Genomic DNA, 111,921 nt, shown 5'->3' on the forward strand with positions numbered 1-111,921 from the left:
GTCGAGGGTAAGGGAGAAATGCTAATTAGTGGGAGTTCAAGATGTCTCAATCTGTTCTTGTTTTGGGAGCGTCCGGTCGTTTCGGGCAACATACGGCAGCGGCCTTTTCTGCCGCAGGTTGGCAGGTGACACCGTTTGATCGGAAAACTGATAATCTGATGGATGCGGCCCAAGGCAAAGATGTCATCGTCTCGGCATGGAACCCGCAATATCAGGACTGGGCGAGTTTGGTTCCTGATTTGCATGCATCTGTGATTGCCGCAGCACGCGCCGCAGATGCGACTGTCATCCTCCCCGGAAATGTCTATGTGTTTGGCGCAGGGCATCCGGGTGTCTGGAGCGAGACCACCCCTCATCTCGCGACCAACCCTCTTGGGCAAATTCGCATAGAGATGGAGCAAGCCTATCGCGACAGTGGGGTCCGCACCATTGTTCTGCGGGCTGGAGACTATCTCGACAACACTGCGTCTGGAAACTGGTTCGACAGAATTATGGCGTCAAATGTTGCAAAAGGAAAATTCACCTATCCTGGCGAAGCGAACATTGCCCATGCCTGGGCCTATCTTCCAGACATTGCAAAAGCCGCAGTTCTTCTGGCGGAGAAACGGTTAGATCTTGCCGTCTATGAAGACGTGCATTTTCCGGGCTTCACGCTTAGCGGGCAAGAAGTCGCGGATATGATCTCGGCCTCGATGGGGCAAGCGATTCACCTGAAGCGGATGAGTTGGTTGCCGCTACAGCTTCTGGCGTGGGCCTGGCCTATGGCGCGCTGTTTGTGTGAAATGCGCTATCTGTGGAACACGCCGCATTCCCTAAGCCATGAACGCTTTGAGCAACTCCTTCCCGAGTTTGTTCATACACCGGCCGAGCAGGCCATCGCGCGTTCCGTGAATGCGGTTTTGCCCACATCGGATCACATCGCCAAATCAACCCAGATCAAGGCGTGACGGCTGGTTTCCTCGCCTTCGGGCCATGCGACCCCTTTGTCCAGCACGGTTAATGCGGATGAGGGCAAGATGTAATCCACACGCATGTCTCCGGGCGTCGGATCCGGCCAGTCGGCCGTTATGTCCCCGCGAAGACGTGAAACGGGATGTGGATCTTGAAGGCGGGGGTGATTTAGAAGGGCGCGAAGTGCGCCTTTCTGGCCCTCTCCCTTTTGGATATCCTGATTGGCATTGCCCAACAGGATAAACTGCTCGTTTGTTATCCCGCCAAATCCGCCGTTCAAGACATGTTGCCAAAGCCGCAGCTCATCAGCATTGCGCAGGCCATTGCGGTCTTCCTCTCCGTCGAAAACCGGCGGCGTTGCATCTAGTGTGAGCATCTGCAGGTCTCCTGCGGGGGTCTCTATGTGCACAATCCAATGCCCCCCGGACGACAAGCGTTGAACACTTTGGGCTGCCTCTGACGGAAACGGGCGACCATCCACAAAAGGCAATCGTGCACCGGGCAGATCTTTCCACAACAGATGAGAGAAGTCTTTGACCCCGTCCTGAGATACTGGCCATCGAGAGAGAATGGCCATGCTGCCCTGACCAAAGAAATGTCCGAACCCAAAGGCATCTTCTGCTCCGGTCGACCAGCCATCCCCGTTGAGGTCCATGCCACTTTGGTCTCCACGATTTGTAGGAAGGGCGAACCGGACCGGCAGGGTATGGCCGTGCTCAGCAATCGCTTGTTGCAAGGCAGCAAGCCCTTGAAGATCATGGTCGTAGTCAACGCCTAAGACCAGAATGATGTCGGGCTTGATCTTGGCAATCAGGGCTGCGGCGGATCGGGATTTCGGGCTGCCCCTGCGGATGTCGCGCAGCATTAATCCCGGTCCGCGTGCTGCGAGTTCGGTGTCGAACACCGCAACGCGCAACTTGTCAGCCGCAGCGCCCAAAGGGGCACAAACCAACAGGAAAAGGATGAGGATCAGGCGGCTTGGATCGCTTGTGCAGCGGCGTAGGCGCGACGGCGGTTTTCGTCGATCATTTCGGCGACGCGGGTCATTGCCATGCCACGCATAATCAGGCTTGCCGGAATAAAGGCCCATGCACTTATGGTCCAGATCAAGGTCATCGAGTCGTCCAGATAAATCGGATCAACAAGGTCAGACATCATTTGCACAATTGCTGGGATCAAAAATGGCATCAAAAACCCTAACGCAATGTTAAGGCGCCCGTCGCGACGCAGACGTGACAAGACATCGCCGCCAGCGGTCGGATCAAACAACGGCAGGTTCACCCAGACGTTAAAGGCACCATTGCGGGCCGGCCACCCCATGATCCGCACACAGAAATAGAAGATCGCGAGCGTCATGAGGGACACGAGGTATGAAAGACCGGCTGCTGTCCGCACGGAATCTGTCAGTGCGACGGTCGCATTCTCTGGCAACATGATGACCATCAGGCGCACGGGAGAATAGGGAAAGTCGAGCCAGTTGCTAACTACATTCCCGAGAGCGGACAGAAAGCTTGTAAAGGCATTGGGCTCGTATTGTCCGCGCGCGATGGTCGACAGGGTGAAGACCGTAAGGAAAATGGCAGCAAAGCGCAGGCGATTGAATGGCGGCGCATACCGGAATTCAATAATGCTGGGATAGGTTGAAAAGTATTCGATGAACACCAGAAGGCCAGCAAAAAGCGAGAACAGTACGACGATATGAATCGCGTCCGTCCCAACATCAGGCAAAGCCAGTGCGGGTGTCGCGATCAACAAAGCCACCAATAGAGCGCGCGTAATAGCGCCAAGAAGTTTCTCGAACACTGCCTTTTCCCTTCAAACTGGACGGTCACGATTCGTTGCCGCGATCTTGTTCCAACTTGATCCCGCTCATTGGCGGGGCTTGCCTCAATCTTGCCTCAATTCTGCCTAGTTTAAGGCGTCGGCTCAAGGCTTTGTTTCAAATGAAGGGGATTTTTGGATTTTGACACAGTGGACTGATGCTGTATTGCATCAATCCACATGCGGAAAAGTGCTTTTTATACAATTGGATACAATATGTAGTGGTGCAAACAAGGCGCCGAACCTGTTTGGAAGGTCTGCATTTCTTTTCACCTTTCGGCAAAAAAGAAGGGCCGTTCAAAAGAACGGCCCGCCTCAATTTCGTCACATTTGCGCTTACATCCAGGGATGTTCTGCAGCAATGCGCGCTTCGAATGCGTCGATCGAGCTGGCTTTTTCCATCGTCAGGCCGATGTCGTCCAACCCGTTCAGCAGACAGTGCTTTTTGAACTCATCCACTTCAAAGGCAATGGTTGTGCCTTCGGATGTGGTGATTTCCTGCGCTTCCAGATCAACGGTCATACGGGCGTTTTCACCGCGTTCCGCGTCTTCCATAAGAATGTCGACCTGCTCTTGCGGCAGGACGATCGGCAGGATGCCGTTCTTGAAGCAGTTGTTAAAGAAGATGTCCGCGAAAGACGTCGAGACCACACATTTGATGCCAAAGTCCGCAATGGCCCAAGGCGCGTGCTCGCGCGACGAGCCACAACCAAAGTTGTCACCCGCCACAAGAATTTCGGCGTTGCGGTACTGTGGTTTGTTCAGAACGAAGTCGGGAATCTCTTCCCCGTCACGTGTGTAGCGCATTTCGTCAAACAGGTTCACGCCGAACCCGGTGCGTTGGATCGACTTCAGGAACACCTTGGGAATGATCATGTCAGTGTCGATATTCACCAGCGGCATAGGGGCCGCGACGCCATGCAGTTTTTGAAACTTTTCCATTTTATTCTCCAGCCCCTAGATTACATCAAGTCGCGAATGTCGGTCAGCTTGCCCGTCAAAGCAGCTGCAGCGGCCATCGCGGGGGAGACAAGGTGCGTACGCCCTTTATATCCCTGACGGCCTTCGAAGTTCCGGTTCGAGGTTGCGGCGCAACGCTCGCCTTCGGACAGCTGATCGGGGTTCATCGCGAGACACATCGAACACCCTGCAAGGCGCCATTCAAATCCGGCTTCTCTAAAGATATCGGCCAGACCTTCCTCTTCGGCTTGAGCGCGCACGAGACCGGAACCGGGCACGATCATCGCACGCATGCCGTCTTTGATTTTCTTGCCTTTGACCACTTCGGCCACGGCGCGGAAATCTTCGATACGACCGTTTGTGCACGATCCGATAAACACGGTGTCGATTTCGATATCGGTCAGTTTCTGACCCGGTGTCAGACCCATGTATTCGATTGAGCGACGAGCAGCTTCAACTTTGCCGCCTTCGAAATCCTCAGGGTTTGGAACAACGCCAGTGATCGGCAGAACGTCTTCGGGCGATGTGCCCCAAGTGACAACGGGCTGAATATCTTCACCTTTGAGGGTCACAACCTTGTCGAAATGCGCGCCTTCGTCAGTGAAGAGCGTTTTCCAATAGGCCAGAGCCTGTTCCCATGCGCCACCTTTGGGGGCATGCGCGCGGCCCTTGCAATATTCATAGGTGGTTTCGTCAGGGGCGATCAAACCGGCGCGCGCGCCACCTTCGATGGCCATGTTGCAGACCGTCATACGACCTTCCATCGACAAATCGCGGATTGCTTCACCACAATATTCGATCACATAGCCGGTGCCACCAGCTGTGCCGGTCTCACCAATCACGGCCAGCGTGATGTCCTTGGCTGTCACACCGGGGTTCAGCTTGCCGGTGATTTCGACCTTCATGTTTTTGGACTTTTTCTGGATCAGCGTTTGCGTCGCCAGAACGTGTTCCACTTCCGAAGTCCCGATGCCATGCGCCAGCGCGCCAAAAGCACCGTGGGTTGCGGTGTGGCTGTCGCCACAAACAACGGTCATGCCGGGCAGGGTCCAGCCTTGCTCGGGGCCAACAATGTGCACGATGCCCTGACGGACGTCGGACACTGGATAATAGTGCACGCCGAATTCTTTGGCGTTGGTATCCAGCGCCTGAACCTGAATGCGGCTCTCTTCGGTCATTTGTGCAGGATCTTCACGGCCGGCAGTGGTTGGCACGTTGTGATCTGGCACAGCGATGGTTTTTTCTGGTGCACGCACTGTGCGACCGGTCATGCGCAGGCCTTCAAATGCCTGTGGCGATGTCACTTCGTGGACGAGGTGACGGTCGATGTACAACAGGCATGTGCCGTCTTCGGCTTCGTGGGCGACGTGGGCATCCCAGATTTTGTCATAAAGCGTTTTGGGGGACATGGGTCCTCTCCGATCTGTTTTGATTGGCTGTGTGGCTGCAAATCGGGCACGCCAAAAGGCGCGCCGCCGCGCTCATAGGGCGGCGTTGACAGATTTCGACTGACCAAAGAAGCGCCAAGGCAAAAAGGCGCGGTCGTCTATGTCAAAGATGCGTTTCATGCGCTTGCCATACACCTCGAATCGATTTCCATCAAGTCAGGAAGGGACATGGCCGGATTGTGTCGCAACAAAACTAGGGTGAATTTGTCAGGGGCGGGCCGTGTTTTCCGTCAATACGCAGTTGTCCTTTCTGTTTGAATGAAAAGTGCGTGGTAGCTGTTTGCCCCCTGTTTTGATCGCAAATCATTGAATGGAAAGACAAAAGCATTTGCCGTCCTACGGTCGGGGGTGCATGATGGAGACAATGGCAGATTTGGAAGAGATGACCACCGACGCTCAGACCGGAGCAGAACAGCAAACGACGCTGGATCAGACGGCGACGCCACTTGAAGGCGTCACCAGTCAGGATGCACAGGAAATCGCACTGGGGGTCTGGGGGCAGGTGTTGTCATTTGCCGAAGGATTGGTGCGCACGTGGAACGCGTATCAGGTTGCCATTGCTCTTGCGCTTTTGGCGATCTCTGTCTTGCTGGCGCAGTTTTTGCGACCACGTCTTTATGAATGGATGAAAGAACGCGAAGGCTGGCCCAAGTGGCGCTATCGCTATTTGGTGACGTTACACAGACGCCTGCCTTTGGTGATCTTTGTTATCCTGATCTGGCTTACCGTTTGGTTCATGCGGGGCATGACGTGGCCCAGCAGGTCGTATTTGCTGGCTATTCTCGCAAACCTGTCCACCGCGTGGCTTGTCGTGGTGGTGGTGGTCCGCCTTGTGAACAATGCGTTTTTGCGTGGCGTCCTGCGCTATGGCGCCTGGATTTGGGTGACCCTTTCGATTTTGGGGCTGTCTGAAGAGGCGATGAAGCTGATGGACAGCGCGGCAATCGATCTGGGCGATGCGCGCCTTTCCTTGTGGCAGGTGGCACAGGGCGTTTTGATGTTGGGCTTTACGATTGCCATCGTCCGGTTCCTGTCCCGCCAGTCATCCGCCACAATCCAGAGCAACGACTCGATCTCGCCAACGATGCAGGTCCTGATCGTCAAAGTCATGCAGGTCATTCTGTACGGGTTGGCCTTTATCATTGGTCTTCGCACGCTTGGATTTGACTTGCGCGGGTTGGCCGTTCTGTCCGGCTTTATCGGTGTTGGTCTGGGGTTTGGACTGCAAAAGGTCGTGTCGAACCTTGTCTCGGGCATCATCATCCTTTTGGACAAATCCATCAAACCGGGGGATGTGATCAGCCTTGGAGAGACCTTTGGGTGGATCAACGCCCTCGGGGCGCGGTACGTCAGCGTGGTCACCCGAGATGGGCGCGAGTACCTGATCCCGAACGAAGACCTGATCACGGGGCAGGTTGTGAACTGGTCGCATACCAATTCATATGTGCGCCTCGATATCTTCTTTGGCACGGCCTATGCCGATGATCCCCATAAGGTGCGCGAGATTGCGGTGGACGCAGCTAAAAGCGTCGGGCGCGTTTTGACCTATCCAAACGCACCTGTCTGTCACATCGTGGGATTCGGAGACTCCTCGGTTGATTACATTCTGCGGTTCTGGATCGAGGACCCGACCAAGGGTCTCACCAACATTCGTGGCAACGTGTACCTTGCGCTTTGGGATGCTTTCCATGCGGCGGGTATCAGTATTCCCTTCCCGCAACGCGAGGTGCGTTTATTGGAGGATGAGGGCGAAGGCCCCGAGAAGGCTTAATTCTTTCACACTCCCCGGTCTGTGCTTTGACTTCTATTTGGTGAGGCCGCCGGCGCATCAGGAATGCTGTGGTGCAGCAAAACCTCAAAAAAGGGTCTTTGGAAAGTGTCTGTCGCAGGTGCCATTGAGAAAGGCCGTGTGCGATGCTATCTTATCAGGATACCCGGCGTCGGGGTCTTGCGGCGCGTTGAAAGGAGGGCAGATCTCTGTCTCTGAATACTGACGTGGCACAAAATGCTGCAGCGGGCCCTGAAGGCAACGGGGCCAAGACCGGCGCAACCAGCGAAGAACTGTTGGCGCGTATCATTTCCTCGCTAGAAGATGACAAAGCCGAAGAGGTCGTCCAAATCGACCTGCGCGGCAAGTCGGCTATTGGTGATTACATGGTGATTTGTTCGGGTCGTTCGACCCGTCAGGTGGCCGCGATCTCTGAAAAGCTGGTGGATTGTCTGAAACAGGAATTCGGTCGGCTGTCAAAAGTCGAAGGCAAGGATGCCGGCGATTGGGTGCTGATTGATACGGGTGACGTGATTGTCCACGTGTTCCGCCCTGAAGTGAGAGAGTTCTACCAGCTCGAGAAGATGTGGTTGCCAGGCGGAAACGCCTAACCCATCCAAGAGCCGTGGGCGACGGGTGAAAAATGCCTTTGCGTGTGCACATTTGCGCCGTTGGTCGGCTTCGGTCCGGCGCCGAGCGTGATTTACTGGATGACTATCTGACGCGTTTTGACCGCACCGGGCGGGCCCTTGGCCTTGGCCCGGTTGCTGTGCATGAAGTCGAGGACAAAAAAGGCGGCGGCATGTCCGCCGAGGCCGGATTGTTGTCAGGCGTCATCCCCAAAGGGGCGGTGATTTGTGCGCTTGATGAACGTGGCAAGCTGATGTCGTCACCCGATTTCGCAAATATGCTGGGTGGATGGCGCGACGAGGGGCGTGGCGATCTGGCCTTTGTTATCGGTGGGGCGGACGGGATTGATCCGTCTCTTCGTGCACAGGCAGACGCCAAGCTGAGTTTCGGAAAGATGGTCTGGCCGCACATGTTGGCGCGGGTGATGTTAAGCGAACAGCTGTATCGGGCGGCGTCTATTCTGTCTGGCGCGCCGTATCATCGGGTATAACCCGCTGTCGGCTCATCCGCCGAAACCGTCGGTGGGTTCCAGAAGGGCCGCGCGTGAATGCGAATTGAATTCCCGCCGCCACAACACAAACACCGTTAGCAGGGTTGCCAAAATCAGTGCCAGCGCACCGAACAACCAGGCCGTTGCCGCCAATCCGAAATAAACCGACCGCATCCCCCTGTTAAAGCTGCGCGAAGCGGTGATGTTGATTTCCGACGCTTTTTTGGCGCGCGGCAGGGCCGTTGGATCATTCGGGTCATTCGGCACGGCGGACATGACAACCGAGCAGTAGCCAAACAATCTGTGAGCCCAGACGAATTTCAGAAACGCGTTGGCGATGAACAGCAACATCACCACAAGTTTCACCTCGAGGACAAAGGCCGGTGCGCTGACCATGGTCAGGTCGTTTGCCACACCGGCAAGCCGCTCTGTGTTGCCGATCAAGGCCAGCCCCCCCCCGATCGCGATCATAGTGGCAGAGGCGAAAAAGGCCGTGCCCTGACGAAGGATCGACAGCATTTGCGCATCAAACATACGCGGTGTGCGGCTCACGAATTGCACGAGCCACTCTTGCCGATAACGGGTCATCAACTTGGACAGCGAGGGGTTGTCGGCTGGCGAGTTTTCAATGCGCAGGCTTATTCCAACCCAGCACAGGCTAAGCAGGCCAACAGCCAAAAAATCCAATGGCGAGAAAAGCGAAAGGCGGTCAATCCAGATCATACCCACACCTTAGCCTGTGCGGATCAGGCTGCCAAACCGATAGATTGGCGCGAGGCTTGCACCTTGCTGCCCAAGTTTCGCCTTTTGACGTTGATATCGAAGGGGCAACCAAAGTCGGGAATGCCCATGATGCGTATCGTTTTCAGTCTTCTTTTTGGCCTGCTTTTCGCGGGGGCTGCAATTGCGCAGACAACGAACTTGCAACGGCTTGATACTGCCGAAGACAGCCGCGGCTGGGAAGGCGTAGGGCGGTTGGAAATTGGCACGGATGGTTTTTGCACCGGAGCCTTGATCGCTGCCGATCTTGTTCTGACGGCTGCGCATTGTGTCTTTGATAAAACGAACGGTGCCCGGATCCTGGCTGAAGACATCGAATTTCGCGCAGGTTGGCGCAATGGCCGCGCTGCGGCCTATCGGAATGTGCGCCAGATTGTTGTGCATCCGGACTATCGGTACCGTAGCAAAGGTGGTGCCGAGCGTGTTGTGAATGACCTCGCGCTGTTGAAGCTGCACCACCCAATCCGCAACACCACGGTCAAACCTTATCAAATGGTTGAACATCTTGGACGGGGATCACGGGTCGGGGTGGTGTCTTATGCGCTCGAGCGTTCTGAGGCGCCATCATTGCAGGAAATGTGCGAAGTCAAAGGACAGCAAAGCGGTGTATACGTGACCTCTTGTGATGTGGGATTTGGCAGCAGCGGCGCCCCGATCTTTGTCTTTGATGGCGGCACACCACGTATTGCATCGGTGGTCTCTGCAAAGGGGCACATGAACGCTGAACCCGTTGCCTTGGGCATGTCTCTGGAAGGGGCGATCCAGCTTTTGCGCGCTGAGGTTCGAACCGACACCTCGGCACGCCGCAACAGCACTGGTGCAAAGTTTATCAAGCCATGATCATCCGCCTTTGTCTTGTTTTTGTATTATCCATCCTCACCGCCGCGCCTGTCGCCAGCGGAGAAACCTTCAAAGCCTTGCGCAGCCGTGGCGAGCTTCTGGGATGGGAGGCCATCGGACGGGTTGATCTGGTTGGAAAAGGGTTTTGCACGGGCGCCTTGATCGCGCAGGATCTGGTGTTGACGGCAGCACATTGCGTGTTTGATGACACCGGCCGCATGATTGCCCCAGAACGCGTCATTTTTCGATCTGGATATGTGAATGGAGAGTCCCTGTCCGTGCGCAAGATCAACCGGATTATTGCAGACGCGGGCTATGTCCCAAGTCAGGATGGCATGATCCAAAGCGCCATGATGCGCCATGATCTTGCGCTTTTGAGGTTGGCCTCTCCGATCTATTCGAGCGAAGCCGATCCATTTGCGATCCATACCACCCCTGAAAAGGGCGAAGTTGTTTCCGTACTAAGCTATGGACGTGGTCGCAGCGAGCATTTGTCATGGCAAAAGGACTGTCGCGTTCTTGATCGGTATTCCGGCTTGATGAGTTTCGACTGTAACGTGACATTCGGGTCATCTGGTGCGCCGGTGTTTGTGCGATATGGCACCCGGATGCGGATTTTGTCTGTGGTCTCTGCGATGGGCAAAGATCGTGACGGCGACAAGGTGTCTTTGGGGATGGAATTGCCCGAAGCTGTTGCACGGCTCAAACAACGTATGCGTTATGGCGAGCCGAACACTCTGAGCACGGGAGCAGGTGCAAAGCGCATCACCGTCGGCAGCGGGACGCGTGCCGGTGGCGCCAAGTTCGTGAAGGTGAACTGAACTATCCGCCCGAGGGTCTTGAAACCAGTAAAAGAGCTACCCACCTCTAACGCATCGGGACGCCAATGATTGGGTTCCGACACATCTCGCCTGTCCCAAACGGGAAGGCACAACATAATGGTTTCGCTCATCAAGGAGGATGACCCATGCGTAGTTTTGATCTCGCACCCCTTTACCGGTCTTCGGTCGGATTTGACCAATTGGCCAGCCTGATGGACCGTGTTCTGTCCAATGAAGCAGGACAGCCCAGCTATCCCCCCTACAATATCGAAAAAACCGCAGAAGATGCCTATCGCATCTCGATCGCCGTTGCCGGCTTTGGTGCCGAAGAACTGGCCATTGAGGTCAAGCAGAACGCATTGGTTGTAACTGCGCGCAAAGCGGAAGAGCCTGAAGAGCGGGCGTATCTGCACCGTGGTATTGCGACCCGTGCTTTTGAGCGTCGCTTCCATCTTGCGGATCACGTGCGTGTCACCGGAGCAAGCCACCTAGACGGCATGCTGCACATTGACCTCGAGCGTGAAATTCCGGAAGCGCTCAAGCCGCGCCGGATTGAAATCGCTTCGGCCACTCCGAAAAGCGTTGAGCAAGACGTGATGGATGCAAAAGCCGTAAACTAACGCGGCGCCCATCGCTTTCACAGATCCCCCTGACAAGAGATTGTTGGGGGGATTTCTTTTTGGCGGCGGGTTTCGCACCGGACGTTGCTTGGAAAGAACGCGCCCCGTTACTCTTGGCTTTGCAGAGTTTTGGCTAGGCGCATCAACTGGATCGCTTCGGCGCGATATCCAAACGGGTCTGCGCCTTTGGCCTCGTTTGCCAAGGCAATGGCATTTGTCCAACCCCATTCGCCGAGAAAACGGTCGTCTTTCAGAAGCTGCCCAAACCCTGCAATTGCGGTTGCAAATCGGGCCTCGTCATCCGCGGTGGCGACATCTGGAAGACGCGTTTCAATCAACTGGCTTTCGTCTGTTCCATGGGATTTATAACGCAGCTTCAAATATCCCATTTCCCCCTGTGCAAGACCGGAAGGGGCCTCGCCATATCGCAACGGGTCGGTAAGGCGTGCTTTGGACCCGACCGGAGTTACTTCGTATAAGGCGGTGACCGAATGTCCGGCGCCAATGTCACCTGCATCAACCTTGTCATTGTTAAAATCTTCACGGTTTAACAAACGTGTTTCATATCCAATAAGCCTGTATTCGGCGATTTTCGAAGGATTGAATTCGACCTGTATTTTGACGTCGTTGGCAATCGGAAACAGTGCGCCGGACAACTGGTCAACCAACACTTTCTGGGCTTCGTTCAACGTGTCGATATAGGCTGCTTGCCCATTCCCGTTCTGGGCCAAAGCCTGCATCGTCGCATCGTCAAGATTGCCACGACCAAAGCCCAGAACCGAAAGGTACGTTCCACTGTCGCGCTTGGTTAAAATGAACTCTTCAAGAGCTTTCGGGCTGGAAATGCCGACGTTAAAGTCACCGTCCGTTGCAAGTATCACGCGGCTGATCTCGCCTTTGGCGCGCATCCCGTCGGCCACGGAATAGGCTTGCTGCAATCCGGCCTGACCAGCGGTTGCACCGCCCGCATCAAGAGCATCCAGAGCGGCAAATATGGTGGCTTTGTCTGTTGCTTTGGTCGGTTCGAGAACCTGACCGGAAGACCCCGCATAGGTGACTATCGCGACGCTGTCGTCGGGACGCAACTGTGTCAGCATAAGCGCGAAGCTTTGCTTTAGTAGCGGAAGCTTTTTGGCATCTTTCATCGATCCGGACGTGTCTATCAGAAACACAAGGTTCAGTGGGGGGCGCTCGGCCATATCAGGCATTTGTCCTTGCAGCCCGATCCGCACGATTTGGGTGTCGGAGTTCCATGGCGTCTGGAATGTTGAGACATGCGTGGCAAAGGGTGTGTCATCAGTGGCGGGGGCCGCATAGCTGTAAGGAAAGTAATTGACCATTTCCTCAATCCGCACGGCGTCTGTGGGTGGCAATTGACCGTTCAGGATCGCATTGCGCACAAAGCTGTAGGATGCGGTATCAACATCGATGGAAAACGTCGAAACCGGTGCTTCTGATGTGACCCTAATGGGGTTGGTCTCGGCATCGGGAAAGGTTTCTGTGTTTTCCACAATGAATTGCTGAAAACCGGGTGCATCTTGTGGTGTGGGATATTTGACGCTCCTCTTCGAGCGCTGCATCTGAGGGCGGGCAAGAGATGCGGTATCAGCCATCATGCCGGCCTGCGCGTCGTCTTTGAAACCTGCGATCGCTTGCGGAGCCTCTGCAGCTTGGGGTGCAGGTCTGGGTTCTGATTGCTCAAGCGCCAACACAGGCGCATCGATCCCTGAAGCGGCGTCTTCGGCGAAGGGTGTCTCAAATTGAGGGCCCATCGGGAAAACGGGAAGGTAAATCACCAGACCGACCGCAAACAGCGCTGTTGTCGCAGTGAGCGCGGTCTTTGTTGAGATGGATTGAAACATTGCAGTGACTCCTCTGAACCAGCCTGTATTGCGGGCATCAGAGGTAAGACGTGCCGCGGTGTCGGTTTCTTGGAGTCGCGCAAAGTTTTTTTGCGCCAATGCAAGGTTGGCACGTTTGCGTGCGTCATCAGGCTTGGGAGTCATGGCCTGCATCGCTGCTTTCAGATCATCGAGGTCATCAGTCATGTGTGATCCTCCTGCGCTTTCATGTCTTTGAGTCGTTTCTTTGCTTCGGACATCCGCCAACTCACGGTGCCTTCCGAAACGCCGAGTATCTCGGCCGCTTGGGCATGGGTTCTGTCATCAAGGATAAGCGCCAACGTGTCGCGAAGGTCATCAGAGAGCGCGCGCATGGCTTGGGTCAGCCAGTCAATCCGTTCGGCATCTTCTGCGATGGCAGCTGTTCGCGATTTTTCCCAGTCCCCCCATTGGTTGGATGCCTGTTGTTGGGTTGTCTGCTTGCGACGCCTGTCATGAGACGCATTGAGAACAACGCGATATAGCCATGTGGAGAAGCGGGCGCGACCTTGGAAATGGCGCAGTTTATTTGGCAAGGCAGCGCAGATGTCTTGTGTCAAATCCTCGGCTTCGGAGTGAGAGCCGGTCAGTCGAAAAGCAAACCCGAAGATGCGGTCATAATGGCGTGCAAGCAGGGCGGCAAAGGCATCGCCGTCGCCTGCATTGGCCCTGTTGACCAGATCTGTGTCAGATGTTTCCATAAGCATTGTATTCCGTTAGACGCGCACCGCTGAGCGATCCTTGGAATTTTTTTATTTTTTCTGAACGTCGATCCCAATTTGAAAGACGGCATCTCCTCGCTTCACCTGCGCCATGGGGCGTTTGGCCATCACGATGCCTGCGTAAGGAGATTTTACCGCAACCGATCCGCGCAAAGGGGTGGAGGGATCGTGGATGTGCCCCACCGTTTCGTCCTGCTCTACGGGGGCTGAAATGTCTTTCAGGGGTTCAAACAGCCCGCTGTCATAGGCAAATACCGAACCGGCGGCATAAAGCTCGCGCGTGCCTCGCTCAGCGTCGGGGACATAGTCAGGCAGCATGCCAAGGCTGTGCAGGCTGCGCTGCAGGCCGCGTTCTGTCATGGCAAGAATGCTTGGCGTCACCGATCCGGCGCCGCCAAGTTCGGCCATGATGGGCACAACCCGTTTCCTGTTTGCGGCCCCCATCGCAGTTCTGGCAGTAGAGTTTGGGCCGCCGCCACCCTGAAAAACCCACGCATGTGGGAAATCAAATGCATCCTGCAAACCGCGCAGGGTTTGCCCCTCTTGATCGGTCCAACCCTGTCCACGCAAAAGCGTGGCCGGATAAAACAGGGAACCGCCGCCCGAATGCAGGTCAATTAAATAGTCACATCGCGGCAACAAGACATCTTCGATGTAATGCGCGATCATCTGGGTCGGCGTGCCAGCAGGATCACCGGGGAACGAGCGGTTGAGATTTCCGTCGTCAATCGGGGAACACCGAAGCCCGGCTTCCGCTGCGGGTTGGTTCGCCATCGTCAAAAAGATCACCTGCCCGCGCAAGTCTTCCGGGAGGAAATCCCGGGCCAGTCGTGACAGGGCGATCTGCCCTTCGTATTCATCCCCGTGGTTTCCGGACATCATCAAAACAACTGGTCCGTCCCCATTGCGGATCGAAACGATAGGAACCGGAATCCAGCCATAGGCGCTGCGATGCACGGAATGCGGGACACGAAGAAAGCCTGCCTGCTTGCCGTCAGTCTCGAAATCAACTTCGCAAGAAATCAAAGAATTGGCCATGTGCGCTCCTGATCGGTCACGGATTTGCAAAGCTTTCTCTATCACTTGGACAAGTGCAAGGGGCGTGTGTCTTTGGAACCTGTTCCGTCTTAAGGAATGATTCAAAGGATCGTGCGACTTTGGGTTCATGGAAACAGGTCGGGGCCTACAGGCATATGGAAGACGCACAGGCAAAGTTGGTCGAGCAAAGCTATGTTTGTGTTTTTGCGCGCAAAGCGGAACTGGCCACAAAGTTTTATGACCACCTTTTTCAACAGAACCCTGACCTGCGTGCCCTGTTTCAGGAAGACATGTATGTGCAGCGGGAAATGTTTGTGTCGATCTTGGCGATGATCCTGAAGTTCGCCTCTCGTCCGCAGACCTTTCATGAACTCGCATCTCGATTGGCGCGGCAACATGAAAACCTTGGTGTTTCGCACGCACAATATGCAATGGCGGTGGATGCGTTGATGGCCGCGCTGCAGGATGTTTTGCAGAATGAAATGGCACCGGAAACCGCGCAGGCATGGAAAAAGGCCATACAGGAATTGGTATCCCACATGGCTCCTCAGAATGCCTAGACCGACATGCAGATATATTTCATTTCAAGGTAGTCTTCGATGCCGTGGTGGCTGCCTTCGCGCCCCAGGCCCGATTGTTTCACGCCCCCAAACGGCGCGACCTCTGTCGAAATGATGCCCGTGTTGACGCCAACGATCCCGTATTCCAGAGCTTCGGCCACTTTGTAGACCCGGCTCAGGTCCTTGGCATAGAAATAGGAGGCCAATCCAAAAATCGTGTCATTGGCCATTGCGATCACTTCATCCTCGTCTTCGAATTTGAACAAAGGGGCGAGGGGCCCAAAGGTTTCATCTGTTGAAAAAGCCATATCGCGCGTGGCGCCCGTCACGATTGTAGGCTCAAAGAACGTGCCGCCCAAGCTGGAGGGGTTGCCGCCCAGAATGACATTTGCGCCTTTGGCTGTCGCGTCGGCAATGTGTTCCTGCACTTTGACAACGGCGTCGGCGTTGATCAGCGGACCAAAGATTGTCCCGTCTTCAAGACCGTCACCGACCTTCATATCGGCCACGCGCGCCCGCAGCTTTTCTGCAAAGGCGTCATAGACGCCGGCTTGGACATAAATCCGGTTGGCGCAGACGCAGGTTTGACCGTTGTTTCTGAATTTGCACAGGATCGCGCCCTCAACGGCTGCGTCCAGATCGGCATCATCAAACACGATGAAAGGGGCATTCCCGCCCAGTTCCATCGAGCACTTCATGACGCTGTCCGCCGCCTGTCGCAGAAGGATGCGGCCAACCTCAGTGGATCCAGTGAAGGTCAATTTGCGAACGGCATCGTTTTCACAGAATTCCTTGCCGATTTCGCTTGAGCGTGAAGAGGGCACGACATTGAAAACGCCAGCTGGGATACCCGCCCGTTCGGCTAGCACGCCCAAGACAATGGCAGACAATGGTGTTTCCGCGGCGGGGCGCGCGACAAACGCACATCCGGCGGCCAAGGCAGGGCCAGCCTTGCGCGTGATCATCGCATTCGGAAAGTTCCAGGGGGTGATCGAGGCCGCGACACCGATGGGTTGTTTGATAACAGTGATGCGTTTGTCGCGTTGATGCCCAGGAATGGTCTCACCGTAGATTCGCTTGGCTTCTTCGGCAAAAAACTCGATGAACGAGGCGCCATAGGCAATCTCGCCCACGCTTTCCGCCAAGGGTTTTCCCATTTCGGCGGTCAGGATGATCCCGAGGTCCGATTGGTTTTCGATCATCAGGTCGAACCATTTGCGCAAGACCGCGGCGCGTTCTTTGCCGGTCCACTTTGCCCAGTCTTTTTGGGCTGTGTTCGCTTGTGTAATTGCGCCTGCAACCTGAACCCGGCTGACGTCGGACACTTGTGCAATGACGTCTCCTCGGGCGGGGTTCGTGACATCAAAGGTGCCATGGTCACCTTCCACCCAATTACCGCCAATATAGGCGCGTGTTTCTAATAGGCTTGGATCTTTGAGCAGGGACTTTAGGTCGGTCATTGTGTCGAGCATGGTCGTCTCTCCGGTTTTCGATGGCACAGGCAGCGTAATTCCGGCTAGGGTCCGAGAGCAACCGGTTCCTTCAATTAATTAACATGATAATAAAATGAGTCAAAACACCCTCGATGATGCCTATGCTAATGGCGCCTATATCCCGAATGCTGCCGAATATCCGCGGCGTTGGCTTCAAGCCGCAGATGATTTTCGTACCTCATTGCGGGCAGAGGGCAGGATTTCAGAAGACGTTCCCTATGGCGAAGGGGCGCGCGAGGTGTTCGATTTGATGCGGCCGGAGGGGCGGCCCAAAGGGCTTTGTGTTTTCGTGCATGGCGGGTACTGGCTGAAATTCGACAAATCGTATTGGTCCCATCTGGCAGAGGGTCCCTTGGCCGCGGGATGGGCTGTGGCCATGCCATCGTACGATCTTTGCCCCGATGTCCGTATCAAGGAAATCACAAGACAAATAACGCTCGCGGTTACCGAAGCCGCCGCACAGATCGAAGGTCCAATATTGCTGGCAGGCCATTCGGCAGGTGGGCATCTTGTGGCGCGAATGGTCTGTGAAAATGTGCTTCCCACAAATGTTGCCAGTCGTCTCAAACATGTTGTCCCGATTTCACCGTTAAGCGACCTGAGACCTTTGTTGCAAACATCGATGAATGAGGACTTTGGCTTGACCCTTGAGGACGCAGAGCAGGAAAGCCCCCGGTTGAAAACCTGTCTCAAGGTGCCGGTGACCGTATGGGTCGGAGAAGAAGAACGCCCCGCCTTTCTGGATCAGGCTCAATGGCTTGCCGAGGCATGGGAATGCGGGCACGTTGTTGAACAGGGCAAACACCACTTTGATGTGATCGATGGATTGGCCAGCGCGAACAGTCTTCTTACACAAATGCTGATCGGCGGAGATATCGCATGACTTGGGACTATATCGTGGTGGGCGCTGGCAGCGCAGGCTGTGTCGTGGCGAGCCGTCTGAGCGCGGCTGGGCATAAAGTTCTGCTGCTCGAAGCGGGTGGAAAAGACAACTATCACTGGATCCATATTCCGATGGGGTACTTGTATTGCATCGGTAATCCCCGAACTGATTGGCTGTATAAAACGGCGGCAGATCCGGGCTTGAACGGACGGTCGCTGATTTACCCGCGTGGCAAGGTTCTTGGCGGATGTTCGTCGATCAATGGCATGTTGTATCTGCGAGGGCAGGCCGCCGACTATGACGGTTGGCGCCAGATGGGCAATGCCGGCTGGGGGTGGGATGATGTCCTGCCGTTGTTCAAACGAGCCGAAGATTATGTTGACGGGCCTTCAGAGATGCACGGCGTCGGAGGCGAATGGCATGTTGATAACCAGCGTCTGCACTGGGATGTGCTTGATGACTGGATGGCGGCTGCGCAGGCGGCCGGAATCAAGCGCACGACCGATTTCAACACGGGCGATAACGAAGGTGTTGGTTACTTCAAAGTGAACCAGAACAAGGGCTGGAGGTTGAACACGGCCAAGGCCTTCTTGCGGCCGATGAAAGACACCAAGCTTAAAATCGAAGTGCACGCACATACAAACCGGCTTCTGGTCGAGAACGGGCGTGTGGTTGGCGTCGAATACACCCAGCATGGTCAGGTTAAACAGGCCCGCGCCGCAGCAGAGGTGGTGCTTTCCGCAGGTGCCGTGAACTCTCCTAAAATACTGCAACTCTCGGGCATCGGTCCCGGTGCCGTCTTGCAGAAATATGGCATCGAAACACTGCACGAGGCCCATGGTGTCGGTAGCAACTTGCAGGATCACCTACAGCTGCGCTGTGCGTGGAAGTTGGATGGCGCAAAGACCCTGAATACGATGGCTAATTCGCTCGTGGGGAATGCACGGATCGGGCTTGAGTATCTCTGGTCCCGGTCGGGCCCCATGTCGATGGCCCCGTCCCAACTTGGTGCATTTACCAAGTCGCGCCCCGATCTGGACACGCCTGATCTCGAATACCATGTCCAACCTCTGACGCTCGAAGCTTTTGGGCAGCCATTGCACGACTTTCCGGCGATGACGGCAAGCGTTTGCAACTTGCGTCCCGAAAGCCGGGGGCATGTCCGCATTGCATCGCCTGATCCGGACGTGATGCCCGAGATTGCGCCAAATTACCTTTCGACCGAAGGCGACCGTGCCGTTGCTATTGCGGCCATTCGGCAAGCACGCAACATCATTGGGCAGGCGCCGATGGCAAAATACCGACCAGAGGAAATGAAGCCGGGACTTGCCGCCCAAGACGATGCGGACCTTGCCCAGGCGGCAGGTGACATCGGGACGACAATTTTCCATCCGGTGGGCACAGTGCGCATGGGTACGGACGCAGACGCGCCGCTTGATCCTCAGCTACGGATGCGGGGGCTGGCGGGGCTTCGGGTCGTGGATGCGTCGGTGATGCCGACGATCACAAGCGGGAATACAAACTCGCCGACCATTATGATCGGCGAGAAAGCAAGTCAGATGATATTGGAGGGTGCTTAGGCGGCATCGCCTTCGGCGGGTTCCAGTTTGTCTTGTGTGCCGGTGTCGAAATCTTCGGCGGCATGGCGGTTGCGCAATTGTTTGTCGAGGTCACCCCACGCGCGGTTCACCATCACGCCACGTTTCACAGCGGGGCGGTCGTTGATCTCTTTGGCCCAGCGTTGAACGTGTTCATAGCTTTCAACGTCAAGGAATTCCGCCGCCTCGTAAAGACGCCCCAATGCCAGTGCGCCATACCATGACCAGATTGCAATATCGGCGATCGTGTATTCATCGCCGGTGAAAAAACGGTTCTCGGCAAGGTGCCTGTTCATCACGTCAAGCTGGCGCTTGGTTTCCATGGCAAACCGGTTGATCGGGTATTCCCACTTTTCCGGCGCATAGGCATAGAAGTGTCCGAAGCCGCCACCCAAATAGGGTGCGCTGCCCATTTGCCAGAACAACCAGCTGAGCATCTCGGGGCGTTTTGCGGGATCAGTTGGCAGGAAGGCACCGAAGGTTTCGGCCAAATGCAAAAGGATCGCACCCGATTCAAATACGCGGGTCGGTGTTGCACCGCTGCGGTCCATTAGTGCCGGAATTTTCGAGTTCGGGTTCACATCCACAAAGCCGGACCCGAACTGATCCCCTTCGCTGATGTTTATCAACCACGCATCATATTCCGCGCCGCTGTGACCTGCTGCCAACAGCTCTTCCAGCATGACCGTCACTTTGACACCGTTGGGTGTAGCCAATGAGTACAGCTGATAGGGCTGCTCTCCGACGGGGAGATCTTTGTCATGGGTCGGTCCGGCAATCGGCCGGTTGATGCTGGCGAACTTGCCGCCGCTTTCGGAATCCCATGTCCAGACTTTCGGGGGGGTATAGGTTTCGTTCATGTGTTCTCGCGCCCTGTTTCGATGAATTTAGATGAATGTAAGCGTTCTTTCGCAAATGTGGAGGGGGGACGCTGCGCCGTCTTTTGATTTCGGATCAAACTCCGTTCACATCTTCAGTGGATGGAACAAAGAAAAAGGTTTCGGGGGGCTTCCCCGAAACCTGTTCTCTGATCGTCGTATTTTTGGAACCGCTTATGCGTCGTCAGGGGAGGGCAGGGGGCGCTCTGCTCCGAGTTCTTTGTCCAGTTCCAGCAGGAACCAGCGATTGCCATCTGCAGCGCGTGCTTTGTCCAGAACGGTTGCAAAGACGTCTTCTTCTTCGATTTGCTCGTCAAGGAACCAGTTCAGCATGTGCTGGGCGGAATAGTCATCATGCTCTTTTGCCAAGGCAAACAGCGCGTTGATCTGAGCGGTCACACCCTGTTCCATCTCGAGCGCTGCGGCGATCGCGGTTTCTGGCGTGTTGTAAGATCCTTTGGGTTTGGAATTACCTTCCAGAACAACACGGCCTTCGCGTTTAACGACGAAATCGTAAATTCGCATCGCATGCTCGTTCTCTTCCAGAGACTGGCTGCGGAACCAGGCGGCAAATCCGGGCAGGGCGACCGAGTCAAAATAGGCGGCCATAGACAGATATGTGTAAGAAGCCTGCAGCTCGGCATTGATCTGAGCGTTTAGAGCTTCGGCAACTTCAGGGTTCATCTTCATAGTACGTCCTCTCCGTGTCTCGACATAGGGCTGGCGGGCGTCGTGTGGCGCTGGCTGCTACTAGCTTAGTCCCAAGTGATATAGGTGCGCAAATGGCTTTGGGAAGAGGAAGTCTTTAAAATATCAATGGGTTAATGCGAGTGACTTGCAGGTGCAGTCTGTGTTGTCGTCAGATCTAAACGAGAGAGTTTTCTGCCCCCAAAAAACGACAAACCCCCGGGCACATGCCACGGGGGTCGTCTAACTTTGGCGTCCAAAGCTACGGTGAAGGGCTTAGAGCAGTCCTTCGCGCTGAGCTTTCTTGCGTGCCAGTTTCCGGGCACGGCGAATCGCTTCAGCTTTTTCGCGCGCTTTTTTCTCGGACGGTTTCTCGAAATGTTGCTTGAGCTTCATTTCGCGGAAAACGCCTTCGCGCTGCAGCTTCTTCTTCAAGGCACGAAGTGCCTGATCGACATTGTTGTCACGAACGCTAACCTGCATGTGGTTGTCACCACCTCTCTAAGTTTGTGTTGCAAGGATTTGCAGGAAGCCGCCCTATAGCAAAGCAGATTTGGTTTGTCTAGTATGTGCCCGAGACAGGAGTACCGAAATGAGTCAGATTGATGCCAAAGATGCCTTGCTGGATGCTGCTTTGATGCATGTGGCCTTTGATGGCTGGACAGAGGTCACATTCGAGGCCGCCATCGTGGATGCAGAGGTCAATGCTGTTGTGGCCAGAGCACTGTGCCCGCGCGGAGCTGTCGATCTGGCGGTTGCGTATCACAAACGCGGTGACCAGCAGATGTTGGAACGGTTTGCTTCCGAGGATCTCTCGGCGCTGAGGTATAGCGAAAAGGTTGCCGCTTTGGTGCGCTTTCGATTGCAGGCCTGTGACGACAAAGAAGCGGTGCGGCGCGGGTCGACCCTGTTTGCCTTGCCACAGTATGCCGGCACCGGCGCCGAGTTGATCTGGGGCACATGTGACGCGATCTGGAACGCTCTTGGCGATTCCTCTGATGATGTTAACTGGTACACAAAGCGGATGACGCTTTCGGCGGTCTATGGATCAACGGTTCTGTATTGGCTGGGGGATGAAAGCGAGGCGCAATCTGCCACATGGGAGTTTCTGGACCGTCGGATCGATAACGTCATGCAGTTTGAGAAAGCCAAAGCCCAGTTTCGGGCAAGCCCGTTTGGCAAGCTGATGTCCGGGCCTCTCGAGGTTCTGGGACGGGTGCGTGCGCCGCAATCGCGCGATGACCTGCCAGGTCAGACCCACCAATAAAGAAGCCTCCCGCCGCTTTGTAATCGCATCATAGATGCGGTTCAAAGCGTTGGGCGTGGCCTCGCGTTGCTCGGGGGCCACGTTACGACACGTATTGTCAGAGAATTTATGGTGTCATGCGACGCCTTCGGATTGCTCAGGGTGTCTGGGCTGATAAGGTTCGCCCACAAACGCTTTGCCCTAGGAGACCCCCATGACACAGACCATGCGCGCCATTGAGATCACTCAGCCCGGAGGGCCGGATGTCTTGCAAGTGACCGAGCGGCCTGTGCCGATGCCCGGGGCGGGCGAAGTGGTTATCCGGATTGCCTATGCAGGCGTGAACCGTCCGGACGCGCTACAGCGCGCCGGGGCCTATGCTCCGCCGCCAACAGCTAGTGATCTGCCCGGTCTTGAAGCGTCGGGGACAATTGTCGCTGTTGGCCCTGGTGTGGACGAGTGGGCGGAAGGTGACGACGTCTGTGCCCTTTTGCCGGGTGGAGGGTATGCGGAATATGTGCTGACACCCGCCGCCCATTGTCTGCCTGTGCCCAAAGGCATGGATTTGAAGCGTGCGGCCTGTTTGCCCGAAACGTTCTTTACGGTCTGGTCCAATGTGTTTCAGCGCGGCGGCTTGCAAGCGGGTGAACGTTTCCTCGTGCATGGTGGGTCGAGCGGCATTGGAACGACAGCTATCCAACTGGCCAATGTTTTTGGCGCGCGTGTGTTCACAACCGCCGGTTCAGAAGAAAAATGTGCGGCCTGCCTTGATCTTGGTGCAGAGCGTGCGATCAATTATCGCGAAGAAGACTTTGTTGATGTCTTGCGCGCAGAAGGTGGCGCGAACCTGATCCTCGACATGGTGGGCGGTCCGTATATCCCGCGCAATATCAAGACATTGTCGGATGACGGCAGGCTGGTTCAAATCGCGTTTTTGTCTGGTCCCAAGGTTGAGCTGAATTTTGCCCAAATCATGACGCGGCGCCTGACGGTCACCGGCAGCACGCTTCGCCCGCAAAGTGATCTTGCAAAGGCGCGTATTGCGGCGGATCTGCGCGAGAAAGTCTGGCCATTGTTGGATGCGAGGCGCGTGGCTCCGGTTATGGATAGCGAATTTGCGCTGGAAGAGGCCGCGGCAGCCCATACCCGTATGGAAAGTAGCGGCCATATCGGCAAGATCGTTCTTAAAGTAAGCTGAAACAAAGCGAGGGGCACTGCCCCTCTCTTTATGTATCCTTTCGAGATCGCCTGCTAGCGCCTTTGTTCATGTTCAAAACGCTGGCGGGCAACGGCCTCGTTCCGTTCGGCCTTGATGTGGTCCGACAATGACTGTTCCACATATTCCAGATGATCGATCACGGCTTTGCGTGCCGCTTCGGGATCGCGGTCTTGGAGGGCGGCATTGATCGCACGGTGTTGTTCCAGAAGATCGCCGCGGGATGTGCGCTGTTTGAACATGATGCCACGGTTGTAAAAAACGCCTTCGCGCAGCAGTTGGTACATCGACCGCATCATATGCAGCATGATCACGTTGTGGCTGGCCTCGATAATCGCCAGATGGAAATCCGCATCGAGGCGGGATTCATCTGCCGGATTGCGCTTGGCGTGGGCCGTTTCCATCTTGTCAAACACTGTTTGTATTACTTTGAGATCCGTATCCGATGCAAAGCGAGCGGCACGCTCGGCCGCCAGTCCTTCCATGTCACGGCGAAACGAGATGTAATCGAACACCGCTTCTTCATGGGAGGAAAAGAGTTTTACCAGGCTTTCGGAAAAAGCACTGCCCAGCACATCTGCAACAAAAATACCTGCACCTGCCTTGGATGTTAGAAGGCCGCGTTCCTGTAGTTCGCCAATCGCTTCACGCAGCGAAGGGCGGGACACACCCAATTGTTCAGACAGCTCTCTTTCCGAGGGCAGCCGTTCTCCGGGGCGCAAAATCCCGCGCAAAATCAAAAGCTCAATTTGGCGAATGACAGAAGTGGACAGTTTTTCGGTTTGGACTTTTTGGAAGGGCATTGTGGACCTGTGCGCAAGTGGTCACCTGAGTTGACCACATTGGGCGATTGGGAGCAAGGGGAGGGTGGCTGTTCACGAAAATTGTTACAATTGGTCAGCAATATTGACTTATATTTTGTTCTGGCTAGGTTGCTCGAAATATTATGTCTCGAGGAGGGCTCGCTATGGATCTCACAGAAATGTTTGCGGAACGAACTGCGCGTATGAAGGCGTCTGAAATTCGCGAGTTGCTCAAACTTCTGGATCAGCCCGGAATCATCTCGTTTGCAGGGGGGATTCCCGACCCGGCGCTGTTCCCGTCTGATGCGTTTGCCAAAGCTTTCGCGCAGACGATGGAAGGGGATCAGGCCGGTTCGGCTTTGCAATACTCCGTCAGCGAAGGATACCTACCGCTGCGCGAATGGCTGGTTGGGGAAATGGCCAAGGTCGGTGTGCCTTGCAGTGTCGACAACATCCTGATCACAAGCGGATCCCAACAAGCGCTGGACTATCTTGGGAAGCTGTTTCTGTCGCCCGGTGATACCGCGTTGGTGAATTGGCCGACGTATATGGGGGCTTTGGGGGCATTTAACCCTTACGAGCCGCGCTATGACCAATTGAGCATCAATGGGAACAGATCAGCCGAGGATTTCAAAGACAGCGCCAAAGCCGAGACCGGCGGGCGCGTAAAGTTTGCGTACTTGTCGTCCGACTTTTCAAATCCTACAGGCGAGACGGTCGACCGGCGCGGGCGTGAAAGCCTTCTTGATCTGGTAGATGATCTTGATTGTGCTGTGATCGAAGATGCGGCCTATCAGGCATTGCGATATGACGGTGCGGACATCCCGCCAATCCTTGCGTTCGAAATTGCCCGCAAGGGGGATATCGAGGCATGCCGCACGATTTACTGCGGTAGCTTTTCCAAAACTCTGTCACCGGGGTTGAGAGTGGGTTGGATTGTTGCGGCGAAACCCGTTATCTCGCAGTTGGTACTCATGAAGCAGGCCTCTGATCTTCACTCTCCGACCCTCAACCAGATTGCGATCAATGCTGTTGCCCGCGCCTGTTTCGAGGATCACGTCTCTGATGTGCGGAAGGCCTATCGTGGTCGACGGGATGCCATGCTCGCGGCACTCGAGCGGTATATGCCTAAAGGGGTTGAATGGACCAGGCCGGAGGGCGGAATGTTTGTCTGGCTCACCTTGCCGGTTGGAGTGGATGGCGCGGACCTCTTGGCCCTTGCGCTGGAAACGCAGAAAGTTGCTTTTGTGCCCGGACACGCCTTTTTTGCAGATGGGTCGGGACGCAATACAATCCGGCTCAGCTTTTCTTGTGCGGATGAGGCAACGATTGAGGAAGGTATGCGGCGGCTGGGACTGGCGCTTCAGGCGGCTATTGGCTGATCCTAGAATGCCCAGTTGTCGTGCAGGTCCAAAAGACAAGAGGGGCGCCAAATGCGCCCCTCTTTTGCTTTTATGAGTGGTGGTTTAATTTATTCTGCGGGCACTGCTGTGCCTTGCGCCTGTTTGCCAAAATGCTGACGGTTGAGGCGCATGACCAAAGCGATCATTGCGAACTGAAAGGCTAGAGCGATGGCGGTGATCAGCCAGAATGAGGGGGAAAATTTCTCGATCAGGCCCGCGCCGACGAGGCCTTTGTTGGTGAAAAAGTGAATCATCACGGCCAGAGCAACTCCAGGACACACCAGAGCATAGGAACCCGGAGAAGTTTTCGAGCCGAGCACGAAGTCAGTAAAATAACCCTGACGACGCAGTACCAGCATGCCCAGCAATGCGAACAGGATCTGAACCGTCAAAAGGCGGGCCAACATCATCATGGTGTCCACTTTTGCCGTATGCGCGCCGAATGTTTCGTGCAAACCGTGATCCTGACGCAGGAACATGATCCCCAGAATGGTCATAATTGGCACAACAACCATAAGAGTTGGCCCTGCTTCTTTCGCTGTTCCGTGATGCAGCATGGAATTGAAGGCCGTAAAAATGGCCACAAGTGCATAGACGATCGCAGCGGTGCCCATGAACGTGGACAAGATCAAGGACAGTCCTGCGGTCAGCGTGCTGTGGCTCATTGCTGCAGGCGCAGACAGGCCAACTGCCACCATAGACAGCGCAAAGGCGGGCAACATCTGGGCAAAGGAGTTGTTGGCTGTGACGTCGAATATACCGCCTTGGGTCAGAATGCGGCCCAAAAAGTCTGCGATCATTTTAAAGGCCAGGAACCCGATCAAGGCAAAGGCGACGAGTGCCATTGGGAACAGATATTCCACAATGCCCCAAAGCCCGGGAACGTAGACAAGGCCGACAATGAAAAGACCGTTAACCGTCATCGCCATGGCCAGCGGCATGGCCAGCAAGGTCGACTCTGCATTGGAGTTGCGCAGCGCGACATAGGCGTCGGTCTGTTTGAATGCCTTGTAGGCTGTCAGGTTCCAAATCAGATACTTCAGGTTCAGGAACACCATGGCAGCGATGCCGATAACCGCGATGACAATCGCAATCTGCATCGGTGTGTTTCCTGTCGCAAAAGCGGCCGAAATGTCTTCGAATGTCGGGACGGGTTTCCGGGGGTGTGGGACCCAGAACATCAAATACATGAAAAACGTGACCGAGAGCCCCCCCGCACCAAGCGAGGCGAGGAAGTAGAGCGGTGAATAGGTGTCTGCCGGACGTTTGGTTTGCGTAGACATGGGCGAATCTCCAAAGAATTCCGAATTTGGAATATATATTACATTCTAAATTTGGAATACATATGCGACATTCGCGCACAGCGCCGGATGAGCGGAAAGGAATTGTTAAGACTAAGGCGCAAAAAGAGAGGGCATGTGGCCCATTTCAAAAATATGCCTCGTTGTGCTTTTGTCGGCCTGCAATTCGCCAAGCATGCACTTTGAGGGCATATCACCCCGCAAAATCATGGTTTTGGGAACCGAGTTCGAGCTGCGGCGAAACGCTGATCTTGTTCAGGTCATCCGGACAAGCCGTGAATATGCGCCGCGTCTAAGCCAGCAATTGGGGCGGCGTGCCGAGATCGCGGTTGAACAAACCTATGTCTGTCCGGTGGATCGGATTAGGGGCGATGCCTCGATGATGCTGGCTTATTTGAAGTGCGGCGAGCCAGATGACCTTGCCCGTATCGGCAATGGAGCCTGAGAACAGAGCTGAAAATACCTTGAAAATCTGACCCCTCGGCCAAGCATGGCTTTGGGTCAGCTCAGGTCTTTGGTCATAAAGAGCGATGACGTATTGGCTTCGTATTCACCAAAAGGGCCGCAATCGACGAAACCATGCGCACTGTAAAGGCTATGGGCCTGGGTAAGCTTGTCGCCCGTTTCCAACTTTATCGTCGACAGGTTCTGCGCACGAGCATCAGCTTCGATTTTGTGCATCAGGTGATGCGCGATGCCTTTTCCTCGGGCGCGAGGATCGACAAACATGGATTTAATTTCGCCATAGTCACCTTTGTTAGCAAGAGCGACACAGCCCAATGCATTGGACTCCTCTCGCGCAACGAAAAAGTGGATAGACGGCACGCACAATTCTTCGATGTCGAGAAAATGGTTTTCCTCGGCTGAGAAAAGAGACTGCATCAACGCATGACTCTGGCGAAGAAGTGCTGTTGCCTGTGGGTCGCGTGGATCTGCGGCAAGAACCTTAATGTTGGACATGACAGTCGTGCTCCTGTTGATGCGCATGTGTGACAGGCGCGGCTGGTTGAGTCTAGATGAGGTTCAAAAAGAAATACCCTCCCAACGCGGGAGGGTATCAAAACGTGCAATTGACGTTGTTTAGGCGGTTTCGCCACGCTCAAAGAAATAGGCGGCAAAATACCCCAGAAGAGTCCAGCCAACAGCTGCGACGCCCATGCTGACGGTAACAAACTCGGCAGACAGCTCTGGTGGTGCGATCCCGAAGTACGTGTCGAGATGTGGTGCGCCAATGATGTGAGGCAGCAGCAAGATAGCAATGCCGACCAACAGCATGGCAACGCCACGGCCAAAGGCGATAACCAAAAGACCGATGACCGATGCAATGATCGTCAGGAACCACCACATCTGGCGCGGCGCCAACTCGGCGGCCGGTGTGCCGGGCAATTCAGGTGGCAGACCCATCGCAGGAGCGAGTTGGATCGCGATGAACCCGCAAAGGCCCCAGATCAGGCCATTCTTGGCGGTGATCTGCGTACCGGTACGCTCGCGCGCGACGCCCATCGCAACAAGTAACAGCAACCCATATCCAGTATAGGTAACGGCATTAAAGCCGATCGTCATCAGGTGCCGGGCCCAGTCGTTCCCAAGAGCAGGAGATCCCTTTTCGGACTGCGTCATTCCATCAACAAGAAAGTGAACGCGCTCGCCACCTTCATATAATTCGCCTTCCAGCAAAAGCGGGATCACGAAAACGAACTGAAGCAGGGCTGCAATCAGCCCTGCTATCAGGCCAGCGAACACAGCGCTGGACACCAAATTTTTGGTCATTTTTCGAAAAGCGCTAGCTTAGTGGCAGGGGAATGCCATTGCGTGACGCTGATCGTGTGCTGCATCATGCAGTACAGTCGCTTGTGCCATACCCGAAACGGTGAGCAGACCCAGGCCAACAAGCGTGACGAGGATGAATGCACCGGCGTTTGAGCGGACGGCTGCGATATTGGCGGTCTTAGTTGCCATTGTTATAGTCTCCTGTTCCCGTCACACCCGACGGGCTGGGGTTGTAATCCGTTGCATGGCCGGTCTCCTGGCTCGCGGGTCGACGCGTCGCATTCCCTTCCCGGAGTAAACTCCAGTGGTTGTGAACGCGCGCTCGCCACTTACAGTCGCGGGGGCGGCTGTGGCTTCGGACCAAGGTCCTTTCCACATTCCCGTTTGATCCATCAAGCAAGCTTGCGTGGAACCACACCCTTTCTCTTTGGACGTGATCTGGGCTTCGGGTCAAGACAGTTTCCGACATATTACCCCCTTGCAGCGTCCACGTGTCACAATTACCCCGCGTGTTGTGTCCTTATTTCGCGCAAGCTGGGTCATATCGTCGAGAACGTTTTGCTGACAGGCCGCTTCTGACCATGATCCATTGGTGATTCTGGGAATTGACCTTGGATCATGCGGGCCGCTCAGTATTTGCCAAGGTCGTGCGGCAAGGGGTTTAGCACGAAATGTTGTGGATAACTTGTGTGTATGGAGCATATCATGTGGTTTGGCGTTGACTCTGGCACAATCGCTTGGGCAGGCTCTTGAGATAGGCAAGAATCACGAGGGCATCAGACCACTTTGCGCTTTTCGAAACTCAGACTGACCGGCTTTAAAAGCTTCGTCGATCCAACTGACCTTATTGTGGCCGACGGTCTCACCGGGGTTGTTGGGCCGAACGGGTGCGGCAAGTCTAATCTCTTGGAAGCGCTGCGCTGGGTAATGGGTGAAAACCGGCCGACCGCGATGCGGGGCGGCGGTATGGAAGATGTGATCTTTGCCGGTGCCGCGACACGGCCCGCACGAAATTTTGCGGAAGTGTCGCTTCAGATTGATAACTCGGAACGTCTGGCGCCCGCCGGGTTTAACGATGATGACAATCTCGAAATCGTACGTCGGATCACGCGTGACGTTGGCAGCGCCTACAAGGTGAATACCAAAGACGTGCGGGCACGCGATGTGCAGATGTTGTTTGCAGATGCATCGACAGGGGCCCATTCACCTGCGCTTGTCCGACAGGGACAGATTTCAGAACTGATCAATGCCAAGCCCAAAGCGCGCCGACGCATTTTGGAAGAAGCCGCTGGCATCTCTGGTTTGTATCAGCGTCGGCACGAGGCCGAACTCAAGCTCAAAGGGGCAGAGACCAACCTGTCTCGCGTCGATGATGTGATCGAACAACTGGCCAGCCAATTGGCGCAATTGGCAAGGCAGGCGCGTCAGGCCGCACGGTATCGCGCCATCGGGGAAGAGTTGCGAAAGTCGGAAGGGATGCTGTTATACCGCCGCTGGCGTGAAGCGGACGATGCACGATCCAAGGCCGATGAAGAGTTGCGCGTGAGGACGACGCAAGCAGCTCAGGCCGAGGCCCTTGCCCGCGAAGCGGCAAAGCAGAGGGCGTCGCGCGATGACACGCTGCCGGCCCTTCGCGAAGAAGAGGCCATTGCCTCTGCTATCTTGCAGCGTTTGCAGGTCCAGCGGGATTCGCTCAACGATCAAGAATCCCATGCTTTGCAGATTATCGAAACGCTCAAGAACCGGATCGAACAGCTGGCCTTGGATATGGAGCGTGAATCGGGGCTCAATCGGGACGCGGGCGAAACCATCGAGCGTCTCGACTGGGAAGCCAACCAGATCGCCAAGGCTGGTGAAGGACACGAAGACCGGCTGGAAGCCGCTGTTGAGGAAGCGCGCGAGGCAGCAAATATTTTGCAGGAACGCGAAAGCGACCTGTCGCAGTTGACGGAAGATGTTGCCCGTCTCGCAGCGCGCCACCAATCCGCACAGCGTTTGCTGGAAGACAGCCGCAAAACGCAGGCAAAAAGCGAAGCAGAGGCACTGAAGGCACGAGATGCCGTGCAGGAATCGCAAAATGCGCTGACCCGCGCGGCGGAAGAATTCGAGATGGCGCAGGCTTCTGAAGAGGCTGCGCTGGAATCGGCGCAAGCTGCGGAAGAAGCTTTGGCACAGGCCGAAGATGACCGCGCGGAGACCCAATCGCGCGAAGCAGATGCAAGGGCCGAACGGTCCGAGGCCGAGGGAGAGCTGAATGCGCTTCGGGCCGAGACAACGGCGCTGGCGAAACTGGTGGAACGGGATACCGCTGAAGGCGGTCAAATTCTTGACAGGCTGCAAGTTCAGCAAGGCTTCGAAAAGGCATTGGGCGCGGCCATGGCAGACGACCTCAGAGCGCCCGAAGTTGATGAAGACGGGCCGTCCGGGTGGCATGTTCTGCCCCCTTATGACACCGATCAGCCGCTGCCGGACGGTGTGACTTCGCTGGTTGCGCATGTTTCCGTGCCCGAAGTGTTGCAACGCCGGATGAGCCAGATTGGTCTGGTGGCGACGGAAGATGCGATGGCCCTTCAACCCCTGCTGAAGCCGGGCCAAAGGCTGGTGTCGTTGGAAGGCGATTTGTGGCGTTGGGACGGGTTTCGGGCTTGGGCCGAAGATGCGCCAAGTGCTGCGGCCTTGCGTCTTCAGCAATTGAACCGCCTCGAAGAACTCAAGCAGCAGTTGGCAAGAGCAACCGCGCGCGCCGAGGGGGCCGTCCAGGCGCATGAAACCCTGCAAATGCGCTTGCGCGAGCTGTCCGAGGTGGACAAAGCGGCACGTTTGGCCCGACGCGACGCGGACCGCGCCGTCGCAGATGCCAATCGCGCCCTCAGCCGTGCCGAGGCAGATCGCAACCTTGCCGAAGGCCGGTTGGAGTCACTTGGTCTGGCAGTGACACGCCATGAAGAAGAGGCCATGGCAGCGCGCTCGCAGTTGCTCGAGGCAGAGCGCGGATTGTCGGATCTTGGCGACCTTGGCGCCGCACGGGCGGAGGTCGAAGATGTCAAAATGACGGTTGAGGCTGCCCGCATCACGATGATGTCGCGGCGGTCGTCCCATGACGAGGTGCGTCGCGAAGGTGAAGCCCGTTTGAAACGGTCGCAGGAAATCACCAAAGAGATCAGCGGTTGGCGGCACCGGCTTGAAACGGCCGAGAAGCGGATCAACGAGCTGGCGGAACGCAAAGAGGCATCGGAAGACGAGCTTTACGAAGCAGGAAGCGCGCCCGAGGAAATCGCGGCCAAACGTGAAGAATTGACCACCGCGATTGAAGATGCCGAAGAACGCCGCCGCACGGCGTCTGATGTTCTTGCCGAAGCCGAGACCGCATCGCGCGAAGCAGAGCACGCGGAACGCGAAGCAGAGCGTCTTGCCAGCGAAGCCCGTGAAGCACGCGCGCGGTCCGAAGCGCGCGCAGATGCCGCGCGTGAAACAGTGTCATATGCCGCAGAGCGTATTTACGAAGAACAGCAGGTCTCGCCAGCGAAACTCCTCGAGACATTGGATGTGAATCCGGACGAGATGCCCGACAGCCATGCGATTGAAGCAGATGTGAACCGGCTCAAGCGGCAACGCGACAGTCTCGGCGCGGTCAATCTTCGTGCCGAAGAAGATGCCAAAGAAGTTCAGGAAGAGCATGATCATCTCGTTACCGAGAAAACGGATCTGGAAGAAGCCATCCGAACCCTGCGCAACGGTATTGCAAGCCTGAACCGCGAAGGCCGCGAGCGGCTTTTGACGGCATTCGAGCAGGTAAACAGCAACTTTGCGCTTTTGTTCAAACACCTGTTTGGCGGGGGCGAGGCCAACCTTGTGCTGGTTGAAAGTGATGATCCGCTTGAAGCGGGTCTTGAGATCATGTGCCAACCTCCGGGAAAGAAACTTTCAACCCTTTCCCTGTTGTCAGGTGGTGAACAAACCCTCACGGCGATGGCGCTGATCTTTGCTGTGTTCCTTGCAAACCCGGCTCCGATCTGTGTTCTGGACGAGGTCGATGCGCCGTTGGACGATGCAAACGTCACCCGTTTTTGTGATCTGCTGGACGAGATGTGTCGACAAACCGATACGCGCTTTTTGATCATCACGCACCACGCGGTGACGATGGCACGGATGGATCGTCTCTTTGGTGTGACGATGGCCGAACAGGGCGTGTCACAGCTTGTTTCGGTCGATCTGAAAGCCGCCGAGTCGATGGTGGCCTGATCTAGCCACAGGTCCTTGATTGCGCTGTTAGAAGAGCCCTTTCAGAAAACGCCACTCAATGTCACCGGAACGTGACCGACCCTTTGGGCCGAACTGTGCGATTGTGCCCACAGAGAGGTATCAGAGATGATGAAACTGACGTTAACACTTGCCCTTTTGGCGGGGCCGTCTTTTGCCGAAGAGTGGAAAATGCGAGACGGAGACCACCTGTTTTCGGCGCATGAGTTGAAAGAACGCCTGATACAGTCAGACTTGGTTTTCTATGATGAGGGCCGCTCGGTTTATGGGGCGGACGGAAGCTATAGCTATACCTATGGCGGTGGCGGTACTTGGGAAGGCCGGTTTGAGGCGCAAGACGACAGCATCGTGTGCGTGACCTTTGTAACGGGCAGCACGCGTTGTGATCGTATCGTCGAGAATGACGGACGGCTTGTTGTTCTGACGATTGAGGGCGAACGTTTTCCGGTTCGCCCCTCCGAGTGATTGCCTAAAGAACGAAATCGAAGCTGGACCCACCCGAAATCTGTAGGGTGATCTGGTCTTGCGCTGCACCGTCCACCAAGGCCCAGATGATCCGTCCGCTTGATGTGTCGATGACAAAGGCTTCGTCTGTGCTGGTATCCCCTGCACCATGCGTATTTGCGATCGTAACGCGGAATTGGTCAGCAGTTGCAGTTGTCTGACCGAAGACCAGAACATCTCCTTCGGATTGCGAATAGTCCTGTATCCAATCAGAGCCATGGTCGGCGACACCAAGGTGAAAGAACTTGTCTCCGCCTGACCCGCCATTCACGCGGTCGTATCCAAAGCCACCGTTGATAAAGTCGTCTCCTGCGCCACCATAAAGCAAATCGGCAAGTGCGGCGCCGTTCAGCACGTCTTCGCCGTCCTGACCACGCAGGTCGTCGGCCCCGAAACCACCAACGAGCGTGTCGTTCCCGTCCATGCCATAAAGGAGATCGTTGCCATAAGAGCCATCAACGCTATCGTCGCCTGCACCGGCATAAATCAGATCACGCAGATCGTCCGCCGTTGCCCCGCCGGTGATAATGTCGTTGCCTTCACCACCGTTCAAAGTGTCCCGCCCGTCGCCCCCGTTCAGGGTGTCGTTGCCGCCCGCACCGGCGATACGGTCATCGTTGTTGTCACCAGTCAACAGGTCATCGTCATCGCCACCGGTCAGATCCAAAGCCGGATTCGAAGCCAGTTGACGCATTTCATCAAAGGAATAATCCACGGTCCAATCATCGCCCGCGAATCGCTGCACGTTTAGGCTGATCGTTTCAACATCGGTGACGGTGATTGATTCCCAGCGGGTGCGCGTGATTGTGACGCCTCCACCTTCTTCGAGGCTAAGATCATAGTTGGGCAACTCATAGGCGTTCAGGATCACAAGTGTGTCCTGCCCCTCGCCGCCATCATAGGTCATCTGCCCGTCATAGTACCTGAGAGTATCGTCGCCTGCCCCCGTCATGAATGAAGTTGCATCTCTCGACGCGATGAAATCATCGTTTTCGCTGATCGTTACATTGGGAAGAGATGTCAGTAAAATATCGTCGCGCGGTGCAAAACCGCTGTTGTCGGGGGCAACACCGCCCGCGCGCACAAGCCGATTGAAATTGTTTGCCTGCGCAATGGTCGAAACAACCGGCAAGGATGCGCCACCCAACTCAAAATACCAAACCTTGTCGATATTATAGTTCGTGATCTTGAACACATAGCTGGTCTTGTTCTGCCACTGGATCCAGCCGATTTCATAATCCGTAAAAATGCCGCCGGTTTGCCCCGGCAATCCCAGCCCGTCGACAGTAAAAGAGGCAAAGTCACTGTTCAGAGAGAGTGACGACAGGGGCAGGTTGTCGGGAATAGTTGTCAGGATGCTATAGCTGTAACTGTCGACAGCATCATTGCGGGTGACAAGGCGTGCTTCGGCAGTATCCACCGAAATGACCTGATCGTTGTCTCCATAAGAAACGACGGTGCCGGTAAATCTGTAAGTGGTCATTGCTGCAACTCGTTAAACGTCTTGGAAGTACTCAAAGCTTGTTCAAAAGTTGGGACGTCGGCCATGCATCTGCAGGAAGACCAAGGCGTTTTTGCTCGGCCTGAACCGCGTTGCGCGTGTTCTTTCCGAGGATGCCATCCACCTTGCCAACATTGTGCCCACGTTTTTGCAGCTTCTTTTGCAGGGATTTCATCTGGCTGTTGCTGAGTGCAGGATCAGGGTTACCCGCAATATAGGGTTTTGCACCTTCCAGACGGGTCGCAAAATACGCAGCAGTGGTCACATAGACAAAGCTTTGGTTCCACTCGAAGTAGACACTAAAGTTTGGATACGCAAGGAAGGCCGGGCCTTTGCGTCCTTGGGGCAGGACCAGAGAGGCCGGCAGGTTCGAAAGGTTCCCCTGACGCGGTTTGACACCCAAACGCGCCCAGTCCTTTGTGGACTTTGTCGTGTGCAGTCCCGACTGTGACCAATCCATGTTTTTGGGCACGATGACTTCTTGCAGCCAGGGCTGGCCTGCTTTCCAGCCGAGGTGCTGAAGCATTTTCCCGCCCGACGTCAGCGCATCCTGAGCCGAAGTTTTCAAGCGCACTTTCCCATCGCCGTCCGCATCGACGCCGTTCTCGATGATGTCTGCTGGCAGCATTTGCACCATGCCGATCTCGCCAGCCCATGCGCCAGTGGTTTTGGTCGGGCTGAAATCGCCGCGAGTATAAAGCTCTAGAGCTGCAAACACTTGTGGTCTGAACAGGTGCGGGCGGCGGCAATCGTGCGACAGGGTCACGAGCGAGTTCAGAGTGTTAAAATCCCCCTGAAAGGCCCCATAGTCTGTCTCAAACGCCCAGAACGCCAACAGAACACCGCGCGACACGCCATACTTGCGTTCAATGTTGCTAAAGGTATTTGCGTATTGCTTGGCCTTTTTGCGGCCCGTGTCGATACGATTTTGGCTGATCAGACGGCGTGAGAAATCAGTGAACGACATCTGGAACACGCCCTGTGAGCGGTCCGCCTTTAACGTCTTTGAGTCTTGACGCACGTTTGCGAAAAAATTGTCCACGGTGGATTTGCTATAGCCTTTGGCGACAGCTTCTTTTTTCAATCCGGTGACAAAGCCTGAAAAAGACCCGCCGCAAGGTGTGTTTGCAAGGGCGGTGCTGGCGCTCAGAACAAGGGCGGCGAGGGTAAGGGAAAATCGCATGAATACCTCGAATTTAACTATAAGTACTGGTTAACAGGTGATTGTGTTTCGGCAAAGCCTAGAACACGGACAACACGAGACAGATGGCCAGAAACGCGGCCCATGTGCGCCACAGGGCGCGGCAGGCGGCATCCACATCATCAGGCCCAAGGGTTCTGCGCCCATTGGGATACACGTAGGGAAAGTCGCGCATTTCACCGTCATAGGCGCGGGGGCCGGCAATCGCGGCATTCAACGCGCGTGCCATCGCAGATTCCGGCCAGCCCGCGTTGGGTGACCGGTGTTTGGCAGCGTCCGCGCGGATGTCCCCTAGCGCATTCAGCCCATGATGCGTGGAAGCAATCAGCACCGCCGTCAGACGGGCCGGAATCCAGTTCAGCACATCATCAAGACGGGCAGCGGCCCAGCCGAACTGTTCATGGCGTGGTGTGCGATATCCAATCATGCTGTCTGCCGTGTTGATGATCTTATAGATCAAAATTCCGGGCAGCCCGCCGACAAGGAACCAGAACGCCGGAGCAATAACGCCGTCGGACAGATTCTCGGCGGCGGATTCTATTGCGGATCGGGAAACTGCGGATTGATCCATGTGCGCCGTGTCGCGGCTCACGATCATTGCAACCGCACGACGCCCATCGCCCAGAGAGATACGCAAGGCATCCGCCACCGCTTGGACATGTTGCACCAGTGATTTTTGGGCCAGCAGAATGGCTACGATGATGACTTGTGGCAGCCATCCAAAGAGGGACACGACCCAACCAAGGCACCACATGGCTGCGACCAAAGCCGCGATCACCAGAATGCCAATGAGCTTTGCCGCGTCGCCGGTGTTAAAGCGCTTATCTGCTTGGCCGATCACCCGCCCCATCAGAATAGCGGGATGCGTGACACGGTTCCAAAGCCAGCGCGGCTCTCCCAGAAGGGCGTCCAGTGTCAAAGCAATGCTCAGGATCATGGCGGTACTCATAGGGCGGCCTCGAGCTGATCCCAACGGTCTGGCGCCGGCAAACCCAGCCTTAGGAACGTTTCAGAGTATGGAAAGATACGTGACCAGATGTGTTTGGACGCAAGCCGTTCTTGCCAGACTTTGGCGTCTGAAACCTTATAAAGACGGAACAAGGGCGTGCCGCCTGCAAGGTCCGCCCCTTTGGAAAGCATAAGCCGGTCCAATCTCTCGGAATCCTGTTGCAACCGGTTGCGCGTTTCATCAGCCCACTGGGGATCTTGCAGGGCAAGTGCGCCGATGTGCAGGGCAGGGCACGAAACGGCCCATGGGCCAGACAAATCATTGAGACGCTCGATCAGGGCGGGGTTCCCGATTGCGAACCCAAGTCGCATACCGGCCAATCCCCAGAACTTGCCAAAGCTTTTGAGAACAATGCGGCCGGGGTCTGCGCTGTGCGCGATCAGGCTTTGATCGGGGGCGATATCGCAAAAGCTTTCGTCGACAATGGTCAGCGGGGCCGTCAGATCGTTTGCCGTCCATATCTGACCCGTCGGGTTGTTCGGGTGCACAAGGACACGGGCGGTTGCCTCCTCTTGGGTGCGTTGCCACCCCTGCGCGAGAAAGGCCGCTGCGTGCTCGTTATAGGTCGGCTCTGGAATGTCCACGCCCGCGGCCGTCGCAAGGGCCGGTATACGTGCGATCAGCGCCGAAGCCCCCGGTGCAGCAAGGATCGCTGCCTGTTCCGGCACGCGCCAGAACCGTCGTGCCGCGTCCAGCAAGGCCGCTTGCGCCGCCTTGTCTGGCAGCGCAGTCCAGGCATGCTCGGGCAGCGCGGTCACCGGATAAGGCACAGGGTTGATGCCCGTAGACAGGTCGATCCAGTCAGAGCGGTCTCCGCCCCAACGGGCCATAGCGGCATCCAAGCCGCCTCCGTGATCTCGTGGTGTTTTGGTTTCGACCAAAGTCATGGCGATCTCCGTATGTCCGCGGCGTTATCAAGCGGAATTTCGCCAGTTTGACAAGTCGGGACCAACGTTATGCTATCATTAACGACGAATTAACCAATTCTTAGGACATTAACCGGATTAACCATAAATTATGTATAAATTGGTAACGAGTGCAGAGACCGAGAGGGGTGGTCATGCGTGTTTTAATTGTTGAAAGCGACCCGGACCTAGGGCGCATCTGGCAAAGGCACATGGAGCGTTTGGGCTTCAAGGTTGAATTGGCACTTGATGAACGTAATGCGATCCACGCGTTACGCATGCAAGACTTTGACATCATCGTTCTGGATCTGGTGTTGGAAGAGGGCGCGGCTTTGGCCATCGCGGATTTCGCAAGCTATCGCAGACCACATGCGCGTGTGATCTTTGTCACAAACACATCCTTCTTTTCGGACGGATCGATCTTTCGGCACAGCCCAAATGCGTGTGCATTTGTGCAGTCGGGGACACCCCCTGAAGACTTGGTCGCAATGGTCGAACACTTTGCAGAAGCAAGGTGAGCCGAATGAGATGCGCGCGCCTTTTGACCAAAAACGCGCGATCTGATTCCTGCAGTGATTACCGGCCGTGAGGCTCCCAATAGTCGAGAAGAGGGTTAATGGGCGTGATCCGGTGTGGATTTATGGTGTCGTGGCTATAGTGATAATGGCGCACGATATGGTTCATGTTCACCGTGTCAGAGATGCCGGGGATTTGATACAATTCACGGGTATAGGCCCATAGGTTTGGGTAGTCGATCAGGCGCTTGCGGTTGCATTTGAAATGCAGGTGATAAACCGGATCAAACCGGATCAAAGTGGTGAACAATCGCCAGTCGGCCTCAGTCAAGCGATCACCCAACAGATAGCGGTTTTCTGACAGGATACCTTCCAGCCATTCAAGCGTATCAAACAGAGGGTAAACTGCGGCGTCATACGCCGTCTGCGTTGTAGAAAACCCGCATTTGTAAACGCCGTTGTTCAGCGTGTCATAGATGCGGTCGTTGATGCGGGCGATTGGATCGTGCAGCTCTTCGGGCCAATAGTCCTGCGTGTTGCCGGTGATGGTGTTGAAGGCCGAATTGAACATCCTGATGATTTCGGCGCTCTCGTTTGAAACGATCGTATTCTTCTGTTTGTCCCAAAGAATGGGGACGGTCACACGCCCGGAATACGCTGCATCCGCCCGCGTATAGATTTCGTGGGCAAAAGCACTGTCAAACAAATGGTCTCCGGTGGCGCCATGGTCGTCCGGTTCGAAGGTCCAGCCATCTTGCAGCATGTCAGGATGCACAACCGAAACCGTGACGTGATCTGCCAACCCTTTGAGTTGACGGAAAATAAGCGTTCTGTGGGCCCACGGACAAGCAAGGGAAACATAGAGGTGATATCGCCCGCTTTCCGCCGCGAATCCGTCTGTCCCTGAGGGGCCGGCAGTTCCGTCAGGCGTTATCCAATTGCGAAACTGGGATTCCGAGCGGATGAATTTCCCACCATTCGCAGACGTATCGTACCACTTGTTTGTCCATGTGCCGTCTACGAGCAATCCCATTTGCCGATCCTTCCCTGTTGCGTTGAAAAACAGATAGCGTGCGAGCAGTGAGGAGAAAACGCAACAATTCGCAAATCAGTTGCGCGCACACGCACAGAGACGCGCAGTCACCCAAATCTCGCCTTGACCAGAATCGCATTCAGCTTTCACGGTGGTTACGAATAGGGAGACGAAACGATGACAACTTTTCTGCCCAAAGATGTGCAGGCGGGGCTTGATGCCGCGCGCAAGAAAAGCCTCAAGAAAAGCAGCAAGCTGCGGGTCGAGGTCGACGGGCATTCGTTTCGGGTTTTGAAATTTCGCGAAGACGGATTTTCTCTGGATGTCGAGAACGCGCCGCGTCTGCGGGGGCTGGTTGATCTCTATGACGGGGGGCGTCACCTGTCGCAATGTTTGATCGTCGCGTCCGAAGAGGAGGGCGATCTGATGCACTACGAATTCAAGCGCGCAACCGCGGCCTCTGAACGTGCACCAGTCGATTTTTATCGCGGTGAAAACGCACCGGTTGCACTTATCACGCAAGATTCCTGATCGCGCCTAGGGGCGAATTTCCACCGTCGTCCCGTTTGGTGTAATGCGCCAAAGCTCTTCTATTTCCTGATTGGACAGCGCAATGCAGCCCGCCGTCCAGTCGCCTGGCAAAATCACGCTGTCAGGCAGGCTGTTCGGCTGGCCGTGTATGAAGATATCTCCGCCGGGGGATTTCCCAAGGGACCTTGCATGTTTGATGTCTTCGGTCTGCGGATAGTCGATGCCAAGCGAAAGGTGAAATTTGCTTTGCGGATTGCGTCGGTTTATCGCGAAAAAACCCTCTGGGGTTTTGCCATCCCCTTCGATTTCCTTATCGCCATCTGGCGCAAACCCGAGGGCGATCTCGTAAGTCCGTAGGGGCGTGCCTGCTTTGTACACCGTCAAAAGACGTTGTGTTTTCTCGATGAGAATATGATCGATTTCGGTGTGAAGCGGGGGTGGTGGTACAGGTTCTACCGGTCTCAGAAGCAGAACCCAAGCACCCACAAGAACCGAAAGAAGCAGGAAAAATCGAAGGAAACGGGACATTTCAAAACGAAACGTGGCTTGGGGCATTCATGTTAAACGCCCCAAGCCACAGTTTACCTATTGTGATTATTGCAGGTCTGAAAACGCCTCGGTCAGACGTTCGCAGGCTTGCTCTACAAGGCTGCGCGGTGTGGCGATGTTAAAGCGCAGGAACATCTCGCCACCTGTCCCGAAAGTTTCCCCGTGGTTCGGTGCAATACGCGCGTTTTTCTGCACCCGGTCAATGAACTCGGATTTTGGCATGCCGGTATCTTCAAAATCGACCCAGCTAAGGTATGTGGCTTCGAGGTTCATGGATTTAAGGCCCGGGATCGCATTGATAGACGCATCCAAAAGCTTGCGGTTGCCATCAAGGTACTGAACCAGATCATCCACCCAAGCGGCCCCTTCGGGGGAATAGGCCGCCTCGGCCATGAACAGACCAAAGGAATTTGGCGACAGCCCGAGCGCAGCCATGCGACCGGCAAATTTGGTGCGCAAAGCCTCATCTGGAATAATGACATTCCCCGAATGCGACCCGGCAATGTTGAAAGTCTTTGTGGTTGCCGTCATCATCACAAGACGATCCATGATGCTGTCGTCAACAAGGGTCATTGGAATGTGGGTGTTGCCCGGAAACACAAGATCGTGGTGGATCTCGTCCGAGACAAGAACCAGATCATGGCGCTTGACAAAATCGGCAACACCCTGAAGTTCTTCGCGGCTCCAGACGCGGCCACCGGGATTGTGCGGCGAGCACAGGATGACCATCTTTTCGTTGCCGGTCATTTGCGCATCATAAGCTGCAAAATCCATTTCATACCGGCCATCGTTGTTGTTCAGCTTGCACTCGACAACCTCGCGGCCCGCAGCAGAGATGACCCGCGCGAATGCGTGATAAACAGGTGTGAACAGTACAACGCCGTCACCCGGTGCGGTGTAGGCGTCCACACACATTGCGGTGCCATTCACCAAGCCGTGCGTCGTGAAGATATGAGAAGGGTCAACGTCCCAGTTGTGACGTTCTTTCATCCACCAGCAAATTGCAGACCGATATCCGCTCTCGTCACCGTAATAGCCATAGATGCCATGGTCCGTCATTCCTTTGACCGCGTCTGTGACACACTGGGGCGGGCGGAAATCCATATCGGCGACCCACATGGCCAGACCGTCTTCTGCCGGAACGCCATAAAGCTTTTCCATCATGTCCCACTTTACGGAATGGGTGCCGTACCGGTTGATGACTTCATCAAAGCTCATAGTAGGTTTCCTTCTGCTATCATTTGCGCAGACGCTATCGGATTGCGCGCTATGCGCAAGGGGGCGTTGCAACGACGGGCGCATTGTCCTAGATGATGCCCATGATCAAGCCTATTCTTATTCACCCCGACCCGCGTTTGAAGAAACTGTGTGCGCCCGTTGACGATGTGTCAGACGAATTGCGCGCGCTGTCGCAGGATATGTTGGCAACAATGTATGACGCGCCCGGTATTGGGCTTGCGGCGCCCCAGATCGGTGTGTTGGAGCGGCTGATCGTTATGGATTGCGTCAAGGAAGGCGATCCGGAACCGACGATTATGTTCAACCCAGAAGTTCTTGCCGCCTCTGATGAGACAAACGTCTACGAAGAAGGTTGCCTGTCCATTCCCGAGCAGTTCGCAGAAGTGACCCGCCCCGCCTCTGTTCGTGTGGGATGGCTGGATGAAAACGGCAACCCGCAAGAAAAAGACTTTGACGGGCTTTGGGCCACCTGTGTGCAGCACGAGATCGACCATCTCAATGGCAAACTGTTCATTGATTATCTTGGGCCGATGAAGCGCCAGATGATGACACGCAAATCCCAAAAAATGAAACGAGAGCGCACCCGCGGCTAGGCCGGATTTTGCGCGCACAGGGAGACACAGCATGACGGTTCGCAAATGTATCCCGTGGCCGGACAAGCGTCTGCGCGCGGTGTCCGCACCGGTTCCCGAAATCACGGATGAGGTGCGTCAGATTTGGGACGACCTGATTGATACCATGGAGGCCATGCCGGGTGTTGGTATGGGCGCCAATCAGATCGGTGCTCTTTTGCGGGTGGCTGTTGTGGATGCCAGCGAAAGTCGCGGGCAGGTTGTTCGGATGGCCAATCCCGAAATTCTTCATGCATCGGTCCAGCTGCGCGAGCATGACGAGGCAAGCCCTAACCTGCCAGGCGTCTGGGCCACGATCAAAAGGCCTCGGGCGGTCACCGTGCGTTATATGGACGAGACCGGTGAAACCGTTGAAAAGGATTTTGTCGGCCTTTGGGCCACAAGCGTTCAGCACCAAATCGACCATCTGAACGGTAAGATGTATTTCGATCATCTGAGCAAAACCAAGCGTGATATGTTGATCAAACGGGCAAGGAAGCAGCGATGAAAGTTGTCTTTATGGGCACGCCGGACTTTTCTGTTCCGGTTTTGGATGCGTTGATCAAGGCGGGCCATGAGATCGTGGCAGTCTATTGCCAGCCGCCGCGCCCCGCAGGTCGGGGAAAAAAAGAGCGTCCCACCCCTGTTCATGCCCGTGCATTGGAACTGGGGCTTGAGGTGCGTCATCCGGTGTCTCTCAAATCCGTAGGCGAGCAGGACGCGATGCGTGCGCTGGGCGCAGATGTGGGTGTTGTCGTCGCCTATGGATTGATTTTGCCTCAGGCCATTTTGGATGCACCTCAAAAGGGATGTCTGAATATTCACGCAAGCCTTTTGCCACGCTGGCGCGGGGCCGCACCAATCCATCGCGCCATTATGGCGGGGGATGCGGAAAGCGGCGTTTGTATCATGCAAATGGATGCGGGTCTGGATACCGGACCGGTACTGCTCGAAGAAAAAACACCCATCTTGGCACAGGACACGACGGCCGATTTGCATGATCGATTGGCGGGCATTGGTGCAGACGCGATTGTCAACGCGCTGGGCCAGCTTGATGATCTGGCGCCGGTACCTCAGCCAGAGCTTGGCGTCACCTATGCCCACAAGATTGATAAATCCGAGGCAAAAGTGGATTGGACAGCCCCCGCCACCGAGGTTGACCGCAAGATTAGAGGGCTGTCGCCATTTCCGGGCGCATGGTGCGAGGTCGACGGCCAGCGGGTCAAATTGCTAGCCTCAAGGCTTGCCGAAGGGCAGGGCACAGCTGGCGAAATTCTGGATGACGCCTTGACCGTTGCATGTGGTGATGGCGCGGTTCAGTTGTTGCGCTTGCAAAGAGCAGGCAAAGGCGCTCAGGATGCAGATGTGTTCTTGCGCGGATTTCCCGTGTCACAAGGCCAACAACTCTGATCGGGAAACGCCATGTTTTTTACCTTTTTCGGAACCGTCGTGATCGCAGGTATCATTGGATACGCTTCTGAACGTACGGGGTTTACGCGGAATGGCATAATTCCGTCCATCATCATCTGTATCGGCGGGGCCTTCCTGTTCTTCATGGTGGGGCGGATGTTCGGGATCAGCTTTGGCAGTGCTGGCGTAAATGCGATTATTTCCTCTATCGGATCACTGGTGATTGTCCCAACGCACTATCGTCGCTGAACGATGCCAAGGTGACACAGAAAGCAGCACAAATGCGGACTGTGCCTTGCAAACGGTTAAAACTGTTTACGATTTATCTAAAACTCGCTACGCTTCACTCATAACAAGCGGCCGATAAATGAGCCGCAATACATGAGGCAGCGAGCAAATTGGCTTTCTTCGGCTTAAGGGGTGCGTCTTCCGCGCCCAAGGTCACCGTCGTCACGACTATGAAGGACGAGGGTGCATATATTTTGGATTGGGTCGCACATTACAAGACCCTTGGCGCAACAGACATTGTTGTATTCACCAATGACGTGAATGATCCAACAGATCACCTTTTGCGTCGCTTGAATGCGATGGGCGAGGTGCATCACCGGTTCAGCCGTGTCATGAAACGGGGGCCTCACAAAAGTGCGCTGATGTGGGCGGAATACGAACCCGCGGTCCGTGACGCAGACTGGTTGCTGGTCGTGGACGTTGACGAATTCCTTGAAATTAAGGTCGGGGATGGCACGTTCCAGTCGCTGATTAATGAGAATTCCAGCGCAGATGCGATTTCTTTTCCATGGCGGATCTTCGGAAACGCCGGGATCAGGGACATCACGCGCGAACCGGTTCCAAAGCGGTTTACCCGTGCGCAACCTGTTGAAGGCAAGGCCGGAGAGCATCGCTTCTTCAAGACCTTGTATCGCAACGATCCTACCAAGTTTTCCAGAATGGGCGTTCACCGTCCCTATCTGGCAAAGGATCACGCGCCGATTTCCTGGGTGCTGCCGGATGGCACGCCAATCCTCGAGAATGACATGCCCGGTGCATTGTTTGTTCGGGACCATTTCGGGTACGAGGCGGCGCAGCTTAACCACTATGCGCTTCGGTCTGTGGACTCATTCCTGAACAAAAAGGCGCGGGGGCGGGCCAATCACCAAAACGGTACGATCGAGATGGGGTATTGGCAGAAGTTCAACAAAAACCACGAAGAGGACACTTCGCTGGCAGAAGGCTTCTTCGCTGCCGAGGCGTATCGTGAACGGCTTTATGCGCAAGAACCCAATCTGAAACTGGCGAACGAGCGTGCTTTGGTTTGGGCGCGCCGCAGTGCCCGCAAGGCGCGTCGCGATCCAGAAGCCCGCAAGTTCCTGCAACTTATTGGTCCTGAACTTGCACCTGACGAGGCCACCGACGCACAGGTCGCGTAATCACGTTTAGGATTTGAAGGGTGCCATTCCCGCGCGGGCGAGTTCGTCCGCGCGTTCGTTTTCCGGATGTCCGGCGTGGCCTTTGACCCATTCCCATGTCACCTGATGTCCGGCTTGCGCCGCATCAAGACGTTTCCACAGTTCAGCGTTTTTCACTGGCTTGCGGCTCGCTGTTTTCCAGCCGTTTTTCTTCCATCCGAAGATCCAGCCGGTCACCCCGTTCTTAACATATGTACTGTCGGTGATGACAGTGATCCGCGAGGGCTTGGAAAGGGCTTCAAGCGCCATGATGGCCGCCATAAGCTCCATCTGGTTGTTGGTGGTCTCTGGAGCGCCGCCGGACAGATCACGTTCTTTGATCACCGTGTTCCCGTCCATCGCGCGCATCAAAACACCCCAGCCACCGGGACCGGGATTTCCAGAGCAAGCTCCGTCGGTATATGCAAATAAATCAGCCATGAGCCGCCACTGTTATCCAATCACTGACACTGCCTTCAAGACCTGTTCCGCGCCCGCGATTGATTTTTGTCGGAGTCAGCCCCGCAGAGCGCAGCAGGTCAAGCAATTCGTCTTCTTCATAGTAGGTGTAAAACCGGCCAAGGCGGTCGCGGGCCTCACCTGTGCCGGTTTTCAGACCGACGTGGAATATCCCGTTTGGTTTCAAAGCCTTCAAAATTGCGGCCAGATGCAGGGGCATATCCGCGCGCGGTGCGTGAAGCAGGCTAAAGTTGGCCCAGACCCCATCATAGAACGCTTCGTCTTGCAGGTCGGCAAAAGCGCCTTGTTGCGCTTTCACACCGGGCCGTGCGGCCGCAAGCGCAACCATTTCGGCAGACATATCCATCGCAATTGCATTCAGGCCATGACGGGCCATCTCTTCTGCGCAATGTCCGGGACCGCATCCAAGATCCAGCACAGTGCCACCCGCAGGCAGGGCCTTGATAAAGGCGGCAAGCTGTTTGTCCCGCGCATCGCTTTCGGTCATTGCGGCGTATTCGGCCGCTTGTGCGTTGTAAACGGCAATGGTTTCGTGATCGCTCATTGAACATTTCTGCCTTTTGAAACGGGTTTAGACAACGGGCGCACGAGGGGATGTCAGGCTTTCAATTCCACATCCCGAAGAACCCGCGGGACCTTGAAGTTCACACGCTCAACAGCTGTTTCAACAATTTCTACCGTGACCTCAAACCGGTCCCTGAAGGCGTCAATCACTTCATTGACCAGAACTTCGGGCGCGGAAGCGCCTGCCGTTATGCCCAAATGACGAATGCCTTCCAAGGCGCGCCAGTCGATGTCATCCGCGCGTTGAACAAGTTGGGAATAGGCGCAGCCGTTCTTGGCACCGACCTCAACAAGGCGACGGGAATTCGATGAATTTGGCGCCCCAACAACCAGAATGGCGTCTACCTTCGGGGCGACTTCCTTAACCGCTTCCTGCCGGTTGGTTGTGGCATAGCAGATATCTTCTTTGTGAGGTCCGACGATCTTTGGGAACCGCGCATTCAGTGCCGCAACAATGCCGATGGTGTCATCAACCGACAAAGTGGTTTGGGTCACAAAGGCAAGTTGTTCGGGGTCGCGAACCTCTATTGTGGCCACATCGCCTTCTGTCTCGACAAGAAGAACTTCGCCCTCTGGCAGCTGGCCCATGGTGCCAATGGTTTCCGGGTGTCCTGCGTGGCCAATCATGATGATCTGAAGGCCGTTTTCCGAATGGCGCTCGGCTTCGATGTGCACTTTGGAAACCAACGGGCAAGTGGCATCGACAAAAACCATGTCGCGGCGTTGGGCCTCGGCTGGAACGGATTTGGCAACACCATGCGCCGAAAAGATAACGGGCCGGTTGTCCGGGCAATCCGACAATTCCTCGACAAAGACTGCGCCTTTGGCACGCAGGCCGTCGACCACAAACCTGTTGTGCACGATTTCGTGGCGGACATAGACGGGCGCGCCCCATTTCTCGAGGGCCATTTCCACGATTTTAATCGCGCGATCCACGCCGGCGCAAAAGCCGCGCGGTGCAGCCAGATGGATGGTCAGAGGCGGATTGGACATGTTCGCTCCTAATAGTGCTCGGCCAAGAGGTAAGGGTTTGCGCGAGATACGTCCAGACTGAGTCGTGCGCGAAGTTGTGGCGTGCCTGACAGCGGTGAGCATGAGATAGGGTGGGGGGAGCCGAGCTCAAATTTAAAATCAGGCATATTCGCAAAGCTGTTTGCCGTTTGCTCAAGGTGCGGAACGGGCGCACTATCCGAAAGGGAATCACACGCCCGAGTGTTCCCCCAAAAAGAAACCGGGGCGCGAGGCCCCGGTTGCATTTAGTTCGCTGTGTATTCCACTTCGCGTTCGCCCGGAGCGGGTTCGCGAGGTGGTCGTCCGATAACATCACGCAAACCGTCAAGTTCGATGAAGTTATCTGCTTGGCGACGCAATTCGTCCGAGATCATCGGAGGTTGGCTGCGAATGGTCGATACGACCGAAACGCGTACGCCTTGGCGTTGCAAGCTTTCTACCAGCGGCCGGAAATCCCCATCTCCCGAAAACAGCACGATATGATCGACATGCGGTGCCAGTTCCATCGCGTTGACAGCCAGCTCGATATCCATGTTCCCCTTGACCTTACGACGGCCTTGAGAGTCTGTGTACTCTTTGGCCGGTTTGGTCACCATGGTGAAGCCGTTGTAATGCAACCAGTCCACAAGTGGACGGATCGGAGAATATTCATCATTCTCCAACAGTGCGGTATAATAAAACGCACGAAGCATTTTTCCCCGGCGCATGAATTCCTGACGCAGAAGTTTGTAATCGATATCGAATCCAAGCGATTTAGCGGCGGCATACAGATTCGATCCATCGATGAACAGCGCAAGCCGTTCGTCTTTGTAAAACATAATGTTCCTTTCTGATATGTCCCGCCCGGAAATATCCCGTGAGTGTAAAAAAGGTGGGCGCGACAGCCCCTTTAAGTTAAAGCAAATCTTCCTACCTGCAAGTAAATGTGCGCCAAATTGCCGCCAAGTTGATGGAAGTGAATAAAAAAGTGAACAATATCTGGCTGTTGGCATTGGGCGGGAATCTGCCCTCTCATGAGGGTGACCCCCTGTTGACGCTAAATAGCGCCTGCAAGACGCTAAATCGCGACAATCTGCGGTTGTGCAAAGTGAGTCGTTTTTATGAAACGCCTTGTTTTCCTGCCGGAGCGGGTCCTGATTATGTAAATGCAGCCGTAACGGTCGAAAGCCCGCTATCGGCCTCTGAGATGCTCAGGGTTTTGCATGAGATCGAGGCTGAATTTGGCCGCGAACGCGATCAGCGTTGGGGTATGCGGACATTGGATATTGATCTCATCGGCGGTGGGGATCTTGTGTTGCCTGACCTTGAAACACATGCCGAATGGATGTCACTTCCGGCAGAGGAGCAAGTGCGCAAAACGCCGGATCAGTTGATTTTGCCGCATCCCCGATTGCAGGATCGCGCCTTTGTTCTGGTGCCGTTGAATGATGTCGCGCCGGACTGGAAACACCCTGTGCTGGGGCTGACAGTTTCGCAAATGCTTGCCGCCCTTCCGGAAAGTGATCGAAAAGCCGTCATTCCCTTGTGATTCAGCGCTTGTATTAGGGGCGAAATCCCACTAAATACACGTTTTCTGATCCGTTGAAGACATACTGGAGTTCTCCATGGCCCGCGTGACCGTAGAAGATTGCGTCGACAAGGTACCGAACCGCTTTGAGCTGGTTATGCTCGCGTCACACCGCGCGCGCGAAATCTCGGCTGGTGCGCCGATCACTGTTGACCGTGACAATGACAAAAACCCGGTTGTCAGCCTGCGCGAGATCGCCGACGAAACCCAGACCGCAGACGAACTGCGTGAGCGTCTCATCGAAAATAATCAGAGCCAGATCGAAGTTGACGAGCCTGAAGAGGATCGCATGGCACTTCTGATGGGCGCCGAATCTGACGCACCTGCAGAAGACGACATGTCCGAAGAGATGCTTCTGCGCCAGTTGATGGAAGCACAGGGTCAAGGCTGATCTGAGAAGGTGGACAGGCGTCTATGATCACTGCAGACGACCTTATCGGTCACGTTCGCGCCTATAATCCGAAAACAAACGAAAAGCTAATTCGTGAGGCCTATGACTTTGGCCTTGCGATGCACGAGGGCCAGTTCCGGCATTCCGGCGAGCCGTACTTTACCCACCCCATCGAAGTTGCCGACATCCTTGCTGAACAACAGCTGGATGACGCCACGATCATCACCGCCCTTTTGCACGACACGATCGAGGACACCAAGGCGTCCTATTCCGAAGTTGCAAAGCGGTTCGGTGAAGAAGTTGCGATGCTGGTGGACGGTGTAACAAAGCTGACCAACCTGCAGCTTTCCTCCACCGAAACCAAACAGGCCGAAAACTTCCGCAAATTGTTTATGGCAATGTCCAAAGACCTTCGGGTGATTTTGGTCAAGCTTGCCGACCGTCTGCACAATATGCGGACGATCAAGGCGATGCGCCCCGACAAGCAGGTCCAGAAAGCCCGCGAAACGATGGACATCTATGCCCCCCTTGCCGGGCGCATGGGTATGCAGTGGATGCGCGAAGAGCTTGAGGATCTCGCCTTCAAGGTGCTGAATCCTGAAGGCCGCGCCAGTATTATGCGGCGGTTCATTACGCTGCAAAAAGAAACTGGCGATGTCATTGGCCGCATCACCGACGACATGACGCATGAACTGGACAAAGCCGGCATTGAGGCGAAAATTCTGGGTCGCGCGAAAAAGCCTTATTCGATCTGGCGAAAAATGCAGGCCAAGGATCAGGGGTTTAGCCGCCTGTCTGACATCTATGGCTTTCGCATCATCACCAACAGCGAGGCGGATTGTTATGGCGTTCTTGGCGCCATTCACCAACGCTGGCGCGCTGTGCCCGGCCGGTTCAAAGATTACATCAGCCAACCTAAAAGCAACGGCTATCGGTCGATCCATACAACGGTGTCGGGGCGCGACGGCCGGCGGGTCGAGGTCCAGATACGGACCCATCAGATGCACGATGTGGCGGAAACCGGTGTGGCCGCGCACTGGTCCTACAAAGACGGGGTACGTGGTGAAAACCCGTTCGCCGTTGATCCGGTCAGTTGGGTCAGCACGCTGACAGAGCAGTTTGACGACGAAGACCACGATTCGTTTCTCGAGGCTGTTAAGCTGGAAATGTATTCGGATCAGGTCTTTTGCTTCACGCCCAAGGGCGAAGTGGTCAAGCTTCCGCGTGGTGCGACACCGCTGGATTTTGCCTATGCGATCCATACCCGGATCGGCAATGCCTGTGTGGGCGCCAAAGTGGATCACATGCGCGTGCCTTTGTGGACACGGATCAAAAACGGGCAATCGGTCGAGATTATCACCGCAGCCGGGCAAACACCTCAGGCCACATGGCTGGATATCGCGAGCACAGGCAAAGCCAAAACGGCCATTCGCCGCGCGTTGCGCGAAGTGGATCGCGAACGATTTGTGAAGCTGGGGCGCGAACTTGCGCGTGCTGCATTTGAAAACGTTGGCAAAGCCGTGACCGACCGCGTTTTGGACACCGCCGCCAAACAATTGCGGTTGGATGACCGTGATGAACTTCTGGCGCGACTGGGCAGTGCCGAAATTGTTGCGGAATCGGTTGTTCAGGCGGTCTATCCAGATTTGCTGCCAGACGAAAGAGATGCGGTTGGGTCAGACCGCGCCGTGATTGGCTTGTCCGAAGGGCAAAGCTTTCACCGTGCGCAATGCTGTCAGCCCCTGCCGGGCGAAAGAATTGTGGGCATCACATACCGAGGCGAAGGGGTTGTGGTGCACGCAATCGACTGTGAAACTCTGGGGGCCTATGAAGAACAGCCTGAGCGCTGGATGGACCTTCATTGGCACTCTGGCAAACACCAAGCCATCTATGAGGTGACCCTGGAAGTCACCATTGGAAATGACGCAGGGGTACTGGGACGTATTTGCACATTGATTGGCGAGCATAAGGCCAATATTTCGGACTTGGAATTCGTGGACAGGAAACCTGACTTCTATCGGTTGCACCTCCATGTCGAGTTGCGCGACGCAGAGCACCTCCATTCGGTGATGCTGGCGTTGGAAGCGGAAAGCGATGTGGCAGAAATCGCCAGATTCAGGGACCCATCCAAAGCAAGGACGCCGGCTTAGCCGAACCAGCAAGGGACCGCCCCGTGGTATTTAAACGTCGGGACAAACGCAGTGTTACAAAGATCGTTGCGGATGGAATCTATCCCAAGGGCGGCTGGACCCGTGCATTCCACTATGTGAAGCATCGTTTGCGTCGACTACCCGGAACGCCGGAATTCATTGCCCGCGGAATTTGGGCCGGTGTTTTCACCACCTTCTGTCCATTCTACGGGATGCACTTTTTGGTCGCGGCTTTGATCGCGCGGGTGATCAACGGAAATTTGCTTGCTGCGTTGCTTGGAACCTTTTTCGGAAACCCACTGACCTATCTCCCAATCGGGATGGTGTCTTTGAAGACCGGTCACTTTCTTTTGGGGACCGAATTCCACGAAGGCGCAAAACAGTCATTGGCGAGCAAATTTGCCAATGCCGGTGCTGATCTGTGGCATAACTTTGTGTCTATGTTCACGGATTCTGAAATGGATTGGACCGGTCTGTCGGTCTTTTTTGAAGAAGTGTTCTTCCCATATTTGGTGGGCGGGATCATTCCAGGCATCATCACGGCCACCATTGCCTACTACCTGACAGTGCCCGTCATTCGCGCATATCAGAAGCGGCGCGCAGCACGTTTTCGCAAAAAGGTCGCCGCTGCGCAGGCCAAGGCCCAAAAGGCAGCTGCCAAACATCAGGGCAATCTTCCACAAGGGTAAGATTCCGGTTTTCACCAGCGTTTGCGCGCACTAGGTTCCTCAACAAACAGTCTGTGTATTGGAGCGAAATGCGATGCTACGTCTTGGTGTGAATATCGACCATGTGGCCACGGTGAGAAACGCGCGTGGGGGTGCGTATCCTGATCCGGTGCGCGCGGCGACTGTGGCGCAAGCTGCGGGTGCTGATGGAATCACGGCGCACCTGAGAGAAGACCGCCGTCATATTCTGGATGATGACATTGATGGGCTGATGGACGCGCTGTCCATTCCGTTGAACTTTGAAATGGCCGCCACCGACGAGATGCAGGCCATCGCCCTGCGGCACAAACCGCATGCTGTCTGTATTGTGCCCGAAAAGCGCGAAGAACGGACGACCGAAGGCGGTTTGGAAGTCGCACGTGAAGAAAACAAACTGGCACATTTCATCGCGCCTTTGCGTGATGCCGGATGTCGGGTGTCGATCTTTATTGCAGCGGACCCCGCTCAGATCGAAGCGGCGAACCGCATCGGCGCGCAGGTCATCGAACTTCATACCGGCGCCTATTGCGATTTCCACGCCGAAGGCCGGTTTGAAGAACGTGATGAGGAGCTGGAGCGCTTGCGTGAAATGTCGGCTTTTGCACACTCACTCGGGCTCGAAGTGCACGCGGGCCACGGCCTGACCTATGACACGGTGAAACCCATCGCGGCATTTCCGGAAGTTGTCGAGCTGAACATCGGGCACTTCCTGATTGGTGAGGCGATCTTTGCGGGGCTGGACCCTGCTATTCGTGAAATGCGCCGCATGATGGATGAGGCGCGGGCATGATAACGCCAGAATTCATGGCGATCTGGGTGGCTTGGTTGTTGGCCGGGGGATCTCCCGGGCCTGCAACGATGGGCATTGCAGGCACCGCCATGACCGCAGGCCGCAAACAGGCGCTTGCCTTTGCGCTTGGTATTCTGGCGGGATCCGCAAGTTGGGGGATCGCTGCAGCATTGGGGCTATCTGCCATCATGTTGACGAACGCCTGGGTTTTTGAAGTGTTGCGATATGCGGGGGCTGCTTATCTGGGGTGGCTGGCGCTCAAGGCGCTTAAACGGGCGACTTCCAAAGAGGATGATGTCGCTTTGGGGACCCCGTTCAAAGGCAGCTATCGCAGCCTGTTTGCCAAAGGCGCGGCAATTCACCTGACTAATCCCAAAGCGATCCTGAGCTGGGGTGCGATCTATACGATTGTGGCGCCGGGCGATGCTGTACCAACCACACTTTTCGGGTATTTTGCCATGCTGTATGCGGGATCGATATTGATCTTCATCGGGTATGCGTTCTTGTTTTCATCGAAAAAGGTTGTTTACGTGTATAGCCGTGCGCGTCGCCTGTTTGATCTGGCGTTTGCCGGTTTCTTCGGGCTTGCCAGCTTCAAAATTCTTACGGCGAGGTTGCAATGATAATCGGCATTGGCACGGACCTCGCAAATATCGACCGTATCGCGCAAACGCTCGAACGGTTTGGGGATCGGTTTCGCAACCGCGTCTTTACAGATACGGAACAGGGCAAAGCCGAACGCCGACGAGACGTTGCCGGAACCTATGCCAAACGCTGGGCCGCAAAAGAGGCCTGTTCCAAGGCTCTTGGGACGGGGCTGAGCATGGGGATCGCGTGGAAAGACATGTCCGTGACAAACATGAATACGGGACAGCCGGTGATGCATGTCACAGGGTGGGCCGAAAAGCGGCTCAAAGAGATGACGCCCGAAGGTCACGAGGCCATCATTCATGTCACGCTGACCGACGATCACCCATGGGCGCAAGCCTTTGTTGTAATCGAGGCAAGACCCATCGCTCGGGTTGACTCCTGACGGGGCGCACCGCATGTAACGCTCAAATTCCAATCGGAGAAAACAGAATGGCAACCGAGGCAAAGAAATCGGGCGGATTTATGGAAACGGTCAAGACCATCTTTTGGGCTTTGATCATTGCCGGTGTCTTCCGGTCGCTGTTTTTCCAACCGTTCTGGATCCCGTCGGGATCGATGAAAGACACCCTTTTGATTGGTGATTTCGTCTTTGTGAACAAGATGACCTACGGCTATTCCTATGCGTCTTGCCCCTCGGTGCGCCTGCCTGCTGTTGGGATCAATATCGATGCGAAAAAGCTGTGTGGTGTGTTCGACGGAGACAACACGCGTTTGTTTGGTGGTGAACCCGAACGTGGTGATGTGGTTGTGTTCCGCCATCCGGTGACAGGCTATGACTATATCAAACGTCTTATCGCGCTGCCCGGTGAAAGCGTGCAGATGAAACGTGGTGTGCTGCATATCAACGGTGAACCTGTAAAGCTGGAAGATGGCGGTATCTTTGAGGAACAAGCCGGACCGCAGGGCCCTCAAGGTCTGCGCCCGCGCTGTGAAAATGGCCCTGTCGGGGACGGCGGTTTGTGCCAGAAATCCCGTCAGTGGGAAACATTGCCCGGTGGCGTGACCCATTCGATCCTGAATATCGCCAACCAGCCTACGGACAACACTGGCATTTATACCGTGCCCGAAGGCCACTATTTCTTCATGGGCGACAACCGTGACAATTCAACCGACAGCCGCACGCCTCGTGTTGCTCGTGGAGTAGGGTTTGTGCCTTACGAAAACCTGATTGGTCGGGCTGACCGCATCATGTTCTCGTCTGCGGGCCGGTCTATGTTCTTCTTCTGGACATGGCGGGGTGATCGTTTCTTTAAGGCGGTTGAATGAAGCTATCTGCGGATCTAAAGGCGCTTCAGAAACGGATCGGGCACGAATTCTCGCGACCTGAACTCTTGGTGCGCGCGGTGACGCATTCGTCGATGTCGTCGCCGACCCGGGATGACAACCAGCGGCTTGAATTTTTGGGCGACCGTGTTCTTGGTCTTGTGATGGCCGAGGCGCTTTTGGCGCAGGACCGCAAAGCCACCGAAGGCCAGCTGGCACCGCGCTATAATGCACTGGTGCGCAAAGAAGCCTGCGCCGATGTCGCCAAAGAGATCGCTTTGGGTGATGCCCTGAAACTGGGGCGCTCGGAAATGATGTCGGGCGGGCGGCGCAAGCTTGCCCTGCTGGGGGACGCGATGGAGGCCTTGATCGCCGCCGTGTATCTGGATGCCGGGTTCGAACCCGCCAAACAGATGGTCGTGCGCCTGTGGGGGGACCGCGTCAATCGCGTAGAAGACGACGCACGCGACCCTAAAACATCGCTGCAGGAATGGGCACAGGCCCGTGGGCTAAAGCCACCGACCTACGAAATCGTTAGCCGGTCCGGACCGGATCATGCTCCTGTGTTTCAGATTGCTGCCAGATTGGACAATGGCAAGACAGCGGAAGCCACGGACACCTCCAAACGCAAAGCCGAGCAAGCCGCCGCCAAGGCGTTGCTGGGCCAGCTGCAGAGCTGATCCGTATGAGCGATAACCTGCGCGGCAGTCTGGCCATGATCATCTCTATGGCGGCATTCGCGGTCGAGGATGCGCTTCTCAAATTTGCGATGCAAACTGTGCCGACATCTATCGTGTTGATGTTGTTCGGGGTGGTCGGTCTGTGCCTCTTTTCCGGGCTGTCTGTGCGGGCCAGGGAACCTGTGTTGCACACAGCGATTCTGTCACCGCCAATGCTGGTCCGGTCTGTGTTCGAGTTGGGAGGGCGGTTGTTCTTTTTCCTCGCTCTGGCCTTTTCGCCACTTTCCAGCACTACGGCCATTCTGCAATCCGCGCCTCTGGTTGTGACACTGGGCGCCGTTTTGTTTTTGGGGGCCCATGTCGGCCCACGCAGGTGGGTTGCGATGGGGGTTGGGTTCATCGGTGTCCTGTTGATATTGCGGCCCACTCCGGCAAGCTTTGAAATGGCGTCGATTTTTGCCGTTCTGGCCACCATCGGTTTTTCGGGGCGCGACCTTGCCACAAGCATCAGTCCCAAGACCATGTCGGGCAACCAGTTGGGCACGCTTGGTTTTATCGTGCTTATCCTCGCGGGATTTGTTTTGCTGCCGTTTCAGGGGCTACCGTCCGCGCCGATGGAACCGCTGCATCTGGCTATCGTGGCCGGCACCACAATTGTTGGTGTCGTGGCCTATAATACGCTCACCCTTGCCATGCGTACGGGTGACATTTCCGTGGTGACCCCGTTTCGGTATTCCCGAATGTTGTTCGCTTTGGTGTTTGCAGTGTTCTGGTTTGGCGAGCGGCCGGACTTTTTGATGCTGGCGGGAACGATTTTGATCGTTGGAAGTGGCCTTTACACACTGATCCGCAGTGGAGGCAAAATCCCGTCTGGAACCAAGGCGTGAAACCCTGTAGACCCAAGGCTTGCAACGTCTAAGGAATGCTCATGACCAGCCGCGCCGGATTTGTCGCTCTTATCGGTGAACCGAATGCAGGGAAATCGACCCTGACCAACCGCATGGTTGGTGCCAAGGTGTCGATTGTGACCCACAAAGTTCAGACCACCCGTGCCCGTATCCGTGGCGTGGCCCTCGAAGGAGAAAGCCAGATCGTGTTTGTTGACACGCCAGGCTTGTTCCGCCCGCGTCGCCGTTTGGACCGCGCAATGGTGGCCGCCGCTTGGGGTGGGGCCGCAGATGCGGATGTTATCGTCCTGATGGTTGAGGCCCACCGTGGCATCACGGAAGGTGTCGAGCGTATTCTGGAAGGGCTCGAAGACTTCGGAACGGGCCGTACTGTGGCGCTTGCGATCAACAAGATCGACAAGGTCCAGTCCGAGAAATTGTTGGGGCTCACGAAGGACTTGAACGAGCGCTACAATTTTGCCGAAACATTCATGATTTCCGCAGAAAAAGGGCATGGCGCAGAGCACTTGAAACAATGGCTTGCCGAAAAACTGCCAGAAGGCCCGTGGCTGTATCCCGAAGACCAGATCGCCGATCTGCCGCTGCGGATGATTGCTGCGGAAATGACCCGCGAAAAGCTAACGCTGCGGCTTCATCAGGAACTGCCCTATCAGTTGACCGTCGAGACGGAAAACTGGGAAGAGCGCAAGGATGGGTCGTGCAAGGTTGATCAGCTGATCTATGTGATGCGCGACGGGCACAAAGGCATCGTTCTTGGCAACAAAGGCGAAACCATTAAAGCCGTTTCAAAGGCGGCGCGCGAAGAGCTGGAAGAATTCATGGGCCGCAAGGTTCACTTGTTCCTTCAGGTCAAAGTGCGACCCAATTGGCTGGAAGAGAAAGAACGCTATTCCGAGATGGGGCTTGATTTCCGCGACGGGAATAAATGACACGTCTCACTGCAAAGTTCTGGGTGCAGGCCTATATGGCCCGCCTGGAGTTTTCGGGAATCCCTGCCTATGTCATCTCGCACGGGGATGACACAGCTGGTGCGGTTCTTATCAAACTTGCAACGCTTGACGGGCAGGCACAGGCATTTCAGCGTTCGTTTGATCTTATGTCTGGCGCGCGCAAATGGGTGGTCTTGTCCGAGGGGGCCGAAGCAGATGTTGACGCGGCTCTGCGCCGGCAGCAAGAATTCGATCCTGATATCTGGGTGATAGAGGTCGAAGATCGACAGGGGCGACATTTGCTGGATGAACCCGATCTGTGCGATTGACGGACCTTGCAGGTCGCGTTTTCTGACGGTAAGGCGCCCCACGGAGGAGCAGTGATGGAATGGCGGGATCAGGGCATTGTGCTTGGCAGCCGTAAACACGGTGAAACCTCTGTGATTGTCGAAGTCTTCACGCCGGAACATGGCCGGCACTCGGGCGTTGTACGGGGCGGGACCAGTCGCAAAATGACCCCTACACTTCAGGCCGGTGCTCAAGTGGACCTGCGGTGGCGCGCGCGGCTTGAAGAGCACATCGGCAGCTTTACAATTGAACCGCTTCGAAGCAGGGCCGTTGTTCTGTCTGACCGGATGGCCTTGGCGGGTATGAATGCCGTGACTTCGTTGCTTATGTTTTGTTTGCCAGAACGTGAGCCACACCCAGAGCTTTATGCCCGTTCCGAACAATTGCTTGACCTGCTTGGGCAAAACGAAATTTGGCCGCTTGCCTATCTGAAATGGGAACTGGCCTTTCTCGAAGAGCTTGGGTTTGGTCTTGATCTGTCGGAATGCGCCGTCACGGGCGCGCGTGACGGATTGATTTATGTCTCGCCCAAATCGGGACGTGCAGTGTCAGGGCAGGGGGCAGGAGACTGGGCAGGTCGCATGTTGGCGCTGCCACCTTGCCTGCGCGGCGAAGGAACCGCGCCGGACGAAGAGGTCATTCAGGCGCTTGGGACCACCGGATATTTTATGGAACACAAAGTTGCCCCCCATCTGGGGCACAAACCTTTGCCCGAGACACGTGGCCGCTTTGTTGATCTGTTCCGGCGGCGGCTTACTTTGCCCTAAATACCAACTGCGCCCCTGAGTCATTGCTAAGCAACAAAACGTCACCCGAAAGTTCGGCGAGTGTCATGCTTTCAAGGGCTTTGAAAAACACAAATTCAGTTTGCAGATCCGGGCAGGACATTTCTGTTGCCGTAATCTGATCAATCGCAATCCATGGCAATGGGGCTGATTGTTGGGCCGTGAAACCGTTGCAGGGACCTTGCCCTACTACCTTGCCCCGGTTGCCGAACGACAGTGTGACGGGCGCATCTACGGGCTTCCCCTGCATCTCGGTTAGATGCCATGTCTGTTCGTTGTCATATCCGGCGATTGTTTCGTCCCGCAAGCAGGCCGAAAGCAACAAACCAAGGACGAGAATTGATGTAATGCGTAGGGTCATCCCCTAGGCATATAGGGCAAGAACGAGATCTACCAGAGTGCCGAGGGCCGCTTCGTTTCTTTGCCCGTCAAGGCCGGACAATTCGGTCATGCCAAGGTTCGCGGCATAGATGATCCGCGACAGTTCAGGGTTGGAAAGACCAATCTCTGACAGCAGGACATCCAGCTCTTCAAGACGTTTAGCATCAACTCGCGCGACGGTTTCAGCGACTTTTTCACTGCCATGCGCCCATGCACGGATCGCGGGTTCGATCGTACTGGTGTTTTCACTGTGCTGGGCAAGGCTTCGCAACCGTTGAACGGCGCTCGCGTTTTCTTCGCCAGTTTGAAAGCCATCAAGGCTCTCGGCTTCCCAGCGGTTCAACAGAGCGTCGTGAAATGCAGGAACGTCTTTGAAATGCCAGTAGAAAGACCCTTTGGTCGTTTGCAAGTCTCTGGCGAGGGCCTCGGCCTTGAGAGCAGAGGGACCTTGCGCAGTAAGCGCATCAAAGCCGGCTTGAATCCAGCTTTCCGGGGAAAGGCGTGTCGCAGTCATAACCCTCAGGTAAGCGCGCCGGTGATTCTTTGCAAGCGCAGCAATGCCGCAGTGCAGCATTTTGCCTGAGCGTGGCCCAAATGCCTATTTAGATGCAAAAAACGCGCCCCTTAAGGGCGCGTTTTCAAGAGTGTTTTGAGGGCTATTTTAGCCCAACAGGCGACGTGCGATCACTTGCGCCTGAATTTCGGCGGCACCTTCAAAGATGTTCAGGATACGTGCATCACACAAGATGCGGCTAACCTGATATTCGAGGGCAAAGCCGTTGCCACCGTGGATTTGCAGCGCGTTGTCGGCTGCGGCCCATGCGACGCGGGCGCCAAGCAGTTTCGCCATGCCAGCCTCAAGATCACAACGCTGGTCGTGGTCTTTTTCCCAAGCCGAGAAATAGGTCAGCTGGCGGGCGACCATGATTTCAACAGCCATCATCGCCAGTTTGCCGGCAACACGGGGGAAGTTGATCAGCGATTTGCCGAACTGTTTACGGTCATCTGCATACTGCATGCCGACTTCCAGAGCGTTCTGAGCCACACCAATGGCGCGCGCTGCGGTCTGGATACGAGCCGCTTCAAAGGTTTTCATCAGCTGTTTAAAGCCTTGGCCTTCTTCACCACCCAAGAGGTTCTCGCCTTTGACTTTGAACCCGTCAAAGCCAAGTTCGAATTCCTTCATGCCGCGATAGCCCAGAACCTCGATCTCGCCGCCGGTCATGCCTTCGGTCGGGAAGGGGTTTTCGTCGTCACCCGGGGTTTTCTCGGCAAGGAACATCGACAGGCCTTTGTGGTCAGTCGTGTTCGGATCGGTACGGGCCAGCAGGGTCATGACGTGGGTACGCGCCGCGTGTGTGATCCAGGTTTTGTTGCCAGTGACCTCGTAGTCGCCATCGGCGTTTTTCACGGCGCGGGTGCGCAGAGAGCCAAGGTCGGAACCGGTGTTGGGCTCGGTAAAGACAGCAGTTGGCAGGATTTCGGCCGAGGCCAGCTTGGGCAGCCAGTATTGCTTTTGTTCTTCGGTACCGCCTGCTTCGACCAGCTCGGCAGCGATTTCGGAACGGGTGCCCAAAGAGCCAACCCCGATATATCCACGCGAGAGCTCTTCCGAGACCACAACCATCGACGCTTTGGACATGCCAAGCCCGCCGTATTCTTCAGGAATTGTCAGACCGAAGACGCCCATTTCGGCCAGCTCTTCGAGGATTTCCATAGGAATGTAATCATCTTTCAAGTGCCACTCGTGGGCATTGGGTACGACGCGGTCATCTGCATAGCGGCGGAACTGCTCGCGGATCATTTCGAGTTCTTCATCCAGCCCCGAAGCGCCGAAAGTCGCGTGGCCAGCGTTGTCCTGCATCAGTTCAACAAGACGCATGCGCGCGGCCTGTGTATTGCCCGAGGCACACAGTGCATTGATTTCTGCGGTGTTCAAACCTGCAAGCGCATCCGCATCCATGCCGAGATCGCCAACACGGACGATTTCTCCCTGGCTCATCGGGATGCCGCCTTTGATCTGGTTGAGATATTCGCCAAATGCGATCTGGTGAATCAGCTGTTCCATCTCACCAAACTTGCCGTCTGCCTGAAGGCGTTCCGCCCAAGCCTGCATCTGGATCAGAGACTGTTCGTATGTTGCCAGCCAAGACAGGCCATGTGCCGCGCCTTGGTTTTGTTCGAGCAGTGCGCCCGAGACACGACCGTCGCTTGAAACGGTTTCGCGAACTTTGGCTGTCGCGGATTCCAAAAGAGCTTTGACCGGGGCAATCGCCGCGCCGGTAAGCGTCAGAAGATCGGGGAGAATTGCGGATTGTGTCATCGTCAGGTCCTGTCCGTCATGGGCCATGAATCATGTCCTTCACTTTGCTGCAGTGTGACATAATCCTTTTGCAGGTGCAGCGCAACATTAATGCTTCTTTCATGACGTAATTGTTTGTTTGTTGCGCATGGATTTTTTGCAGAGCCGCGCTAAAAGACCTAAAAGTCAGAGATGGATGTTTTTTTGGCCGACCTTTCGCCCCAGCTTTTTGTCGTGACACTGGCCATCGCGATTCTGGCAGGTGTGATCAAGGGGATGGTCGGGTTTGCCATGCCAATGGTGATGATTTCCGGGCTTAGTACGTTTTTGCCACCCGAGCTTGCCTTGGCTGGATTGATCCTGCCGACACTGGTCACAAATGGGATGCAGTCCCTGCGTCAGGGTGTCGGTGCCGCGATCGAGTCTATCAAAACTTTTCGCGTGTTTTTGCTCGCAGGGTTGGTCAGCCTGTTGATCTCGGCCCAGTTTGTGCGGGTGTTACCGTCCGAAGTGATGCTTTTGCTCATTGGGGTGCCGGTTTCGTTCTTTGCATTGCTACAACTGATGGGATTGAAGATTTCATTGCCCAAAAGATCTTTACGGGTTGAGGCAGGTGTTGGAGGGTTCGCTGGGGTGATTGGCGGGTTGTCCGGTGTATGGGGGCCGCCCACCGTTTTGTACCTCACAGCGCTGAACACCGAAAAAACAGAACAAATGCGCGTGCAGGGGGTGATCTATGGTCTTGGTGCGTTCGCCCTGTTTTTTGCGCATATCGGTTCGGGCGTCATGCGTGCCGAGACGCTGCCCTTTTCCGTGGCGATGGTACCACCAGCGGTGCTGGGCATGTGGTTGGGTGGAAAGGTGCAGGACCGGATTGATCACGCGATGTTCCGAAAGGCGACATTGGTGGTTTTGACGGTGGCGGCGTTGAATCTTGTGCGGCGCGCCGTGATGGGGTGAATTTATGCAGAGGGTCGCATTGCCCACAGGCGATACGGCCCTTATCTGAAGGCTGTAGCCTGACCCGAGATGCGACGGCCGACTGGAACGGAATTGAAAGACAGGGGGCGCTATGACGCGCGACGGTTATGCGAAGATGACCGGCATCAGCACGGTCATACTGGCGGCTATTGCCGTGGGGTGGTCTCTGAGCGCCGCACAGGCCATTCTTGTTCCGATCGTTTGGGGTGCGCTTTTGGCCTTTCTTATGGATGGGATCTCGCGCGAACTGGAACGCTTGCCAAATTATTCACGGATTGTGCCATCGTGGATGCGCATGACCATGACCGGCATTGTGCTGTTTTTGTTCCTCTTTTTGGGTCTTGGGTTTTTCGCACGTAATATGGAGCCGGTGGTTCGGGCGATTCCCGACTATGTCGAGGCTCTGTCTGTGATCGTCTCTGATCAGGCCAGCCACTTTGACTATGAAATTGAGCTGACATGGCAGTCCTTTAACAAACTGCTTGATGACAACGTCGATCTTCAGGTTGCCATCCGCTATGCGTTGAACTCAGTGTCTTATTCGGCGGGATATGTGGCGCTGGTTTTCCTCTACGCCATCCTGTTTTTGTTTGAACGCCACGCGATCAAGGGCAAGATCGCGGCGATTGTGCCGGATGATCAGGCGCGCGCGCGGGTCTGGGGCACGATCGATATGCTGATCTCTCAGATCGGTACGTACTTTACCATGAAGACATTGGTCAACGTGGTGCTTGGCGTGGTCTGTTGGGTGATTTTCCTGCTGTTCGGCATTGAGTTCGCGGCGTTCTTTGCCGTGCTCACCGCGATCTTTAACTACATTCCTTATGTGGGGTCGTGGATTGCCATGGCACTCCCGCTCCTGTTCGCGATTGGACAGATGGGATTATCGATGAATGTGTTGCTTTTGTTTGCGGCACTAAGTGCGGCACAGGTCGCCGTGGGCTATTTCTGGGAACCGCGCCTGATGGGGCGGAGCATGAACATGAGCCCGGTTGTCGTCATGATTTCACTGGCCGCGTGGACCGCCATATGGGGCGCGGCGGGCGCGATCCTGTCCGTAATCCTGACATCTGCCATCGTAACGATTATGGCGTTGTTTCCGGGGTCAAAGTCGCTTGCGATTTTGCTGACCAATGACGGGCAGCTTCCTCAATCGCCGATGACAGATTCCGAAAACGAAAACGCGTCCTAATCTTCGTCGGCGTCATACCACGCCATCAACGAGTCTGGGTCGGGCGCAACATAGGTGGCAAGACCGCCCGAGAAATCTTCGAAATTTTGGCGGTTCATCCCGTTGATGCCGGTAATCACATGCGCGCCCTGTGAAAGGGCCTGTGCCACCAGATCCCGAAAACCGCGCCCGTCAGATTCCTGTTTGCCGAATTTGTTGAGGATGAACACGTCAAACTCTTGATCCATCCGCTTGCCGGTTTCGAAAACAGCCTGTTCCAATGCCTCGGGGTTCAGCCTGCAACCGCTCGATTCCTTTCCCAAAAACTGCGAAATCCTGATGCGGGGGCCGTCGGGCAGAACCTGAACATCCATATCGCAACGGTGTGTCGTCTCGCAGTCGGTATTGATCTGTACGATCCCGCGGGTGCGCGCCCCCCTTGCACCCAGCTTGTCTGCAAAGTCTGCAAGAAGGCGATCAAGGTCCCCTTTGCCTTCGGTCATTGTATAGGCGATTTTCATTCGGCTCATGGTCCTCTTGATGCAACGTGGGGCGAGAGTTCTATCATTTGTGTCGCGTTGACTCGGCATACCCTTTGGCCTCGGGCAGCAACCTGCCAAGCAGGGCCACCAGAAACGCCGTGCTCACACCGAGGGACAGCACACCGCTCACGCCGGCCATCGTGCCAAAGATACGCGTTCCCGTGCCAAGCACAACGTCGCCGTATCCAACAGTCGAATAGGTAACGAGCGCAAAGTAAAGAGCGCTGTTCAGATCCTCAAGCACCCCCATGACCAGAAACGCCTTGGCCCAGATCCAGACCTGAATGGTGTGTGACAGCGTGATCCAGATAAAGGCGGCGCCCACAACCGTGACAAGGCGCACAAAGGGGCGGTTTCGTCTTACATGATCGGAAAAACGTTCGGCGATGGTTGTCAGATAAGCAATCGCAACGACGTGAATGACAGCGCATAACGCCAGAAAAAATGAACCCCAGATGAGTTGCCAAGTCAGTGTCACGTCTGGTCCTTCCGGTTGTCAGGTGCCGCGGGAGTATTCTCTGCCACGTGCGACTTGGCAACCGGAATGCGCCAAAACGTCTGACCATGTCACACTTTAGGTTTTGATGGTGCCATCCGAGACCCACCGGTCCAGAACCTGAAGCACCTTGGCGGTGAATTCAGGGTCGTTGATATGACATTCAAGCGGGATGTATTCGACATTGTCCGGCAGCGCAGCTTCAATTTCACTCACAAAAGCGGTCAGCCCGTCTTGGTCATGCAAATCGGCGCCCGGACGATCCCATTCATTGCAGCCGCCTTTGGGCATCAAAAACGCCGTGGCGCCTTTGGCTGTGGCCAGCTTCTCTGCATGGGCGCGTGCGACCTCGCGGCGTTCGTCGGCGTCAAGCACAACGGATTTGAGCAGCCGGTTGTGGTCATGGGCCGGTTTGTGGCTCATGCGTTCGGGCAAGTCTTTCCAACCCACCATATCGACAAGATCATAGCAGGCAGGGGCCACCATTTGCGGCGTGGCGGTTTGGCCCGCATTTGTGAGGCGGTCAACGCCCGCCGACAGCCCGCCCATAAGATGGTTGCCGATTTCCTGCGTTGCAAAATCCATGACACAGGCGAAACGCCCTTCGGCTGCCAGAGATTCAAAGGCACGCCCGCCCATACCGGTGGCATGAAACACGGCCACTTCGAATCCGCGGTCTTCCAGCGCGGGTTTGAGGCTCACCATATAGCGCAGGATTGTTTTGCCGAATGAGGTCATGCCGATCAAAGGTTTATCGCCTGACGATTTTTCAACCGCACGCGCGGCGCCCAGAACGGCACCTGCGGCTTGGGACAAGGAAGATTTGCAAACGGAATTGAGCCCATACAGGCCACCAGCCCAAAGGATCATCTGGATATCGGCAGCAAGGCGTTCTGGTGGCAGCAATTGTGAAAAGGACACCGTTGAAACCACGTATTTCGGAACACCCAAGGGCAATGCCTGACAGACATCCAGCGCGAGATCGGTCCCCATCGTGCCGCCAAGGATGATAACGCCATCAACTTTGCCCTCGGTGTGCAGACGCGATGCCAGCAAAGATGCTCCATAGGCCATGATTTGCATGGCCGTGTTCTCGTCACCACTATCAATGGCCGCTTGAATGGACGACCCGCCCTCTTCGGCAACGGCATGTTTGGAATAGTCGGTCGGTGTGGAAGGATCGCCAAGAACACTGACGTCCATGGTCAAAACGCGTCCGCCCTGATCGACTATACGTCCACACAAATAGTTCAATTCGTCGTCTTTTGTGTCGTAAGTACCGACGACAAGGATGGTTTTGTCCTGAGACATCATTGTCTTCCTTCCAGATAGTTTTGTGCCAACCCCAAGGCGCGGGCAATCATGCGTGTGGATCGGGTTTGATTGCCCGGCTCGTTCAGGCGTGGAACAATCCAGCCCACATACGTGAGGGCGCGCAGCAGCAACGCCAGACCAAGTGCCTGCTGCGAAATCTGTGCCCGAGCGCTGTATCCTTCCAGCAATGCAGCGCGAATCTCCTTGAAATCAGGCTGTTCGAGATAGCGAAGCAGGAACGTCGCGAGTTCAAAAGCGCGGTAACCGATAACACAGTCGTCAAAATCCAGAATTCCGATCTTTCCCTCGTGCATCACGAGGTTTTCCGTCAAAAGATCAGCGTGGATGAGACCGACATCCTGTTCAAGTATTGCGCAATCATCCTGCGCCGCCTGCCGAACCGCTTGAAGAATTGCGATTTCATCAGGGCGCAGGTCAGGATGCTCCCAAAACCGGCCCCAAAGCGGCGTTTCGCCCACGATCTCTTCTGCTGTCCATTTGGGGCGCTCGAAATCCGCAGGACGTTGCCATTGGTCCGTTATCATGTGCAGGCGGGCCATCTGCGCGCCCACCTTTCGCGCGACCTCGACAGGTTGTCCTGAAGTGATCGATGTGCCCTTGCCAATTGGCACGCCATCAAGCCACGTCAGAAGGCTGGCGTGGCTGTCCCCGACCTTGGGAATGAGCTGTCCATCTGCAGTCGCAATTGGAGTGGGCACATGAAGCCCCTGTTGCGACAGGTATTTCATCCACGCGAGTTCCGAGCGTAATTCGTTTAGCGATCTATATCCGGGTCGGTGCAGGCGCAGGGCATATTTCTGATCCCCGTGAGACACCGCATAGACGCGGTTTTCACGCTCTGCCAACAGATCGGGGGAAGACCCGGACAGGTTCCACAATTGCAACGCATCTTTGAGACTGGAATTGGTCATTGCTCTAGGGGTGTCTCGGTCAGGGCTTCGTCCAGACGCGTCAACATGATGTCCGCATCTTCACGGGAAAAGGGCATGGGGGGGCGTATTTTCAAGGCGTTGTAGTGGATGCCCAGAAAGTTGAGCAAAACACCCTTTTGGCGCATGGCGTTCGCAATTCTTTTGGTGAATGCCGTGGCCGGTGTTTTGCTGTGCCGATCCAGAACCATTTCGGCCCCAAAGAATAGGCCCGAGCCACGCACATCCGCGATGCATTTGTGCGTTTCGCCCAGTTTGCGAAGACCTTCGCGCGCATATTCACCTACGGCGCGGGCGTTCTCCATCAACCCTTCTTCCTGAACCACGCGTAAGGTCGCGAGCGCAGCGGCCGCCGAAACAGGGTTTCCACCAAACGTATTGAAATAGCGAAAGTTGCTGCGGAATGCGGACATGATTTCAAGGCTGGTGACAACGCCACCAACCGGATGACCGTTGGCCATCGGTTTTCCCATGGTCACTATGTCAGGCAGAATGCCGGCCTTCTGATGACCCCAGAAATCGGTGCCCAAGCGGCCAAAGCCGGGCTGGACCTCGTCTGCGATGACAACACCTCCGGCCTTGTGCACCGCATCAATCGCAGGTTGGAGCCAGCCCTTTTCGAGATCAGGAAAGCCTTCGTTTGCGAAATAGGGACAGATGATCAGAGCAGACAGTTCATGACCGCGTTCTTTCAGGTCCGCGATGGCCTTTTCAATCTCGGCGGCGAACGCCAGAGAATGTGCCTTGCCAGAGGTTCCGCCAAGCGGGCGAAAGCTGTCGGGGGCGGGAACAAAGGCGACATTGCTCCACCGGTCCGGCGGCGGGTTGGTGCAAGACAGTTGTGACACTGCCATCGTGTTGCCGTGATAGGTGTGGTCGGTTGCGATCACGCCCGTGTTGCCGGTAATCCCGCGCGCCATGCGCAACGCGATGTCGTTCGCCTCGGACCCCGTGCAGGTCATGATGGCCGTGTTCAGCGGATCGGCAAAGGTATCGGTCAGCGACTCGACATAATCGAGAATGCCTTCGTGCAGATACCTTGTGTGCGTATTGAGGGTGCTGGCCTGTTTCGTGATAGCCTCGACCACCTTAGGGTGGCAATGCCCCACATGGGGCACGTTGTTATAACAATCGAGGTATTTACGACCGTCTGCATCCCAGACCCACACACCTTTTCCCCGTACCATGTGAACGGGTTCTTCATAGAAGGTGCTGACATTGGGCCCAAGCAATTGAGCCCGACGGTCAATCAGTGTCTGCGTCGATGTCATAGTTTGATCCATGCAGTTTTCAGGTCGGTGTATTTCTCAAGGGCATGCAGGGATTTGTCATGCCCGTTGCCGGATTGTTTATGGCCACCCAGAGGCACGGTGTTATCGGCGCCGCCATATGTGTTTACGTGCACAACACCGGATCGCACGCCGCGCACCATTTTATGTGCCCGTCCAAGGTTCGACGTCCACACACCGGCAGCAAGGCCGTAAATCGAATTGTTGGCGATCTCGATGGCTTCGGCGTCGGTTTTAAAAGAGGTGACGCCCAATACAGGTCCAAACACCTCTTGTTGCGCCAAGCGGTCGGTGGGTTTTACGCCCGTTACAATTGTCGGCTCCATATAATAGCCGCCGGTATCTTCGAGGATACGGTTCCCGCCAAGGGCAATTGTGTTGCCTTCGGCCTCGGCGCTGTCAATGAACCCGAGGTTCCCTGTCAGTTGGGTGAGAGAGTTTACGGCTCCGACGTCCGTGGACAAATCCAGGGGATTGCCAACCCGAAGTGCAGCAGCGTGTTGCGAAAGGGTCTCGACGAACTCGTCATGAACAGACTCTTCAACCAAAAGCCGAGACCCCGCAACGCAGACCTGTCCCGAATTACGAAAGATGCCCATGGCCGAAACCTTGGCGGCTTCCTTGAGATCTGGAGCGTCGGCAAAGACGATATTCGGGGATTTGCCCCCAAGTTCCAAATAACACCGCTTCAAATTTGAGCGAGCAGAGTATTCAAGAAGACGACGACCCACGCCCCCAGACCCGGTGAACACCAGAACATCCACATTCATAGACAGTGCCAATGCTTCGCCAGCAACCGCCCCTTGGCCGGTGACGACGTTGAAAACCCCATCCGGCAGCCCCGCCTCGGAGGCCAGTTCGGCCAGTCTCAACAGGGTCAAAGACGCTGTTTCGGCAGGTTTCAAAACCACCGAGTTGCCCATGGCCAAAGCCGGAGCTAGCTTCCATGCTCCGATCATCAACGGGAAGTTCCACGGCACGATTGCACCAACGACGCCGACGGGTTCTTTGTGCACAAGGCCCAGCACTCCGGGGTCGGTTGGGGCGATCTCGCCATAGACCTTGTCCAATGCTTCGGCATAATACCGGAACGTGCCCGCCGCAGAACCGGGTTCGGCCTTGAGCGCCATGTTGAGTTCGGTACCGTTGTCGCGCACGCCCAACACAGCCAGTTCAAGTGCGTGTTTCTCGATCAACTCGGCGAGTTTGAACAGCACTTTCTTGCGGCCTGCCGGTGCCATGCGGCTCCAGCGCCCGTCTTCAAAGGCTGCCCGTGCCGAGGCGACAGCGCGGTTTACGTCATCAGCATTGGCGCGCGCAATGGTGGTTAGCGTTTGTCCGTTGATCGGGGATTGTACTTCAAGTGTTTCTCCCGAACCTTGCGTCCACGCTCCTTCAATAAATAGTCCTTGCGGCGCAACAGGTGCATTCCGAAGTTCGTCGATGCGTGTTTGGTCGACCATTTGGCCTCCTTGGTTTTTTTGCGTTCCAGCCAGAGATGGCGGAAGTGGATGAACAAAACGCCCAGGATCATCAGGAACAGGATCATGGCGACCGGGCGATCGATAAAGTCGAAGGGGGTTTTGACACGTGCCATGCCAGCGCGCAGTTTGACCTCCATGATGCCGCCAAGAACCATCCCGAGGATGATTGGCACGGCGGGCAGAGAGAGGCGTTTCAGGACAAATCCGAAGATGCCGAAACATGCGGCGATCAGGCAGTCGGTGACCGAGTTACGAAGCGAGTAAACACCCACGAAACTCAGAACAAGAATGCAGACGCCAAGGAAACGGTTGGGGATTTTCACGACCTTGATCAGGTGATTGGTCGCAAACAACAGGAAGATCAGAACCAGCACATTGAGGACCAGCAGGGCAAGATAAAGCGCCACGACAAAATCCATCTGGTTCTGGAACAACTGGGGGCCGGGTACGACGTTGTGCACATAAAACACGGACAGCATCATCGCTGTGAGGGCCTCGCCGGGGATACCCAGCGCCAGCAAGGGTACCATCGCCGCAGCGGGCACCGCGTTGTTGGCGGTTTCAGCGGCAATCAAGCCTTCCGAAGACCCGTGACCAAAGTCTTGGGGGCGTTTTGATGTGCGCTGAGCATAGGTATAGCTCAGAAATTGCGCCGTGAACTCGCCCACGCCGGGGATCATGCCCATCAACACCCCAAAAGTTCCCGAGATTCCGGCCACGCGCGGGTGGCGCACCAATTCGCGGAACCCTTGGAACATACCGCCCCGCAGTTTCGTCATACGCACCTTTTCGTCTTCTCCCTGAAGCAGGAAGAACGCTTGAGACAGGGCAAAGAGCCCAAGAACCACAACGATCAGGTCAACGCCACCGGACAGAAAAGACTGATCAAAGGTGAAACGTTTGGAGTATTTTACAGGCTCAAGACCAACGGTGTTCAGAAAGATCCCGAAACAGGCCAGAGCCGCCGCGATCAAGGCCTGCCCGCGATGGGCCACAACAACGAGCAGCAAGCCCAACAGCGCTGCGAGGAAGATTTCGCGGCTGCCGAACATAGGGGCGATTTTGGCCAGAACAGGGGCGAACAAGATCAGGCAGACAACAGAAAAGATGCCTCCAAAGAAAGACGAGGAATAAGCCAGAGACAGCGCACGACGGGCTTCGCCGCGTGTGGTCATCGGGTAGCCATCATAGGTGGTCAACGCGTTCACGGCCGTGCCGGGTGTATTGATCAGGATCGCCGGAATGGACCCGCCGTACATGGACGATCCGTAGATGCCCAACAGCACCGTCAGCCCCACAATCGGGTCCATCGAAAAGGTGGCAGGCAACAAGATGGCGATGGCCACTGCCGGCCCCACGCCGGGGATTGCGCCAATCAAAACGCCACCGACCGAGCCCGCAAGCAAGGCCAGAAGAACATCCCAGCGGGCCAGAATGTCGAAAGAAGAAAGAAGCAGCTCCATGATGCCCTCAGAAATTCAGAATGAAGAAGCTGCGAAGTGATCCGGGCAGGTATTCATAGACCATGCCTCCGGGGATTTTCACGTCCAGCAAGGATTTGAACAAGATCACCACAGCAGCGCCAAAGGCCGCAGAAATCCAGAGCATCTGTTTGTCGCGGTACCCCATGCGCCAGCTCATCAAAGGCATGAACAAAAGCGTTACGGGCAAATAGCCAAAGATCGGCACCAAAAGCACATAAACCAGAAACCAGACCACCCACTCGATGCCGAGAAACCAGATTTTCCACTCGGCATAGTCCGCAGTCACAAATTTGCGCCGCGGCAGCTTCCAAAGATGCAACCCGCCAAACAGCACCATGCCGCCAATGGATACAGCGGGCCAAAACCGTGGCTGGGCAAAGAACTTGGTCCGTTTTGCCCACTTGGTTTCTTCGCCAAGTTGGGAAAGCAGCAAAAGCGCAGCCACCAGAAAGACAATTGCAAACAGCAGTTGTCCACGCAGGGGACCTTTAAAGGTGCTGGGTTTTGGGTCGCTCATTTATCCAACCTCTGGATACAGAAAGGGCCGGGGGTTTGCGTACCTCCGGCCCGTTTTTTCTTAATTACTCGAGGATACCCGAGATCACCGCACCGGTCGCTTTGTCCTGAGCGATGATCGCGGCCGAAGCCTCTGCATCTGCCCAGTAAACCTGTGCACCGGTTTCTTTTGCAATCGCTTGTGCGCGGTCGCTCATCACGGTTTTCTCAGCAACGGCCGCAATTTTTTCACGGACATCCGCAGGGGTGTCCTTGTGAACAAACAGACCGTTCCAAAGGGCGATATCCAGCGATGAATCCAGCTCTCCGATGGTTGGCGCATCTGGCACCAGCGGGATGCGGTCACCGGTGATTGCGGTCAACACCTTCACTTTGTCGAGGCAAGGCAGGATCAGCTGAAGTGTGGTGTTGATGACATCGGCATCACCCGAGGCAAGCGTGTTACAGTCCAGTGCGTCAAACGCTGCATCGGAGCCCCACTCGAAACCAGCGTTGATGGCATAGGCCATAGTCACCTGGGTTGGTGTCAGGACCTGACCAAAGTGACCAAGGGCTACGTCGTTGGATTTTGCATACTCGGCGAGTTCCCCCATGGACGAGTAAGGCGCATCACCAGATGTCGCGATGACAAAGGGGTAGGTCAGGAAAATGCCGATGGGTTCGAACACTTCGTCGGCCAGTTCATCAATGCCGATTTCATGACCGATGACGGGAACCGCAGGAACGAAAGACCCGACGGTATAGCCGTCAGCAGGCGCCGTCGCGACCTCGATAGCACCGGGGAAAGGGCCGCCGCCGCCGCCAGGTTTGTTCACAACAGCTGCCGAGACGCCATAAGCCTTTTGAAAGTCTTCCGCGATCATGCGTGTCAGCACGTCTTCCAGATCGCCCGGAGGCCACGGAACAACAAAGCTGACGGGTTTCTCGGGATATTCCGCGAGAGCTGCACCACCAATGGTGGCCATCGAAAGGGCAAGTGCGCCGCCCAGAATGGTTTTGGTCTTCATAGTCGTCTCCCTGATAGATCCGGTTATTGTGGATCGGTTCATTATTTAAACCAAAGGTTCGAAAATAGATTGACAGGTTAAGCATATTTCTGTCAACAGTTTTAGTGACACTGCGGAAAATCAATTTCCGCCCGGATTAATATTTAGACAAGGAGCGGAGGCATTTTCGATGGGGACTGTATCTAAAGGATTGTCTTTGCTTGGGTATTTCTCGAGATATCGATCTGAAATCGGGTTGAGCGAGATGACTCGCCTGTCAGGAATGAACAAGGCAACGGTGTATCGTTTGCTGACCGAATTGGCAGAACAGGGATTCGTTGAGCAGATCGGGACGGGGCGAGAATACCGGCTCGGGCCCGTTTTTCCCCGACTCGCCGCCCTTAGAGAAGCGGCTGTTCCCACGCGGGAGGTTGCTCAAAAAGTGCTGAGCGGCCTGTGTGAGCGCACTGGGGAAACCGCGCACATGTCCATTCGTCAAGGCACGACACTCTCGGTGGTTAGTTTCAGCTACAGCGCCCTTCACGGGACACGTGTCACGATGGAAGACGCCGAACAGATCGCGTTCCACTCGACAAGTTCAGGACACGCCGTGCTGGCGTTCAGCCCGCCGACCTTTGTGGACGAGATCCTGAGCGGTCCGCTGGAAAAGAAAACAGAACAGACCGAAACCAATCCCGAGATCATTCGCGAGCGCCTTCAAGAGGCCGCCAGAACCTGTATCGCGGAATCGGTCAGTGGCCACGAGATGGATGTGCATTCGCATGCCTGTCCGGTATTCGACGCGCGGCAGGGCTGCTATGGCGCGGTTGCCGTTGCTGCACCAGTGGCCCGCATGACCCCGGATCTTCAGAACACCATTCGCACCGAAGTGCTGAGATCGTCACTCGAATTGACCCGCCTTCTTGGCGGTTTTGTCCCCGATACCTTCAAATCCAAGGCCTCCGAGTTGCTTGGCGAGCCTGCCTAATCCACTTGATCCGAAAGGACTGATCTTATGAAAGACAGCAATTTCCTAAAAGAAAAAAATGCCAAGTCCTTGTGGCATCCGATGGCGCATCCCGCCGATAGTCTCAACAACCCGCCTGCCATCATTACGGGTGCACAAGGGGTGCGCATCACCGATGTAGATGGACATGAGGTTGTGGACGGCGTTGGGGGACTTTGGAACGTCAATCTTGGCTTCTCATGCCAACCGGTCAAAGACGCCATCGCGCGCCAGCTTGATGTTTTGCCCTATTACTCGACCTTCCGTGGCACGACCAATGACGCGGTTATCGAGCTGTCAGAGGTGCTGCGCGACTTCTATGCACCCGACGGTCTGACACGTGCGTTTTACACTTCGGGGGGATCAGATTCGGTTGAAACCGCACTGCGTCTTGCCCGGCAATACCACAAGGTCAAAGGCGAAGAAGGCCGCACAAAATTCCTGTCTTTGAAAAAGGGCTATCATGGCACGCACATGGGGGGGGCTTCGGTAAACGGGAACGCAAATTTCCGCACCCAATACGAACCTCTTTTGCCGGGCTGCTTTCACATCCCAGCGCCATATACCTATCGCAATCCCTTCAATGAAGCCGATCCGGAAAAGCTGGCTGCTTTGTGTCTGCAGGCCTTTGAGGACGAGGTTGCGTTCCAGGGCGCAGGCACAATTGCGGCTTTCATCATGGAGCCGATCCTTGGTGCGGGCGGCGTGATCCCTCCTCATAAGAGCTTTATGCCGGGTGTGCGCGAAATCTGTACCCGCAATGGTATTTTGTTGATCGCGGACGAAGTTATCACAGCCTTTGGGCGGACAGGCAGCTGGACCGGATCACGTCATTGGGGTGTGCAGCCTGACATGATGGCCACGGCCAAGGCGATCACCAATGGCTACTTCCCGTTTGGCGCCGTAATGATCGCCGATCACGTGGCCGAGGTGTTTGAAAATGACAAGACCGGCAAAGCGGCGATTGGCCATGGATATACGTATTCTGGACATCCGGTAGGGGCCGCTGCGGCCTTGGCGTGCCTGGAAGAAACTCTGCGCCTTAATGTCAAAGACAACGCCGCAGAACGTGGTACGGAACTTCACAACGGTTTGCTGGGTCTTATGCAGACCTATGACGTGATTGGTGATGTGCGTGGCGGCCATGGTTTGATGTGCGCCATTGAACTTGTCAGCGACCGCGCAACCAAATCGCCCATCGATAAAGCCTCGGCAGGAAAGATTCAGGAAGAGGCTTACAAAGCAGGAGCAATGGTGCGCGTTTCAGGGCCAAACATCATCCTGTCACCGCCTTTGGTTCTGACGTCCGACGATGTTCAGGTCATCCTGTCGTCTCTCGAAACAGGCCTCAAGGCCGTGAGCTAAATCTCGGGTTTGTTAAAATCAGAAAGGCGCCCAATCGGGCGCCTTTTTTCTTGAAGGGTGCGATGAAACCGCTTCAGGGTTGTGGCACAATCAGGACCAGACCATCCAGCTCACCACTTGCCTCGATCTGACAGCTTAGGCGACTTTGGTCGGTGCGTTCGGCCTCGGCGACATCCAGCATTGCATCTTCAAAATCATCCGCGACGCCGGTCTTTTCCACCCAGGCCGGATCAACATAAACGTGGCAGGTTGCACAGCTCAGACAACCGCCGCATTCTCCGACAACACCAGGCACATTGTTGTCGACTGCGGCCTGCATCATGTTGGTGCCGTCAGAAACCTCTGCGGTGATTTCTTCTCCATTGGGCAATTTCCAAATGGCTTTCATAATGTTCTCCTTTGCAAGGATTGCGCGAGGGCCACGAGATGGGCCCCATGCGCAGATATCGAGAGACAGGGGATGGGATCACACGAAATAGATATAGAAGTCGCGCAGCGCGTCGCCTTCGAGATCTCGGGTCTTTTTGACCTCTTTCTCTTTCATGAAAACGTGATTGTCGACGAGCATCCGACCGACCGCGTCTGCCAAAACTGTATCTTTTTTGAGGTCAGAAACCGCGCCTTTCAGATCCGCGGCGCAGCTTTCTTTTGCGTCGCTTCTTTCAAACCCGTCTCCGGTTTCAATCGGCTGCAAAGGATAGTTGTTTTCAACACCCAGCAAGGAAGCCTGTAAAACGGCGGCAACGGCGGTGTAGGGGTTCGCGGTGGCGTCCGCCATCCGGTGCTCAAGCCGAGATTTCGGTCCCCCTTCCGAGCTGATCCGCGTGGTGACATTGCGATGATCGCCACCCCAGTTCTTCCAGAAACCGCTCAGCGATCCCGGTTGCAGGCGTTGATAGCTGTTGGCCGTTGGCGCGATAAGGCCGGCCAATCCTTTGTGGTGGTGCAACACACCCGCAAGACACTGTTTGGACAGATCATTAAGCGTGTCCGGCAAGTTGCGCTCACCAGAAGACAGGGCATTTCCACCTGATACATCCGAGAACGAGAAGTTGATATGCATGCCGGATCCGCCTGCTTCGGCGATGGGTTTGGGCATGAACGTCAGGATAATCCCGTGTTCCAGCGCAATCTCGCGGGCCATAAGACGGAAGAGAACGATGTCATCGACGGCCTGTACTGCATTGTCGAATGTCAGCGTGTATTCGAATTGCGGGGCGTCGAATTCAGCCGTGATCATATCAAGGCGAAAACCCAATTCGTCCGCTTTTTCCCAGATGGCATCGTTGAAACGCATTGGATCAGACAGCGGTCCGGTGCCATACACAACGGCACCCGGCGTATCATAAGGGCGCAGGTTTCCGTCACTGTCGGCTTGCATTGCAAAGGCTTCGAGTTCGATACCGACCTTCGGAGTCAGCCCTTTTGCCTCCCACGCCGCGACGGCGCGTTTGAGGGCACCGCGCGGGCACAAGGGCAGGTTGGCGCCTTCGTGATCATACAGGTCGCCCAGTACAATCTTGGTGTGAGGGTCCCAGCTGTCACGGATGTCGTCATGTTTCCAGCGCAACTCCATATCCGGCAGCCCCTCCATCATCATGGCGCCGGGGGCGGGCAGCAGGTCCTTGTCGTAATGGACGCCAAAGGTAGACCGGCAGAACCGTGTCTCGGAATCGGCCAGCTTGGACGCGGGCAGGTATTTGCCCCGCATGATGGAAAGGTGGTCGCAGAATACGGCGCGCAGACGGTCTCTCATCTTGGCCTCCCTCAATTAAGTTTCACACGGACAGGCAATTCTTTGATGCCGCCGACAAAGTTGGATCGCAGGAATTTTTGCTCGCCATTAGCTTCTATGCTTTTCAGCCGCTTGGAAAGCTCTTGGAACAGAACGCGCACTTCCAGGCGCGCGAGCCACATGCCCAGACACACATGCGGACCGGATTGGCCAAACGACATGTGCTTGTTCGGGCTGCGCATAAGGTCTACGCGGAAAGGATTGTCGAAGACCTCGTCATCCCGATTGGCCGAAGACCACCAGAACAGAACCTTGTCGCCTTCGCGCATGGTTTTTCCGTGCGCCTCGAAATCGCGGGTCAACGTCCGGCGGAAGTACAAGGCGGGGGTGGCCCAACGGATGATTTCATCTGGTGCCAATTCCCAAAGAGCATCGCCACCGGTCTGCATCTGGGTCAGCAATTCTGGCTGATGGCACATGGCCTGAATGCCTGCGGCAATCGAATATCGCGTGGTGTCGTTGCCAGCCGCGACTAGCAAACAAAAGAAATTGCGAAACTCTTCTTCCGAAATGGTGTTGCCGTCTTTGTCAGGTTGCAAGATCAGGTGCAGAACGCCGTTCGTGTCGCCGGTCGCGTTTTTGTGCGCCATCAGCTCTTTTGCGTATTGAAACAGTTCCGCACCGGCGGGCGAGTTGAAGGGCATCATGCGAAATTCGTCGGTCGTCATCTTGTCCAGCACATGATCGGTGAAATCCGGATCTGTATTGGCAATCAGGGCGTCCCCTTTTTCCACCAGCCAGGGCAGGTCTTCCTCTGGGGTGCCCAATATGCGCCCCAGCATCAACATGGGTAGCTGTCGAGCAATGGCTTTGGTGGCATCAAAGTCCGTCTCTGACAGCGCCTCATCAAGAATTTGGTTCGACAGATCCCGAAGGTCCTGTTCAAAACCTGCAACAACGGGTTTCGAGAACGCCTTGGCGACCTTGATCCGTGTCTTCATGTGCTCAGGTGGATCGGTTTCCTGAAAGGTCCGGCGGGCAAGGTATTCTTCGTAGGTCTGGTCTTCCATCCGAATGCCCTGCGCCGATGAAAAGACATCGAAGGTGCGGTTCATTTCGGTGATGTCCTGATGGCGTGTAATGGACCAGAACCCTTTACCCTGATCCCAGTCTGTCCAGCAGACGGGATCTTCGCGGCGCATACGAGAGAACGTGTTGTGCGGCACCCCTTCTGAAAAGGTGTCGTGGCTGGTCAGGTCGGCAAAGCCGTCATCTTTTGGTGTCCAGACAGTCATAGGGCGCCTCCATTGTTGCTTGTTTAGTTGCTTTGTTATGTATATATATGGAGATCATAAATATGCAAAATGAAAAATGCCCGGAGATCAAAATGCGACTGGCAATCCTGATGACCAACACGGATGAAAGCGACTTTGCGCAGGCTCACCCAAAGGATGGTGAGAAATTCACCACCCTGATTCAAGAGCAGCGACCGGATTGGGATTGCGCTGTATTTTCGGTCAAAGACGGTGAGTTTCCGGTTGATATTCAAGAGTTTGACGGCGCTCTGATTACTGGAAGCCCTGCATCGGTCCATGACTCCGATGCGTGGGTTGCACAGCTTTTCGAGTTGATCCGCGACATGGATCGACATGCCGTGCCCGTTTTTGGAGCATGCTTTGGTCATCAGGCCATCGCCCTAGCATTGGGTGGGACAGTGTCGCCAAATCCACAAGGCTGGGTGCATGGGTATGCGCGAACCGATTCGGTTGGTGACCTGCCGTGGTGCGCGCGCCCTGCGCAGGTTGGTCTTTATGCCAGCCATATCGAGCAGGTGGTTGAATTGCCCGAAGGCGCGCATGTTGTTTCTTCTGGTCCCGATTGCATGGTCGGGGGGTATGTCAAAGGGCGCCATATCTTTACGACACAGTATCATCCCGAAATGACAGACAGCTTCATTGCAGACCTTGTCGAGGAAACAGAAGACTACGTTGGCGCAGAAGTGACAGAAGCAGCGCGGGCGTCTTTGAAAAACACGGCGGACCGCGACGTCTTTGGCAAGCAAATTATCGGATTTTTCGAGTGGGCGACCAAGCACTAAAGAGCGGCACGCACCTTTGACTAGCCCAGAACCGCCAGCAGATCCATTGCGGTGACTTGGTCAAACTGGACGTGGCGTGCCATGCGCTTTTCGGCGGCGTCTGCGTCTCGCTTTGTAATCAGAGTTGCAATCTCGCGGTGTTCTTTTGCAGAGGCGGCGATTGCACCGACGTATTGATACCTCGCGCGATAATAGGCCATCAGTTTGCGGGCGTTGGTTTTTATCATCTCAAGCAGGAACGGGTTGCCCGCTGCAATCGCAATGATTTCGTGAAACCGCATATTCAGCTGGTAATAGGCGTCCGGATCATCGTCACCCTTCTCGGCAGCGTGGGCTTCGCAGGCACGGACAACACTTTCGAGGTTTTCGGCATGTTCTTTGGACAAGCGCCGTGCAGCAAGGCCCGCGGCCTGACCTTCCAGCTTTGCATGCACTTCAAGGATCGCCAGAAATTCTTCTAGTGTGGGACGAAACACAACGGCGCCCTTGCGGGGCAATCGGGTGATTAGGCCAGCAGTTTCAAGCTGGATCATCGCCTCGCGCAGCGGCGTGCGTGACACGCCAAGACGCAAGGCCAAAGCCTGTTCGTCAATCCCGTCGCCGGGATTAAGCGTGCCTGCTTCGATATCCCCGAGGATTGCAGCGATGATGGTTTCTGTCTGTCCAGCCATACCGCCTTTATCGGCGCTATGGCCAAGGGTTGTCCAGCGTCAGAGCAACGCTTTGGCGTCTTTGCAAAGCTGACGTGTGACTTTGGCGTACATCACCATGTCGATGCCGACCGCAACAAATGTTGCGCCCAGTTCCAGATAGGTTTTCGCGTCATCTAGAGATTGCGTCAAAATCCCCGCTGCCTTGCCCGACGAAGTAATCCGTTTGATGGCGTCGGTGATGACTTCTTGGACCTCTGGCGCTGAGGCGGCACCGGGGAACCCCATGTCGGCAGACAGGTCCGCAGGGCCGATGAAAACACCGTCAACGCCTTCAACGGTCAAGATGTCGTCCAGATTTGCAATGGCGGCGCGGCTCTCGGCCTGAACCAACAGGCACACTTCGTCATTCGCAGTCGCGACATAATCAGTGATCTCGCCAAACCGCGAAGCGCGCGCACCCGTCGCCCCCATGCCGCGCACGCCAAGAGGCGGATACCGCATCGCCAGGGCCATATCGCGCGCTTGTTCGGCTGTGTCGACCATCGGGACCAGAACGGTTTGCGCACCGGCATCAAGAACCTGTTTGACCATCCACGTTTCGCCAATGGGAATACGCACGACCGGATGGCTGTCTGATCCATTCAGAGCCATCAAAGAATCCCGCAAGCTGCGAATGTCGTTCGGGGCATGTTCACCATCCAGAACCAGCCAGTCGAAACCTGCAGTGCCGATCATTTCGGTAACGGATGCCTCCGAGGCAACAACCCACAAACCGATTTGGGCATCCCCTTTGGCTAGGGCAGTTTTGAACGAGTTATGAGGCGCAGGCATGGGTGTTCCCTTTAGGCAAAATTGCACGCGACAGAGCCGAAAGCTCCGAAGTCGGCATGGATATGTGTGCCGCTGGGACACTCTACAGGACGAATGAAAGACCCAGACAGGATCACTTGTCCAGCTTCGATCTGTTGGCCGTATGTCTGCATTCTGCGCGCAAGCCAAACGACACTTTCGACGGGGTCATTCAAGACACCCGCGCCCAGACCTGTTTCCTCGACTTCGCCATTGCGTGACACAATCGCGCCGACCCAGCGCAGATCGCAAGCATCAATAGCGTGTTTCTGTGGGCCAAGAACAAGACCGGCATTTGCGGCGTTGTCACTGATGGTGTCGAACACATTGCGGGCTTGTCCGCTTGCTGGGTCAGCACGTAAAATGCGCGTGTCCAGGATTTCGAGACTTGGGGCGACATAATCCGTTGCGGCGATGACGTCCTCACGGGTGATCGCAGACCCAGACAAAGGTGCTTTCATCACAAAGGCGATCTCGGCCTCGATGCGCGGTTGGATAAACCGTCCGGCAGGGACGGTTCCGCCGTGTGGAAAAACCATATCGTCAAACAAAACACCGCTATCCGGAATATCGATGTTCAGGGCATATTGCATTGCCTTCGAGGTGAGCCCGATCTTCCATCCGACCACCTTGCGCCCTTCTGCAAGCTTTTGCGCAGCCAGCGCCGATTGAATGGCATAGGCATCGTTCATGTCGATGTCGGGATACTGCAAAGACAAAAGACCAATCTGGCGACCTGCCTTTTCGGCATCAATCAACGAAGCCGCGGCGGCGTTGTGCTGTTCAGGTGTCATGCTTCGTCCTCGACACCATTTGTTAACGTCCCGATCCCGTTCACCTCGATCTCAACAACGTCACCGGGTTTGAGGTATCTTGGCGGGTCGAACCGGGCGCCAGCGCCCGTGGGCGTTCCGGTAACAATAATGTCTCCGGGCTGAAGCGTCATGAACGTTGAAATATACGCGATTTCCTCACGGATCGGGAACATCATTCGGCTCAGCACATCGTCTTGGCGCACTTCGCCGTTCACCCGCGTGATGATCCGAGCATCGTCCAATTGAGATGGATCCGTGAATGGGACAAGCCAAGGGCCGATCGCACCGGAGCGGTCCCAATTCTTACCCTGCGTGACGTTGAACTTGGCATGACGCACCCAATCGCGAATGGTGCCTTCGTTACAAAGTGTCAGTGCAGCGATGTGGTCATATGCGTTCTCGGCCGCGATGCGTCGGCCGGATTTGCCGATCACGATGGCGACCTCGCCCTCATAGTCCAGAGTGTGGTTTTCAGGGGGGCGGACCAGATTTTGTCCATGCCCAGTAAAGCCGCTGGCAAAACGGGGAAAGAGCGACATGTATTTTGGCTGGGCGCTGCCGTCTTTGTATTCCGCGTTGCGATCAGGGAAGTTGACCCCAACGCACAGAATACGCGGCGCGTTTGGCAAGACCATCTCATAGGTGAAGTCGGTATGGGTGGCAGTTCGCCCCTCAGCCATCGACAAAAGCTGGTCGAATCCACCTGCCGAGATTGCATCATAAAGGGTTGGCCATTGCGGAAAATCGGGCGTGAGGTTCACAAACCCGTCTTCGAGGATTGCCCCGTAAAGCTGTGCGTTGTCGGCGCGTATCGTTGCTAGTTTCATCATGTTTCCTGCTTCAACTTTTCAAAACCAACGTCTGCGCTCAGGGCGCGATGATGGGTTGTGCCTTGAGGGCGGATTCTTTCAAATCGGCACCTTCAAAGACCGATCCGTGTTCAAACCACGACCGTGGCGCAGCGGCCCCCCAAAGTGTTTGGCGCTGGGGGTCTTTCAGGTCCCATTTGATGGCTTCAAGATCAGGGTCAACTGTTTGATAGTCGGAACAGTAAATCTCGATCCGGTGACCGTCAGGGTCAAGGATATAGAGGAAAAAGGCATTTGAAATCCCGTGCCGACCGGGACCACGTTCAATATTATCAACCCAGCCGGTGGTGGCCATCAGATCAAGCAAGTCGATGATGTTCAGCGGCGTTGGCACCCAGAATGCGGTGTGGTGTAAGCGCGGACCTTTGCCATTGGTAAAGGCCACGTCATGCACACCGCCCTTGCGATGCATCCATGCGGCCCAGACTTTGCCCGTTTCGGCATCCTCGGTGTATTCGGTCGTGCGAAAGCCCATCTCGTTATAAAAAGCGACGCTTGCATCCACGTCTGCCGAGAACATGTTGAAGTGATCAATCCGCAATGGCTTTACGCCATTGTAGAGTTTGTATTTCTGATGGATGGGCGCGAGGCGGTCCATCTTTACATAGAATTCCAGCGGCACGCCCCACGGGTCGCGGGTGCGTAAAGTGCGGCCCATATGGGGGCGTTCGATCCAGTCAACGGGCAACCCTTTGGATGCAAACCACGCGGCGGCCTTATCAAGGTCGGGGTCGTCAAACAGTTTGAAACCCAGAACGCCCACATCCGAATTGTCGGCCTGAACAAGAACGATACAGTGATGGCCGCGTTCTTCCATTGCGCGCAGATAAATGCGGTCCTGATCTTCGTAAGTGACCTGCAACCCCAGAGTGTCGACATAGAAAGCACGGGATTTTGCAAGGTCCTGAACGCGATATTCGACGTGGCTCAGGCGCACAATGTTAAAGTCTGGATACAGGTTCGGTGCGGGTACAGGCATGTTGACCTCTTGGATTTTGACCAGATCGCCGTGTCTTTAAGACGTGGTGTCTGCGTCATATGGAGAAACGTGACGGCCCCGAACCATCGAGTTAATAGAGGGCCGTATGGGTTTTATTGGACCGGGAAGATCACGTTGGTTTGTCCCGTGCCCGAAGATGGGAAATACTCGGTCACGACTTCGCATTTTGCGTCGTAGCTATCCCATCCCAAAGCGCCATAGAGCATCGCAGTGTCGTGCATGGAGCCTTCGCCACAGCAGTGTTCGGCATATTCTGGCAGCATCTTGAGGAAGGTGGCATGGTCGCCGTTCTTCCACATCTCGAGGACATGCAGATCCATCTGGCGGTTGAACTCGCTTGAAATGGTGAAGGTACCGTTGTTGGGGGCATAGTCCTTGTTCGACCAGATCTTGTGCGACAGTGAACCCGAAGCGACCAGCAATACTTTGCTGTTGCTTGCCTCAACGGCTTCACGGATGGCTTCACCGATGGCGCGGCTTTCATCGTGATCGTGTACGGTGCACCATGCTGCGATAGAGACCACTTTCATATCGTGTTGGCGGCTCATAAAGCGCATTGGGACAAGGGACCCATATTCTAGCTCAAGGCTATCGAGGTGATGCGCCAGCGTATAGACACCCTTGTCCGTGGCCGCTTTGGCGATGGCGTCCCCAAGATCGGGGTTTCCCTCGTATGCGTAGGGCATATCGCTAATAAACTGGGGAAACTCGTTTGAGGTGAAAACACCTTCGAAACGCGCGTTGGCGTTGATGTGAAAGCCGGCATTGATCACCCAGTGCGTGTCACAGATCACAATTGTGTCTGCGCCAAGGGCCTTGGCGCGGCGGGCAATGTCATAGTGACCGTCGATGGCAGGCTGTCGTGCGCCTTTGATCGGTCCTTCCTGCTCGGACATGAGCATGGTTGGGACGTGGGTGCACTTAGCAGCGAGAACGATTTCTCCCATAGGTTCCTCCCTTGGAGATGTGGGGCGTGAGGGGCCAGCCCCTCACACTCCCCGGGATATTTTTGGCCAGAAGAAGCCTTCAGGCACCGAGGCGCATGATCTTGTGTTGGCCCGTCGCGAATCCGACGTGCTTCTGTTCCATGTAGAATTCGAAGGACCAATCTCCGCCATCGCGGCCGATGCCACTTGATTTGACGCCGCCAAACGGTGTGGGCAGGTGCCGGACGTTTTCGGAGTTCACCCAAATCATTCCGGCCTCGAGACTATCGGTAAAGCGCAAGGCCCGCGTGAGATCGTTGGTCCAGAGGTATCCGGTGAGGCCGTAATCCGTATCATTGGCCAGTTGCAGGGCCTCTTCTTCGGTCGAAAACGGGATTGAGGTCAGAACAGGACCAAAGATTTCTTCTTGGGCAATGCGCATGTCATTTGTCGCATTGGTAAACAGGGTTGGGCGGACAAAGTAACCTTCTTCGCCAACTGTGACGCCGCCAGCCGCAATAGTTGCGCCGTCATCGCGGGCGATATCGAAATAGCTGGTGACTTTGTAGAAGTGTTCCTGCGTAACCAGTGGGCCCACTTCGGTTGCGGGATCAAGGGGGTGCCCTACTTTGATATTGTTGACGCGCTCGACAAGTTTGGCTTCGAATTCGGTGCGAATGCTGTCCTGGACCAGCAAGCGTGACGAAGACGTGCAGCGTTCGCCATTGATGGAATAGATCATGAAGATGACCGCATCGAGAGCACGCTCGAGATCTGCATCGGCAAAGACAATCACAGGGTTCTTGCCGCCGAGTTCGAGATGCATGCGTTTCAGGGTGTCGGCCCCTTGTTTCGTGATGATAGAGCCGGTGCGGCTTTCTCCGACAAAGGCGATGGCTTTGATCGCCTTGTGTTCGGTCAGAGCCTTGCCTGCCTCTTCGCCAAACCCGTTCACAGTGTTTAGGACGCCTGGTGGCAGGCCCGCGTCTTCTGCGATTTCGACAAGCAGGCGGGCGGTCAATGGAGAGGCCTCGGCAGGTTTATGAACAACCGTACAGCCCGCAGCCAGTGCCGGTGCGATCTTCCATGTCGACAGCATAAAGGGCGTGTTCCAAGGCGTAATCACACCTACCGGTCCGATTGGTTTTCGGGTGGTGATGTTCATAAGGGTCGGTGACTGAAGGTGCTGTCCGTCACGGGCCTGAACAACCTGATCCGCAAAATACCGGAAGTTTTCCGCGCCGCGCAGGGCAGCTTTGGACATGAACCGCAACGTCTGGCCGGTGTCCCAGCATTCGCACAGGGCGATTTCTTCTGCCCTTTCTTCGATTGCAGCGGCCACATTCAGCAGGATTTTACGCCGTTCTGTTGCTGGCATGTCGCGCCAGGCAGGGAAAGCGGCAGCGGCAGATTTGGCCGCGGCATCTATGTCGTCTGCTGTGCCTTGCGCGACATGACAGATAACGGATTTGTCGACCGGCGAAGTTGTTTCAAAGGTGCCTGAACCTCCGGCGTAGTCTTCCCCTGCGATCCGGTTCAGGATTCCGGTTTCTTTGAAGCGCTTGAGGTAGCCGCTCAGTTTTTCGATGTTCTGTTCCAGCGCACTCATGTCAGCTCTCCAGGTGGTCTCGGATTGTGCCCGTTTTGGGCGAAAGGGCGGGGTCGATGTCGCGCATCTCAAGTGAGAGTGCGACGGGATGCGAGGCCATGACCGGTGCAAGAAACGCTTTGGCGGCTTCGAAAATTCGTGTCGTGGCGTCTTTTTTGACATCGTCGGCGCGGCCTGCACGCAGGCGGATCGAGATATCGATAAAGCCATGTTTCGGGTTGCCGTCAGCGATGGCGTAATGGTCAACACGCACGGCGCGGACCCGAATACCCGCCATCGGAAATGTCTCGATTTGCGAGGCCGTTGCACGAATGTGTTCGCACAGCCCAGCCATATCAACGACCTCTTCGAGGTTGCCGGAATAGTCGATTTGAAAATGCGGCATGTTCACTCCCTGGCTTTATACTTTACATGTTAAGTAAATTTGATGAGTCGTGTCAACACCCTTTTGCGTCGGGATAAAACCAAAAAAGGCGACCCGAAGGCCGCCTTTTAAATCAATATGTTAGGTTCTTTACCCTAGAAGCTCTGCTTCGTGACGCTTCAGTGTGAGGCGTGCCGCGGAGTAGTCGTTGAGGCCGCCTTGCGACCGCAACTCTGGGAAGATTTCGAAAATCTCCCGTTGCTGCTCGAGGCCCATTCCACCCATCGAGAATTCGCCAGGCTGGAAGCTTTCGCTCCATGCGCCGTTCGCGAGGACGACTTCGTGATTGTCACACAGGAAGTGGACATACTCGACGCCGCCGGTTTCGACCTGATGCACGCCGTTGAAGTGAAGCATGTGCTTGGCCGCAACCAGAACTTCGCGTTCATCGAACATCAGCTGGGGTTGTGAGCCCACAAGCAGCATCCGGTGGTTTGGTGAAACCATCATGTCGCGCTCGGGCAAGTTCGGGCCCAAAGATCCGGCGCGGATCATGACTGGGCGCAAGTTCGGACGTCCAATCAGGCTGTGACCCGAGAGACGTTTCTTGCCGACCCAACGGATGGTCTGAAGCCCGTTATCACGGGTGACGACCTTGTCACCAACTCTGAGGTTCTGCACGGGCACTTCGCCAACCGGTGTCAGGATTGCAGTATCCGGAGTGAAGCAAATCACGTTTTCGATCTCGGAGAACGTCAGTGTGCCAATAGAGGCGCCGCCAGCGTCGAAATACTCAACCGTGCCGCTTTCACCTGTTCCGGCAACCGGATCAAAGGTCGGATCAGTTGGATCGTAGGTGATTGTATAGCTGCCATCCGGATCACCCGAACCCGTCAGGTCAAGCGTGTCAAAGTCAACGCCGCCTTCTCCGCCGACAACGGTTGCATTGGTGCTGACATTGATGAACGTATCTTCGTCATCACCACCGGATGCAACGTCAACTTCGCCTGTGGTGTCGCCACCGAGGTCGATTGTATCGTTGCCTTCTCCGCCGATCAGCGTATCGCTGCCTTCGCCGCCTTCCAGAAGATCGTCGCCGCCTTCGCCCTCAAGGCTATCGTCGCCGGTGCCACCGATCAGGGTGTCATCACCGTCGCCACCCAAGATGGTGTCATGCGATGGTTCAAGAGCCAGCGCTGCGTCGCTTGGATCCATCACGGTGCCGGTCAGGATATCATATTCCTGATCGCCGCTGAGAAGATCGGCACCGTCGCCACCGTACATCTCGTCAGCGCCGGTACCGCCGTAGAGTTCGTCATTGTCGTCGCCACCAAACATGGTGTCGTCGCCGGAAGACCCGTCCAGAGTGTCGTCGCCGTCACCGCCGGCAATCAGGTCAGGGGTTGTGCCGACCGCGTCCTCACCGAAGACGCCGGGCGTACCACCGGTAATGACATCGCTGCCTGCGCCACCGCTCAGGTCATCCTGACCAGCACCGCCGACGATTGTATCGTCCCCGAGGCCACCCATCAGCGTATCGTCACCAGCGCCGCCAGCAATGGTATCTTCGCCAGCGCCACCGTCGATCGTATCCGATCCGGCGTCGCCGATCAGTGTATCATTGCCTTCGCCTGCGATGATGTTGTTGTCACCCAGACCGGCATCAACATAGTTGTTGCCTGCACCTGTGGTGATTTCGTCATCACCCAAGCCACCTGTGATGCTGTCGTCGCCATCACCACCATCAATGGTGTCGCCGCCGAGGCCGCCGTCGATCGTATCGTTGCCGCCTTCGCCTTCGATAATATCGTTACCTTCGTTGCCCGCGAAGATGTCATCATCGTCGCCGCCATACATCAGGTCGGACTGGCCACCACCAATAAAGGTGTCATTTCCGGTGCCGCCAAACATCCGCGATACACCGGCAGTGTTGATCATCAGATCGTCGCCGCCTTCGCCGATAAGGTCGTCACGACCCAGACCACCGTCCAGAACGTCGTTGCCCTCACCGCCATAGATGACGTCGTCGCCATAGTTGCCGTATACAGTATCGTCGCCGTCACCTGCCAGAACCGCATCGCGGTTGTCATTGGTGTAAGGACCGCCGGGTAGTTCAACAAATGTGTTGGGTGTGCCAGCAAAAAGGTCTGTTTCGGTGACGTTGTCGAAGCCATCGAAGTTGTCCATGAGGTCGCCCTCAGGATCACCAACATAGGCCGCGTCGATCAGATCGTCGCCCGATGTCCCTTCAACGACACCGTCGCCGGGCAGATCGCGGATGACCACAGTCTCGATTTCCGAGAATTCCAGCGTTTCGCCAGTGCGATCACCAAGATCATCCAGGAAGAACACTGTGCCGGCTTCGCTGTCCGGGTCACCACCGAGATATTCAATCTCGGCCGGTCCGTTCACAACCAGCGTATCTTCGTCAATGCCGCCTTCGCCACCAATGATCACGTTGCCAGGAGTGCCGATAAAGAAGTCTTGATCATCGCCACCAGACAGCGTGTCTTCGCCGCCACCGGAAATCATCGTGTCAGCGCCAGTACCGCCCTCGGCGCTATCAACGCCATCGTCGGTAAAGATCAGGTCGTCGCCTTCGCCGCCATCAATGATGTCGTCGCCTTCGCCGCCTTCAATGACGTCGTCGCCTTCGCCACCGTCAAGTGTATCGTCGCCGTCGTTACCGACCAGAGCGTCGTTGCCAGCGCCACCGGACACCATGTCGTTGCCAGTAAAGGCATCGATAAAGTCGTCGCCGTCATGACCAAGTGCGGTATCGTCGCCGCTACCTGTTGCGATAAAGTCGTCGCCTTCGCCGCCCAGAGCCACGTCGTTGCCGTCGCCCCCGAACAGGGTGTCTGCGCCTTCGCCGCCGATCAGAACGTCATCGTCGTCGCGACCATCGAGATAGTCGTCGCCGTCATTGCCGTACAGCGTGTCTTCGCCAAAGCTACTGTCGACGATATCGTCGCCGTCACCCGAGAACACCAGATCGTCGCCTAAGCCAGCGATGACAGTGTCGTCGCCGGTTTTTGCGATAATGATGTCATCGTCGCCAACTTGACCGGGCAGAAGCGCATCGTCGTTGTCGACGAAGTCACCGTTCGGGTCACCATCATATTCGACGTCAATGACATCGGAATCGAACGTGCCTTCGACAACGCCATCGGGATCAAGCAGTTCGTCATAAAGGACGTTTTCGATTTCTTCGAACGTGAACACTTCACCAGTGTTGCCGATTACAGCCACGCCGTCTTCGTTGTCGGGTGTGGTGTAGATGATCGCAACGGGCCCCATGCCGCGCAGATCCAACGTATCGACATCATCGCCGCCTTCGCCGCCAACGATGCTGTCCAAGCCGTCGCCGCCGATAAAGTCATCGCGGTCGTCGCCACCACTCAGGGTGTCTTGGCCTTGACCACCAATGATGGTGTCGTTGCCGACGCCGCCTGTTACGACGTCATCGTCGATACCAGCGTCGATCAGGTCATCGCCTTCACCACCGTCAATCGTGTCGTCATCGTCCTGACCGAAGATGGTATCGTTTCCGGCACCACCAGAGATCAGGTCCTGACCGTTGTCGGTGACAGGGTCGGGGTCGCCAACCGAGCCATCGTCACGAATGTTGAACACATCAGGTGCGTCACCACCAAGACCGCCATAAATCAGGTCATCACCATCGTCGCCGGTGATTGTGTCAGAGCCTTCGCCACCGATGATGGTGTCATCGCCGTCACCGCCGGTGATTGAGTCTGCATCAAGGCCTGCATTGATAAAGTCGTTACCGGTGCCACCCAAAACGGTGTCGCTATCATCGCCGGTAAAGATAACATCGTTGCCTGCACCACCGTCGACAAAGTCGAGGTCATTCTCCGGGTCTGCATCTTCAGCTACTTCGGGAAGGCCCATGTACGAGGGGAAGCCAAGATCCGGAAGGCCGGCAAGCTCGCCAGAAGACGAGTCGATCGTGTCGTCACCATCGTTGCCATAGATAACGTCGTCCCCGTCGCCACCAATGATAACATCGTCGCCACCAACATTGGTCACGCCGGGATCAGAGCTTGAGTAGGTCAGGTTGTCGATTGCGCCAGAGCTGGGCAGGGCAACAATCATCTTGGAAACGCGCGCAACGTCAAACTCTTGAACAATCTGGCCATTGTCGTCGGTTGCATCGACGGTTGTTTCCTGGATCAGGTCGCCATTCACATCGTAGAACCGCACTGTGGCGCCTTCTTCGATGTCAAGGAAAGTCAGGCTCTCAATCGCGACGGGCTCGTCAAAGCGGAAGCCCATCAGGCCGCCGTCTGCGTTGTCGTCCGGATCGGAAGTGTCTCCGTCTTCAGACAGGATCAAAACGCCGCCGAGGTTGTCCGTGGCGAGATCGGTATCCCCACCCGTTGGATTGGAGGTGTCAAAAATCATTGTCGGCGTGTTGCCGTCGAATGACAGGATCTGCACACCGGGATATTGGTCATCAACCAGCGTGCCTGCAGCGAGGTCATTGAAATCTATAACGGTCGAAGCGCTTGTCGTCATCGGGCTGCTGTCGCCGATAATCGTATCGTCGCCACCGAGGCCTTCGATTGTGTCCGATCCTGCGACGCCGACGATAATATCGTCTCCTTCCGTCACTGAATCTCCATCTGCATCCACGTAAGTCGCGTCAATCAGATCGTCATTAATAGTACCGTCTACAACGCCAGGTCCTTTAGGATCAGCCATAGCAACCTCTTCCCATTTTTCACTCTACGCTCGATAGCAACCTCGCCATACGCAGGAGCCAGACGGTGAACACACCTTCTCGGTTCCGATACACGCAATGCGCCGGTCACATCTGCCAGATGCTCTCAAATTTTTCGGTTGGCCGCCCCTAGCCACATAACGCCCCCCAGTTGGGCGTGGCATAAATATGGGCCAAGCAGGTCGTTAACGAAACCAAAACCTTCGATTTTTGTGAAAAAACTACAGACTTTTTACCGCGATCCCCCTTGTTTTAAGCGGGATTCAAGAGGCAATTTTTTGGGGATTGTTTCGTGAATATGGCCAAAATGTGGCAAAGATTGGGCCTGTTTGGACACGAAATCACAGCCAATACCCTCGAATCGATCAAATTTTACGCCAATCAGAAACCAGTTTGTGGGGGTGTGTTTCCTAAATGGAACCAATGCTTCGGTTTTTAGGGGGGCGTTTACCGTGGCCAATGGGATACGGCGTGGGGCAGTGATTGTATCCATAGCATCAACAGTGCGTCGAAAAATGGAAAATTGGTTCCAATGTGGGTGCGAGGGGCGATTCGCAGTAAGTAATCAATAGCTGCTCCAGCTACGTCATTCATGGTGATTCTTGGTCTGCTTTTCCCCCCAATGAGGGGGAATGCTAAGGAAGCTGTCTTTGCAAGTTTAGCAGGTTCTGGTCGCCGGGATTAAGCGCCAGAGCGGCCTTAAGGGTTTCTCGTGCGGCATCCGTTCGGTTGGTCGCAGCCTGAATGCGCACGATCATAACCCAAGACTGGACAAGCTGTGGATCCATGGCAACGGCCTCCCGAAACGAGGCCAGGGCGCTGTCAAAATTGCGGGTTCGCAATCCGATGCCGGCCATGACCATCTGGGTTTCAGGGAAGTCGAATTTGCTGGCAAGGCTTTGCTGCCATTCCTGAGATGCAATCCGCATGCTCTTTTCCTGACGCTCTGGCAGTCGGGCGATTGGCGCACCGAGCAACTCGCGTGCCGCCGCGATACGAACCGCACGGGATGTGTCCTCTGTCAGGGGCAGAACGCGCGACACCAGATTGACCGATCCTGCACCCCGCTGAAGGGCGAGGGCAGAGACGCGCACCAAGGGATCGGGATCATCGAGCAATCCTGCGGTCCGGTCGGCGATCTCTTTTGACGAGAACGGGATCAGCAGATCGAGGGCCGTGGCACGCACAATGCCCGGCAATGCTTCGTAAAGCGCGAGATCAATCAGATCGGATGCGCGTGTTGCATCACCTTGGCGGGCGGCGTGAAAGACCTGAGAGAAATGCGGGCCCCGTTTGTCCGAAGCCGGATACCACCGTGCCACTTGTCGTGCGGCCCAATTGGGGCTGCGGTCTGCATGACAGTCGCTGCAGGCATTAGGAGAGCCTGTCTCAACACTCAGATCGGGGCGCGGAATGCGGAAGGAATGATCACGTCTGCCGTCGACACCCATGTAGGTGCGTTCGATCATATGGCAGCTTTTGCATTGGGCGCCTTCGCTGCCCGCTTTGTGAAAGTGGTGTTCCGGCGTGTCAAACTCTGCAAGAGGCAGGGTTGGGAAGCGGTCGTTTCCGACCTCGTTATGGCATTGCGTGCAGACTGCATTGCCCTCGGCCACCCTGTTACCCGAATGAACATCATGGCAATCCGAGCAGACGACACCCTTTTGATACATCTTGGATTGTAGGAATGATCCATAGACATAGACCTCGTCCTGAATCTGTCCGTCGGGATGATAAAGCCCTTGGCGCAGGGTCGACAGGCGATAGGCGTCATGAAACGGCGTGCCGGGCATTGGGCTGCCGCTCAGCAGTGGTTCGCGTCGTGAATGGCATGTTGCGCATTGCTGGATCTGAGTCTCATTGTTGCCTTGGGCGTAATCAACCACAAGCCCGAGGGGCGACAGATCGGGAGAGGGATCACGCAAGGGGGCATCACTTGCCCAGTTCACATGCTCTGATGCGGGGCCGTGGCAGGATTCACAGCCAACGCCGATTTCCGAGGCCGTGCTGTCATAGGTTTTGGTCGCGGGATCAAAGTTGCGTTGATAATCCGTGGCATGACATTCGGCGCAACGGCTGTTCCAGGTTTTGTAAGGGCCCGTCCAATGCAAACCGTCGGACGCTTTCAGGTTCTGATCAGGGTAGAGATGGAACCATTCTTCGCCAAAAGCGTCCCATGTTACGTCAAAGCTTTGAAGGTGGCCGGGCGCCGTTTCAATCGCATATTGCTGCAAAGGCGTTATGCCAATCACGCCGGCAACGGGGTATTTTGTCAACGTCCCGTCGGGCCCATCGGTTTCGATAAAGGGTTGCCCGTCTTCTTGGGTGAACTTGGAAATGACCCCATTCAAAGAGAACTCAGTGCCGGAAAAGTCGGCGATGATGTGCCCGTCAGCAGGGTCCGTCCACGCCAGATCGTGGTGCGATCCTTGCCATGCTTCGGTTTCTTCCGTGTGGCAATCGGCGCAGACCTCGCTACCAACATATTGCGGAGAAGCTGTTGCGACCTGTGAAAATGAACAGGCAGCCACAATAAGGCAGGCGAATGGGAAGAGTTTGGCAAGCATTTTTTGTCCGCTTATGAGGCTGGTATGTAAGCTTAGAGCTTTGTCAGCCATTGCCAAGCCAAAGTCGCCAGTCTGTCATGTTTTGGTAGAACTTGATGTGGACCTTTTGGCGGGCCTAGCGCCGGTACGCCTGAGGAGAGCGCCCTGTCCAGCGTTTGAAGGCGCGGCTGAAATGCGCGGGATCGCTGTAGCCGATTTGAAACGCCACCTCGGTAATTGATAAATCGGTTTCCCTGAGCAGGCTCGACGACTTTTTATACCGGACGCGGTCCAGCAGTTTTCGGTAGGTCAGCCCCATACCTTCGAGTTCCCGTTGCAGGCTTCGGGTGCTGCAGCCAACGATCTCGGCCATACCGGAAATGTCGGTCTGCCCATCCAGAAGCCGCATGCTTGCCACGCCTTCAAGAGACTCGATGCCGGCGTTTTTATCACGGGCACTGGCCTCGGCAAAAACATCGGTTTTCGTCAGCGGGCGACCAAGCGCTATTTTGCGGGGCTTCCACAGAAGGTCGCGGGGGATGGCCACCGCAACCCCGTGTCCACCATACCGGCATTCACAGTTCAGCGTTTCGGACAGACCTCGCGTATTCTTGTCTTGGGGATAGAAAAACTGGACCCAGTCCGGTTGCCAGTCACTTCCGAGATAAAGCCGGACAATACTCAGCATGACGGGAAGGATGTGGTCGGCATGAACACGACCGTCTGCCTCTCTCATCATTGGATGTTCGTATGTCCAGATCGCATGCTGGTTTTGGGTATGAACCCGCATGGCGCCCATATTCTGATGCACGCCACGTGTTTTGTGCAGGCGATAGATAGCCTCGTAAAGAGTGGGCGCTTCTGTGGCGTAGTTGGTCCAAAGCCCATAAGAACCGGGTGTCATCGACTGCCCCACGCGCAACCCGAACAGCCTGTCCCCCAATTCAACGCTCGCATGTGTAAACAGCGAAATCATCTGCTGCATGGGGATTTGTGAATCCTGATTGTCGATCAGGGCAAGAGGCAATCCGGCGCGCGCAAACACCCGGTGGAGCAGAAAGCTGCCGCCCATTTCTTCAACCAAAGCGGGAAGAGGGCCCATGCCACGGGCGTTCGTCATGGGTATAAAGGTATTGGTCAAAAAGCAAAAATCCGGAAAATGGCATAAAATGGCATGCGGCGATCAGTCGCCCGATGCATACACATCGGAACCGCTGCGCTCAACCGAAACTTGCCAGAATGCAAAGTGGTGTTACTCTCGTTTTGTACGAGATTGTTTTTTCTACAGGGAAGGTTTCCGATGAATCCACGATTTACATCTTTAGTTTCCAGCTTGAGAGGCGTGTCAGGCGGCATCATTGCCGGTGTGATGCTGGCGCTGCCCGTCTCGGCGGAAACTGAACAGCCAAACATACTTGTGATCTGGGGCGATGATATCGGCCAGTCAAACATTTCGGCCTACACGATGGGTATGATGGGGTATCAAACTCCGAATATCGACCGTGTTGCCAAAGAAGGCATGATCTTCACTGACTACTATGGTGAACAGTCCTGTACCGCGGGTCGCTCGTCCTTCATCATGGGCCAGTCGGTGTTCCGTACAGGTCTTTCCAAAGTCGGGATGCCGGGTGCCAAAGAAGGTATGCAGATCGAAGACCCAACCATTGCGGGTTTGCTCAAGGCGCAAGGGTATGCCACAGGTCAGTTCGGCAAGAACCACCTGGGTGACCGCGATGAAATGCTGCCCACCAACCACGGCTTTGACGAGTTTTTTGGCAACCTCTATCACCTTAATGCTGAAGAAGAGCCCGAGAACGAAGACTATCCGCAGAACCCTGAGTTCCGCGAGCGTTTTGGCCCGCGTGGCGTGATCAAGTCATCTGCTGATGGCACGATCGAAGACACTGGTCCTCTGACCAAGAAACGCATGGAAACTGTTGATGACGAAACCGCTGCGGCGGCGATCGACTTCATCAAACGCCAAGAAGAAGCTGGCGTTCCATGGTTTGTTTGGTGGTCGGGTACACGGATGCACTTCCGTACGCACGTCAAAGACGAGATGCGCCTGAAAGCCGATGAACTGGCCGGAAGACATCTGGACGAGTATCAGGCGGGCATGGTCGAGCATGACCTGCACATCGGTCAGTTCCTTGATCTGCTGGACGAGTTGGGCATCGCTGACAACACCATCGTTCACTATTCGACCGACAACGGTCCTCACATGAACAGCTGGCCTGATGCCGCAATGACACCGTTCCGTGGTGAAAAGAACACCAACTGGGAAGGTGGCTGGCGCGTGCCGTCGATGGTGCGTTGGCCTGGTAAAATCGAAGCTGGTTCGATCAGCAACGAAATCATGCACCACATGGACTGGTTGCCAACTTATGTTGCAGCCGCCGGTAACCCGGACATCAAGGAACAGCTTCTTGAGGGTGGCGTACAAGCGATCGGTCGCGAGTACAAAGTACACCTGGATGGCTACAATTTCCTGCCATATCTGACTGGCGAAGCAGACTCTGGTCCGCGTCACGAGATTTTCTACTTCTCTGATGACGGTGACCTGACCGCGCTGCGCTATGACGACTGGAAGGCCGTTTTCCTGGAGCACCGCTATCCACAGACACTGCGTGCCTGGGCCGAGCCTTGGACAGAGCTGCGTATTCCGCTGTTGTTCAACCTGCGTCGTGATCCCTATGAGCGTTCGAACATTACATCGAACACATATTGGGACTGGTATCTGGACCGCGTTTACCTGCTGCTTCCAGCTGCAGAGTACACATCGAAATTCCTGGCTACGTTTGAGGAATTCCCACCACGTCAGAAGCCCGGAAGCTTCACAATCGGGGATGCCAAAGACAAGATCTATAGCCAGATCGGGTCCAAGTAATCCCACCACATAATTATGTGCCGCCCCTCAACTTTTTGCGGGGCGGCATTTACGTTAAACTGACAGCAAGTTTTTCTGTGATACTGGAGCACATAATGTTTCCCCATAAATCCGCTTTAATGTCGATGTTGACCGGTGCTTTGATATTCACGGTTTCCGGCGCATTCGCCGACCCGCTTCCATCTTGGAATGACACCGATGCTAAATCCCGGATCATTTCCTTTGTCGAAACCGTGACGGACCCGGCCTCTCCTGACTATGTTACGCCTGCGGACCGGATCGCGACATTTGACAACGATGGTACGCTTTGGGCCGAACAGCCCCTGTATTTTCAACTGATCTTTGCAGTCGAAGATGTCGCCCGACGCGCCAAAGATGATCCGTCTTTTGCATCGACGGATGCACTCAAGGCCGCGGCGGCACGCGACTATGAAGCGGCATTGGCGCTGGGGAAGACGGGGCTTCTGGAAATCCTCGCGGCGTCACATGCCAATATGTCTTTGGATCAATTCAACGAGGCCGTCGCGATTTGGCTGGATACCGCACGCCACCCGAAAACGGGGCGTTCCTATGACGAGATGGTCTATCAGCCCATGCTGGAATTGCTGCGCTATCTGCGTGACGAAGACTTCAGCACATATATTGTCTCGGGTGGTGGTATTCAGTTCATGCGTGTTTTCGCAGAAGACGTCTATGGTATCCCGCCTCAACAAATCGTCGGAAGCTCGACAACCTCGACATACGAAGTGATCGATGGGGTGCCTACGATTATGAAGGGCGCGGATCTGTTCTTTAATGATGACAAAGAGGGCAAACCCGTTGGCATCATGCACCACATCGGCAAGCGCCCGATTTTTGCGGGTGGAAACTCTGACGGTGATTTTCAAATGCTTGAATTCACCACATCCGGAGAAGGCCCGAGTTTCGCCCTTTATGTGCATCACACCGATGCCGAGCGGGAATGGGCGTATGACCGTGAGGGGCATATTGGCGTGCTCAATCGTGGTCTGGACGAATCCGAAGAGCGCGGATGGCTGGTCATTGACATGGCAACTGACTGGGGCACGATATTCCCCGCAACTTCACAGTAACGGGGCCGTTTCATGACTGCACATGAACAGATCATTTCGTTGACCGAGCGTATGGGCGACTCGATCATCGGACAAAAGCACGTGATCGAAAGATTGGTAATTGGGCTTCTGGCAAACGGTAACCTGTTGCTCGAAGGCTTGCCGGGTCTGGCCAAAACCCGTGCGGTCAAAGCGATGTCGACAAATCTGGAAGCAGACTTCAGCCGCATCCAGTTCACTCCGGACCTGTTGCCCTCCGATGTGACGGGAACAGAGGTCTATCACCAAGCCGGCGGGACAGCGGAATTCCGGTTCGAACCCGGACCGATTTTTGCCAACATCGTCTTGGCAGATGAAATCAACCGCGCCCCCGCCAAAGTTCAGGCAGCCCTCTTGGAAGCGATGGAAGAACGGCAGGTCACGGTTGCGGGGACAACGCACAAAATGCCGCCGCTGTTTATTGTGATGGCAACACAGAACCCGATTGAACAAGAGGGCACCTATCCCCTTCCCGAGGCCCAGATGGACCGGTTCCTGATGAAAGTTGTCATCGAGTATCCGCCTGTCGAAGACGAGGTCGAAGTGATCCGTCTGGTCCGTGGAGAAGAGCAACGCAAGAATGCGCCAAAGAAAGACGGAAGCGACAAGCCTGTCATGATCCCGCAAGAGGCCGTGTTCGAAGCGCGCGCCGAAATCGGCCAGATACACGTGGCCGAAGCCATCGACCGCTACATTGCCGATATTGTGCAGGCCACGCGGACACCCGGGGTGCTGGATGCCGATCTGGCGCGCTGGATCGAAATCGGGGCGTCCCCGCGTGCGTCTCTTGGTCTGGACAAAAGCAGCAGGGCACATGCCTGGTTGAAGCAGCGCGATTACGTTGATCCGGAAGATGTTCGGGCGATTGCGACGGACGTTCTGCGACACCGGATCGCCCTAAGCTATGAGGCGCAGGGGGACGGGATGACCAGCGAACAGGTGATCGACCGAATTCTGACGCTCGTCGCACTGCCCTGAGGCGGGTCATGACCGTCGGGGATCATACCAAATCAGACGATCCGCGCATTCGTGTGGATCTCGCGCATTTGCGTGGGTTTGAACGTCACGCGCGCTCGATCTCGTTTCTGCCGAAACAGCCGGCCCGCTCGGCGTTGAACGGACGTCATGCATCGCGTTTGCGCGGGCGTGGCCTGAATTTTGAAGAATTGCGCAATTACCAGCACGGCGATGACATCCGGACCATTGACTGGAAGGTGACCGCCCGCACGGGCGAGCCCTATGTGCGGGTCTATACCGAAGAACGGGATCGGCCAGCGTTGCTTTTGGTGGACCAGCGCATGAGCATGTTCTTTGGAACATCGCGCAATATGAAATCCGTGACGGCGGCAGAGGCAGCGGCGCTTGCGGCTTGGCGCCTGCGGTTGCAAGGCGACCGTGTCGGGGGGCTTATCTTCGGGGACGCGCGCGTAGCCGAGTTGCCCCCACGCGCAAGCGGTGTGGCCCTTAACAGGTTCCTCTCGGTTCTGGCGGATGCGAATGGTCTTTTGGATTCGGGGTTGGAAGTGCCGGAACCCATGTCCTTGAACCAACAGCTTGAGGCTGCAGTACGTATCGCAAAGACAGGAATGATGATCCTGATATTTAGCGATTTTCATGGTGTGGATGCGCGCAGCGATAAATTGATCCGGCGTCTGACACAGCATAATGATGTGCTGGCGTTTCCTATCACAGATCCGGCCGGACGTGATCTACCGGATGAATTTCGCCTGATTGCCTCGGACGGTCGCCTTCAGGTCGATCTGGATACCGCCAAAGAAGACACGCGGGTTCAAATCGCAGACCTGTTCGACAAACGGATCGGTCGGGTTCTTGACTGGAGCCGCAAATACGGCGTTCCGGTTCTGCCCCTTACATCAGCGGAAGAAACGCTGCCTCAGATGCTAAGCCTGTTCGGCGCAAGGGGGCGCGGATGACGCCAGAGGACTTTGAGGGCAAGAACCTTGTTGAATTGCTCGACATGCTCGAACCCGTTCCTGAACCCGCAGCGATCTCGATGTGGCCACAAACGCAAGGCTGGCTTTTCCTTCTGTTGGTTGTGGGGCTGCTGGCGCTTTGGGGGTGGTTAAAGTGGCGGGATCACCATCGTGCCAATGCCTATCGCCGTGCAGCGCTTGTCGCGTTGAACGATGCCGGTGATGATCCGGTGAGGATCGCCGAGATCCTGCGCCGCACTGCCGTAATCGGATTTTCAAGAGAAGCCGTTGCCGGATTGGCAGGGCAGGATTGGCTGCGTTTTCTGGATCGCAACTGTGCCCAAGGTGGGTTTGACAGTGACCTCGGCCGCAAGATGATCGCGGCCCCCTATCAAAGTGGTGCGACAGAAGAGGTTCCCGGTTTGCAGGCATTGGCCAAGGTCTGGGTGAAGTCCCATCAAGCAGAAGGGGCTGCATGATGTTGTCTCTGGCTTTTCCATACGCGTTGTTGTTGCTGCCACTGCCATATCTGGTGTGGCGTTTTATGCCGCCCTATCACACCAAAAGCGCCGCCATTCGCATACCTTTTTTCCGCGAAATCACCGAGGCAACGGGGCTATCGCCCCGCGATGGGGCGTCGGTTCTGATGCGTCAGCGTTTGCAGACCATCGCGGCAATCCTGTGTTGGGGACTGGTGGTGGTGGGCCTCGCGCGCCCAGAGTTGCTGGGCCAGAAAATCAACATGGAAAAAGCGGCTCGTGACATGATGCTCGCCGTGGATATCTCGGGATCAATGGATGCGCGCGATATGCGGGACGCAGACGGCAAGCCCCTTCAAAGACTGCAAATGGTCAAGGATGTTGTCGGCGATTTTATCTCGGAAAGAGACGGGGACCGGATTGGTCTGATTGTGCTTGGCACCAAGGCTTATGTTCAAACCCCCTTTACCGAAGACCTGCAAAGTACAGCCGAGCTTTTGAATGAAACCCAGGTCGGCATGGCGGGACCCGACACCGCGATAGGGGATGCCATTGGTCTTTCCATTCGCACCTTCGAAAGTAGTGAGGTCGATCAGCGTCTTTTGGTGCTGTTGTCGGATGGGGCCGATACGTCCAGCATGATGAGCCCCGTCAATGCCGCCGAAATTGCAGCGCAGGAAGGCGTGTCGATCTACACCATAGGTGTCGGCAATCCCTCTGGGTCGGGCGATGACCGAGTTGATCTTGGTGCGCTAGAAGACGTCGCAAAACGAGGGGGCGGGGCCTTTTACTACGCCGAAGACAAAGAAGGGCTGGCCAATATCTATGCCGAGATTGAGGCGCTTAACCCGCGTATCACCGAAACCGTGACTTTCCAGCCGCGCCAGCCCCTTGGCTGGATCGCATTCGGGCTTTCGATGCTGATCGCCTTTTTGACTTCAGCATGGCTGCATTTCAAAACCCGTCGGAGGGGCGCGTGATGCAGACGCTTCTGGATATCCTTGCGGTGTTTCATTTTTTGAGACCGCTTTGGTTGCTGGCTTTGCCCTTGATTGTGTGGGTTTGGTATCGGGTGCGCAAACCGCGCAATGCCGGCGCCGCGACAAGTGAAAAAATCGCACCGCATTTGGCCGAGGCATTGACCGTTGGCAGCACTGGCACAAAACGCCTTCAACCGATTGACGGTGTCGTTCTTTCAATGATCCTGATGACACTGGCCGCTGCCGGCCCAACATGGAGCAGGGTTGAGAACCCGTTTTTATCCCAGACGGCATCAATGGCTGTCGCACTTGAAGTTAGCCGCTCGATGGAAGCGCCCGATTTGCCGCCAAACCGTCTGGATCGTGCAAAATTCAAAGTGCTCGATCTGATCGAGCGGCGCGCAGGTGCCCGGACCGCATTGTTTGCCTATGCGGGATCGGCCCACCGCGTGGCCCCATTGACCGAAGATCCGAACATTTTGCGAGCGATGCTTGATGGGTTGTCTCCCAAGGTTATGCCGTCCGATGGAAACAACGTCACGGCGGCTCTTGAACTTGCACGTGCGGAGCTTTCCAAAACCGAAACGCCGGGTACAATTCTGTTGGTTCTGGACAGTATCGACCGCGCGGATCTTGCAGCGCTGCAACCAACCGAAGGGGGCGCCCCTGTTGTTGTGTTGTTTGCAGCGCCAGAAACAGAACCCTTGGGGGCTTTGGAAGAGATGGCCAGCAGCTCTGTCATCCGGCTGACGGCGGATGAAAGTGATCTGAACAAGATCGAACGTGCTGCCGAATCTGCCTATCGCGCGGCGCTTCTGGGCGATGACCGGCTGGATTGGGAAGATCGGGGATGGGTTTTTGCATGGCCTGCGGCGTTGATCTTGTTGCTGTGGTTCCGGCAGGGGTGGACGATGCGCTGGGCTTTGGCGCTGTTATTGCTGGGCAACTTGTTTGCACCGAATACAGCCCGCGCAGATGTGGTCGATTGGTTCCTGACACCCGACCAGCAAGCCATGGTGGCCTACAACAATAAGGAATATGCTGACGCGGCGGAACTGTTTCTCGATCCCATGTGGCGGGCATTGGCGCTGTTCAAATCGGGCCAATATCCCGAGGCCGCAGATGTCTATAGCCGGATGGACACGGCCGAAGCCGCCTTTGGCGAGGGCATGGCGCGCACGCGAAACAGAGAATACCGGCCTGCGATTGCGGCCTATACCAAAGCGCTGGAGTTACAGCCGGACTTTCCCGAGGCGCAACATAACCTCGAAGTGACCACATATGTTCTCGAGTATGTAGAAAGCGCGCGCGAAGCCAGTGATACCGGTGAAGACAGCGGGATTGGTGCCGACGATGTGGTTTATGACAACGAGGCGGATCGCGGCGCCGACACACAGACGGATTTCTCGCAAGAAGAAAAGCCCGTTTTCAAAAGCACAGAACAATGGATGCGTTCGGTGGATACCGAAATGGGGGATTTTCTGCGATCCCGCTTTTTGCTCGAAGCGTCAGGAGGCAACCAATGAGAGTTTTGGGTGTTCTTCTTTTGCTGATCTGGCCGTTTGCTTTGTTCGCGCAAAGTCAGGATGTACCTCTCGTCACCGTCGAGGTGGATCCCGAAGTTGTCGCAGTGGGACAACCCGTTGTTGTGCGGGTCACTGTTTTGGTGCCGACGTGGCTTCCTTCTCCGCCGGTTTTTCCGTCGTTTGAAATCCCGAATGTGATCGTGCGTCTGCCGTCGCGTGCCTCGGGACCGACCAGCCAGAAAATTGAGTCCGAAACCTGGTCTGGCGTGTCGCGGGCATATCGCATGTACCCGATGACGGCGGGAAGTTTTGGTCTTCCGTCGCAGTCCATAGAAGTGACCTATGCGGATCCCGAAAACCAGTCACCAATCAAGGTTTCGGTTGCACTTCCGCCAGTTTCCTTCACGGCAGAAATTCCGGAAGGTGCCGAGGATTTGGACCCCTTGATTGTGGCCGAAAATGTGACGCTGGATCAGAGCTTTGAAGGGCCTGAGGATATTTTGAATGAAGGCGACGCCATTATCCGGACCGTTGAGGCGAAAATAACCGGGAGTTCGGCGCTGTTCATTCCTCCGTTGATCGAAACACTCGAAAACCCGTCTGTACAGGCCTATCCCAAAGACGGCACGGTGCGTGAAACCGAGAACCGCGGTGTCTTGTCTGGATCAAGACAGGACAGCACAACATATGTGGCGCAATATGGCGGAACGCTTGCCCTTCCTGATGTGAGCCTGCGGTGGTTCAATACCAAAACGGGCACGGTTGAAACACTTGTTGCAGAGGGGCGGAGTTTTCAGATTGAGGCGCCCGATGCGCCGCGCACGCCTCTGCTCAGTCGCCAGCAATGGATTGTATTGATTGGCCTCGTTCTGATCATTGCGCTGATACTCGTGGTCTTCCGTAGGTATGTCTGGGGGACACTTGTTGCGTGGCGTGCCGAGCGCAAGGCCCGCTATCTAGAAAGCGAAAAATATGCTGCACGGCTGGTAGGTCAGGCAATGGGAAGCCGGGATTTGTCGTCAACGCGCAATGCGCTGGCTGTCTGGTCGATGCGGCTTGCGCCGGTTGGCGGTATCGCAGACCAAGAGCTTGAACAGAGCCTTTTGGCCTTGGGTGCGGCACAGTTCTCTGAAAACGAGGCTGGAAAACCCGATTGGACCCGTGTTGGCACCGCCTTTGCTGCGGCCCGCAAGGTGCGCCGCGCGGCGCAAGAACTTCGGCAGGACAGCAACAGCTTGCCGCCGCTGAACCCTTTTTGACACAAGCGAGGACGCGACGTGACACATCTAGAAGCCCGACCCGGCGAAGTGGAACTGGATTTTGACCCCGCCACCGAAACCGACGCGAGTGTTATGTTCATCGGGCACATCCGTTCCCCATGGAAACGTGGCGACTGTCCCGCGAACATACGCAAAGCCAGAGAACGCACTTGCGAGGCGTGGATCGAGTTGGATCCGCGGCTTGTTCAAGGGCTGAACGGGCTAAAGGTCGGGCAACAAATCGTGTTGATCTATTGGATGCATGAAACGCGTCGCGACATCATTGTTCAAAGCCCGAGGCATTCAGAGGGAACAAGAGGTGTGTTTTCGCTGCGCTCTCCGTTGCGTCCCAATCCTCTTGCCATGTCCTCTGTGCGCATCACATCGCTTGATCCGGATCGCGGCAACGTCGGTATTGATGCAATCGACTGTTTCGATGGCACCCCCCTTGTGGATATCAAGCCGTGGGTGCCAACCATTGATCTGCTTCCGGACGAATAGGGGACCCTATTTACCGGCGATGTTTGTCGCGATGTTGCACAGCATTTCAAACATGATCGACACACCAAGATAGGCCGTGCCACCCGCCGCATCGAACGGTGGGGAGACTTCGACCAGATCTGCCCCGACAATGTTCACCCCCTTAAGCAAGCGCGCGACGAGCATCGCCTGATACGAATTGGGGCCACCCACTTCGGGCGTGCCTGTACCGGGGGCAAAGGCGGGATCAACAAAGTCGATATCATACGACACATAAGTCGGTGTTTCGCCCACCAATTCGCGGGCTTGCACCATGACATCTTCGGGCCCGCGTGCGTGGAATTCTTCAATTGGAATGATCGTAACGCCAACAGCCGCGGCAAAATCCCTGTCTTCGCTGTCATAAGCGGTGCCGCGAATGCCGATCTGGATCACCTTCTGCGGGTCAAGAAGCCCTTCTTCGATGGCACGTCGAAAGGGGGTGCCGTGGGTGAACTTCGTGCCCCCGAAATAGCTGTCGAACAGGTCGGTGTGGCTGTCGAAGTGGATCATGCCCAAGGGTGTGTTCCGACCTAGCGCGCGCAAAATGGGAAGCGAGCACAAATGGTCGCCGCCGCCCGTCAACGGAACGATGCCCGCGGCGAGAATTTCATCATAAAAGGCGGTAATGCGATCCATACTGGCCATGAGATCGGCAGGGTTGGGGGCAACATCCCCGAGATCGGCACAGTTCACCATCTCGAACGGGCGCACAAGAGTCGCGCCATTCTGGGCCCGTATCATTGTCGACATATCGCGCAGCTGCCGCGGCCCATGGCGCGGGCCGGGACGGTTGGTGGTGCCGCTGTCCCAAGGTGTGCCGATCAGACCAACCTGCACCTCGGCAAGGCGCGGATCGTCCAAAGGGACATGAGGCAGACGCATGAACGTCGGAACCCCGGCAAATCGCGGCAAATCGAAACCGGACACCGGTTCAAAAAAGGAATCACTCATTTGTTTCTCCGCCTCTGTCGTATGAACATTCTCTGGCGGGATCATTGGTCTGTTTGCAGGGCAAAGCAAGAGATGCTCGTGGCGAAACATAACTGCATGAATGACAGGCAAAGCGTATGCGGCTTTTTACACCATCATCTATGCGGTTATTGGGGGAAACTGGTGCTGTGAGGGAGGATTGAACTCCCGACCTCACCCTTACCAAGGGTGCGCTCTACCACTGAGCTACCACAGCATTACCGTGGCGCGGGATTTAGACGTAAAGTTCAGTAGGTGCAACCCCATCTAGACGGTTTTTTTCTGCTCATGTAATGAAGATGCATGGAACGTAATGCACCCCCGAACAAACCGAAGCCTCAGGCCCAAACTCGCGAAGATCGTTTGAAGGCCGCGCTCAAGTCTAATATGGGCCGTAGAAAGGCCCAGGCACGCGCACGTGCGACTTCTGACGGCGTCGGGGACAGCGACAAAAACAAAAAAGGCTAGAGCAAATGGATTCGATTATTGTACGCGGGAATGGCGAGTTGAACGGCCAGATCCCCATTGCCGGCGCGAAGAACGCTTGCCTGACACTCATGCCTGCGACTTTGCTAAGCGAAGAACCGCTTACATTGACCAACGCGCCGCGCCTGTCGGATATCCGCACGATGACCGAATTGCTGTCGTCTTTGGGGGCTGAAGTCAGCACCTTGCAAGATGGCAAGGTGCTCGCGATGTCGAGCCACAACCTTGATAACCATGTCGCCGACTATGACATCGTGCGGAAAATGCGTGCTTCGAACCTTGTGTTGGGGCCAATGCTGGCCCGTTTGGGACAGGCCGTTGTGTCTCTTCCGGGGGGATGCGCCATTGGAACCCGCCCGATGGACCTGCATGAAAAAGGCCTGATGGCACTGGGCGCGGAGATCGAACTGAAAGAAGGATATCTTCACGCCAAGGTGCCGGGTGGGCTTAAAGGCGCGGTGATCGACCTTGATTTCCCATCCGTGGGCGCCACTGAAAACATCATGATGGCGGCGACTCTGGCCAAAGGCACAACGGTTCTCAACAACGCCGCGCGCGAGCCCGAGATTGTGGATTTGGCCACATGCCTGCGCAGCATGGGTGCCCAGATTGACGGGGATGGCACAAGCCGCATTGAAATCCAGGGCGTCGATCGCCTGCACGGTGCGACCCACCCTGTTGTCACCGACCGAATCGAACTCGGCACCTATATGCTGGCCCCCGCGATTTGTGGTGGTGAGGTCGAGTGTCTTGGCGGCAGCATCTCTCTTGTCGGCTCTTTCTGTGAAAAGCTGGATGCCGCTGGTATTCACGTCGAGGAAACAGCGAACGGTCTCAAGGTGGCCCGTCGGGGTGGGCGCGTCAAAGCGGTGGATGTCGTGACCGAACCGTTCCCCGGCTTCCCGACCGATTTGCAGGCCCAGATGATGGCCTTGATGTGCACTGCTGAAGGCACGTCTGTTTTGGAAGAAAAGATTTTCGAAAACCGCTTTATGCACGCACCCGAGTTGATGCGTATGGGGGCGAATATCGAAGTGCATGGCGGCACCGCGACGGTGCACGGTGTTGAACGTCTCAAAGGTGCGCCGGTTATGGCGACCGATTTGCGCGCTTCTGTGTCTTTGATTCTGGCTGCGATGGCGGCCGAGGGTGAAACCATTGTGAACCGTGTCTATCACCTTGATCGTGGTTACGAGCGGGTCGAAGAAAAACTGGGCAACCTCGGGGCCCATATTGAGCGGGTACAATCGTAATGAGCATGGACGCTAAATTCGAAGACGGTGGTGAAGTTCCTCTGAATCTCGGCGCATTGGACGTCGAGGATTTGCAGGTTTTGTCCTCATTGGCGCAGGATGCCGTGTTTCCTGTGACTGAGATGAAATGGATGCCGGCGGACCGCCGGTTTGCGCTTCTTGTGAATCGGTTTCGGTGGGAAGATGTCGACGCAGCCAATCAACGCGGCCGCGCGGTCGAACGCGTGCAATCCCTGTTGGTGATCGACAACGTCATGAATGTGGCATCGCAAGGGGTGGATCGCTCGGACAAGGAAGTGATCCTGTCACTGCTTTCGGTGTCCTTCAATGAAGGCGAGGATGCATCGGGCGAAGTTCTGTTGACCTTGGCCGGTGACGGCGCATTGCGCCTGTCTGTCGAGGCACTGGATGTTACGCTCAAGGATGTGACCAAACCCTATGTCGCGCCCTCAAAACAGGTTCCTGATCACGGGGCCTGACGCAGTTTCCTCGATTTTCGACTGATTAGAACAGGATGCGGGCAGGTTTTTTCCATTTTCTGTGACGGAAACGTCATGTCTCTCCGTAAAAGGAGAACACGGATAAGTTATGGATTTTTAAATATGCGCTTTTTGTTTCCCTTCTCGGCCTTTTTGTCTTTGCTCCTGTCCGGGGGCATTTTTGGTTTCTTTTACGCTTGGGTATGTTCGACCATGTGGGGGTTGGATGCGCTGCCCCCAAACACCGCGATTGCGGCGATGCAGGCCATGAATGCTTCGGTGCGGAATGCGGTTTTTGCACCCGCGTTCTTTGGTACGCCGTTTGTAATGCTGTTGACCGGCCTATTGGCATTTCGCCTTCGCGAAACGCGTTCTGCGGTCTGCTTCTCTCTGGGGGGCCTTTTGTATCTGTTCGGGGGGATGATGCTGACCATGATGGTCAATGTGCCGATGAACGAGGCCCTCGCCCAAATTTCACTTCCTCTTCCCGAGGCTGATGCGATCGCCGTCTGGACCAACTATTCCGGCCCTTGGCAGTTTTGGAATATTGCCCGCACCCTTGTCTCTGGTGTTGCATTGCTTTGCGCGGGTTTGGGGCTTTGGTCTATGCGTCGAAATCCCGCGACCTCGTAAACGCTTGAGAATGAGGCGGGTGGGCGTTATGGAGCGCACTGAAGGAGATCTCCATGCCCCAGTTTCTTGATGCTTCTGCAGTCGATTTCGAAGAGCGTTTTGTAGCCCTGTTGGGGGCAAAACGGGAAGACAGCCCGGATGTGGATGCGGTTGTTGCCGAAATCATTGCGGATGTTCGGGCGCGTGGCGATGCCGCAGTGATTGATCTGACATCGAAATTTGATCGCCTTGATCTGACGCCGGAAACACTGGTCTTTTCAGCCGAAGAAATCGATGCGTTTTGCGAACAGGTGTCCCAAGAAGACCGTACGGCGCTGGAGTTGGCCGCAACACGCATTCGTGCCTATCACGAACGTCAGATGCCCGAGGATGCCAGCTGGACCGACGAGAGCGGTGCAACCTTGGGCTGGCGCTGGACTCCGGTATCGGCGGCGGGCCTTTATGTTCCGGGTGGCCTTGCCTCTTATCCGTCCTCGGTCTTGATGAACGCCATCCCGGCCAAGGTTGCCGGTGTTGGGCGGTTGGCAATTGTTGTGCCCACTCCGGATGGTCAGGCCAATCCGCTTGTCTTGCTGGCGGCGCGGTTGGCTGGCGTGGATGAAGTTTATCGCATTGGCGGGGCGCAGGCCGTAGCCGCACTGGCCTATGGAACCGAGACCATCGCGCCTGTGGACAAGATTACCGGACCGGGTAATGCCTTTGTCGCTGCTGCAAAGCGGCGCGTCTTTGGCAAAGTTGGCATCGATATGATTGCCGGCCCGTCGGAAATTCTTGTGATCGCCGACAAAGACAACAATCCGGACTGGATCGCATTGGATCTGCTGTCACAGGCAGAGCACGACGAAAGTGCACAATCCATTTTGATCACGGACGACAAAGCCTTTGGCAAAGCGGTTGCCGCCGCAGTAGACAAACGCCTCGAAACTCTTGAGCGACGCGCGATTGCGGGTGCAAGCTGGCGTGACTATGGCGCCGTGATCACGGTGTCGGATCTTTCGGCAGCCGCGCAGCTGTCGAATCGTGTCGCGCCCGAGCACCTTGAACTTTGTGTCCAGGATCCCGACGGTCTGGCAGAAGAAATCACCCATGCAGGTGCCATTTTTCTGGGGCAGTATACGCCCGAAGCGATTGGCGATTATGTCGGCGGGCCGAACCACGTGCTGCCAACCGCGCGGTCGGCACGGTTCTCTTCTGGCCTGAGTGTGATGGATTTCGTCAAGCGGACCACGCTGTCCAAGATGACTCTTGCATCGCTGCGTGCGATCGGACCATCGGCGGAAAGGTTGGCCACTAGTGAAAGTCTTGAGGCCCACGGTCTGTCTGTCCGGGCCCGTCTGGATGCGCTCAACGAATAAATGCTGCAGCGCGGCATTGCTCCGCAAGGCCGTTTCGGGTATTCATGCAGGCGAGTTCAAAGCGAGTAAAACCTATGTCCCACATCAGCAGAATTGAGATTGATGATCGCAACTTGCCACCTCCGACGCCGGAGATTGAGCAAGAGCGCAAGGTGGCAATGTTCGACCTTCTTGAGTCGAATCGCTTTGATTTGCCGAAACGCGATGATCGTATGGTGCCTCCGGGCCCGTATTCCGTTGATTTATCGATCCGTGAAAAGCGGCTTGTTTTTGATATTTCGACCGAGAACGGCGACAAAGCGGTTGAGTTCCATCTGTCCTTGTCGCCCTTCCGTCAGGTGGTCAAAGATTACTGGGCCATCTGCGAAAGCTATTTTGATGCTGTAAAAAACATGCCGCCCAGCCAGATCGAAACCATCGACATGGCGCGTCGCGGTATCCACGATGAGGGCGCCAGAATTCTGGCAGAGCGGCTTGAAGGCAAGGCCGACGTCGACCACGACACGGCGCGTCGCCTTTTCACGCTGATTTGCGTGCTGCATTTCGGGGGCTGATCACGTCTTGGGAGAGGAGTTGCCACAGTCGGTTTTGTTTTGCTGCGATCACAACGCGGTGCGCTCTCCCATGGCTGAAGGCATCATGAAAAAATTCTATGGCGCAGACACCTATGTACAGTCTGCCGGCATCAAGAATGATCTCGAGATTGATGGCTTTGCCATTTCCGTCTGTCAGGAAATCGATGTGGAACTGTCGCGTCATCGGTCGCGAAGCTTTGAAGAGATGGAAAAATGGGGCGACCCGATTTCCTCGTTTGATCTGGTCGTCGCCCTGACCCCGGCCAGCCGCCGCGAAGTTCAGGACCTCACACGTTATAGCCATTGTGAGCTTGAATATTGGCCGATCTCGGATCCTTGCGGGCTTGGCGAAACCCGCGACGCCCGTCTCGAGGCTTATCGCGTTTCCCGGGAAGAAATCATCGCGCGCCTCGTAGGGCGCTGGGGGCCTGCGCGTTAAGCGTGATGCGTTTGTGGAGGGTGATCTGTCGCAAAGCGTCGATAGAATCACAAATTCCCGGTCTAGTTTTTTGAAAACAAACTTTGACGAGACCCTTATGAGCATCCAGATCATTCAACAGTATTACGACGCGTTCAACGCCGGAGATATTGCAGGCATGGTGGCCTGTTTGTCCGATGACTTTGTGCATGATGTGAACGAAGGTGCACGCCGTGATGGCAAAAAGGCGTTTTCCGAATTCTGTGCGCATATGTCGGAGTGTTACAAAGAAGAGCTGACCGATGTGGTTGTCTTTTGCAACACGGATGGAACGCGCGGTGCGGCCGAATTTGTCGTGAACGGCACGTATCTCAAGACTGACGGAAACCTTCCTGAGGCGCGCGGGCAAAGCTATCGCTTGCCAGGGGGCGGGTTCGTGTCGTTGAAAGATGGCAAAATTACCCGCGTGACGACCTATTACAATCTGAATGACTGGATTGCGCAGGTCTCATGATCGAGACACGCGTTCTGAAAGGGAGTGCGCTGGATACGGCGCTGGATGACGTGGCGCTTCTTCGTATCAACGTGTTCCGGGCCTTTCCGTACCTGTATGACGGAGATCTGGAGTACGAGCGAACGTATCTGAACGCTTATCGTGAAAGCGATCGTGCCGTTCTTGTTGGTGCCTTTGACGGAAACCGGCTGGTCGGAGCAGCAACAGGGACGCCGTTGTCGGACCACTCGGATGATTTCTCAGCGGCTTTTGGTGACAGCGACATCAGGTTATCTGATGTGTTTTATTGAGCCGAGTCTGTCTTGTTGCCAGAGTATCGCGGACAAGGCATAGGGCACGCGTTCTTTGATTTGCGAGAAGCACATGCGCGGGACCTCGGATTCAAAAAGTCTGCTTTTTGCGGCGTCTTGCGGCCAGAGGAGCACCCCTTGTGCCCGCCAGACTATGTGCCCCTAAACGGTTTCTGGAAACGAAGAGGCTATGCGCCAATGGATGGCGTGATCGCTCACTTCGCATGGAAAGATCTGGGTGCGGACAGCGAAACCCTCAAGCCTTTGCAATTCTGGATCAGGGATTTGTGACGGCCGCCCGGAATGCCGTCCGCGCTTGCGGACGCTGTGCCGCAATGACGGCTTGGGCGTGACAGGCGAATATCGAAAGACGTAAGCTCTGAATATGGAAAACAGGAGGCCTCTATGAAAGTCGCAACGGCAGCATACCCACTGGATTTTTTCGAAAGCTGGGCGGGGTATGAAGACAAGATATTTCGCTGGGTTGACGAAGCTGCAAGTCACGGCGCGGACCTTCTTGTTTTTCCGGAATATGCTGCGATGGAGCTTTCATCCCTTGCTGGGGCCGATGTTGCCAAAGAGGTGGAAACATCGTTTCACGCGGTTTCGGACCGGATGGCCGAGTCCAATGCCCTTCACGCCCATCTGGCCAGCCAATTTGATGTGCATATCCTGAGCGGATCAGGCCCCGTTTTTGACAAAGGGGATCGCCCTGTCAATCGCGCTCACTTTTTTGCGCCAAACGGAAAGGTTGAACATCAGGACAAGCAAATTCTGACAAGGTGTGAACGTACACCTTGGGATATGGTGCCCGGCGGGCCGCTTAAGGTTTTTGAAACCAGCTTGGGCAAAATCGGCGTTTTGATCTGTTATGACAGCGAGTTTCCGTTGCTTGGGCGGGCCCTGTCCGAGTGTGATGTGATTCTTGTTCCATCCTGCACAGAAGCGTTGAGCGGGTACTGGCGGGTGCGAATCGGTGCAATGTCGCGTGCGATGGAGGCCCAGTGCGTGACGGTCATGGCCTCTCTTGTCGGGCCGGCTGAATGGTCCGAAGCCGTTGACATAAACACAGGCATGGGAGGGGTCTTTGGCCCGCCAGATATCGGGTTCCCCGAGACCGGTGTTCTGGCCGAAGGGTCGCTGAACCAGCCCGGATGGACATATGCGGATGTCGATCTTGATGCGGTCGCGCACGTGCGTGCGGATGGGGGTGTTTTGCACCGATCCCATTGGC

At 55.7% G+C, this 111,921-nt stretch carries 113 protein-coding genes, 1 tRNA gene, 1 pseudogene and 1 riboswitch (1 of these 116 only partly in view); of the genes and pseudogenes, 59 read left to right on the forward strand and 56 right to left on the reverse strand.

What is annotated here, in order from left to right; genetic code table 11:
- Nucleotides 1-41 precede the first annotated feature (41 nt).
- The gene (locus tag PH7735_RS00745; protein WP_058309436.1) at nt 42-947 is read left to right on the forward strand and encodes a Rossmann-fold NAD(P)-binding domain-containing protein; all 906 of its coding nucleotides are present in this window, start codon (nt 42-44) and stop codon (nt 945-947) included.
- On the opposite strand, the gene PH7735_RS00750 is transcribed toward PH7735_RS00745, so the two are convergent.
- From PH7735_RS00750 to leuC, 4 genes are all read right to left on the reverse strand, one after another.
- Nucleotides 914-1,816, reverse strand: coding sequence for an endonuclease/exonuclease/phosphatase family protein (locus tag PH7735_RS00750; protein ID WP_233488288.1), 903 nt, complete (start codon nt 1,814-1,816; stop codon nt 914-916). The two genes, PH7735_RS00745 and PH7735_RS00750, sit on opposite strands and share 34 nt — an antisense overlap.
- Nucleotides 1,817-1,920: 104 nt before the next feature.
- A complete protein-coding gene (locus PH7735_RS20940; protein ID WP_058309437.1) occupies nt 1,921-2,754 on the reverse strand; it encodes a hypothetical protein in 834 nt (277 codons plus the stop codon).
- A gap of 354 nt (nt 2,755-3,108) precedes the next feature.
- A complete protein-coding gene (gene leuD / locus PH7735_RS00760) occupies nt 3,109-3,714 on the reverse strand; it encodes a 3-isopropylmalate dehydratase small subunit (RefSeq protein ID WP_058309438.1) in 606 nt (201 codons plus the stop codon).
- Between the two features lie 20 nt (nt 3,715-3,734).
- A complete protein-coding gene (leuC, locus tag PH7735_RS00765) occupies nt 3,735-5,141 on the reverse strand; it encodes a 3-isopropylmalate dehydratase large subunit (RefSeq protein WP_058309439.1) in 1,407 nt (468 codons plus the stop codon).
- A 403-nt stretch (nt 5,142-5,544) separates the two neighbouring features.
- Here leuC and PH7735_RS00770 point away from each other — a divergent pair, with 403 nt between their 5' ends.
- The 3 genes from PH7735_RS00770 to rlmH all read left to right on the forward strand — a co-directional run bounded on the left by PH7735_RS00770 (nt 5,545) and on the right by rlmH (nt 8,068).
- Nucleotides 5,545-6,951 (forward strand): mechanosensitive ion channel family protein, encoded by a 1,407-nt coding sequence (locus PH7735_RS00770; protein WP_082645175.1) that lies wholly within the window; start codon nt 5,545-5,547, stop codon nt 6,949-6,951.
- 224 nt (nt 6,952-7,175) lie between these two features.
- On the forward strand, nt 7,176-7,559 hold the full coding sequence (rsfS, locus tag PH7735_RS00775; RefSeq protein WP_058309440.1) for a ribosome silencing factor: 384 nt from the start codon (nt 7,176-7,178) through the stop codon (nt 7,557-7,559).
- Between the two features lie 38 nt (nt 7,560-7,597).
- Nucleotides 7,598-8,068 carry a 23S rRNA (pseudouridine(1915)-N(3))-methyltransferase RlmH gene (gene rlmH, locus PH7735_RS00780; protein WP_058311076.1) on the forward strand — a complete coding sequence of 157 codons (471 nt, stop codon included), beginning with the start codon at nt 7,598-7,600 and terminating at the stop codon, nt 8,066-8,068.
- A 12-nt stretch (nt 8,069-8,080) separates the two neighbouring features.
- Here the strand turns inward: rlmH and PH7735_RS00785 are convergent, their stop codons facing one another.
- Nucleotides 8,081-8,791, reverse strand: a complete 711-nt coding sequence (locus PH7735_RS00785) for a DUF599 domain-containing protein (protein WP_058309441.1) — start codon at nt 8,789-8,791, stop codon at nt 8,081-8,083.
- Nucleotides 8,792-8,917: 126 nt separating this feature from the next.
- On the opposite strand from PH7735_RS00785, the gene PH7735_RS00790 reads away from it, so the two are divergent.
- The 3 genes from PH7735_RS00790 (at nt 8,918) to PH7735_RS00800 (ending at nt 11,129) form a co-directional block, all read left to right on the forward strand.
- Entirely contained in the window at nt 8,918-9,688 is a 771-nt protein-coding gene (locus PH7735_RS00790) for a trypsin-like serine peptidase (RefSeq protein WP_058309442.1), read from the forward strand.
- On the forward strand, nt 9,685-10,509 hold the full coding sequence (locus tag PH7735_RS00795) for a trypsin-like serine peptidase (protein WP_058309443.1): 825 nt from the start codon (nt 9,685-9,687) through the stop codon (nt 10,507-10,509). The genes PH7735_RS00790 and PH7735_RS00795 overlap by 4 nt, the downstream gene beginning before the upstream one ends.
- A gap of 146 nt (nt 10,510-10,655) precedes the next feature.
- Complete coding sequence (locus tag PH7735_RS00800; protein WP_058309444.1) at nt 10,656-11,129, forward strand: Hsp20 family protein; 474 nt, start codon at nt 10,656-10,658, stop codon at nt 11,127-11,129.
- Between the two features lie 107 nt (nt 11,130-11,236).
- On the opposite strand, the gene PH7735_RS00805 is transcribed toward PH7735_RS00800, so the two are convergent.
- From PH7735_RS00805 to PH7735_RS00815, 3 genes are read right to left on the reverse strand one after another with little or no spacing between them, the layout of a single operon-like run.
- Nucleotides 11,237-13,177, reverse strand: coding sequence for a vWA domain-containing protein (locus tag PH7735_RS00805; RefSeq protein ID WP_058309445.1), 1,941 nt, complete (start codon nt 13,175-13,177; stop codon nt 11,237-11,239).
- Nucleotides 13,174-13,710 carry an RNA polymerase sigma factor gene (locus tag PH7735_RS00810; RefSeq protein WP_058309446.1) on the reverse strand — a complete coding sequence of 179 codons (537 nt, stop codon included), beginning with the start codon at nt 13,708-13,710 and terminating at the stop codon, nt 13,174-13,176. The genes PH7735_RS00805 and PH7735_RS00810 overlap by 4 nt, the downstream gene beginning before the upstream one ends.
- A gap of 51 nt (nt 13,711-13,761) precedes the next feature.
- The gene (locus PH7735_RS00815) at nt 13,762-14,769 is read right to left on the reverse strand and encodes a succinylglutamate desuccinylase/aspartoacylase family protein (RefSeq protein WP_058309447.1); all 1,008 of its coding nucleotides are present in this window, start codon (nt 14,767-14,769) and stop codon (nt 13,762-13,764) included.
- A 119-nt stretch (nt 14,770-14,888) separates the two neighbouring features.
- Here PH7735_RS00815 and PH7735_RS00820 point away from each other — a divergent pair, with 119 nt between their 5' ends.
- Nucleotides 14,889-15,329: a globin domain-containing protein gene (locus PH7735_RS00820; RefSeq protein WP_145865236.1), complete on the forward strand. Its 441-nt coding sequence runs from the start codon at nt 14,889-14,891 to the stop codon at nt 15,327-15,329.
- Here the strand turns inward: PH7735_RS00820 and PH7735_RS00825 are convergent.
- A complete protein-coding gene (locus tag PH7735_RS00825; RefSeq protein WP_058309449.1) occupies nt 15,326-16,801 on the reverse strand; it encodes an NAD-dependent succinate-semialdehyde dehydrogenase in 1,476 nt (491 codons plus the stop codon). The two genes, PH7735_RS00820 and PH7735_RS00825, sit on opposite strands and share 4 nt — an antisense overlap.
- Nucleotides 16,802-16,895: 94 nt before the next feature.
- Between PH7735_RS00825 and PH7735_RS00830 the strand changes: the two genes are divergently transcribed.
- Both PH7735_RS00830 and PH7735_RS00835 read left to right on the forward strand, forming a co-directional pair.
- On the forward strand, nt 16,896-17,705 hold the full coding sequence (locus PH7735_RS00830) for a hormone-sensitive lipase (RefSeq protein WP_058309450.1): 810 nt from the start codon (nt 16,896-16,898) through the stop codon (nt 17,703-17,705).
- Nucleotides 17,702-19,285, forward strand: coding sequence for a GMC family oxidoreductase (locus tag PH7735_RS00835; protein ID WP_058309451.1), 1,584 nt, complete (start codon nt 17,702-17,704; stop codon nt 19,283-19,285). The genes PH7735_RS00830 and PH7735_RS00835 overlap by 4 nt, the downstream gene beginning before the upstream one ends.
- Here PH7735_RS00835 and yghU read toward each other — a convergent pair.
- The 3 genes from yghU to rpsU form a co-directional block, all read right to left on the reverse strand.
- Nucleotides 19,282-20,163, reverse strand: a complete 882-nt coding sequence (yghU, locus tag PH7735_RS00840) for a glutathione-dependent disulfide-bond oxidoreductase (RefSeq protein WP_058309452.1) — start codon at nt 20,161-20,163, stop codon at nt 19,282-19,284. The two genes, PH7735_RS00835 and yghU, sit on opposite strands and share 4 nt — an antisense overlap.
- A gap of 192 nt (nt 20,164-20,355) precedes the next feature.
- Complete coding sequence (locus PH7735_RS00845) at nt 20,356-20,871, reverse strand: ferritin (protein ID WP_058309453.1); 516 nt, start codon at nt 20,869-20,871, stop codon at nt 20,356-20,358.
- Nucleotides 20,872-21,144: 273 nt separating this feature from the next.
- The gene (gene rpsU / locus PH7735_RS00850; protein WP_005614280.1) at nt 21,145-21,351 is read right to left on the reverse strand and encodes a 30S ribosomal protein S21; all 207 of its coding nucleotides are present in this window, start codon (nt 21,349-21,351) and stop codon (nt 21,145-21,147) included.
- 109 nt (nt 21,352-21,460) lie between these two features.
- On the opposite strand from rpsU, the gene PH7735_RS00855 reads away from it, so the two are divergent.
- Both PH7735_RS00855 and PH7735_RS00860 read left to right on the forward strand, forming a co-directional pair.
- Nucleotides 21,461-22,135, forward strand: coding sequence for a COQ9 family protein (locus tag PH7735_RS00855; protein ID WP_058309454.1), 675 nt, complete (start codon nt 21,461-21,463; stop codon nt 22,133-22,135).
- Nucleotides 22,136-22,328: 193 nt separating this feature from the next.
- Nucleotides 22,329-23,312 (forward strand): NAD(P)H-quinone oxidoreductase, encoded by a 984-nt coding sequence (locus PH7735_RS00860; RefSeq protein WP_058309455.1) that lies wholly within the window; start codon nt 22,329-22,331, stop codon nt 23,310-23,312.
- A gap of 53 nt (nt 23,313-23,365) precedes the next feature.
- Here PH7735_RS00860 and PH7735_RS00865 read toward each other — a convergent pair whose 3' ends face one another.
- Nucleotides 23,366-24,133, reverse strand: a complete 768-nt coding sequence (locus PH7735_RS00865; RefSeq protein WP_058309456.1) for a FadR/GntR family transcriptional regulator — start codon at nt 24,131-24,133, stop codon at nt 23,366-23,368.
- A gap of 164 nt (nt 24,134-24,297) precedes the next feature.
- Between PH7735_RS00865 and PH7735_RS00870 the strand changes: the two genes are divergently transcribed.
- Nucleotides 24,298-25,515, forward strand: coding sequence for an aminotransferase-like domain-containing protein (locus PH7735_RS00870; RefSeq protein ID WP_058309457.1), 1,218 nt, complete (start codon nt 24,298-24,300; stop codon nt 25,513-25,515).
- Between the two features lie 89 nt (nt 25,516-25,604).
- Here the strand turns inward: PH7735_RS00870 and PH7735_RS00875 are convergent, their stop codons facing one another.
- Nucleotides 25,605-26,819 carry a TsoY family (seleno)protein gene (locus PH7735_RS00875; protein ID WP_058309458.1) on the reverse strand — a complete coding sequence of 405 codons (1,215 nt, stop codon included), beginning with the start codon at nt 26,817-26,819 and terminating at the stop codon, nt 25,605-25,607.
- Nucleotides 26,820-26,952: 133 nt separating this feature from the next.
- Between PH7735_RS00875 and PH7735_RS00880 the strand changes: the two genes are divergently transcribed.
- Nucleotides 26,953-27,282 carry a hypothetical protein gene (locus PH7735_RS00880; RefSeq protein ID WP_058309459.1) on the forward strand — a complete coding sequence of 110 codons (330 nt, stop codon included), beginning with the start codon at nt 26,953-26,955 and terminating at the stop codon, nt 27,280-27,282.
- A 56-nt stretch (nt 27,283-27,338) separates the two neighbouring features.
- On the opposite strand, the gene PH7735_RS00885 is transcribed toward PH7735_RS00880, so the two are convergent.
- From PH7735_RS00885 to PH7735_RS00895, 3 genes are all read right to left on the reverse strand, one after another.
- Complete coding sequence (locus PH7735_RS00885; RefSeq protein WP_058309460.1) at nt 27,339-27,797, reverse strand: GNAT family N-acetyltransferase; 459 nt, start codon at nt 27,795-27,797, stop codon at nt 27,339-27,341.
- Between the two features lie 120 nt (nt 27,798-27,917).
- The gene (locus PH7735_RS00890; RefSeq protein ID WP_058309461.1) at nt 27,918-28,607 is read right to left on the reverse strand and encodes a CbtA family protein; all 690 of its coding nucleotides are present in this window, start codon (nt 28,605-28,607) and stop codon (nt 27,918-27,920) included.
- A gap of 18 nt (nt 28,608-28,625) precedes the next feature.
- On the reverse strand, nt 28,626-28,796 hold the full coding sequence (locus tag PH7735_RS00895; RefSeq protein WP_058309462.1) for a CbtB domain-containing protein: 171 nt from the start codon (nt 28,794-28,796) through the stop codon (nt 28,626-28,628).
- A gap of 40 nt (nt 28,797-28,836) precedes the next feature.
- Nucleotides 28,837-29,039, reverse strand: a riboswitch (cobalamin riboswitch).
- 354 nt (nt 29,040-29,393) lie between these two features.
- Here PH7735_RS00895 and smc point away from each other — a divergent pair.
- Together smc and PH7735_RS00905 are read left to right on the forward strand one after the other, a co-directional pair.
- On the forward strand, nt 29,394-32,849 hold the full coding sequence (gene smc / locus PH7735_RS00900; RefSeq protein ID WP_058309463.1) for a chromosome segregation protein SMC: 3,456 nt from the start codon (nt 29,394-29,396) through the stop codon (nt 32,847-32,849).
- Nucleotides 32,850-32,975: 126 nt separating this feature from the next.
- On the forward strand, nt 32,976-33,332 hold the full coding sequence (locus tag PH7735_RS00905; protein ID WP_145865237.1) for a hypothetical protein: 357 nt from the start codon (nt 32,976-32,978) through the stop codon (nt 33,330-33,332).
- 4 nt (nt 33,333-33,336) lie between these two features.
- On the opposite strand, the gene PH7735_RS00910 is transcribed toward PH7735_RS00905, so the two are convergent.
- Genes PH7735_RS00910 through PH7735_RS00925 form a run of 4 tightly spaced genes read right to left on the reverse strand, consistent with a single transcriptional unit; the run spans nt 33,337 to nt 37,969 of the window.
- A complete protein-coding gene (locus PH7735_RS00910) occupies nt 33,337-34,854 on the reverse strand; it encodes a calcium-binding protein (RefSeq protein ID WP_058309465.1) in 1,518 nt (505 codons plus the stop codon).
- A 31-nt stretch (nt 34,855-34,885) separates the two neighbouring features.
- Entirely contained in the window at nt 34,886-36,055 is a 1,170-nt protein-coding gene (locus tag PH7735_RS00915) for a lytic murein transglycosylase (RefSeq protein WP_058309466.1), read from the reverse strand.
- A gap of 58 nt (nt 36,056-36,113) precedes the next feature.
- Nucleotides 36,114-37,010, reverse strand: coding sequence for an adenosylcobinamide-phosphate synthase CbiB (cbiB, locus tag PH7735_RS00920; RefSeq protein ID WP_370737381.1), 897 nt, complete (start codon nt 37,008-37,010; stop codon nt 36,114-36,116).
- A gap of 8 nt (nt 37,011-37,018) precedes the next feature.
- Nucleotides 37,019-37,969 (reverse strand): threonine-phosphate decarboxylase, encoded by a 951-nt coding sequence (locus PH7735_RS00925; protein WP_058309468.1) that lies wholly within the window; start codon nt 37,967-37,969, stop codon nt 37,019-37,021.
- 173 nt (nt 37,970-38,142) lie between these two features.
- Between PH7735_RS00925 and PH7735_RS00930 the strand changes: the two genes are divergently transcribed.
- Nucleotides 38,143-38,505, forward strand: a complete 363-nt coding sequence (locus PH7735_RS00930; protein WP_058309469.1) for a response regulator transcription factor — start codon at nt 38,143-38,145, stop codon at nt 38,503-38,505.
- A 58-nt stretch (nt 38,506-38,563) separates the two neighbouring features.
- Here PH7735_RS00930 and PH7735_RS00935 read toward each other — a convergent pair whose 3' ends face one another.
- Nucleotides 38,564-39,535, reverse strand: a complete 972-nt coding sequence (locus tag PH7735_RS00935) for a glutathione S-transferase family protein (RefSeq protein ID WP_058309470.1) — start codon at nt 39,533-39,535, stop codon at nt 38,564-38,566.
- A 177-nt stretch (nt 39,536-39,712) separates the two neighbouring features.
- Between PH7735_RS00935 and PH7735_RS00940 the strand changes: the two genes are divergently transcribed.
- Entirely contained in the window at nt 39,713-40,066 is a 354-nt protein-coding gene (locus PH7735_RS00940; protein ID WP_058309471.1) for a hypothetical protein, read from the forward strand.
- Nucleotides 40,067-40,072: 6 nt separating this feature from the next.
- Here PH7735_RS00940 and PH7735_RS00945 read toward each other — a convergent pair whose 3' ends face one another.
- Together PH7735_RS00945 and PH7735_RS00950 are read right to left on the reverse strand one after the other, a co-directional pair.
- Nucleotides 40,073-40,621 (reverse strand): L,D-transpeptidase family protein, encoded by a 549-nt coding sequence (locus PH7735_RS00945; RefSeq protein WP_233488251.1) that lies wholly within the window; start codon nt 40,619-40,621, stop codon nt 40,073-40,075.
- A 39-nt stretch (nt 40,622-40,660) separates the two neighbouring features.
- Complete coding sequence (locus PH7735_RS00950; protein WP_058309472.1) at nt 40,661-41,833, reverse strand: MalY/PatB family protein; 1,173 nt, start codon at nt 41,831-41,833, stop codon at nt 40,661-40,663.
- A gap of 101 nt (nt 41,834-41,934) precedes the next feature.
- On the opposite strand from PH7735_RS00950, the gene def (PH7735_RS00955) reads away from it, so the two are divergent.
- The 5 genes from def (PH7735_RS00955) (at nt 41,935) to PH7735_RS00975 (ending at nt 45,302) form a co-directional block, all read left to right on the forward strand.
- Nucleotides 41,935-42,447, forward strand: coding sequence for a peptide deformylase (gene def, locus PH7735_RS00955; protein ID WP_058311078.1), 513 nt, complete (start codon nt 41,935-41,937; stop codon nt 42,445-42,447).
- A 31-nt stretch (nt 42,448-42,478) separates the two neighbouring features.
- Nucleotides 42,479-42,973, forward strand: a complete 495-nt coding sequence (gene def / locus PH7735_RS00960; RefSeq protein WP_058309473.1) for a peptide deformylase — start codon at nt 42,479-42,481, stop codon at nt 42,971-42,973.
- Complete coding sequence (gene fmt, locus PH7735_RS00965; protein WP_058309474.1) at nt 42,970-43,875, forward strand: methionyl-tRNA formyltransferase; 906 nt, start codon at nt 42,970-42,972, stop codon at nt 43,873-43,875. The genes def (PH7735_RS00960) and fmt overlap by 4 nt, the downstream gene beginning before the upstream one ends.
- Nucleotides 43,876-43,887: 12 nt before the next feature.
- Entirely contained in the window at nt 43,888-44,124 is a 237-nt protein-coding gene (locus PH7735_RS00970) for a hypothetical protein (RefSeq protein WP_058309475.1), read from the forward strand.
- A gap of 233 nt (nt 44,125-44,357) precedes the next feature.
- Nucleotides 44,358-45,302, forward strand: a complete 945-nt coding sequence (locus PH7735_RS00975) for a glycosyltransferase family 2 protein (protein WP_158503156.1) — start codon at nt 44,358-44,360, stop codon at nt 45,300-45,302.
- 6 nt (nt 45,303-45,308) lie between these two features.
- Here PH7735_RS00975 and rnhA read toward each other — a convergent pair whose 3' ends face one another.
- The 4 genes from rnhA to PH7735_RS00995 all read right to left on the reverse strand — a co-directional run bounded on the left by rnhA (nt 45,309) and on the right by PH7735_RS00995 (nt 48,193).
- Entirely contained in the window at nt 45,309-45,761 is a 453-nt protein-coding gene (rnhA, locus tag PH7735_RS00980) for a ribonuclease HI (RefSeq protein WP_058309477.1), read from the reverse strand.
- On the reverse strand, nt 45,754-46,344 hold the full coding sequence (locus PH7735_RS00985) for a methyltransferase domain-containing protein (protein ID WP_058309478.1): 591 nt from the start codon (nt 46,342-46,344) through the stop codon (nt 45,754-45,756). The genes rnhA and PH7735_RS00985 overlap by 8 nt, the downstream gene beginning before the upstream one ends.
- A gap of 53 nt (nt 46,345-46,397) precedes the next feature.
- Nucleotides 46,398-47,357 (reverse strand): 4-hydroxy-3-methylbut-2-enyl diphosphate reductase, encoded by a 960-nt coding sequence (gene ispH / locus PH7735_RS00990; RefSeq protein ID WP_058309479.1) that lies wholly within the window; start codon nt 47,355-47,357, stop codon nt 46,398-46,400.
- 263 nt (nt 47,358-47,620) lie between these two features.
- Nucleotides 47,621-48,193: a LabA-like NYN domain-containing protein gene (locus PH7735_RS00995; RefSeq protein WP_058309480.1), complete on the reverse strand. Its 573-nt coding sequence runs from the start codon at nt 48,191-48,193 to the stop codon at nt 47,621-47,623.
- A gap of 131 nt (nt 48,194-48,324) precedes the next feature.
- Between PH7735_RS00995 and folK the strand changes: the two genes are divergently transcribed.
- The 13 genes from folK to recO all read left to right on the forward strand — a co-directional run bounded on the left by folK (nt 48,325) and on the right by recO (nt 58,526).
- Complete coding sequence (gene folK, locus PH7735_RS01000; protein WP_058311079.1) at nt 48,325-48,903, forward strand: 2-amino-4-hydroxy-6-hydroxymethyldihydropteridine diphosphokinase; 579 nt, start codon at nt 48,325-48,327, stop codon at nt 48,901-48,903.
- Nucleotides 48,904-48,979: 76 nt separating this feature from the next.
- The gene (gene rpoZ / locus PH7735_RS01005) at nt 48,980-49,333 is read left to right on the forward strand and encodes a DNA-directed RNA polymerase subunit omega (protein ID WP_058309481.1); all 354 of its coding nucleotides are present in this window, start codon (nt 48,980-48,982) and stop codon (nt 49,331-49,333) included.
- A gap of 23 nt (nt 49,334-49,356) precedes the next feature.
- Nucleotides 49,357-51,483, forward strand: coding sequence for a RelA/SpoT family protein (locus tag PH7735_RS01010; RefSeq protein ID WP_058309482.1), 2,127 nt, complete (start codon nt 49,357-49,359; stop codon nt 51,481-51,483).
- Nucleotides 51,484-51,506: 23 nt separating this feature from the next.
- A complete protein-coding gene (locus PH7735_RS01015) occupies nt 51,507-52,172 on the forward strand; it encodes a DUF2062 domain-containing protein (protein WP_058309483.1) in 666 nt (221 codons plus the stop codon).
- 73 nt (nt 52,173-52,245) lie between these two features.
- Nucleotides 52,246-52,980, forward strand: a complete 735-nt coding sequence (locus PH7735_RS01020; protein WP_058309484.1) for a pyridoxine 5'-phosphate synthase — start codon at nt 52,246-52,248, stop codon at nt 52,978-52,980.
- Nucleotides 52,977-53,603: a LysE family translocator gene (locus tag PH7735_RS01025; RefSeq protein ID WP_058309485.1), complete on the forward strand. Its 627-nt coding sequence runs from the start codon at nt 52,977-52,979 to the stop codon at nt 53,601-53,603. Before PH7735_RS01020 ends, PH7735_RS01025 begins: the two co-directional genes overlap by 4 nt.
- Nucleotides 53,600-54,013: a holo-ACP synthase gene (gene acpS, locus PH7735_RS01030; protein ID WP_058309486.1), complete on the forward strand. Its 414-nt coding sequence runs from the start codon at nt 53,600-53,602 to the stop codon at nt 54,011-54,013. Before PH7735_RS01025 ends, acpS begins: the two co-directional genes overlap by 4 nt.
- Before the next feature lie 47 nt (nt 54,014-54,060).
- On the forward strand, nt 54,061-54,897 hold the full coding sequence (lepB, locus tag PH7735_RS01035; RefSeq protein WP_058309487.1) for a signal peptidase I: 837 nt from the start codon (nt 54,061-54,063) through the stop codon (nt 54,895-54,897).
- A complete protein-coding gene (rnc, locus tag PH7735_RS01040) occupies nt 54,894-55,574 on the forward strand; it encodes a ribonuclease III (RefSeq protein ID WP_058309488.1) in 681 nt (226 codons plus the stop codon). The genes lepB and rnc overlap by 4 nt, the downstream gene beginning before the upstream one ends.
- A 5-nt stretch (nt 55,575-55,579) precedes the next feature.
- Nucleotides 55,580-56,461 (forward strand): DMT family transporter, encoded by an 882-nt coding sequence (locus PH7735_RS01045; protein WP_058309489.1) that lies wholly within the window; start codon nt 55,580-55,582, stop codon nt 56,459-56,461.
- Between the two features lie 41 nt (nt 56,462-56,502).
- On the forward strand, nt 56,503-57,411 hold the full coding sequence (gene era, locus PH7735_RS01050; protein ID WP_058311080.1) for a GTPase Era: 909 nt from the start codon (nt 56,503-56,505) through the stop codon (nt 57,409-57,411).
- A complete protein-coding gene (locus PH7735_RS01055) occupies nt 57,408-57,740 on the forward strand; it encodes a DUF1491 family protein (protein ID WP_058309490.1) in 333 nt (110 codons plus the stop codon). Before era ends, PH7735_RS01055 begins: the two co-directional genes overlap by 4 nt.
- A gap of 54 nt (nt 57,741-57,794) precedes the next feature.
- Nucleotides 57,795-58,526, forward strand: coding sequence for a DNA repair protein RecO (gene recO, locus PH7735_RS01060; protein WP_058309491.1), 732 nt, complete (start codon nt 57,795-57,797; stop codon nt 58,524-58,526).
- Here the strand turns inward: recO and PH7735_RS01065 are convergent.
- From PH7735_RS01065 to PH7735_RS01075, 3 genes are all read right to left on the reverse strand, one after another.
- On the reverse strand, nt 58,513-58,905 hold the full coding sequence (locus tag PH7735_RS01065; protein WP_058309492.1) for an META domain-containing protein: 393 nt from the start codon (nt 58,903-58,905) through the stop codon (nt 58,513-58,515). The two genes, recO and PH7735_RS01065, sit on opposite strands and share 14 nt — an antisense overlap.
- A 3-nt stretch (nt 58,906-58,908) precedes the next feature.
- Nucleotides 58,909-59,439, reverse strand: a complete 531-nt coding sequence (locus PH7735_RS01070; RefSeq protein ID WP_058311081.1) for a TetR/AcrR family transcriptional regulator — start codon at nt 59,437-59,439, stop codon at nt 58,909-58,911.
- 147 nt (nt 59,440-59,586) lie between these two features.
- The gene (locus PH7735_RS01075) at nt 59,587-61,275 is read right to left on the reverse strand and encodes an acyl-CoA dehydrogenase family protein (RefSeq protein ID WP_058309493.1); all 1,689 of its coding nucleotides are present in this window, start codon (nt 61,273-61,275) and stop codon (nt 59,587-59,589) included.
- Nucleotides 61,276-61,419: 144 nt separating this feature from the next.
- Here PH7735_RS01075 and PH7735_RS01080 point away from each other — a divergent pair, with 144 nt between their 5' ends.
- A complete protein-coding gene (locus PH7735_RS01080) occupies nt 61,420-62,187 on the forward strand; it encodes a sulfite exporter TauE/SafE family protein (RefSeq protein WP_058309494.1) in 768 nt (255 codons plus the stop codon).
- 112 nt (nt 62,188-62,299) lie between these two features.
- Nucleotides 62,300-63,400: an AI-2E family transporter gene (locus PH7735_RS01085; protein WP_058309495.1), complete on the forward strand. Its 1,101-nt coding sequence runs from the start codon at nt 62,300-62,302 to the stop codon at nt 63,398-63,400.
- Here the strand turns inward: PH7735_RS01085 and PH7735_RS01090 are convergent.
- From PH7735_RS01090 to PH7735_RS01125, 9 genes are all read right to left on the reverse strand, one after another.
- Nucleotides 63,397-63,909 carry a DUF2478 domain-containing protein gene (locus PH7735_RS01090; RefSeq protein ID WP_306341216.1) on the reverse strand — a complete coding sequence of 171 codons (513 nt, stop codon included), beginning with the start codon at nt 63,907-63,909 and terminating at the stop codon, nt 63,397-63,399. The two genes, PH7735_RS01085 and PH7735_RS01090, sit on opposite strands and share 4 nt — an antisense overlap.
- 34 nt (nt 63,910-63,943) lie before the next feature.
- Nucleotides 63,944-64,399: an ion channel gene (locus PH7735_RS01095; protein ID WP_058309497.1), complete on the reverse strand. Its 456-nt coding sequence runs from the start codon at nt 64,397-64,399 to the stop codon at nt 63,944-63,946.
- A 96-nt stretch (nt 64,400-64,495) separates the two neighbouring features.
- Nucleotides 64,496-65,728 (reverse strand): Tm-1-like ATP-binding domain-containing protein, encoded by a 1,233-nt coding sequence (locus tag PH7735_RS01100; RefSeq protein ID WP_058309498.1) that lies wholly within the window; start codon nt 65,726-65,728, stop codon nt 64,496-64,498.
- Nucleotides 65,728-66,663 carry a phosphotransferase enzyme family protein gene (locus PH7735_RS01105; RefSeq protein ID WP_058309499.1) on the reverse strand — a complete coding sequence of 312 codons (936 nt, stop codon included), beginning with the start codon at nt 66,661-66,663 and terminating at the stop codon, nt 65,728-65,730. The genes PH7735_RS01100 and PH7735_RS01105 overlap by 1 nt, the downstream gene beginning before the upstream one ends.
- The gene (locus PH7735_RS01110) at nt 66,660-67,952 is read right to left on the reverse strand and encodes an aspartate aminotransferase family protein (RefSeq protein ID WP_058309500.1); all 1,293 of its coding nucleotides are present in this window, start codon (nt 67,950-67,952) and stop codon (nt 66,660-66,662) included. Before PH7735_RS01110 ends, PH7735_RS01105 begins: the two co-directional genes overlap by 4 nt.
- Nucleotides 67,949-69,415: an aldehyde dehydrogenase gene (locus PH7735_RS20270; protein ID WP_145865297.1), complete on the reverse strand. Its 1,467-nt coding sequence runs from the start codon at nt 69,413-69,415 to the stop codon at nt 67,949-67,951. The genes PH7735_RS01110 and PH7735_RS20270 overlap by 4 nt, the downstream gene beginning before the upstream one ends.
- Entirely contained in the window at nt 69,298-70,917 is a 1,620-nt protein-coding gene (locus tag PH7735_RS01115) for a tripartite tricarboxylate transporter permease (RefSeq protein WP_058309501.1), read from the reverse strand. Before PH7735_RS01115 ends, PH7735_RS20270 begins: the two co-directional genes overlap by 118 nt.
- Nucleotides 70,918-70,924: 7 nt before the next feature.
- Nucleotides 70,925-71,455 (reverse strand): tripartite tricarboxylate transporter TctB family protein, encoded by a 531-nt coding sequence (locus PH7735_RS01120; protein WP_058309502.1) that lies wholly within the window; start codon nt 71,453-71,455, stop codon nt 70,925-70,927.
- Between the two features lie 64 nt (nt 71,456-71,519).
- Nucleotides 71,520-72,461 carry a tripartite tricarboxylate transporter substrate-binding protein gene (locus PH7735_RS01125; RefSeq protein ID WP_058309503.1) on the reverse strand — a complete coding sequence of 314 codons (942 nt, stop codon included), beginning with the start codon at nt 72,459-72,461 and terminating at the stop codon, nt 71,520-71,522.
- 169 nt (nt 72,462-72,630) lie between these two features.
- Here PH7735_RS01125 and PH7735_RS01130 point away from each other — a divergent pair, with 169 nt between their 5' ends.
- Both PH7735_RS01130 and PH7735_RS01135 read left to right on the forward strand, forming a co-directional pair.
- Nucleotides 72,631-73,428, forward strand: coding sequence for an IclR family transcriptional regulator (locus PH7735_RS01130; RefSeq protein ID WP_058309504.1), 798 nt, complete (start codon nt 72,631-72,633; stop codon nt 73,426-73,428).
- A 27-nt stretch (nt 73,429-73,455) separates the two neighbouring features.
- Nucleotides 73,456-74,811: an aspartate aminotransferase family protein gene (locus PH7735_RS01135; RefSeq protein ID WP_058309505.1), complete on the forward strand. Its 1,356-nt coding sequence runs from the start codon at nt 73,456-73,458 to the stop codon at nt 74,809-74,811.
- Between the two features lie 73 nt (nt 74,812-74,884).
- Here the strand turns inward: PH7735_RS01135 and PH7735_RS01140 are convergent, their stop codons facing one another.
- From PH7735_RS01140 to PH7735_RS01150, 3 genes are all read right to left on the reverse strand, one after another.
- Nucleotides 74,885-75,199 carry a 2Fe-2S iron-sulfur cluster-binding protein gene (locus tag PH7735_RS01140; RefSeq protein ID WP_058309506.1) on the reverse strand — a complete coding sequence of 105 codons (315 nt, stop codon included), beginning with the start codon at nt 75,197-75,199 and terminating at the stop codon, nt 74,885-74,887.
- A 78-nt stretch (nt 75,200-75,277) separates the two neighbouring features.
- Nucleotides 75,278-76,567 (reverse strand): type I glutamate--ammonia ligase, encoded by a 1,290-nt coding sequence (locus tag PH7735_RS01145; RefSeq protein WP_058309507.1) that lies wholly within the window; start codon nt 76,565-76,567, stop codon nt 75,278-75,280.
- An 11-nt stretch (nt 76,568-76,578) separates the two neighbouring features.
- Nucleotides 76,579-77,841: a cytochrome P450 gene (locus PH7735_RS01150; protein ID WP_058309508.1), complete on the reverse strand. Its 1,263-nt coding sequence runs from the start codon at nt 77,839-77,841 to the stop codon at nt 76,579-76,581.
- A gap of 92 nt (nt 77,842-77,933) precedes the next feature.
- Here PH7735_RS01150 and PH7735_RS01155 point away from each other — a divergent pair, with 92 nt between their 5' ends.
- A complete protein-coding gene (locus PH7735_RS01155) occupies nt 77,934-78,644 on the forward strand; it encodes a type 1 glutamine amidotransferase (protein ID WP_058311082.1) in 711 nt (236 codons plus the stop codon).
- A gap of 20 nt (nt 78,645-78,664) precedes the next feature.
- Here the strand turns inward: PH7735_RS01155 and PH7735_RS01160 are convergent, their stop codons facing one another.
- The 11 genes from PH7735_RS01160 to PH7735_RS01215 all read right to left on the reverse strand — a co-directional run bounded on the left by PH7735_RS01160 (nt 78,665) and on the right by PH7735_RS01215 (nt 94,121).
- Nucleotides 78,665-79,315 carry a GntR family transcriptional regulator gene (locus tag PH7735_RS01160; protein WP_058309509.1) on the reverse strand — a complete coding sequence of 217 codons (651 nt, stop codon included), beginning with the start codon at nt 79,313-79,315 and terminating at the stop codon, nt 78,665-78,667.
- A gap of 39 nt (nt 79,316-79,354) precedes the next feature.
- Nucleotides 79,355-80,128, reverse strand: a complete 774-nt coding sequence (locus PH7735_RS01165; RefSeq protein WP_058309510.1) for an HpcH/HpaI aldolase family protein — start codon at nt 80,126-80,128, stop codon at nt 79,355-79,357.
- Between the two features lie 11 nt (nt 80,129-80,139).
- Nucleotides 80,140-80,940, reverse strand: coding sequence for a 2-oxo-hept-4-ene-1,7-dioate hydratase (gene hpaH, locus PH7735_RS01170; protein WP_058309511.1), 801 nt, complete (start codon nt 80,938-80,940; stop codon nt 80,140-80,142).
- On the reverse strand, nt 80,937-81,788 hold the full coding sequence (locus PH7735_RS01175) for a fumarylacetoacetate hydrolase family protein (protein ID WP_058311083.1): 852 nt from the start codon (nt 81,786-81,788) through the stop codon (nt 80,937-80,939). The genes hpaH and PH7735_RS01175 overlap by 4 nt, the downstream gene beginning before the upstream one ends.
- A 40-nt stretch (nt 81,789-81,828) precedes the next feature.
- The gene (gene hpaD / locus PH7735_RS01180; protein ID WP_058309512.1) at nt 81,829-82,809 is read right to left on the reverse strand and encodes a 3,4-dihydroxyphenylacetate 2,3-dioxygenase; all 981 of its coding nucleotides are present in this window, start codon (nt 82,807-82,809) and stop codon (nt 81,829-81,831) included.
- Nucleotides 82,810-82,922: 113 nt separating this feature from the next.
- Nucleotides 82,923-83,777 (reverse strand): 3,4-dihydroxyphenylacetate 2,3-dioxygenase, encoded by an 855-nt coding sequence (gene hpaD, locus PH7735_RS01185; RefSeq protein WP_058309513.1) that lies wholly within the window; start codon nt 83,775-83,777, stop codon nt 82,923-82,925.
- A gap of 79 nt (nt 83,778-83,856) precedes the next feature.
- Complete coding sequence (gene hpaE, locus PH7735_RS01190; RefSeq protein WP_058309514.1) at nt 83,857-85,365, reverse strand: 5-carboxymethyl-2-hydroxymuconate semialdehyde dehydrogenase; 1,509 nt, start codon at nt 85,363-85,365, stop codon at nt 83,857-83,859.
- 1 nt (nt 85,366) lies between these two features.
- On the reverse strand, nt 85,367-85,750 hold the full coding sequence (locus PH7735_RS01195) for a 5-carboxymethyl-2-hydroxymuconate Delta-isomerase (protein ID WP_058309515.1): 384 nt from the start codon (nt 85,748-85,750) through the stop codon (nt 85,367-85,369).
- A 129-nt stretch (nt 85,751-85,879) separates the two neighbouring features.
- Nucleotides 85,880-90,454, reverse strand: coding sequence for a Hint domain-containing protein (locus PH7735_RS21125; RefSeq protein WP_058309516.1), 4,575 nt, complete (start codon nt 90,452-90,454; stop codon nt 85,880-85,882).
- A gap of 654 nt (nt 90,455-91,108) precedes the next feature.
- Nucleotides 91,109-93,040: a multiheme c-type cytochrome gene (locus PH7735_RS01210; protein WP_058309518.1), complete on the reverse strand. Its 1,932-nt coding sequence runs from the start codon at nt 93,038-93,040 to the stop codon at nt 91,109-91,111.
- A 115-nt stretch (nt 93,041-93,155) separates the two neighbouring features.
- On the reverse strand, nt 93,156-94,121 hold the full coding sequence (locus PH7735_RS01215) for a helix-turn-helix domain-containing protein (protein WP_158503158.1): 966 nt from the start codon (nt 94,119-94,121) through the stop codon (nt 93,156-93,158).
- A gap of 267 nt (nt 94,122-94,388) precedes the next feature.
- Here PH7735_RS01215 and PH7735_RS01220 point away from each other — a divergent pair, with 267 nt between their 5' ends.
- From PH7735_RS01220 to PH7735_RS01260, 9 genes are all read left to right on the forward strand, one after another.
- Complete coding sequence (locus PH7735_RS01220) at nt 94,389-95,906, forward strand: arylsulfatase (protein ID WP_199534979.1); 1,518 nt, start codon at nt 94,389-94,391, stop codon at nt 95,904-95,906.
- Nucleotides 95,907-96,001: 95 nt separating this feature from the next.
- Complete coding sequence (locus PH7735_RS01225; RefSeq protein WP_233488252.1) at nt 96,002-96,997, forward strand: HAD family hydrolase; 996 nt, start codon at nt 96,002-96,004, stop codon at nt 96,995-96,997.
- Between the two features lie 12 nt (nt 96,998-97,009).
- Nucleotides 97,010-97,993 (forward strand): AAA family ATPase, encoded by a 984-nt coding sequence (locus tag PH7735_RS01230; protein ID WP_058309522.1) that lies wholly within the window; start codon nt 97,010-97,012, stop codon nt 97,991-97,993.
- Between the two features lie 8 nt (nt 97,994-98,001).
- Nucleotides 98,002-98,949 carry a DUF58 domain-containing protein gene (locus PH7735_RS01235; protein ID WP_058309523.1) on the forward strand — a complete coding sequence of 316 codons (948 nt, stop codon included), beginning with the start codon at nt 98,002-98,004 and terminating at the stop codon, nt 98,947-98,949.
- Nucleotides 98,946-99,428, forward strand: coding sequence for a DUF4381 domain-containing protein (locus PH7735_RS01240; RefSeq protein WP_058309524.1), 483 nt, complete (start codon nt 98,946-98,948; stop codon nt 99,426-99,428). The genes PH7735_RS01235 and PH7735_RS01240 overlap by 4 nt, the downstream gene beginning before the upstream one ends.
- Nucleotides 99,425-100,408 carry a VWA domain-containing protein gene (locus PH7735_RS01245; protein ID WP_233488253.1) on the forward strand — a complete coding sequence of 328 codons (984 nt, stop codon included), beginning with the start codon at nt 99,425-99,427 and terminating at the stop codon, nt 100,406-100,408. The genes PH7735_RS01240 and PH7735_RS01245 overlap by 4 nt, the downstream gene beginning before the upstream one ends.
- Nucleotides 100,372-101,934 carry a vWA domain-containing protein gene (locus PH7735_RS01250; RefSeq protein ID WP_233488254.1) on the forward strand — a complete coding sequence of 521 codons (1,563 nt, stop codon included), beginning with the start codon at nt 100,372-100,374 and terminating at the stop codon, nt 101,932-101,934. The genes PH7735_RS01245 and PH7735_RS01250 overlap by 37 nt, the downstream gene beginning before the upstream one ends.
- A complete protein-coding gene (locus PH7735_RS01255) occupies nt 101,931-103,193 on the forward strand; it encodes a BatD family protein (RefSeq protein WP_058309526.1) in 1,263 nt (420 codons plus the stop codon). The genes PH7735_RS01250 and PH7735_RS01255 overlap by 4 nt, the downstream gene beginning before the upstream one ends.
- An 18-nt stretch (nt 103,194-103,211) precedes the next feature.
- Nucleotides 103,212-103,694: an SAM-dependent methyltransferase gene (locus PH7735_RS01260; RefSeq protein WP_058309527.1), complete on the forward strand. Its 483-nt coding sequence runs from the start codon at nt 103,212-103,214 to the stop codon at nt 103,692-103,694.
- A 6-nt stretch (nt 103,695-103,700) separates the two neighbouring features.
- Here PH7735_RS01260 and speB read toward each other — a convergent pair whose 3' ends face one another.
- Nucleotides 103,701-104,666: an agmatinase gene (gene speB, locus PH7735_RS01265; protein ID WP_058309528.1), complete on the reverse strand. Its 966-nt coding sequence runs from the start codon at nt 104,664-104,666 to the stop codon at nt 103,701-103,703.
- Between the two features lie 160 nt (nt 104,667-104,826).
- Nucleotides 104,827-104,901, reverse strand: a tRNA-Thr gene (locus tag PH7735_RS01270).
- A 256-nt stretch (nt 104,902-105,157) separates the two neighbouring features.
- Here PH7735_RS01270 and murA point away from each other — a divergent pair.
- From murA to PH7735_RS01315, 9 genes and pseudogenes are all read left to right on the forward strand, one after another.
- Nucleotides 105,158-106,423, forward strand: coding sequence for a UDP-N-acetylglucosamine 1-carboxyvinyltransferase (murA, locus tag PH7735_RS01275; protein WP_058309529.1), 1,266 nt, complete (start codon nt 105,158-105,160; stop codon nt 106,421-106,423).
- Nucleotides 106,423-106,902 carry a DUF2948 family protein gene (locus PH7735_RS01280; RefSeq protein WP_082645095.1) on the forward strand — a complete coding sequence of 160 codons (480 nt, stop codon included), beginning with the start codon at nt 106,423-106,425 and terminating at the stop codon, nt 106,900-106,902. Before murA ends, PH7735_RS01280 begins: the two co-directional genes overlap by 1 nt.
- Before the next feature lie 123 nt (nt 106,903-107,025).
- Nucleotides 107,026-107,535: an anthrone oxygenase family protein gene (locus PH7735_RS01285; protein WP_058309530.1), complete on the forward strand. Its 510-nt coding sequence runs from the start codon at nt 107,026-107,028 to the stop codon at nt 107,533-107,535.
- 53 nt (nt 107,536-107,588) lie between these two features.
- Nucleotides 107,589-108,890, forward strand: a complete 1,302-nt coding sequence (hisD, locus tag PH7735_RS01290; RefSeq protein WP_058309531.1) for a histidinol dehydrogenase — start codon at nt 107,589-107,591, stop codon at nt 108,888-108,890.
- A 74-nt stretch (nt 108,891-108,964) separates the two neighbouring features.
- Nucleotides 108,965-109,444 (forward strand): UPF0262 family protein, encoded by a 480-nt coding sequence (locus PH7735_RS01295; RefSeq protein WP_058309532.1) that lies wholly within the window; start codon nt 108,965-108,967, stop codon nt 109,442-109,444.
- 7 nt (nt 109,445-109,451) lie between these two features.
- Entirely contained in the window at nt 109,452-109,904 is a 453-nt protein-coding gene (locus PH7735_RS01300; RefSeq protein WP_058309533.1) for an arsenate-mycothiol transferase ArsC, read from the forward strand.
- Nucleotides 109,905-110,001: 97 nt separating this feature from the next.
- Nucleotides 110,002-110,397, forward strand: coding sequence for a ketosteroid isomerase-related protein (locus PH7735_RS01305; RefSeq protein WP_058309534.1), 396 nt, complete (start codon nt 110,002-110,004; stop codon nt 110,395-110,397).
- Nucleotides 110,394-110,978: pseudogene (locus PH7735_RS01310) on the forward strand (GNAT family N-acetyltransferase). The gene PH7735_RS01305 and the pseudogene PH7735_RS01310 overlap by 4 nt, the downstream one beginning before the upstream one ends.
- A 114-nt stretch (nt 110,979-111,092) precedes the next feature.
- Nucleotides 111,093-111,921 carry the 5' portion of a carbon-nitrogen hydrolase family protein gene (locus tag PH7735_RS01315; protein ID WP_058309535.1) on the forward strand. The gene runs 50 nt beyond the window's last position, so only the first 829 of its 879 coding nucleotides appear in the window; its start codon is at nt 111,093-111,095; the stop codon falls past the right edge of the window.

This window comes from Shimia thalassica, from assembly GCF_001458215.1.
Lineage (GTDB): Bacteria > Pseudomonadota > Alphaproteobacteria > Rhodobacterales > Rhodobacteraceae > Shimia > Shimia thalassica.

Coding starts and splice junctions, on each gene's coding strand:
- PH7735_RS00745 (WP_058309436.1), top strand. CDS start 42: ATGTCTCAATCTGTTCTTGTTTTGGGAGCGTCCGGTCGTTTCGGGCAA.
- PH7735_RS00750 (WP_233488288.1), bottom strand. CDS start 1,816: ATGCTGCGCGACATCCGCAGGGGCAGCCCGAAATCCCGATCCGCCGCA.
- leuD (WP_058309438.1), bottom strand. CDS start 3,714: ATGGAAAAGTTTCAAAAACTGCATGGCGTCGCGGCCCCTATGCCGCTG.
- leuC (WP_058309439.1), bottom strand. CDS start 5,141: ATGTCCCCCAAAACGCTTTATGACAAAATCTGGGATGCCCACGTCGCC.
- PH7735_RS00770 (WP_082645175.1), top strand. CDS start 5,545: ATGGCAGATTTGGAAGAGATGACCACCGACGCTCAGACCGGAGCAGAA.
- PH7735_RS00785 (WP_058309441.1), bottom strand. CDS start 8,791: ATGATCTGGATTGACCGCCTTTCGCTTTTCTCGCCATTGGATTTTTTG.
- PH7735_RS00790 (WP_058309442.1), top strand. CDS start 8,918: ATGATGCGTATCGTTTTCAGTCTTCTTTTTGGCCTGCTTTTCGCGGGG.
- PH7735_RS00795 (WP_058309443.1), top strand. CDS start 9,685: ATGATCATCCGCCTTTGTCTTGTTTTTGTATTATCCATCCTCACCGCC.
- PH7735_RS00800 (WP_058309444.1), top strand. CDS start 10,656: ATGCGTAGTTTTGATCTCGCACCCCTTTACCGGTCTTCGGTCGGATTT.
- PH7735_RS00805 (WP_058309445.1), bottom strand. CDS start 13,177: ATGACTGATGACCTCGATGATCTGAAAGCAGCGATGCAGGCCATGACT.
- PH7735_RS00810 (WP_058309446.1), bottom strand. CDS start 13,710: ATGGAAACATCTGACACAGATCTGGTCAACAGGGCCAATGCAGGCGAC.
- PH7735_RS00815 (WP_058309447.1), bottom strand. CDS start 14,769: ATGGCCAATTCTTTGATTTCTTGCGAAGTTGATTTCGAGACTGACGGC.
- PH7735_RS00825 (WP_058309449.1), bottom strand. CDS start 16,801: ATGCTCGACACAATGACCGACCTAAAGTCCCTGCTCAAAGATCCAAGC.
- PH7735_RS00830 (WP_058309450.1), top strand. CDS start 16,896: ATGAGTCAAAACACCCTCGATGATGCCTATGCTAATGGCGCCTATATC.
- PH7735_RS00835 (WP_058309451.1), top strand. CDS start 17,702: ATGACTTGGGACTATATCGTGGTGGGCGCTGGCAGCGCAGGCTGTGTC.
- yghU (WP_058309452.1), bottom strand. CDS start 20,163: ATGAACGAAACCTATACCCCCCCGAAAGTCTGGACATGGGATTCCGAA.
- PH7735_RS00845 (WP_058309453.1), bottom strand. CDS start 20,871: ATGAAGATGAACCCTGAAGTTGCCGAAGCTCTAAACGCTCAGATCAAT.
- rpsU (WP_005614280.1), bottom strand. CDS start 21,351: ATGCAGGTTAGCGTTCGTGACAACAATGTCGATCAGGCACTTCGTGCC.
- PH7735_RS00855 (WP_058309454.1), top strand. CDS start 21,461: ATGAGTCAGATTGATGCCAAAGATGCCTTGCTGGATGCTGCTTTGATG.
- PH7735_RS00860 (WP_058309455.1), top strand. CDS start 22,329: ATGACACAGACCATGCGCGCCATTGAGATCACTCAGCCCGGAGGGCCG.
- PH7735_RS00865 (WP_058309456.1), bottom strand. CDS start 24,133: ATGCCCTTCCAAAAAGTCCAAACCGAAAAACTGTCCACTTCTGTCATT.
- PH7735_RS00870 (WP_058309457.1), top strand. CDS start 24,298: ATGGATCTCACAGAAATGTTTGCGGAACGAACTGCGCGTATGAAGGCG.
- PH7735_RS00875 (WP_058309458.1), bottom strand. CDS start 26,819: ATGTCTACGCAAACCAAACGTCCGGCAGACACCTATTCACCGCTCTAC.
- PH7735_RS00880 (WP_058309459.1), top strand. CDS start 26,953: ATGTGGCCCATTTCAAAAATATGCCTCGTTGTGCTTTTGTCGGCCTGC.
- PH7735_RS00885 (WP_058309460.1), bottom strand. CDS start 27,797: ATGTCCAACATTAAGGTTCTTGCCGCAGATCCACGCGACCCACAGGCA.
- PH7735_RS00890 (WP_058309461.1), bottom strand. CDS start 28,607: ATGACCAAAAATTTGGTGTCCAGCGCTGTGTTCGCTGGCCTGATAGCA.
- PH7735_RS00895 (WP_058309462.1), bottom strand. CDS start 28,796: ATGGCAACTAAGACCGCCAATATCGCAGCCGTCCGCTCAAACGCCGGT.
- PH7735_RS00905 (WP_145865237.1), top strand. CDS start 32,976: ATGATGAAACTGACGTTAACACTTGCCCTTTTGGCGGGGCCGTCTTTT.
- PH7735_RS00910 (WP_058309465.1), bottom strand. CDS start 34,854: ATGACCACTTACAGATTTACCGGCACCGTCGTTTCTTATGGAGACAAC.
- PH7735_RS00915 (WP_058309466.1), bottom strand. CDS start 36,055: ATGCGATTTTCCCTTACCCTCGCCGCCCTTGTTCTGAGCGCCAGCACC.
- cbiB (WP_370737381.1), bottom strand. CDS start 37,010: ATGATCCTGAGCATTGCTTTGACACTGGACGCCCTTCTGGGAGAGCCG.
- PH7735_RS00925 (WP_058309468.1), bottom strand. CDS start 37,969: ATGACTTTGGTCGAAACCAAAACACCACGAGATCACGGAGGCGGCTTG.
- PH7735_RS00930 (WP_058309469.1), top strand. CDS start 38,143: ATGCGTGTTTTAATTGTTGAAAGCGACCCGGACCTAGGGCGCATCTGG.
- PH7735_RS00935 (WP_058309470.1), bottom strand. CDS start 39,535: ATGGGATTGCTCGTAGACGGCACATGGACAAACAAGTGGTACGATACG.
- PH7735_RS00940 (WP_058309471.1), top strand. CDS start 39,713: ATGACAACTTTTCTGCCCAAAGATGTGCAGGCGGGGCTTGATGCCGCG.
- PH7735_RS00945 (WP_233488251.1), bottom strand. CDS start 40,621: ATGCCCCAAGCCACGTTTCGTTTTGAAATGTCCCGTTTCCTTCGATTT.
- PH7735_RS00950 (WP_058309472.1), bottom strand. CDS start 41,833: ATGAGCTTTGATGAAGTCATCAACCGGTACGGCACCCATTCCGTAAAG.
- def (WP_058311078.1), top strand. CDS start 41,935: ATGATCAAGCCTATTCTTATTCACCCCGACCCGCGTTTGAAGAAACTG.
- def (WP_058309473.1), top strand. CDS start 42,479: ATGACGGTTCGCAAATGTATCCCGTGGCCGGACAAGCGTCTGCGCGCG.
- fmt (WP_058309474.1), top strand. CDS start 42,970: ATGAAAGTTGTCTTTATGGGCACGCCGGACTTTTCTGTTCCGGTTTTG.
- PH7735_RS00970 (WP_058309475.1), top strand. CDS start 43,888: ATGTTTTTTACCTTTTTCGGAACCGTCGTGATCGCAGGTATCATTGGA.
- rnhA (WP_058309477.1), bottom strand. CDS start 45,761: ATGGCTGATTTATTTGCATATACCGACGGAGCTTGCTCTGGAAATCCC.
- PH7735_RS00985 (WP_058309478.1), bottom strand. CDS start 46,344: ATGAGCGATCACGAAACCATTGCCGTTTACAACGCACAAGCGGCCGAA.
- ispH (WP_058309479.1), bottom strand. CDS start 47,357: ATGTCCAATCCGCCTCTGACCATCCATCTGGCTGCACCGCGCGGCTTT.
- PH7735_RS00995 (WP_058309480.1), bottom strand. CDS start 48,193: ATGTTTTACAAAGACGAACGGCTTGCGCTGTTCATCGATGGATCGAAT.
- folK (WP_058311079.1), top strand. CDS start 48,325: ATGGAAGTGAATAAAAAAGTGAACAATATCTGGCTGTTGGCATTGGGC.
- rpoZ (WP_058309481.1), top strand. CDS start 48,980: ATGGCCCGCGTGACCGTAGAAGATTGCGTCGACAAGGTACCGAACCGC.
- PH7735_RS01010 (WP_058309482.1), top strand. CDS start 49,357: ATGATCACTGCAGACGACCTTATCGGTCACGTTCGCGCCTATAATCCG.
- PH7735_RS01020 (WP_058309484.1), top strand. CDS start 52,246: ATGCTACGTCTTGGTGTGAATATCGACCATGTGGCCACGGTGAGAAAC.
- PH7735_RS01025 (WP_058309485.1), top strand. CDS start 52,977: ATGATAACGCCAGAATTCATGGCGATCTGGGTGGCTTGGTTGTTGGCC.
- acpS (WP_058309486.1), top strand. CDS start 53,600: ATGATAATCGGCATTGGCACGGACCTCGCAAATATCGACCGTATCGCG.
- lepB (WP_058309487.1), top strand. CDS start 54,061: ATGGCAACCGAGGCAAAGAAATCGGGCGGATTTATGGAAACGGTCAAG.
- rnc (WP_058309488.1), top strand. CDS start 54,894: ATGAAGCTATCTGCGGATCTAAAGGCGCTTCAGAAACGGATCGGGCAC.
- PH7735_RS01045 (WP_058309489.1), top strand. CDS start 55,580: ATGAGCGATAACCTGCGCGGCAGTCTGGCCATGATCATCTCTATGGCG.
- era (WP_058311080.1), top strand. CDS start 56,503: ATGACCAGCCGCGCCGGATTTGTCGCTCTTATCGGTGAACCGAATGCA.
- PH7735_RS01055 (WP_058309490.1), top strand. CDS start 57,408: ATGACACGTCTCACTGCAAAGTTCTGGGTGCAGGCCTATATGGCCCGC.
- recO (WP_058309491.1), top strand. CDS start 57,795: ATGGAATGGCGGGATCAGGGCATTGTGCTTGGCAGCCGTAAACACGGT.
- PH7735_RS01065 (WP_058309492.1), bottom strand. CDS start 58,905: ATGACCCTACGCATTACATCAATTCTCGTCCTTGGTTTGTTGCTTTCG.
- PH7735_RS01070 (WP_058311081.1), bottom strand. CDS start 59,439: ATGACTGCGACACGCCTTTCCCCGGAAAGCTGGATTCAAGCCGGCTTT.
- PH7735_RS01075 (WP_058309493.1), bottom strand. CDS start 61,275: ATGGCCCATGACGGACAGGACCTGACGATGACACAATCCGCAATTCTC.
- PH7735_RS01080 (WP_058309494.1), top strand. CDS start 61,420: ATGGATGTTTTTTTGGCCGACCTTTCGCCCCAGCTTTTTGTCGTGACA.
- PH7735_RS01085 (WP_058309495.1), top strand. CDS start 62,300: ATGACGCGCGACGGTTATGCGAAGATGACCGGCATCAGCACGGTCATA.
- PH7735_RS01090 (WP_306341216.1), bottom strand. CDS start 63,909: ATGAGCCGAATGAAAATCGCCTATACAATGACCGAAGGCAAAGGGGAC.
- PH7735_RS01100 (WP_058309498.1), bottom strand. CDS start 65,728: ATGTCTCAGGACAAAACCATCCTTGTCGTCGGTACTTACGACACAAAA.
- PH7735_RS01105 (WP_058309499.1), bottom strand. CDS start 66,663: ATGACCAATTCCAGTCTCAAAGATGCGTTGCAATTGTGGAACCTGTCC.
- PH7735_RS01110 (WP_058309500.1), bottom strand. CDS start 67,952: ATGACATCGACGCAGACACTGATTGACCGTCGGGCTCAATTGCTTGGG.
- PH7735_RS01115 (WP_058309501.1), bottom strand. CDS start 70,917: ATGGAGCTGCTTCTTTCTTCTTTCGACATTCTGGCCCGCTGGGATGTT.
- PH7735_RS01120 (WP_058309502.1), bottom strand. CDS start 71,455: ATGAGCGACCCAAAACCCAGCACCTTTAAAGGTCCCCTGCGTGGACAA.
- PH7735_RS01125 (WP_058309503.1), bottom strand. CDS start 72,461: ATGAAGACCAAAACCATTCTGGGCGGCGCACTTGCCCTTTCGATGGCC.
- PH7735_RS01130 (WP_058309504.1), top strand. CDS start 72,631: ATGGGGACTGTATCTAAAGGATTGTCTTTGCTTGGGTATTTCTCGAGA.
- PH7735_RS01135 (WP_058309505.1), top strand. CDS start 73,456: ATGAAAGACAGCAATTTCCTAAAAGAAAAAAATGCCAAGTCCTTGTGG.
- PH7735_RS01140 (WP_058309506.1), bottom strand. CDS start 75,199: ATGAAAGCCATTTGGAAATTGCCCAATGGAGAAGAAATCACCGCAGAG.
- PH7735_RS01145 (WP_058309507.1), bottom strand. CDS start 76,567: ATGAGAGACCGTCTGCGCGCCGTATTCTGCGACCACCTTTCCATCATG.
- PH7735_RS01150 (WP_058309508.1), bottom strand. CDS start 77,841: ATGACTGTCTGGACACCAAAAGATGACGGCTTTGCCGACCTGACCAGC.
- PH7735_RS01155 (WP_058311082.1), top strand. CDS start 77,934: ATGCGACTGGCAATCCTGATGACCAACACGGATGAAAGCGACTTTGCG.
- PH7735_RS01160 (WP_058309509.1), bottom strand. CDS start 79,315: ATGGCTGGACAGACAGAAACCATCATCGCTGCAATCCTCGGGGATATC.
- PH7735_RS01165 (WP_058309510.1), bottom strand. CDS start 80,128: ATGCCTGCGCCTCATAACTCGTTCAAAACTGCCCTAGCCAAAGGGGAT.
- hpaH (WP_058309511.1), bottom strand. CDS start 80,940: ATGACACCTGAACAGCACAACGCCGCCGCGGCTTCGTTGATTGATGCC.
- PH7735_RS01175 (WP_058311083.1), bottom strand. CDS start 81,788: ATGAAACTAGCAACGATACGCGCCGACAACGCACAGCTTTACGGGGCA.
- hpaD (WP_058309512.1), bottom strand. CDS start 82,809: ATGCCTGTACCCGCACCGAACCTGTATCCAGACTTTAACATTGTGCGC.
- hpaD (WP_058309513.1), bottom strand. CDS start 83,777: ATGGGAGAAATCGTTCTCGCTGCTAAGTGCACCCACGTCCCAACCATG.
- hpaE (WP_058309514.1), bottom strand. CDS start 85,365: ATGAGTGCGCTGGAACAGAACATCGAAAAACTGAGCGGCTACCTCAAG.
- PH7735_RS01195 (WP_058309515.1), bottom strand. CDS start 85,750: ATGCCGCATTTTCAAATCGACTATTCCGGCAACCTCGAAGAGGTCGTT.
- PH7735_RS21125 (WP_058309516.1), bottom strand. CDS start 90,454: ATGGCTGATCCTAAAGGACCTGGCGTTGTAGACGGTACTATTAATGAC.
- PH7735_RS01210 (WP_058309518.1), bottom strand. CDS start 93,040: ATGCTTGCCAAACTCTTCCCATTCGCCTGCCTTATTGTGGCTGCCTGT.
- PH7735_RS01215 (WP_158503158.1), bottom strand. CDS start 94,121: ATGGGCCCTCTTCCCGCTTTGGTTGAAGAAATGGGCGGCAGCTTTCTG.
- PH7735_RS01220 (WP_199534979.1), top strand. CDS start 94,389: ATGCTGGCGCTGCCCGTCTCGGCGGAAACTGAACAGCCAAACATACTT.
- PH7735_RS01225 (WP_233488252.1), top strand. CDS start 96,002: ATGTTTCCCCATAAATCCGCTTTAATGTCGATGTTGACCGGTGCTTTG.
- PH7735_RS01230 (WP_058309522.1), top strand. CDS start 97,010: ATGACTGCACATGAACAGATCATTTCGTTGACCGAGCGTATGGGCGAC.
- PH7735_RS01235 (WP_058309523.1), top strand. CDS start 98,002: ATGACCGTCGGGGATCATACCAAATCAGACGATCCGCGCATTCGTGTG.
- PH7735_RS01240 (WP_058309524.1), top strand. CDS start 98,946: ATGACGCCAGAGGACTTTGAGGGCAAGAACCTTGTTGAATTGCTCGAC.
- PH7735_RS01245 (WP_233488253.1), top strand. CDS start 99,425: ATGATGTTGTCTCTGGCTTTTCCATACGCGTTGTTGTTGCTGCCACTG.
- PH7735_RS01250 (WP_233488254.1), top strand. CDS start 100,372: ATGGCTGCATTTCAAAACCCGTCGGAGGGGCGCGTGATGCAGACGCTT.
- PH7735_RS01255 (WP_058309526.1), top strand. CDS start 101,931: ATGAGAGTTTTGGGTGTTCTTCTTTTGCTGATCTGGCCGTTTGCTTTG.
- speB (WP_058309528.1), bottom strand. CDS start 104,666: ATGAGTGATTCCTTTTTTGAACCGGTGTCCGGTTTCGATTTGCCGCGA.
- murA (WP_058309529.1), top strand. CDS start 105,158: ATGGATTCGATTATTGTACGCGGGAATGGCGAGTTGAACGGCCAGATC.
- PH7735_RS01280 (WP_082645095.1), top strand. CDS start 106,423: ATGAGCATGGACGCTAAATTCGAAGACGGTGGTGAAGTTCCTCTGAAT.
- PH7735_RS01285 (WP_058309530.1), top strand. CDS start 107,026: ATGCGCTTTTTGTTTCCCTTCTCGGCCTTTTTGTCTTTGCTCCTGTCC.
- hisD (WP_058309531.1), top strand. CDS start 107,589: ATGCCCCAGTTTCTTGATGCTTCTGCAGTCGATTTCGAAGAGCGTTTT.
- PH7735_RS01295 (WP_058309532.1), top strand. CDS start 108,965: ATGTCCCACATCAGCAGAATTGAGATTGATGATCGCAACTTGCCACCT.
- PH7735_RS01305 (WP_058309534.1), top strand. CDS start 110,002: ATGAGCATCCAGATCATTCAACAGTATTACGACGCGTTCAACGCCGGA.